Genomic DNA, 99,071 nt, shown 5'->3' on the forward strand with positions numbered 1-99,071 from the left:
CGCTGCGTTGGGAACTCTTTTAATGCAGGGTGTTTAGGATCGCATAAAATGCCTAAAGTAACCGGAGGCTGACTATGAGTCCAAGCGGTATTCCAGAATATGCTTGAAAAACCAATGGCTATATTCCCCCCCTTACTCCCTTTAAGGGCTCCTTTTTTTAACGTCAACAATACGTTGCCGCCTTTATTTAGAGTTTCAACCACCTTGTTGTCAATAGTATTTACAACCATGATATTTTGGTTAACTTTAGACAGTACCGCTGGATAGACAAATATCTCCCAGGAGTTTTCATAGCCGGCAACAGATACGGTAAGTGTAAGTTTACTTGGTTTAGTTATGGAATTTAGTGTTTGCTTAATTACACCCAGCTTTATATTATTTCCTAAAGGTATGATTGTTGTGGCAAGCCCTCCTTTAAATAATACATTACCGGCATCATTCTTTATACTCCATTGGGGGGTTACATGGTTTAATACTCTTTGGCCAAACTGCGCAACTTCCACGGGTACCGTAAATGTTTCATTATTAAGGTAGATCATTTTAGGCAAACGGGCCAATGGTACAACAGCATTGCAAAACTGGCTATATTCTTTTCCGGTGATATATCCTTTATCTCTCCAAAATGGATTAAGCACACCAACCAAAGCAGTTCCCTGCCCTGGGAAATCATTTAATCCCAGTAGTTGAAAACCGCCAAAACCAGGCGTACGTAACGCAGCTTCAATATCCGCCTTATAGCATAAAACCTGCAATTTTCCAGACGCGAAAAGGAAATCTTCGGCCAGATTTTCTAAACCATTCTTTTTTAGCTGATCATGGAAGATCTCAAAATTCCTTGCTTTCAATACACCATCATATTGGCTTATCTCCTTAAAATCAGGATAAACGCACCATTGCCCAATTTCGTGGCTTACGGTTGGGTGTTGCCAATTTTTAATAATACCGGTCCAGTCATAATCTGTCCGTGGTGCTTGACCGTTGATAATGCTTTTAAGCCCTTGCCCCCATCCCTGGATTCGGGGATCGGGTGTACTGTTATAATCACTACTATTGATGATAGGCCAACCCGAACCTGTAGAATACAAACGACGGGGATCTTTCTGTTTCCAATAACTTACAAAATCAGTCAGGTATTTAACCAGGTTTTTACCATTTGGTTCGTTACCATAGTTCATCATACAAAAAGATGGATGGTTGCCGTAAACCTTTACTATCCGGTTACTTTCATCATAGATATATTGATCCAAAGGGTTTCCATCTCCAATTGAAGCGCCCTGATTTGCCCAGGATGCGCACTCAATTTGAAAATAAAAACCTAACCGGTCGGCGGCTTCAAAAGCAGCATCTGGCGGACACCAGGAATGAAAACGCAAATGATTTAGTCCATAAGATTTGCAAACGGTTAAAATTCGCACCCATGATTGCAGATCTGTTGGCGGGAAACCGGTTTTAGGATAAGCCGCGCATTCTAAAGTTCCACGCAGAAATGTAGGCTTACCATTAATAGTAAATTGTGTGCCCCTGCTTGAAAAACTCCTCATGCCAAATGTAACCGATCTTTCCTCTTTTTCATTCGGGGCAGTAACCAGCTGAACCTGCATTTTATAAACATCGGGGGTAAATTCGCTCCATAATAGCGGCTTTTCGCCCATTGGGTAAGTTATTTCTATAACAACAGTATCCTTTGTAACAGCTATTGCTTTTGCCATTGGCCTTAGTGCAGGCGCTTTTGCACATGTAGCCAACAAATTAATGGTGGTGCTAACTGTTTTCCCGGTATGATTAATGATCTGTACATGTGCCTTAACCAGCTTGTTTTTAATATCCGGATATAGCTGTATATCATCAATGTATACTAAAGGCTTGGCTTTCAGAAATAATTGCCCAATCATCCCATTCCAGTTGGTTTGTGTATGATCAGAAATACTATGCGAATTTTGACCTACATTAAACTCCTTTACCCTGTTATCTACACGAATGGTTATTTGATGATTACCGGGAGATAATTCATTAGAAAGATCAAAAACCTGAGCAGTGGACAGGCTGTTTTGCATGCCAATTTGCTTATCATCAACCCAAACAGTTGTTTCCCAATGGCTTCTTTCAATATATAGTTCAACATGCTTTTTAGACCACGTTGTAGGGATAGTTACTGTTTTTTGATACCATGCGGCACCTTTATAATATTTAGCGGGCTGAAGCCAGAATGGCACTTTGATATTACCTGGCTTGCGATATTGCGCATACGCTGGGCTCTGAAACCAGGTAGAATCCTCAATACTCCCAGTCCATGGAGTATTTATGGTGATATCACTCCCCAATCCATTTGTAGTCATGGAGCCCGGAAGCGTGATATTACCAGCCAGACTATTTGCATACCATTTTTGCGTTATTCCCTGATCGAGTGAATCGATCTGGAAAGCCCACTTACCGGCAAGATCTATTTTGTAATCTATTACTACAGATTTTTTTTTCGACTGGCCTTTAACAACGTTTATAAGCGTTAATTGTAAAAAGGCAATTAACAAAAGCAAGATTAGTTTTCTCATCTGTTTATAATTGGTATTTATAATTTAACAGAATGATCTGGTTACTTATGGAAGCAACCAGATCAAAAAGGTGAAAAGGCAATTTAGGTTATAACCAATTGATTTTTACCAATTGGAGTTTTGTTTCATTAATGGATTACTATTGATCTCGTTTTGAGGGATCGGGAAATAATCATATTTACCAGCTACGTAAAATTGCTTCCCTACTTTATCGCTATTGGAGATTTCCTGCGATAGTTTTCCCCAGCGTTTCAGATCATAAAAGCGTTGGTTCTCTCTCGCAAATTCAATCATCCGCTGGTGCACTATTTCGGTCATCATCTGATCCTGGCTATACCCCCCCGGTAAAGCAGCGAGTTGTGCCCTATCCCTGATCTGTTTCATGTAAGGATAAGCATCCTGCACTTTTCCCTGCATAGTTAAAGACTCTGCAAGTAACAACAGCACATCGGCGTAACGGAAAGCCCGCTCATTGTTACTTGAGGTATAATCCGAAGCGCCGCTTGCTCCTGTTAGCTCATTATTTTGGGTATAATTCTGATACTTTTTGAACATGGAGTGATAGCCGAACACCAGCGTGAAACTACTAAAAGGCTTGTTATAAAAAGTACAACCAGGATAATCCCAAACCAGTGTAGCGTACATCCTTGGATCGAAATCATTACTTGTAGTTTTTTCTTTTTTAAACTCATTAAAAAGCTTGTCAGTAGGGCTCACTTCAAACCATCCGCTTACTTCTGATGGCGCAAACTCCTGTGCAGTAGTAACTCCTAATGATTGCTGTGCATTTTCGCCGGCCCATGGGTTAGTGCCGCCAACATCAGCCAGTTGGATCTCAAACACCGATTCCTGATTGTTCTTTTTCGAGGCGATAAAGTTATCACCATAGTTAGGCATCAACTGATATGATAAACCTGTTACCTGCTTCAAAGCAGTTTCCGCATTAGCCCAGGCTTTGGTGTATACATAAGCTTTACCCTGGTAAGCCAGGGCCGCACCTTTGGTTGCCCTGCCTACCCATTGCGAAGAATAGGATGCGGGCAGATCGGCCCCAGCTGCAGTAAAATCAGCAATCACCTGCTGCCAAATAGCGGCTTCGGGAGATTTGGCTGTAAAATAGTTCTCTGTTGTAGCCGGGACGGTCAATATCAATGGCACATCTCCAAAGTTAATGGCCAGGATAAAATAATTTATGCCTCGCAGAAATTTAGCTTCGGCTATATAGGCTTTTTTCGCGTTAGCATCCAAAGGCACTTTATCAATGTTAGCTAATATTTGATTTGCCCTAAAAATAGCCCGGTATGATATGTTCCACAGATCATTGGCAGGGCCATTGTCTGGTGTGTTGGTAAATGTTGATAGTTTGTACAGATCGGCCACATCGTTACGGATAAAAAAGTCGTCACCACGACCATTAGCAAGCTCAATACCCCTTACTCCATAAAAACCACCATTTACATCCCTTAACAGCCCATAGGTAGCCGCGAATGCGCTTTGCACATCGGCTTCGGTTTTCCAGAAAGTTTCGGTGGTTATTTTATTGGGGTTTTGAAGTTCTAATGTACTTTTCTTACAGCTGCAAACTATAACAGCTATACAAAATATGATTATTAAATTTTTCATAATTTTAATTTTTATAGCGCTTATTGATTACAATGATAGTTGAACACCCAGAGAGATGGTTCTGGCCAGCGGATAAGCCACATGCCCAAAATCAACACCCCGATCAAGAATACTCAGTTGAGCACTCGTTGCTCTGCCCAAATCGGGGTTAAAACCAGTATAGTTTGTTATTGTAAAAAGATTATCAGCACTTGCATAAACACGTAAAGAAGTTATCCTCATTTTTTTTACCAATGCACTATTTAAGGTGTATCCAATTTGCAAAGTTTTCATTCTTAAATAAGAGCCATCTTCCAGAAAGCGGGTTGATGTGCGGTTATTAAAATTAGGATCGCTGGTAACCGCTCTGGGAATATTAGAATGATTAGTAGGTGTCCAGGCGTTAAGCATTGATTTGGCATAATTAAAATCGAGGTTGGTACTTTCCAAATCCTGCCTTAAGCCATTATATATCTTATTGCCCTGAGAACCCTGGAAAAACATATTGATATCAAAACCATACATGGATGCATTTATGCCAAAGCCATATTCAAAATTAGGGAATGGGCTGCCTGCGTTAACTTTATCATTATCATTGATCTGTCCGTCGCCATTCGTGTCCTGGAATTTAACATCACCAGGGGCAGCGTTAGGCTGAATCGGCTTGCCATTTTTGGTATAACTATCAATTTCGGCTTGTGAATTAAATACGCCGATATCCTTTATCAGGTAAAAAGAGCCTATTGAGCCGCCAGCTTCGGTTAAAGTACTTGAAGCACCGTGATGGGTAGGCTGGCCACCAAAAATTTGCTGTGTACCCGTACCAAGTGCTATTACCTTATTTTTCACCGCGCTTATTGTACCATAAACGCCATAGTTTAATTTACCTATATGATCATTAAAATTAACACCAACCTCAATACCTTTATTACGCAGATCTCCGGCATTTACTACCGGATTTGAAATTGATCCAGCAGAGCCTGGTATGGGAACGTTTAAAAGGAGATCGGTGGTTTTTTTAATAAAATAATCAGCAGTTATATTCAGTCTGTCCTGTAAAAAACCTATATCTAAACCAATGTTTGAAGTTTTGGTACTTTCCCATTTAATGTTGGGAGAAGCAAATGCTGTTTGAATGGCCCCGAACCATTTTTGTTGATCGGCACCAACAACATAGTTTATATTTGACGAGATAGCCGCACTGTACTGATAATCCCCAATTTCCTGGTTACCCAGCACACCATAACTGGTCCTTAATTTTAAAGTTGAAAATGTATTTTTTAAAGATCCAAAAAAGCTTTCATTTGAAATATTCCACCCCAATGCAATAGAAGGATAATCACCGTACCGGTGAGCGCTTCCAAATCTCGATGAGCCATCATGCCTGAAACTGGCGGTCAAAAGATAACGGTTATCATACGAATAAATAGCACGTCCGAATATCGATACCAGGTTACTTTCAGTTTTGTTGCCACCGGTGGTTGATATACCGGCTCCGGCATCTATCTGGTCAATACCATCAGGCAAGTCTGTTCTACCTGCTGCGGTGTAATTATATTTAGTGCTTTGATAAGCGTAACCAGCCAATGCCTGTATACTGTGTTTGCCAATATGCTTATCATAGTTCAGGGTATTTTCTAACAAAGTCATTACCGTCTGATCTTTGCTCAAACTAATATCATTAGTTGGATGTGAAAACAGGGTGCCCACTACATATCTTTTAGAGTAATCATAATTGCTGTTAAAGCCATTGGTATATCCCAGATTTAATTTATAGTTTAAACCAGGTAAAAGGTTTACCTGGGCATAAGCATTAGTTATGATATTAGTAAACTCCCGGTTAATATTTTCCAGATTTAACTGGGCAACCGGATTGGCCACGTTAACCACCGGGCCATAAGCCCCGGCGTAACCACCTACAGCAGTTGGATCATAAATATTAAAAACAGGGATCATTTTTGCTGCTGATCCTACCGGGTTACCACCCTGACCACCCCAGCCACCGGGCATGGTGATGAATTTTTCTCTTGATAGCAATACCGTTTCGCCAAACTTCAATCGCCCTTTGGTTGTTTCTGTTTTAACGCGTAAGTTATAACGCTTATAACCGGTTACATCCACAATACCCTGCTGATCATTATATCCACCTGATACACTGTATTTGGTTGATTCGCTTCCACCACTTACCAGCATATTATACTGTTGAACCGGGGCTGTTCGGTATATAGCATCCTGCCAATTGGTACCAACACCCAACTGACTTGGATTTTTGGCAATATCAAGTCTGGGCAAACCAGCGTTATCATGCGCCATGTTACTTACAGTGGCCCACTCCTGGGCATTCAAAACATCAATTCCATGCGCTATTTTTTGCTGACCATAATTCGCGGTAAATTGTACCACAGGAGCGCCATTCTTACCCGCTTTAGTGGTAACCAATACCACACCATTTGCAGCCCTTGAACCGTATATGGCCGCGGCAGAAGCGTCTTTCAATACATCAATTGATTCAATATCAACCTGGTTCAGGTAGTTGATACTTGCTGTTGGTACACCATCAACAATATATAACGGGGCTCCGTTTCCTAATGTACCAACCCCCCGGATCATAATTCGTGTTCCGGCACCAGGATCACCACCAGATGCTTCTATGGTAACGCCGGGCATTTTACCCTGTAATGACCTTGTAACGTCACTTACACCCTGAGCCTTGATATCTGAACCTTTAACCGAAGCTGTGGCACCGGTAAGATCAGACCGTCTAACCGTTCCGTACCCGATCACCACAACCTCATTTAAAGCGGTTTGGGCTTCCTGTAACTTTACGTTTATTTCGGTACTACCATTAATGCTAACTTCCTGTTTGGTGAATCCTAAAAAAGTAAACTCCAATACAGCCTTATTATCATTAACAGTAATGGAGTATTTACCGTTACCATCTGTAACTATACCGTTATTGGTACCCTTTACTTTAACACTAACGCCCGGCAATGGTAAGCCCTTCTCATCCGTAACCGTACCTGTTACTTTTACTGTCTGCACTTCATCGGTTACTAAAGCCTTTCTTCGTAGAACAACAGTATTGTGATTAATGGTATAAGTTACAGGCTGATTGGCAAAACATTTTTCAAGTGCCTGTAAAAATGGTTCATTATTCGCCGAAAGGCTAACCCTCTTTGTTTCATCCAATACCTCGATCTTATACAAAAAATGATAACCCGTTTGCTGTCTTAATTCCTCAATAACTTCTTTCAGGGAAGCATTTTTCAAATTCAGGTTTACAGTTTGGGCATAAGAGCTGGCATTGGCCTGAATAATAGTGGTAATTAATAAAATTAACACAAGTTTCATCACCCTAAAAATTTTAAATGGCATACAGGAGACCCTCCTGCATGGAAATGCAATATTATCTTTATACATTTGAAAAAAGGTTTAATTAAATTGGTTGTAGAAGCAATTGATTGTTACCCTTTTAGCTGCTTAAAAAGCAAGCCTATTTAACCGGGGGCGCTGCAATCGCTCCTGGTTTTATGGTAACTTATTTATAGTAGTAATAAGTAAGTTTATGGCATTACGATAATCTTCCTCCCTTCTATTTTAAAGTGAACTGTACCGGTTAATTCTAATGATTTTAGCACCTCGGCAACACTATCGAAACGAGACACTGTTCCACCAAAATCCCGTTCATCAACTTTACCGTTATACACAACTTCAACATCGTACCATCGCGAAATCTTTTTCATGATACTCTGAATGTTTTCATTGTTAAATATGAAATATCCGTTTTTCCACGCTACGGCTTCCTCTGTATTCACAGAACCGATATTAAATGATTGCTGCTGATTTAGTGTAGCTTGCTGTCCGGGCTTCAGGTATGCCTGATGATTGCCGGTTACTAACTTTACAGCCCCCTCTAAAAGGGTAGTTTTAATAACTCCTTCGTCTTTATATGCGTCGACATCAAAATGTGTTCCCAATACTTCGATACTCATTTGCTCAACGGCGATTTTAAAGGGCCTATCTTTATTTTTTGCCACTTCAAAGTAGGCTTCGCCTGTTAATTCTACTTTTCTTTCATGACCAGTAAAAACGGTTGGGAATTTTATAGAAGAGGCAGCGTTGAGCCATACTTTGGTACCATCAGATAAAACAACCTGATATTGCCCTCCACGGGGTGTACTGATCATATTAAATAGAGCTGCCGTGCTCCGTGCTTCACCTTCTTTGGCGTTATAAACAATTTCCCCTTCTCCGGATTTGCCTATAACAACACTTCCTTGCTTTGATAATAAGCCTTTCCTGGAATCGGTGAGATCAATATTGGAGCCATCGGCGAGTGTTAAGGTAGCTTTGTTATTTCCCGGCATCACTGGTCTTTTCGCATCCGCTGATGAATTTTGGACCAATTCAATTGATGCATTATGGACTTTGTAACTAACAAGCCATATTAAACCTAAGGCAAAAATCAAACTGGCGGCTACGGCTATCCAATATTTTTTAAACCCTTTTTTTGGCGCATTAATTTGATGATTGAGCTTGTATAATATATCAAGTTTAATTGCCTCTTTATTTCCCATCCCCTCAGTCCATGGCAAATCCTTCAATTCAAAATTATCACGATATGCTCCAAGTTGATTTATCTCTTCCGGAGTACAATTGCCAGACTGATATTTCTCATAAAGTTCAATAAATTCTTGCGGGCTCATAAAAAAGTTTATCCGGTTATTGGGGTATAGAGACTTTTTTGGCACCGGACACACATAAAATAAAAAATATTTTTTCTGGAGTGGTAAAATGTCAATATTAATTGTAATACGTACAATTTATTATTGAATTAATTCCCTACTTTTATTTTACCAATTATGCATTTAAACAATTGCTCCGATTCTGAATTGTGGGAGGAAGTAACACGCGATAACCCCAAAGCGTTTGAAACACTTTTTGAGCGTTATTGGAGCGTTATTTACAGTACTGCATTTTCATATTTAAGGGATAGAGAAACTTGTTCGGAAATAGTACAGGATATCTTTTTAAACATATGGCAAAAAAGGAATGAGTTTAAAATAAGCTGTTTAAAAAATTATCTTACATCTGCTGCACGGTATCATGTATACAAAAAGTTAAAAGTAAAAAGATCCACTGCCATATTATATATTGAAAACTACGATCATGTTTCCACAGTAAACAATGTTACTGATTGTGTTGACGAAAATATAACTTATTTAGAGTTAGAGAAATCTGTAGAAATCTCGTTGAATAATTTGCCTAAACGTTGTCGCGAAATTTTTCTTTTGAGCAGGAGGGGTAATTTAACAAATGATGAGATTGCTCAGCAGCTGGGTATCTCAAAACGTACGGTAGAGAATCAAATTACAACAGCTTTGAAATTTCTCAGATCTATACTGAAAAATACTGCTATAATCATATTAGCCATCATCAAGTTGTTTTAGTGGTTAAGCCGTATTGTTACGCCGGGTGGCGATTGTTTTGGAATAATACTTTATGTTATATTTACTGAGTAAAAGACATATTTTAACAAACAACTAAGCAACAAAAAGCGCTCTGTATCTCACCCCAGAGCGCCATTCAATGTTCCTACAAACATCGATCAACTAAACTCAGATCTCTACAATCTAAGATCTTTACTATTGCATAGAGTTATTATTTTAAATACATGTTCTGTATTTTCATGATTCTAAGCCATATTAGTCATAAGCTTTACTTCAAACTATATCCCCACGCAATCATCAAACAACACACAATTATATGTAATTAATATTATAAATATTAATTACATAACAAAATACACCACACAACTATGCAGTAATATTCGCAAATACATAAAATAAAAATACTTTTCCTCAATTCTCAAGCAGTTTAAGTACTTATGTTTAATGCACGGTTTTAGTTTTAATGCCTGATGTTTTTAAGCACAACAAAAGATGTATAATCATCCCAGTCAGGTTTCAGATCGGGTTGATTAATAAAACCAAAAGAATAATTACCAAGTATAATATCCGGCTTTCCGTCAGCATTATAATCGGCAACGTCCATGCATATCCACCTGCCGTGTTTAGCTATGGGTAAATTATGAGGGATAAAATGCAGTGGGCTATCTTGCTCAAAATAAGTAAACCCTTCCTCTGGATTGTTTTTTAAGTCAGAAAAAAAAGCGATGAGGGCAATATCTAATTTCCCATCGCCATTAAAATCAGCAGCAATGGCTTTAGTAGCTCCGTTAACCGGATAAAAATAGGCCTGCTTATATTTAAAATTGCCCTGGTTAATAAAAATGTAAACGCCGTGATAAGGTTTTAATATTCTGGAATAGTCGCTATTATCCCCGCTGGTATATAAAATATCGGGCCGCCCATCATGATTAAAATCAACCAACTGGAAACTGCTGGAGCCATAAACCGGTGGAAACCGCAATAAATTACGCGTAGTAAACCCACCTTTGTGATTATTTAAAAAAAGCCAAACTCCCTCTTCTCCTTGGGCAAACAAACACATGATATCCGGCCATCCGTCATGATCATAGTCGCCCACCTCTACATATTCCGCTCCGGGCAAAGCGCTGATGATATGTTTTTCATATTGCTTTCCTGGTAGTTGTTTATACCAATACAATCCCCCGGCATTGTGACCGAATCCGCAAACAACGAGATCTGCAAGGCCGTCTTTATTAATATCTGCCTGACGCGCTTTTACCGGACGGGGTAGCTTATCAACCAATGGTTTATTACTATTCAGAACTTGATCCTTAACTGGTAAATTCATTACAAAACCATTCGACACATCAATAGCATCCATAGAACCAATAAATGTGAACATGCCTTGTTCTACCCCTGAATCATCATTGTTAAAACTGACGTCAACTACAGGTGAGCTATACTTTTGGGATGACAATAATTTTAACCCCGGCGACCATTGGTTAATGCTTCGGGTTAATCCATCGCTGGTAAAAATATGGTGACTTATAGAGTCAAAAGCAACCAGGCAAGTTGTGGCGATAGTTTTGCCTGATGACGGTTTGAGTAGCGAAAAAACGCCCATATCTTTAACAGGCGCAACCGTTGGTTTGGCGGGCTTCAGCGATTTGGGTGCTGCTGTTTTATAATAATTAACAATTTTCAGCCAGTCTTCATAACCCAGTGTCGATTTTGCGGAAGGGTCATTCACATACTGATCATCAGCATAAACACCTATACCTAAGCGCCTGGCCATGGCAGGCAATACATGTTTGCCCCAAGTTTCCTGATCAAGCAGACCAGCATCAGGATATTGGTGACAACTTTGGCAATATTTTTTTGATAGCCCTTTACCATCGAGGGCAACAACAGCTACCGGCTGATCATTATTGCAACCTAAAGTTAACGAACAAACAACAACGGCAAATAAAACAATAGGAGTAAGGATAATGTGATATTTTCTGAATGCCATTGAGTACGGAATGTTGATGAACTTAAAGGTATAATTTAGTAATTAATAAAAGGGACAGCATTGCTGTCCCTTTTATTAATTACTAAAGATGAAATGATATTTATCAATAACCCTGATTTTGTTTTAAAGCAGAGGTAGTTCCGTTAGATTCCAGATCGATCTGAGCCTGAGGGATTGGATAATACTCATTTTTATTAGGTGTGAAGCTGGCTCCCGATACGTCTGTTATTACTTTACCATCAAAGTTAAAGTATGTTGCCAATGCTTGCTGAGCAATGCCCCAACGGGAAATATCAAAGAAACGGTGGCCTTCCATTGCTAATTCCAATTTGCGTTCGAAATAGATAGCCTTTAATGCCAGAGTCTTGCCTGAGAAATAGCCTGCTGGGTATGCTTTAATTACATAATTTGCAGCAGGAGTAGTGGTATATCCTCCCATTGGACTGGCCGGATTTTTATAAGTATAAACAAAGCCTGCAGGATTGGATGCTCTTGTCCTTACCCGGTTCACATAAGCCTCACCCAAATCGCCGCTACCTAACTGGGCCTTTACTTCAGCTGCCATCAGTAACACATCGGCAAAGCGGATAATATTAATCTGGTTGGCGTTACCCGGAGCCCAAGAATGAGCATCGCCATAGGTACCTTTAGTAGCCTGGAAGTAGACATTCTTTTTGGCTGAGTAAGGGCCAGCAGAGCTTTGCTCACGAATCCAGCCTTGACCTGGGTGATTACCCCAGTCTAAAAATGGAATTCCACGACGACCAACCGTCCAATCCAAACGAGGATCAAGATTACCGGCATCCAATGTGAATGCTGCAGTAGATGCTATGCCTTGATCGTTGGCAACAGGATGCGAATTATAATCATCCAAATAAGGCAAACCACCAGCATCTGTGCGGAATGAATTAGCCAAATCCAGTGTTGGCTGGAAGAAACCGCAGCAACCGAATGGACTATTGTATGGATAATTCAGCATATCACCGTTATTAGCCTCGCTAATGGTATTAGTACCATCATTGGCAGCTTGCTGTACCGCAAATACAGTTTCCTTATTATTTTTGGTTGCCGCGTTAAAATTGTCAAAGTAATTGGCTGTAAGATCATATGCCACACCGGCGGAGTTTTTACCGGTTGTTATTACCGTAGTAAATAAGCCATCAGCATCGGTATACTTTTTTTCATATAAATAGGCTTTAGCTAAGTAAGCCGCAGCAGCCCATTTATTTACGCGACCAACTTGCGCTTGCGTTTCGGGCAAATTGGCGTAGGCAAACTTAAAATCATCTTCAATTTTTGGCCATATATCTGCTGTATTTGGCTGCACAAAGTTTGTGGTGGATTCATCAACATAAGGTACATTGTTAAACATCTTTTTCAGATCAAAATAATAATGTCCGCGTAAAAACCTGGCCTGTGCTACGGCCTGGGTTTTAGCCGCAGCAGTCATATCCGTAGCTGCTGCACTTGCCTTTATCACATTATTACAGCGCGTGATACCTTCATAATCGGCCCTCCATTTACTGTTCAAAAATCCGTTGCTCGCATCAACAGTGAAGCGTGCTATAGAGTTGATCGCTGGTTGGTCGGTACCTGAACTGCCTTTGTGGGCGTCACCACCAGCTACTGCACCGTAAATCCAATTATCAGCTGCAGCTTCCCACGGTCCGCCGCCGCCAAAAGCTGCGTTTGTACCTTGTTGACCATCTAATGCCGAATAAGCACCAATCAGCAACCCATCCACACCCGCAGCGGTATTGATGGCCGCAGATGGCAATGCACCCAGCACCGGTTGCTGCAAGTATGACTTTTTACATGAACCTTGTATGATACCGGCGGCTATTAAAGCATAAACCGATAAACGTTGAATATTTTTCATTTTCTTTTATGTTTAATAATTAAAACTTAACCTGTAAACCTAATAAGTAAGTACGTACCGGTGAGTAGTTACCACGATCTACACCAAAGTTAGTGCTGCTGTTGGTTCCGGCATTATTAATAACTCCATTGTTAACATCAACCGATTGATTACCTGAACCACCGCCCACAATTTCTGGATCAACACCACTGTATTTGGTTATGGTGATCAGGTTAGCTCCAGATACGTAAACTCTTAGCTTTTGGATTCCTATGCTTTTTAATATCTGTGGATCAATGGTATAACCTATTTGCACGTTACGCAAACGCAGGTATGAACCGTTCTCTACGTAATAAGAGTTAGGCACAGTACTGGTACTGAATGAGCCGTCGATCTCCTGTATTGGCGCTTTAGCATTGGTGTGTGTTGGTGTCCATGAATCATACAGCGCGGTTTTGCTTTTTACACCCAGGAAATTGGTGTAAAAATCTGTCCACCATTTGGTATCATTCCATATTTTGTTGCCGTAAGAACCATACCAGAACATGTTCAAGTCAAATTGTTTATATGAAAAATCAAGATTTAAACCACCTGTGAATTTAGGGTTAGGGTTACCCAACAAAGTACGATCACTGGCATCAACCTTACCATCGCCATTAACGTCGGCATATTTGAACCGGCCAACAGCAGCATCATTTTGATATGTGCCACCGGCTTTTTGGTTTGCAGCATCAATTTCTGCCTGTGAATTCCAAAAACCAGCTACTTTATAACCGAAGAAACCACCAACAGGGCCACCTACCTGGTTTCTGATAATAGAGCTACCATTGAAACGGCCACTGTTTAGATCAAAGTAATTTTGCCCTAAAGTAACTTTTTTGATTTCGTTATGATATGTGGTAAAGCTCAAAGTTGCGTTCATCTTAAAATCTGATGAAAAGCTTTGATGAGTAGTAATAGCCACGTCAACACCGGTGTTATCCATAGCACCTACGTTGGCATATGGAGTACGGGCAGTACCTTGCGTACCAGGTAAGCTTGGGTTGAATAACAAGCCGCTAATCGATTTTTTATAGTAATCAGCAGATATCTCTAACTTCTGATTAAAGAAGGTACCATCAAAACCTACGTTAAAGTTTTTGTCTGATTCCCATTTTGCATCCGGGTTACCAATGCTATTTTGTGTAAAACCAGAAACTGTGCTGGTTGAAGTACCGCCAATATCATAATAAGAGTTGGTTCTGTTACCGGCAAAGGTAGTGAATGCATTAGACGGGTTAACGTTGTTCTGGTTACCCATTACACCATAACCGGCCCTGATTTTTAAGTCATTAATCCAGCTTACGCCTTTCATAAAATCTTCCTGTGAAATACGCCAGCCAGCGCTTACTGCAGGGAACCAGCCATACACTTGGTTTAAAAACCGGGTTGAACCATCACGACGGATAGTGGCATTTAATAGATATTTATCATTAAAGGTATAATCCAGGCGAGCTATAAGCGGCGAGTACAGCCTGTCTCTTTGTAAAAAGCTATAGGCAGTTGGCGAACCGGTACCGCTGGATATGGAGGTGTAGTTTGGATCAAATACAAAATAACCGGTATTGGTTGCGCCTAAGGCCTGGTAACGATTTTTTACCGCCTCATTACCTACCAGTAACTTGATATCGTGCTTACCAATAACCTGATGATAGGTTAAAGTGTTGGTCCAGGTGTAGCTATAACCGTTATAAGAGTTCTCTGAATACGAATTTGTTGTATTATTTTCAGAGTTCTCATACTCAGGATAAGTGAATGAGTGATTATAGTTTGAATAGTATTCACCACCAAATTGTGTACGAATAGTAAAGTGTTTCAGGAAGTCGACCTCGGCAAACACGTTACCAAATAAACGGTTGGTAATACCATAGTTGTTTTTGGTACGGTCGGCAATAGCACGTGGGTTACGCGCATTACCCAAATTGGCTGTGTTTGATCCGGCGTAGTTACCCTTAATATCATATACCGGGATGATAGGTTGCTCGCGGAATGACATACCGATAGAGGAACCCTCGTCATTTTGATTGATCTGCGGATTCTCTGATATCGCGTAAGAAATATTTTCGCCTACACGGATATGATCAGTAAGATTATAACTGGTATTTGCCCTTATTGTATAACGTTTAAGATAAGTATTTAGCAAGGTACCTTGTTGGTTAAAATAGTTCATAGAGAACAAGTATGCAGCCTTATCTGTAGATCCATTAACGTTCAGGTTATGGCTCTGGATCGGTGCCGAACTAAAGATTTGGTGATACCAATCGGTACCTGCTTTGTTAGCCTTAGTTATGCGGTAAAAACCAGACGGATCTCCAGATGTATAAAACGGTTTAACGCTATATTTTGCCGGATCAACAGCCGGATCGCCATCATGAATACCGAACGGACCGGCTCCGCCTGCGTTGATATAATCGGGCAGTACGTTGCCATTAGGACCATACAGGTTACTGCTCAAGTCCACAGGAATGCCTTTTAGCTTGGCGGTATTTTGAATAGCCAATGTTCTCAGACTCATCATTTCGGTAGGGTTCAGCAAGTCATAAACGTTACCGCCCTTTGGCTGCTGGGTACCATAGTATGCATCATAAGAAATGTTGGTTTTGCCTTTACCTTTTCTGGTAGTAATGATAATTACACCGTTTGAAGCACGCGCACCGTAAATAGAAGCAGAGCTTGCATCCTTTAAAACCTGCATGGTTTCAATGTCATTCGGGTTAAAGTCATTTACGTTGGTAGTAGGCACTCCATCAACAATGTATAATGGTTGGTTATTACCAAAGGTATTAACACCGCGTATTTTTACTGCTGGAGTTTCACCCGGCTGTCCGGATGCCACAACGGTAACACCCGCTGCCTGACCTTGTAGTTGGTTTTCTACAGATCCTGTTGGCTGCCGGTTTAAGGCGGCAACACTCACTACAGCAACTGCACCAACGAGGTCCTTTTTACGCTGTGAGCCATACCCCGTAACAACAACCTCATTTAAGGAGTTGTTACCCGCTTTAAGTGTAATATTCAGATTTGTATTGGCGCCAACTGTAATATCGGTAGTTTGGTAACCGATATATGAAATGGAGATAACATCGCCCGCTTTAAGCGAAAGCGTAAAATCACCATTCACATCTGTTACGGCACCTGTCGAGGTTCCTTTGACTCGCACAGAGGCACCAACTACGGGTAGTTTGTCATCGCTGCCGATAACCTTGCCCTTGTACTTTGTTTGAGCCGTAGCCACTAATGAGGATACGAGGAAACATAATAGCACCCCCATAAATCTCCCTTTGAGAAGTAAACTTTTAAGCATGATTTTAATTAATTTAGTTAATATATTGGATTAAGAACTCATTTAAAGCACTGAAAATCAGAGCCTATAAAAGCAATGGTAGAGACACTGCTGGCATATTTTAATTATTATTTCTTTCGGCTTTAAAGCAATGGTAGAGACATTGCCGGTTAACATGCTTTTAAAAGCAATAACCAATAACAATATTACAAGGCTAACGTGTAGGCAGTAACCCGGTAACGACCGAAAATATGAAACACCAACTATTGTGTAGGCAATGGTGGTTAATCTATCTATCCCTGGTTGATTGTGAGATAAGCCTTGCGGCAATAACCAGAAACGATATCAATACACTGACATTTTTAAATATGATCAATTACTTATAAAAATTTGACGATTTAGCGGATTGATTGTGAGATAAGCCTTGCGGCAATAATCCGATAAAACAGGTACATGATGCTATCTAAACGAATAGATAACAATAGAATACCTCAAACCTTTGTGTTAATCATCATTAAATTTACAATATTCTTTATATATAATCTTAGGTAATAATTATCTTTTTCTGTATAGACAATATTGGTTTGGAGCTAAAGTAATAATAGTGTACCATTTACACAAGCAGTCTCTTTAGAATTACGAATTAATCATTTTAACATGCCTGAACAGGTTTGATATTCGCAATAAAAATACTCTTTAATTAATAATTAAGTGATTATTACAAAGTGATTGTCAAATTTTCACAATTAGATATTTGCAGTAAAATTTGGTTAAAAAGCCCTCCTCATACTTTCATAGCATTAAATGAAGGTTATAATTAACTACTTGTTTAGTTTTTTCATCAAAAAACAGATAAAATCATTAAAAACAAGCGTTGAATTAAAAGACATAAACCAGGCAATTATGAGATTTTTCCATCAATCCCCAAACAGAGAAACATATCCAAAAAATGCCGATGTAAAAACACCGGCATTTCTGTGATCATATAGCGGTATACATTGGCCAACTCAGGTAGCTTGAAAGCTCATGTAGTGTTATCCTGGATCTTATCAGTCCTTGTATTCCAATTGCTTTTTAAGCACTATGTTGTTAGCGGCTTTAGCAATCATTACATCAAATGACCCGGGTTCGGTAACTTGTTTCATTTGACGGTTCCAGATAGCGATATCCTTAGCACTAATAGTAAAACTAACCGTTTTTACTTCTCCCGGTTCGATAGCTATTTTGCTGAAACGTTTCAATGACATCACCGGTGTGCTCACTGAATTAACCTTGTTGCCCAGGTATAATTGCACCACCTCCTTACCAGCCAGATTACCTGTATTTTTTACATCGACGGAAATAGTTACCTGCTCATTTTTGCCGAACCTGGCCTTTGATACCTTAAGGTTGCTATAATCAAATGAAGTATAACTTAACCCAAAACCGAAGGCAAACAAGGGGTCTGTCGATGAAAACACATAATCACGTCCTGGTTTTTCAACAGTTCCAGGTTCACGATTATTCCCTCTTGATGAAGCTACATAATTGTAAAATACCGGAATATGTCCAGTAGATTGTGGGATACTCATGTTAAGCCTGCCAGATGGATTTACTTTGCCAAACAAAATATTGGCAAGAGCGGTGCCCCCTCTTTCGCCGGGATACCAGGCCTCCAAAATAGCCGGAACGTTTTCCTTTTCCCAGCTAATGCTCCATGGGCGGCCATTTTCCAATACCAGTATAACCGGTTTACCGGTTTTATATACAGCCTGCAACAGTTCGCGCTGAACACCTTGCGGACTAATATCCGTAACATCATATCCCTCGCCGCAGGTAAAAGGATCTTTTGGCTCATTGCCTGGTGCTTGTCCATTCCAACCAACCCCTTGAAATACTACGCTGGTTGTACCCAAAACTACTACTACTGCGTCGCTTTCCTGGGCGGTTTTCACTGCTTCGTCAAAACCACTCTTATCTAAACCAGTGAGTTCACAACCTTTGGCATAATTTACCTTAATACTATTACCCGCAAATTGTTTAATACCTTCCAATACATTAACACCGGATAGATTATCCCGGGTGAAACTATAATCGCCGTATTGAACTTTATTGGCATTAGGGCCAATAACTGCTATTGATTTCAGTTTGCTGATATTCAGGGGCAACAGGTTATTATCATTTTTCAATAATACTATAGACTCTTCGGCTATTTGCTGCGACAATCTAATATGATCGGGCGTATGTACCCTATCTTTAATAAGCGCGGTATCGGCCAGTGGCTTTTCAAATAAACCTGCCTTAAATTTCATGGTCAGAATACGGGCCACTGCAGTATCAATTTGCGACCCTTTGAGCTTGCCGGCTTTAACCAATTCAATCAGATGAGGGTATACATCAGGACGCGCTGCCTCCAGGTCGACCCCCGCCTTCATGCCCAACAAAGCAGCTTCTGTCGCGTCTTTGGCTATTTTATGAAAATCGTATAATTGGCTAAGGCCGCCGTAATCAGAGAAAACATAACCTTTAAAACCCCACTCTTTTCTTAACACCTGTTTCAACAAAAACTCGTTGCTGTGTGCAGGGATACCGTCAATTTCATTATACGAAGGCATAATAGCCGCGATATTTGCGTCCTGTACCACATCCCTGAAAGGTGCCAAAAACATGGAGCGCAATTCGCGTTCGCCAATTTCGGCGGGTGCAAGGTTAATACCGGCTATGGGTTTACTATACGCGGCAAAATGCTTGCCCGTACACATGATCTTATCAAAAGCAAAACTATTGCGGGTATCTTTCGGATCGCCTTGCATACCCCTTACGAATGCCGAGCCAAGCTGACCAACCAAGTAAGGATCTTCAGCAAAACACTCCTCTACCCTGCCGTAACGGGCATCCCGGATGAGATCAAACAATGGAGACAGCGCTTCATCAACTCCGGAAGTAGAGGCTTCACGGGAGATAGCCTGCCCCATTTGCTCAATGAGGGCCGGATTCCAGGTGCTACCTTGTGCTATAGCCTGAGGAAAGGTAGTTGCCCCTGCCGCCAATTGCCCGTGTAAACATTCACCAATTTGTATTGGCGGAATACCCAGGCGGGTTTGCTCGCGGCTATATTTTTTTGCCGCCGCCGATTTTAAGGCTACATCCCTCACATTGGTAAAAGGGCTTTCCAAAACGCCAAAAGCTATTTTGCTGTTTTTCGCTTCAGATAATGACGACATACACATCTGGCCCACTTTCTCTTCAAGTGTCATCCGCTTTAAAAGATCAGTTACGCGTTGCGCTACCGGCGCTTTCGGATTTTTATAGATTTGGGCGTTGGCTGCCAAAGCAAGCCCTACAGTACAGCCAAATAAGAAAAGTGATTTACCGTTTAACATTTGATTGATTGATGTTATGCTAAAATGTGCTACAATCGATTGCAATTTAAATTAAAATACCTTATTGTTTAAATAAATCTTACTATAATGGTTTACCTGGAACAAAGGGGCTACACAAACATATAAAATTCCTACTAATAGAAAAATGGCACTTGATCGGACTTATCAATGTAAAAAACATGTTGTAATTAAACATATAGCTAATAATATTGTAGCTTACCTGACATTAACCCACTCGATAGTTATGTTTTCAAAATTTTATACATCGTTAGTCTTAGGCGCCAGTCTTTTATCACTAACTACAGCCTGTATGGGGCAAACCGGTGAGCCAGTAGAAAAAAACAAAGCCAATAGCAATTATAAACCGGCCTTTGCCGGACAAACGCGCATTGGAAGCGTTAAAACTAAAACTCCCTATACGGCCACAGTGATCAGCACCGAGTTGAAAGGTCCATGGGGTATTCATGTTTTACCCGACGGCCGCCTGCTGATCAGCAGTAAACCCGGAACTATGCAAATAGTAAAAACCGACGGTAAAATTGATAAAACCATTACCGGTTTCCCCGAGGTACAATTTGCTGGTCAGGGCGGTTTACTGGATGTAAACATCGATCCGGATTTTATCAAAAACCGGATGATTTACTGGACCTATGCCCAGCCCGGCGACGGAGCCACGCTGGCAGTAGCCAAGGGTAAATTATCGGCTGATGAAACCAAACTCGAAAACGTCCGTGTGATATTTGAAGCCACCCCACGTTACAAGGGGGCCGGTCAGTTTGGCTCTCGTCTTTTATTTGATAAAAAAGGAAATATTTTTGTAAGTACCGGCGACCGAATGGCTGATGATATACGTGTGAAAGCCCAAGACCTAAGCGCAACTACCGGTAAGGTCATCCACATTACTAAAGACGGTAAACCCGTTGCCGATAACCCATTTATTGGTAAAGCCGGCGCTAAACCCGAAATATATGCTCTGGGTTTTCGTAATCCTGATGGCTTTTCTATAAACCCTGTTACCGGCGACCTTTGGGAGGCTGAGTTTGGCCCTCGCGGTGGCGACGAGATCAACCTGATTAAACCAGGTGGTAATTATGGATGGCCGTACGTTACTTATGGTATAGAATATAGCGGACAAAAAGTATATGATGGCATTCAGCAAAAAAAGGGCACCATACAACCAGTTTATTACTGGGACCCGGTTATTTCGCCTGGCTGCATGATGTTTTATACCGGCAATATTGCCGAGTGGAAAAACAACTTATTTGTAGGCGGACTGAGCGGACAACACATCATTCGCCTGGTAATTAAAGACAACAAAGTTGTAGGTGAAGAACGTTTACTGGCTGATAAAAATGAGCGCTGGCGCTGCATGGCTACCGGTAAGGATGGTGCCATTTACGCCGCGACCGACGCAGGTAAATTATATAAGATAGCTAAGCAATAAGGCGTCTTCGCTTCCGCTTTTCAATTGCAGGATATCGATGCTGTCAATAGTCTTCCGTACCTGTTGTAAAATAGTTTAAATTGTTTTTTTAAATATATCCTCATTTATAATAAAAGTAAAATTTCAACCCGACAAAACAACTACTATAACGTTGTGGTTACGCCATAGCCCTCATTCAATTACACTGCGGTCAAATACCGACCAACAAAAAACGGCCGATCAAATGACCGGCCGTTTTTTGTTGGTTCTTCCTTTTATTAAGGATTAGGCTGCATCAGTTTGTTGGTCTGAAGTTCTACGCCAGATATGGGCCAGATGTAATTAGATGCCGTTACGGCAACGGCAGGTGAACTACCCTGCGGCCCCGATTTGGCAGGAAGCGCCTGCCCGGTACGGAACAGATCGGTAAGTCTGAAACCCTCTCCTAACAGCTCTATCCTACGTTCGGTCAGTATCGTACTGATCAAATTGGCCTGTAAACCGATATCCGCCGGATCGAAAGTAAAAGCAGGATCAGAGCGATGCCTTACTGCATTCAATAGAGCACTTGCGTTGGCCAGATCGCCTGTCCTGGCATAAGCCTCTGCCGCATTCAATAACACCTCGCTATATCTTAATACAGGTACATAATCTGTAAAGGGAGACGGCGTTTTGTATTTGGTCAGGTAATTAACCGTGCCCACTTTGGTAATAAATCCTTTGCGTGCGTCGGTAGAGGCAGCTCCACTTAATGCGGCATTGGCATATATACCGGCTGTGTTTAAGTAATACTCGCCGTTACCTGGGCTCGAAGTAAAGTAATAGGCCAGTTGATTTTGCGTACCTGGGGCATCGCTGGTGCTAAATGGCAAAAACAATAAACCCTCAGCCCCTGTATATGAGCCATTAAAAACAGTTACGATGCTACTTTCCAATTTGCTGCCACCAGTTGGAGATTGATATGGAGCGGTCGTGCTGATCAGTTTAGCGGTTTCTGTGAGCACTTTAGCATAATTTGCTTGTGCCAAATACACCCTTGCTTTTAAAGCTATGGCCGTATTTTTAAACGCCCGTGTTGCACCGGTAGCAGTCGCTTGAGTTGCTGGCAGTTTGGTTTCCGCATCGTCCAGGTCTTTTAATATTTGCGTGTATACTTGTGCAACTGTACTCCTGGCCAGATCATTTTTCCCTGCACCGGTCAAATCTGTTTCTGCCAACAGGCGCAGCGGCAAACCAGGACTTGCCCCTCCGTCAAAAACGTAAGGCTTAGCATAGGTTTGCACTAACGCAAAATAAGATAGTGCTCTTAAAAACTCGGCCTCGCCAATATATTGGTTAGCAGTTGCCGCATCAACTTTTGACAGGTTAGCATTAAGCCCTACCAGGAAAACATTAACCCGGTTAATAGCTGTGTAGCCTGCACTCCAGAGATTAACCACCTCGTTGGTATTGGAGTTTACATTTTGATTCCATGTATCTAAACCGGTAACGCCATTGGGTTTATTTACGATAAACTCCTCCCCTCTTATCTCGTTATAGATCACATAGCGGCCTCCGTAAAACTGCCCGCTTTTAACACCCGAATATAAGCCGTTCACCTGGCTTAAAATCCTGGCCGGTGTATCAAATGCTTTAGAATCAATGATACTTGTGGTTGGCGATGGCGTTAATAGATCCTTTTTGCAGGAATTGCCCATCACCATGGTCAATGCCAGTACTGCGGCATTGACGGTATATTTATATTTCTTTATTGTTATCATGATCGTAAAAATTAAAATCCCACATTTAAACCGAATGTAAATATCCTGCTGGAAGGCACTGTATTGCGGTCGATACCGGGTGCCAGGTTTGAGTTACCGTTGGATGATACTTCGGGATCAGAACCTTTGTAACCAGTAACCACCGCCAGATTGGTAGCCTGTACGTATACCCTCAAAGAAGAAATGCCAGCGCGGTTAACCAACCTTGTGGGTAGCTTATATCCCAGGGCAACGTTTTTAAGTTTTGCGTAGGATCCGTTCTGCACATTGGAAGAGTTTGGTATGGCCGATCCGTTAGAGTAGTTATCACCATACACCACTTTAGGAATGTCGGTAACCTGGCCAGGTGTAGTCCAGCGTCTTAAAATACCGGTTTCATTGTTCCAGAACCGCTGGTCGCGGAGGGTGGCCTGTGTTCCGTTGTATATTTTATTACCTCCCGAAAAGGTAATACCAATGTTTAAATCAAAACTCTTATAAGTAAAAGTGTTGTTTAAACCGCCATAATAGGTTGGGATGGCTCTTCCTGCTATGCGGCCATCCAGCGTACCATCAATGGCCGGGGCTACTGTACCATCAAGATAGGTCCATTTTGATGGCGTACCCACCTGGTTATACTGCACTTTCTGACCAAATCGGTTAATGAAGATGCGCTGACCATTAGCTGGGTTTACCCCATCAACCGGCACCACAAAAATTGAACCCAGTGTATAGCCCACACGGGTAACGCTCGCCGTTTCCAGGCCCGAGGTTACGCCATAGATATCTGAATTGCCCTGCGCCAAAGCGGTAACTTTATTGCTAAGTGTGCTGATGTTAAAGTTCGTAGTCCAGCTGAAGTTGTTTTTGACTATGTTTCTGGAGGTGAAATTCAATTCAAACCCACGATTGTACATCGAGCCTACGTTGGCTGCAATAGTATTACCAGGTATACCCCGCGACGGCGATTGCGGTGCATTCAGGATCAGGTTATTGATACTGTTGTTATAATAATCAAGCTCTGCCTGTATGCGTCCTTTAAACAAGCCAAAGCTGATACCTATATCTGTTTTTTTACTGGTTTCCCATTTCAGATTAGAGTTACCTGCCTGGTTAAAATAAACCGTTCCGGCGCTGCCGTACAAGCCCGAATTATATAAGGATAAAGATGCAAAATCGCCCACGCCAACGTTACCTACTACACCATAACTGCCTTTAAGTTTAAGGTCCTCGAAGATGCTGCCCAGGCGCGATTGTTTAAAAAAGTCCTCTTCGGCTATATTCCAACCAACAGAACCTCCGCCAAAATTACCATACTTGTTATTGGCCGATAATCCGGAAAAACCATCACGTCTGAAACTTCCGCTTAACAGATATTTTTTGTCATAGCTATAATTAAGATTTGCAAAATAAGACCTAAAGCCATTTTCAGATTGAAAATTCCCCGTGGTGGCGTCGCTCAATACATTCAAAAAATTTCCTTGAAAATTATTAAAATATGAATCGGCTAAATTTGTTCGCTGTGTACCGGTACCTACGTTGGTGGTATGATACTCTTCATAACCTATATAAGTATCAATGTTATTTTTTCCTAAATCCACAATGTACTCCAGCTTATTGGTCAAATCTCTGCGATTATACTCCTGGAAGGTATTTAACGCCAAGCCGTTTGAACTTTGGCCGTCACCAGCTATCGGGTTTTGAAAAGTGGTATTGGCAATATTAAGTTTGTTAATGCTGTACTGGGTTCTAAATTTCAGGCCCTTTACTAATTCCCATTCACCATATAAATCGCCAATTACGTTGGTATTACCCGAGGTATACTTATCCAGATCAAGCAATACCAGCGCGTTGGGGTAATTATTAGCAATGGTATTGGCGCCCAAGCCCAAGGTTCCTGTGCTGGTGATGTTATAAGAGCCATCCGGGTTGCGCGGAGCCACATTTGGGTTTAGCACCAAAGGCAAACGGGCCAATCCACCGGTATTATAAGCCTGTCCGGGTAATGAACCGCTGTTTGGGCCTTTACCTAAGGAGTTACTATAGCTAAAATTGGTTCCTATAGTAATGGATTTCGACAAATGATGATCCAGGTTGCCCCTGAATATCTTCCGTTCAAACGAATTGGTTTTGATAAAACTCTCCTGGTTGCTGTAGCCTGTAGATACGAAATAAGAGGTTTTTTCTGTAGCCCCAGAAAAATTAAGGTTATGATTGTGCGATAAGCCTGTTTGATAAACAACCTTATACCAATCCGTATTAATTTCGTTGCCATCAGCATCTTTTTGAATAGCGAAGCCCGGAGCCAGGCCGGCATTGGCGCGGGCTTCGTTCTTCAATTCAACGTATTGATCGGCATTAAGTAATTTAGGCAGGTTAAAAGCCTTGTTTATACCCACCCAACCATCATAATTAACCTGTGTTTTGCCTAATTTTCCTTTTTTTGTTGTGATAACCACCACACCGTTAGCGGCCCTTGATCCATAAATAGCTGTGGCCGAAGCATCTTTCAGAACAAAAACCGATTCGATATCATTAGGATTAATATCACCCAGCGGGTTGCTGGAGGCACTATTGGCCACCGTATTGGTGCTGGTAAAAACAGGTACGTTATCAATAATGATTAAAGGATAGGAACTTAAAGATATAGAGTTAAAACCCCTGATCCTGAAAACCGGCGGATTGTTTAATACACCGTTTGGCTGTATAATATTTACCCCCGCTGCCTGCCCCGCCAAAGCCTGATCAAAACTTTGAACCGGTTTATCGGCAATTTGTGCAGCAGTAACTTTAACGGCAGAGCCTGTATAATCCTTCTTGCTTATTTTGGAATAGCCTGATATGACCACTTCAGAAAGCTGACTGGCTGTTGCCACTAAAGCCACGTTAAGCTTATTTGAAGTTATGGCAACCGTTTGTGAAGTGTAACCTATAAAATTAAGGGTGAGGATTTGTTTCCCAGCAGGAACGTTAATGCTAAAATTACCGTTTCCATCAGTTTGGGTACCGATGGAAGTACCTTTTATGGAAACTGAAACGCCCGGTAGCGCGGAGCCATCGCCGGCATCCTTAACCGTGCCGGTGATCTTACGGGTTTGCGCGTACGCTTGGGTGCATACCAATGCCATAACCCATACTAAGTATAGTATTCTTTTGTTCATCGTTAATTGTCGTTAATAGTTAATAGTTAAAATGTTTCGGGAATTGAAACAAGGCTGATCTGATCAGATTTGAATCTGGCTAATTAATTATCTCATAGTATAGGGATTTATGGGATTGATAATAAGTGAATTAAAGATCTTTAGAAACGTATCCGTGGAGTTAGATATAACAACACCGGCGATGAGCTATTTTTTTATAGGAGGTATAGCTGTGGCAGATAGCAGAAGATTGCGGGGATTGTAAAAGACAAGGCATCATAGATAATAGTATTAAAAAGATGTGTTATGATTAAATTATGGTAACATATCATACAAAATATTACGCCATACCAAATTTAAGACTAAAATTAAACCAGTATGATTAAATATAAATCACAATTTTTATATCAAAATAAAAATTCATTAAAAATCAATGCATAAATTAGTAATTTTTATACTAAAATCATATATAAATGAAAAATTTATCCATTATCACAATAAAAATTATATGTAATTTAATTTAAGTCAAAAAATACGTTGAATAAATTATATAATTTAGCAAGAACAGTTATACAGCGCGTAACTTACCAGTTCAGCTATCTTATTCTTCTCCGAATTATAAAATCAAATGGCAAGAACAAACATATCTGTAAATATATAAAAATCTACTAAATCTATATACATAGTATACATTATTAAATTAACCTCCGCTACTTTTAGCTACCTGCAGATGCGCTGCCAATTCTCATTGTTATATCAATACAATTTGTTTTTTCAGCAACATACCTTAATATTGTACTCCTTGACGATAGCTATTTAAATGAGCAGAAAATCGATAAATATCATATTCTTCAGTCTATCGGTGCTCATGCTCCTGATCCGGCCCTACCTGGTCTACCACCTAACCGGGCACAGCATTAAGGATAAAAACCCTGTTAAAACCAGTTTGCTTCAGCGCCTTATCAAGAAAAAGGAAGAGCATTATGAATACAGGGAAATTGCTGCAGCCGAAACCCACCACAAAAAGTTCAGCTTCCGGATTCCTGTAAATCCCTTATCTTTTTTTCAAGTAAAAAACGCACTGCCAGTTTCCGGCTTTTACCTGGTGATCTTCACCGGCTTAACATCCGTCATATTAGGCAACCGGTATGGAAATCAGCGATATGGTCTTTTATCCTGTCTGCGGATCTGAATGATCACTAAAATTTAACTTAGCCAGTATTCGTTTATTCGCCAGGTAAATTAACTGGTCGGGTAAGCGCGAAGAGCCTAAACAATGAGCATTATTGAGCCTGTATTGCTTTTATGCTATCGTTGTTAAACTATTTTAACTTTCTGTACTATATGAAAATTATTTTCTTTATTTTTTTGTTGACCGGAAGCCTCATGGTACGGGCACAGGAACAGATCAAATGGCCCGGCGGTAAAAAGTCGGCTATAATTCTCACTTATGATGATGCCCTGCCTTCGCAATTAAAATTTGCTGTACCGCAACTCAAAACAGCAGGTTTAACAGCCACATTTTTCCTCACCAGTGATATTGACAGCTTATCGATACCCCAATGGCGAAACCTGAGTAAAAATGGCTTTGAACTGGGAAATCATACCGTTTTTCACCCATGTGCCGGCACCGATGATAATCCGGTGCCATCAGATCATTATACCGCTTACCAGATCATTCGCGAGATTGAGGTTATGGACCGCTTTTTATATGCTGTAGACGGAAAAACCAAAAGGACATTCGCCTACCCCTGTGCCGAAACTACTTTGGGCGGAAAGGACTATGTAGATTCTTTGAGAAAGTATACTTTGGTTAAATATGCCCGGGCCGGAGGCGATTCCACAGCCTTTATTACCGACTTTAAACGATTGGATCCCTTCCGGGTGCCATCCTATGGACTGGAAGGTGGCGAGAGCGGCGCGCAATTAATCGCTTTTGTAAAAAAGGTACAACGAAGCGGCGGATTAGGTATCCTGATGATCCATGGCGTAGGCGGCGATTATATCACCATCACAGCTGAAGCCCACCGGCAACTGATACGGTACCTTCAAACACAACAAAAAGAAACATGGATCACTACTTTCCAGAATGCCATGGATTACGTCAATAAACGCATCCCTTTAAAAGCACAAAAACTTTAAAATCAATACATTATTTACAAATCATGAAAAAGATATTCCCAAATAACAAATACCTATTTATCCCGGCGGCTTTGGCAGTTGTCACCTTCTTCGGCGTTTCGGCTTATCGTCATCCTGAAGCACCAGGTATTAAAAAGGTGCAGCATGTGGTTGTTATTTATATGGAGAACCATAGTTTTGACAACCTATACGGACAATTTAAGGGGGCAGATGGTTTAGCAGAGGCTAAACAGGAAAACATCATTCAATTAGATGCAGATAACAAGCCTTATCCGGCACTACCGCCTATACCACGCAGCAGCGCTTTCCCTACAAACCTGCCCAATACTTATTTTAATATCGATCAGTATGTAGCCTCAGACCAGGTTACCCCCGATGTAACCCATGCTTTTTACCACGAACAAATGCAGATCAATGGCGGTAAAATGGATAAGTTTGCGCAGTATAATAATACCAAAGGTCTTACGATGGGCTATTATAACACAGCAGATCTGCCACTATATGATCTGGCAAAAAAATATACGCTTTGCGATCATTTCTTCCACAGTGCCTTCGGCGGATCTTTCCTCAATCATCAGTGGCTTATCGCGGCTGCTTCGCCGGTATTTACACATGCTCCGGAGGATATTACGGCCCAGTTGGATAAATCAGGTAAACTGATTAAGGATGGCATAGTGACGCCCGATGGCTATGCGGTTAACACGGCCAATTCGGTAAATCTTCATCCCAAAGGGTCTAACCCGGCATATTTGGTACCCAACCAGAACGGGCCTACTATTGGCGACCGATTATCAGACAAAGGTATTTCCTGGGCCTGGTATTCCGGGGGATGGGATAATGCCGTAGCCGGAAAACCCGATCCTACATTCACTTACCACCACCAGCCCTTTGCCTATTTTACCCGGTACGCGGTAGGCACAGCGGCAAGAAAAAAACATTTGAGGGATGAAACCGAATTTATAGCAGCAGCTAAAAAAGGTACCCTACCGGTGGTATCCTTTGTAAAACCAATCGGGTTGGAAAATGAGCACCCAGGCGAATCAACTGTTAAGGGTGGTGAAAGCCACGCGGTAGAATTGATCAACGCGGTACTTAATGGGCCCAATGCCAAAAACACGGTGATCATTTTAACTTACGATGAGAATGGCGGATTCTGGGATCACGTGGCTCCTCCGGTGATCGACAGATGGGGCCCTGGCTCACGCATCCCAGCATTGATCATTTCGCCTTTTGCCAAAAAGGGCTATGTAGATCATACGCCTTATGAAACAGTGAGTGTTCTGGCTTTTATTGAAAAACGATGGGGACTAAAGCCGCTTACCAGCCGCGATCAGCATGCCGATCCGTTAAGTCATGCGTTCAACTTTTAAAGTTATCACAGCAGGCCTGCTATTCATTATGGGATGCGGCCTGCTGGCTTTTCATAACCCTCCGGATACTACAGCTGAGCTTATCCGCAAAAAGCTGGTCACACAGGCTGATAGCTTTTTAACAACAGTACGCCGGCTGCAAACTACAGTAGTCAGGTCCGGCAATAGTCTTGCCCGGCAACAGCGTTTAAGGGAAGCACGCCTGGCCTATAAACGGTTGGAATGGGCGGCAGAATATTTTTCCCCCTTAACCTCAAGGCAGGTTAATGGACCACCCGTGCCCGAAACAGAGCTCAACGGCCAAATTATTCTACCCGAAGGTTTGCAGCTAATAGAGCAGTTGCTGTTCACGCGACCCAGCGTTTCCAGCCAAAAGCAGCTAACTATATTGCTGGCCAAGCTTATGGTTAATGCCGATGAGTACCGGCACTACTTTATACATGCTCATTTGCAGGACTGGCAGATTATGGATGCTATAAAGCTGGAAGTTTTCCGGGTGGAAGCATTAGGGTTGAATGATTTTGATGATCCCTTTGCCCGGCAATGTTTTAAGGAATCGGCCGCTGCCCTGAACAGTGCCCAAGAAGTCACTCTGCATTATGTGCAGGAAGATGATAGCCGTTTGCAGGGATGTTTTACACGGGCAATCCGCTATCTTACCAACCCGGTGACTTTTGATCGTTTTGACCGGGCAGCATTTCTTACCGCTTATGCAAATCCTTTGACTCGGGAACTTACTTCTTTACATCAACAACTAAAGCTGCCAGATATCCGCTATAACCGCCTGCTGAACCAGGATGCGGCAACCTTATTTAACAGCAATGCTTTTAATCGCAACGCCTATATCAATGCGCCTGAAGACTCGGCAACTGAACAAAAAATCGCGTTAGGCAAAAAGCTGTTCTTTGATACCCGGCTCTCGGGCACCATGACCCGGAGCTGCGCCTCCTGCCATCAACCAGATAAAGCATTTACGGATTGGCTAGCTAAAAATCTGGATATCAGCGGTAAAAAAACAATCTTGAGGAACACACCAACGCTCATTAACGCCGCGCTGCAGCCGGCACAGTTTTATGACCTGCGTGCTGCCTCACTTGAGGCTCAGGTGAAGGATGTGATCAATAACCGCGACGAAATGCATGGCGACATCCAGCTTTTAAGTCGGAATATCTGGCGGGATAAAACCTATCGCGATTTATTTACCAATGCTTTCCCGGTTAAAAGCAGAACTGCTATTGATACCGCTGAAATTATGAACGCGCTGGCCAGCTATATCCGCAGCCTCACCGCTTTGAACAGCCGTTTTGATGAATATATGCGCGGTAATCAGAAAATGCTTGATCAAACGGAGATCAATGGATTTAACCTGTTTATGGGGAAAGCCCGCTGTTCTACCTGTCATTACCTGCCCTTATTTAACGGTACCCTCCCACCAAGATATATGCAGATGGATGCTGAGGTTATCGGCGTGCCCAAAACCAAAACAAGCAAAATCATCGACCCTGACCGTGGGCTGTTCAACATACAGCCAATGGAATTTAACCGGTACGCCTTTAAGGTTACTACGGTTCGCAACACAACCGAAACCGCGCCATACATGCACAACGGTGCCTACAAAACGCTTGAGGATGTAATTGATTTTTATGACCAGGGCGGCGGTGCGGGCATGGGTTTAAAGATCCCAAACCAAACACTCTCTCCGGATCATTTACAGCTTACCTCAAAAGAAAAAAAGGACCTGATTGCCTTCATAAAAGCACTGAGTAACCACCAATAAGCTTAATCCAGATGTAGTAAATTTATCATATATTCTTTCCACCCTGGTACCAGGGTTTCTGCGGGCGGTTTGCGGGGAATCCATGTTTTTCGCGGTAAGCTTTTCGTTCAGCGGTAAAATCCCACCAGCGTTTACTGCCGTCGCGGTTTTCGATATAATGCACCAGCAAACGATAAGAATCTTCCACACAAGGATCGGCCCAGGTACCGCAATGCTGTTCAAAGGCATCAAAAAGTTCTACAGCCGATCTCCCTTTGAGTTGCTCCAGTGCATAATATCCCTGGCTGATGAGCTCTTCGGCAAAGTTAATACCCAGCGAGGGTATGCTTTGAAATTCTGCAAGCGCACTTAATTCCCTGGCGCGTTGAGGCGAAGCTTCCAACAAGGTGACAATCTCATCCGTCGCATAATCCTGCAATAGCTTTTGGCTTATCTTTTTAGCTTTAAGTAATTGCTTTTCTGCCAGAGTCAATTTATAGTTAATCGTTTTTTTCATAACCTTTCTATATAATTGATGATAAAATTGGCCAGTTGTTCCTGCTCCTCAACGGTTAACAAGTCGCCGTCATATATCCAATACCCCTGCTTATCAAATAAAATGCGACCCAGATTGTCGGGCCTTTCTTCAAAAGCAGTATACAGCTGGTAGCATTGGGCTACTTTGCCGGGCGGCTGGTCTGGCACTACCCGTATAATTTCGTCGGGGCCATTGATACGCTTTACAAAAGCTTTAGCCTCCCTGGTCAGATAGCTGTGCGTGATCATTTTTAACGGTTCTAATTTTTTCAAAGATAATAAAATACTAATATTTTTAGTATTAACTTTACCATCTATGATTTAATATATCAGAAGCTAATGTTATTATTGTAAACGAATGACTGAACTTAACCCCGCGATGCAACTGGCCGCCGATTACCTGGAATTAACCAATACGGTTGTTTTCCTTACAGGTAAGGCGGGCACCGGTAAAACCACTTTTCTGCAAAATTTAAAACTCAGCTCAAAAAAGAAACTGGCCGTAGCGGCGCCAACCGGTGTGGCAGCTATTAACGCGGGTGGGATGACCATCCATTCCCTGTTCCAGCTACCATTCGGACCTCTTTTACCCGGTGGAAATGACCGGCCCGACGTTCATTACGGCCCGGAAAAAAAGGAGTTACTGGATAATTTGGAATTGCTGATCATTGACGAGATCAGTATGGTACGACCGGATGTGCTCGACCAGATAGACCTCATCCTGCGGAACGTTAAAGAATCGCCCCATCCTTTTGGTGGCGTACAGCTATTATTGATCGGGGATCTTTCGCAGCTGAGCCCCATCATCCGCGATGATGAATGGATGTTATTAAGTCGTTACTATGCGACCCCTTATTTTTTCAGCGCGCTGGCTATGCAAAAGGCCGCTTATGTCCGCATCGAACTGAACCATATCTATCGCCAAAAAGAACAAGCCTTTGTTGATATCCTGAATGAAGTGCGCAACCAGCAGATCAGCGAGGAAAGTTTAAGATTATTGAATGCCCGCTACGTGCCCGACTTTCGGCCAGCCACCGATGATCCCTATATTACCCTGACTACCCACAACAGCATTGCCCAACAAGTAAATACCGAATTCCTGGAAGCCCTGCAGGGGCAGGAATTTGAATTTGCAGCCACCATACGCGGCGATTTTCCCAAAGATGCCTACCCTACCGAAACTAAGCTTAAACTCAAGATTGGTGCGCAGGTTATGTTTGTAAAAAATGATGGTTCGGCCGAAAAGCTGTATTATAATGGCAAGATTGGTACCGTTAGTCGCGTTGAGGGTAATACCGTATTTGTTCAATGCAACTCTAATGATAAAGAGATTGAGGTAGAAGCCGCGGAATGGACAAATGTAAAGTATCAACTAGACGGTGAGGCTATCAGTGAAAGCAATTCCGGCAGTTTTGCACAGATCCCCTTAAAACTGGCCTGGGCTATCACTATCCATAAAAGCCAGGGCTTAACTTTTGATAAAGCCATTATTGATGTGAGTGAGGCTTTTGCTTCGGGGCAGGCCTATGTTGCGCTGAGTCGTTGCCGTACTTTATCGGGCATGGTATTACGTAACCCCATAAGCGCCCATAATATTATTGGCGATCCGGCGGTTATCCGTTTTAATGAGCAGGCTGCTTTGACTACGCCCGATGCAGACACATTCCGGCGCGACCAGGTGCTTTATGAAAAGTATTTGCTTGGCGAGTTATTTAATTTCGCTGCGCTGGAAACCCGGATCAAGGGCTTCAGGATATTACTCCCCGACCTGGAAAAAGACATTATCAGCGTTGCTGCCAAATTCACCAAACAGCTCAATACCGAACGCAGTGTACAGGCCGCCACTTATTTCCTTGAAAAACTGACCGCGGCTACCGGAAGCTTGCATCAACTGTTGCCAGACCTCATCGGGCAATCAAAAGAATTAGCTAAAAAGGCTGATCAACTTATGGTTTGGTTAATGAACCGTATCCGGCTAATGGAATACTTCGCGCAGACTCCTTTTACAGCGGCCGCCTATCTGGAACAGACTAAAGACAAAGTTAAAACGCATGACCGCTCCTATCTGAAAGCTTTGAACGCACCGCCCAATGAAAAGCTTTACGAACAAATACTGGAGTGGCGGGAGAGAATGGCCGTCAAGGAAAACATCATGCCTAACATGGTACTTTCTGAAAAGACGATGCTGGCTATAGCAGAAAAACTACCGGATACACTTAAAGCGCTTAGCAGCATCAAAGGCATTGGGATGCAGAAAGCAACGCAATACGGACCGGAACTGATCGGTTTGATCCGTACCTATCAGCATGAGTTACAAAGCCCCGGAACCGAACAGGTTAGTTTGTTTTAAGCCAGTGGGATTGATCTAAAATCTTTATTTAATAAAGGAATGTACGCCTGATGGCTTAATTTTTAATATATCGCCTTTTTTATCAAAATTCAGGCTATCTAAACATAGCTCTCTCAGCACGTACTGCTCTTTTTGCGGATGGATGCGATGATATAAAATATAATATTGATCTTTTTCTTTAAAAACAGTGTGATGCCCTGGCCCCAGAGTGGTACTATCTGGTGAGGTAGAAAGTATCGGGTCATGTGGGCCTTCCGTCCATGGCCCAAAAGGTGTGTTACCTGTTGAGTACATGACCTGGTAGGTGCCGTCGATAGCTTTTCCATAAGAGTACATCAAATAGTATATGCCGTTTCGCTTTAGCATATGAGGCGCTTCAAAATAATGGGGCGGTGTGATATCTCTTGGAGCGCCATCAAAACTTACCATATCTTTTTTTAGTTTAACGGCCATACAGTGCCCGTTTATCCAGTTAAACCCGGAGCCCCAATACAGGTAGACATCGCCGTTATCGTCAATAAAACAATCCGCGTCGATATTGTGCACCTTTGGAAAATCGGTTTTGGTGATCAGGGGCGAATGATCAGTCTTCGCGTTTTTCCAGGGACCAAGTGGATGATCGCTTACTCCCGCCCAAATCTCGCTGCCTACGGCTACATACATGTAAAACTTTCCTTTGTACTTCCGTACCGATGGCGCCCATACCATGGCATCGCCAGAAGTTGCACTTGTACATGCCTCTTTAGTAGGCCAGTTGATATGCCTGCGCACAAACGTTTTAAAATCCCGGGTTTCTAAAACCCCAAGTTCCCTAGCACCCCAGGGATCAATGGTAGCATAAATATAATATACCCCCTTATCCTTCACCACCGTTGGATCGGCATAATATCCTTCTGTAATAGGGTTTTTAATGAATCTATTTTGTGCCGGGCAATTGAAGGCTGTAATAAATAACAGTAGAAATAAAGTCAGCGACGTAATTGGCTTGTTGTGTATCATTCTTCCAATAAAAAGTGTTTAAATTACACTTAATTTTCAATAAATAAAACCATTCCAGTTTGCATAAAAAAGGCTTGTTGATTCGCCCCGAAGGGTTATCAAACAAGCCTGTGTATTTTTTAATGTGCTATACTTCAGATACTGTTACCAGCCTGGGTTTTGCTTAATGTTTGGGTTAAGCGTAATCTCCTGTGTTGGGATGGGCAACAAGTACATTTTATCATTCCAGCTGCGGGTGGTGGTGCCGGGGTAGATACGGATATAGTTATTGGCATCAACAACTACGTTGGTCACATCCTTATTTTCGGCGGCATATTGCGTACGCAGCGCAGGGGTAAGTTTCATACCCAGAATAGTGTTGGGGTTATTGATCAGCGTACCCGCATGCCACCTTTTGATATCATCAAAACGGAAACCTTCCGATCCCAGCTCCACACGGCGCTCACGACGGATCTCGTCAATGAGTACCGGAAGCGTTGGAAAATTCGATTTAGGATCTTTAACCAGGTTGGCGATGATCATATGCGGCATACCCACCCTATCGCGCAGTTTATTGATGGTATTGTCAATTACTGTTTGCGTGGCCAGTCCAAGCTCGGCTTTCGCTTCTGCCTCAATCAGCAATACCTCGGCATAACGAAAAATAAAGAAATCATAAACAGACGCATTGGCGTTCCAGGCTGCCAGGCTGTTGGAACGCCCCTTTATTGGCTGATAACCGGTTGAAGTTACTGTAGTACCGATACGGGGCAGGGTGATCAGATCGCCGGCCAGGAAATCGAAGCCCCGGGTTGCTATCTGTTGTTTATAACGTGGGTCGCGGTTGGTCGATTCGTTTTCGGGTGTATCATCACCTTTATACAACGGGCTTAGCGAGGTTGGCAATCCATCTGAACACAAAATAGAGTTTACAAAATCCTTGCTGTAGCCATCACCAGCCTCGCCCAATGAACGGTCGATACCATTCATCAATATACTTTGCAGGTAGCGCATCGGCAATATCGCTTCAGGATTACCCTTTAACTCGTCTTGTATAAATAAATTATAATAATCTGATTGCGGGTTACCGGTGGTGTAAAGCTTATACAAGCCCGAGTTCATGATCTGCTCGGCGGCGTCACTGGCGGCCTGCAGGTAAGTGGTTTCGTCGCCCACACCAAAGTATTTGCGGTAAGTGCCTTCCCATAAACAAACGCGTGCTTTCAAAGCCAGGGCTGCATATTTACCCAAACGGCCATCGGCAGGTGTTACCGGCAGGTTGTTTACCGCAAAGTTGATATCTTTTAATACCGAATCCATTACCTGTTTGTGCGGCATCCTTGGGCCGTACAGTACAGATTTGGAGGTGTCAACAATATAACGGTTTACATAGGGCACATCGCCAAAGGCTTTTACCTTTTTCCAGAAATCATTGGCCCTGAAAAACAGGGTTTCGCCTACGTAGATGTTTTTAGTGGCATCGGGCAGGGCGGCTTTTTGATAATTGGCCAGGAAGAAATTGCAAGCCCTGATGAGCGCAAAATCCCAGTCGGTACCAGATTGGTTAACATTTACGGTACCACCAATATTATTGGAATCAAAATTTAAGGTAGTACTGCCCGAATAATTATGCGTAGCCGTGCTGGGAACGGTGTAAGTACCGGCCAAAAGAGCGTTGATACTTGCATTAGCTTTATCGTCAGAGTTATCGTCCAGCTTCAAAAAGTTTTGAATGGTTAATGCCGGGTAATACTGGTTGCAATACAATTGCAGATCGGTTTCATTTTTGAAAAAATTCTCCGGGATGATATCACTCTTCGGTGTGCGGTTAAGGAAGCTTTCCCGTTTACAGGAAGCAACCATGCCTAATGCGGCACAAGCTATATATAGGATATATTTATTTTTCATTGTTGTAATTTTTAAACCCATTTAATTATTATGCTTTGATTAAAACGAAGCCTGCACACCAAATGACAATGATTTGTTAAGCGGATAAGTGCCAAAAGATGTAGCCGTTTCCGGATCATAGCTTTTATTGAGCGAGGTAAAGGTGAATAAGTTGGCACCTGTTACATATACCCTTAATTTTTGCAGCTTAATATTTTTTACCATCATGGCTGGCAGGCTATAACCCAATGTTAATTGCTTAACCCGCGCATAACCGGCATTCAGGATATACTTATCCTGAGCCTGTTCATTACCGCCGCCACTAAACCTGATACGCGGATAATAAGCGTTGGTATTAGTAGGTGTCCAGTAATTGGTGGTCATTTGTGATGGGATACTGTATTCATCATCTCTGAAAGCATAGAACACATACTCATTAGGATAAAAATCCTGTTTTAATACTCCTTGTATAAAGGTGGCAAAATCAAAGTTTTTGTATGACAGGTTGAGGTTAAACCCGAATTTGTAATGTGCCGTGGTGTTGCCTATCAGCTTTTTATCGCCCATGTTACCCAGGGTATTGTTACCATAGTTTATCTTGCCATCGCCGTTAAGGTCTTTATATTTGATATCGCCGGCAAGCCATTTGTACCCGGCCAGGGCAGAGTTATCTACAGCGGCAGCCTCTGCATCGGTTTTATAAAAACCATCATTCACATAGCCGTAGATATTACCCAGGTCCTGCCCCTGTATAAAATCATTGATGCTGTTGGTTGGGTTACCGTTATACTTGGTTACACGGGTGTTGGAAGTATTTGACAGACCCAGCGTTAAACTATAGTTCAACTCATTGATCTTGTCTCTCCAGTTCAAACTAAATTCCCAACCATGTGAGCTTACATTGGCCGAATTACTTGGCGGAACCGGCGCGCCCAGGGTTGATGGTAATTGCTGTCCCGGTACCAATATGTCTTTAATATTGGTAACAAAATAATCAAACGAGCCGTTCAGCTTGTCATTAAACAAGGAGTAATCCAGACCCAGATTTTTGGTTTGTACCTTTTCCCAGGTAAATGATGAGCTTACCAGGCCCGGCGATGCTACCATAACACCTTGCTGGCCGTTCAGCAGGTAATTAACCAAACCTGTTTGTTGTACAGCTATATAAGGATATTGATAGGCCGATGAAGCAACGGAGCTGGCCAGCATATTCAGCATCTGCCCGGTTGAACCTACACCCGGTACCAATTGATTGGGCAACTGACCGTATGACGCCCTTATTTTTAACTGATTCAAGGTACCTTTAATGCCTTCCATAAACGATTCTTCGGCCACATTCCAACCTATTGAGGCTGAAGGCGAGAATGAATAGCGGCTATTGGGCTGGAAACGTGATGTACCATCATACCGGGCATTGATCTCGACCAGGTATTTATTATCATAAATATAGTTCAATCTTGAAAAGGTACCTACCAGGGCATATTCGGTCTCTACGCTACCCACCTGCGGCTGAGGGTCATTATTGATACCCGATGCAGGCAGGTTAGGATCGATGAGGTTTTTAACCAGCGTACTGCCTAACTGATAGTGTTGATATTCCTGGTTGTAACCTACCAGGGCCTTAACGTAATGCTTGCCAAAGGTGTTTTCATATGTGGCAAATGCATTTAAAGCGTTGTAATTATTGTTGGTTTTGTTTTCGATAACCTGCGATGGGTTTGTCCATGGATAAATATCCAGGAACGCGCCATTAACCCCATACTCATTAAATGGTATCAGGTTGGCTTTGCGGTTATCGTTCAGTGCATTCCAGGTGTAATCTACATTTACAGATACGTGGTTGATGGGTTTGATCACCACGCGGCCTGTTGTCCAGAAATCATTTTGCGAGTCGATATCCCTGCCCGACAGCGCATTAACTGCCAGCGGATTGGTGTAATTACCCTGACCGGCAAAGTTACCATCGGGGTTATATACCGGCATTACCGGTGGGATGTTGGAATACAGCCATGCACCGCCCTGGTTTATACGCGTTGCTGCCGGTTGGTTATTATCGGTATGCGTCATGCTCATGTTTAAACCCAGCGTTAACCATTTGGCCACGTCAGAGTTAACCTTTATGGTAGGGGTATAACGCTGATAAACCTGGTTGGCCGATTTCTCTAAACCATCCTGTCTGAAATAACCCATGCTACCCAAAAACGAAGTTTTACCTTCACCACCCGAAACCGATACATTGTGCTGCTGCTGCGGAGCCCAGCCTGGGTATAGTACTTTTGTCCAGTCGGTATTACCCACATAACGGTATCTTTTTGGATTGCCCGGATCTGGGTAACCGGTAGGATTATTTGCCGGATCATTAAAATAAGCCGTAGCCATGGTAGAGTCGAGCGCGGTAAATGGTGTGGTTGAATACCCCCCGCTTTTTAGACCCGTGCGGTTAGCTTCATTAAACATTTTAATATACTCCAGGGAGTTTACCTGCTGCACCAGGCGCGTAGGTCTTGATATCGTGTACGAACCCGAATAACTAACCTTTGTTGGCCCGGCTTTGCCTGTTTTGGTGGTGATCAGGATCACGCCATTGGCTGCCCTGCCGCCGTAAATAGACGCGGATGCAGCATCTTTCAATACCGTTACGCTGGCCACATCATTCGGATCAATCAGGTTAGGGTCACGGGCAACACCATCAACCAATACCAATGGAGTTGTACTCACCGCCTGCGACGACAGGTTAAGCGTGGTACCACCACGTACGTTGAATGTTGCAGCTGTACCCGGTTGGCCACCACCAAGACTTACATTTAAGTTTGGTACAAGACCTTGCAAGCCATCGCCCAGGTTTACCATTGGGCGGTTCTCTAATTTGTCGCTGTTTACTGTGGCTATGGAACCTGTTAAGTTCACTTTCTTTTGCGTACCGTAACCTACTACGACAACCTCGCTTAGTTTGCTAAGATCTGGTTGCAGGTGTACGGCCATAGATGCTGACCCTACGGGCAATTCAACAGTTGTAAAGCCAATGTAGGAGAACACCAGGATGGCTTTGTTATCCGGCACATCCAGTTTAAACTTACCGTCGATATCGGTAATGGCCGCCCCATTAGCGCCTTTGATCTTTATGGTTACGCCAGGCAATGGATTGTTTTTTTCATCAAAAACCTGACCGCTCACCGGGATAGCAACAACCGCTGCTGCCGGCTCATTTGCCTGTGCTGTCTCCTTTTCCTGTAAAAGGATAGTTTTGTTAACCAGTTTATAGGTTAGCTGCATATTTTTAAGACATGCGCTCAAGGCCTCATCAAGCGAGGCATCTTTTACATTAATGGATACATTTTTATTGCGTACATCTTTTGAGTCGTAAAAGAAAACATAACCGGTTTGCTTGTTAATGCTTTTCAATACTTTTTGAAGGGGCGCATTGGTTTCATTAAGGCTGATCTTTTGACTGAACGCGCTGGCGCTGCACTGCAGTAATCCTAAGAACAGAATAAAGGTGGTCAATTTCATAACCAGGAGAATTTTTTTAAGCAGCCGCTGTTTACGGCCAGCTATAGAAAAAGCATTTAAATTCATACTTTTGATGAGTTTGGGTTAATACTGATTAAGCTTCGCATTTTTTCCTTTTGGGGAACGGGTTGGCTCAAATGTTTGCGTATTCCGATTGCCGTCGGGGTACGCTTTTTTTTGAACTCCCTTGTTGAGGTGGTCTGGTTAAGACATTTGTAGTATTTTTCTTTTCATTTTAAATTAATTAGGTGAATATTCTGTTATGGTGTTATCACTATGGTGTTCCCATCTATCCGATAGTGAATTTTTTTAAAGCTTAAAATGTCCAGGATCTGGCGGGCAGTAACATTTCTGGAGATTTCGCCCGTAAACTGCCGCTGCGGAATGCTGCCCTCATATTTCACTTCCAGATCATACCAGCGGGTAAGCTGCCGCATCACGGTACCTATATCGGCATCATTAAAATTAAAGAAACCGTTTTTCCAGGCCACGGCCTCGTCGGTATCTACTGCATTCACCGTTACCTGGCCGTGTTTTAACTGCGCCTGTTCGCCGGGCTTTATCGTTTTGATATTAGCACCGGCTACAATACGTACACTGCCCTGCAGCAGGGTGGTCTTAACTGCCTGCTCATTATCATAAGCATTGATATTGAAATGCGTGCCCAACACCTCAACCATCTGCCCGTTTGATACCACCCGGAAAGGGCGTTTCTGATCATGGGCAACTTCAAAATAAGCCTCGCCGGTCAATTCTACCTTACGTTCCGAACCCGAAAACTCAACCGGATATTTAACCGATGAAGCAGCATTCAGCCAAACCCGTGTACCATCGGCCAATACCAACTGATATTGCCCGCCGCGCGGGGTTGCCGCCGTATTAAAAAGCTGTTGATTTTTGAGATGATCTGCCCCCTCCTGTTTCGCGTAACTGATTTGCCCGTCGGCAGTTTTATTGATAAGGGTACCACCTTCATCAGCTACTTTACCCTTTTTAGCATCGTTTAGCTCTATTTTGCTGCCGTTTGAAAGCGTCAGGATCACTTTGTTGCTACCGGGTGCAAAATCATGTACTACCGGCTTAGTAGCAGCAACGGTTTGTGGTGTTTTTTGCCTGTGGTTTAAGGCATAAATACCGGCCAGTATCATTATAATTACTGCCGCGGCTACCAACCGGGGCCACAGGCGTGTATGGCGAGGTGCGTTAATATCGTGCAGCAATGCATCCAGGCTTTGCTGCCGGTCGTGTTCCATAACATCGTCGGTCAACTCATCAGTCTGGTCATCGGTTTTCATGTGCAGGTACCAGGTTTCTACCCAGGCTTTTTCTTCTTCAGAAACCTGTCCGTTATGGTACCGTCGTAATAAATCTTCTGCGTTGTTTTTATGCATGGTCTATACAGGATATAGCGCTTGATCATACTAAAGACAACTCAGCCCGGCGGAGGGAGTAGACGGAATTAAAAAAAAATCATAAAAAAATGCGTACCCAGCTTAACCCTTAAAATTTTAAGGGAATTGTTTACCTGTTTACGTACCGTAAGCGGACTGATGTTGAGCTCATCGGCTATTTGCTGGTGCGATAGATTGGCATTGCGGCTCATTTCAAATATGCGGCGCATTTGCGTTGGTAGTTTAGCAACTTCTGTCTCTATAAGCTCGATCAGTTGTTTTATCCTCACATTTTCATCGGGCTCCGGCACTTGATTGTTATCGATAAAGCTTTGAAGCGAAGCAACATAATCAGATTTGATCTTATGATGCTTATAAATATTCAGAATCCGGTTGCGGACGGCGGTATACAGATATGCAGACAGACTTGTACTCAGGTTAAATGCGGTCCTGTTGTGCCAAATAGACGAAAATAGTTCCTGCAAAATGTCTTTAACTTCTTCCCGGTCCTGTAATCGCTTGTAAGCGTGCTTGTATAGTAAGGGATAATACCGGCTGTGTATTTCTGAAAAAGCGGTCACGTCGCCCTTCCTGAGTAAAAGGGTCAATTCTGTATCTGAAAATAATTCATAAGAACTCATTGGGACCACACAAACACAATTGGTGTTAAATAAACAATTATAGGTATTTTTTCTTTACATTATTAAATTGTAAAATTTATTTTACGCGTTGATTAAAAATTACCTTAAAAAACGCCCCATTTATTGGATAGAAATTTTGGATATTACCTATAGAAAATCAGCCGTTAATCTGTAGCGTTTACACCAGTTTATTTTGATTATACTTATCCAATGCCGCCAATACTAACCGATCTTATTATCAAAGACTTGACAGTGATCTTTTGTGGGATCAATCCCGGTTTAAAATCGGCATGGGATGGCCACCATTTTTCGGGGCGAAGTAACCGTTTCTGGAAAGTTTTGTACCAGGCGGGTTTTACGCCATATGAAATTGAAGCCCTGAATGATGCCACTATTCTTGATTTTGGTTATGGACTGACCACTGCCGTGGCAAGGGCCACATCCCGGGCAGATGAGCTTTCAAAAGAAGAGTTCGACAATTCCATCGAAACCTTTAAAATCAAAATGACGCGTTTTCAACCTCAATATATAGCCTTCCTCGGCAAACCTGCCTACATGGCTTTCTCCGGAAAAAAGCAGATTATGTGGGGACATCAACCCGAGGATTTCTGTGGGGCTAAAGTATGGGTGTTACCAAACCCCAGCGGCTTAAACCGGGGGTTTACCCTTGCCGATCTTATTGTACATTACCGGCAATTGCTCAATGCGATAAAGATTGATACGCTACATTAATAACAGCCCGGTTTATCCGACAGCTAACTTTATTATAAGAGGTTTCCCGATATCATTTCATTCAGGAAACCTCTCATGCATTTAAAACCGGGGCAGAAAAAACTGCTTATCAGTCACCAACATTTGCTATCAAAGATGCAGGTATAGCTTTTTTGTTTACAACTACCGATATGGTATTTATGGCAAAATAAGGTATGCTCACATATAAATAACCGGCAAAAGGGCTCGCACCTTTACCCCATGAATTTTTCACTATAAAGTACTCATTACCTTTGCTGTCTTTAGCAAGACCTGTTATCTGCATCAGGTGATCATCCTGGGTAACCTGTCTGTCAAACAAATCCTGGCGAATTTCGGCCGTTGGTGTTTTCTCCGTAAAAGTTGCAAAATCTTTTGATTCGTCGTCCTTATCAACCCATTTGGCAAACCCTTTTTTCATCTGGAAACCCTTATTACTTACATCGGCATCCCAGGCTACGGTATAACCTTGCATTACAGCTGTTTTAACGGTTTTTATAAATTCATCAAGCGGTAAATTATAAAACATGTTACTGTTATAATTATCCGGAATTTCGATAGCAAAAGTGGTATTGTAAGGGTGATGCTTGAACGAAGTTAGCCCTATGTAGCCCGAAAGTTTAAGCGGAACAAACTCTGCCGCATACGATTTTGGCGTATAAGTTTTCCCGTTATAGCTAAAAGTTGCCGGTGGAGTCCCAAGGTAGCTGTTTAAAATTGATTTATAGTTTACTTTCCAGGCTGCTGGAATGGTATCAGGATTATTCTTCAGCAAATCATCCAGGTAAGCTTTCAATTTAGCTTCCATTTGCCCATCGTGGTTTAATACCGTATCGCGGCCAACACCCGGGTAAATTTCTTGTGGCACGGAGCCAAAGTTATCGGCAGCAAACATTACATCCTGCTGTATGCCGCCCTCGGTAAACCGTGTGTTACCACGCCTGCGAATGTACTTTTCGGCTTTATCTATATATAAATTATATACCGTGTACACTTCAGATAGGTCCGGGTCTTTTTCCTTTTTAGAAAGCATTTCGCTTTCCACAAGCGACGTGGTAGCAAAACACCAGCAAGTACCGGAATTGCCTTGATTTTTAACCGGTGTTGCCTGGTTATTTTTGAGAATTGTAAACTCGGGCTTTGGTGTTGCCAGATTGAGTTTAGTGTTTGGTTCCTGGGAAAATGCCACTAAAGACGTAGCGGAAAGTACCAGAAATGAAGCTATTTGTTTCATATTTTATTGTAAAGGAATAAATGTATTAAACAATTCAATTATAAAGAAACTAAAAACGATTTAGTCTATCAGTCGGCCCCAGTCATCTACGTTAAATTGGGTAAAAAAAATGAAGAGATCATGAAATGAAACGCATAAATTTATCCGCGTAACAGCAAAATTATTTCCTAAAATTTTTAACCTTATGCTAAAACTTTCTTTCAACCTGCTTTTTGTCGTTGTTTTTTTGGGTATACTCCGGTATTTCGCAGGTACTTTTTTACAAGAAGATCAATCACAAAGTAAGCATCCTTTGCTAAATCAAAGCCAAGCATCAACTATCGGGCAAAGAGATACCTCACATGGGCCCGATGGATTAACCATTGCCCGGTTTGCCGGCCCGGATCTTACCCCAAGTCCGGCATGTATTGCCACAGCGCCAACCGGTGAGGTATTTGTTGGTGTGGATATGATAGGTTCCTTAGGCAAAACTCCCGGTAAAGGGAAAATCATCAGGCTGGTTGATAGTGACAATGATGGCAAGATAGACAAGCATACAGAATTTGCCGAAGTTGATGATCCACGCGGTATCCTGGTAATGGGCGACCAGGTTTTTGTAATGCATACCGTATTTTCCAAAGAAACAGGCAAAGCTACAGGCATGAACCTGGAAGTTTTTACAGATAAAGACCAGGACGGTATTGCCGACGGGCCGCCAAAACCGCTTATTGAACATATCAGCAATGCCCACATGCTGGCCGAACGCGGTACAGACCATGCTACCAATGGTATACGCATGGGTATCGACGGCTGGATATATATTGCCGTGGGCGATTTTGGATTTCATGATGCCGTAGACCGCAGCGGTAAAAAATTAACCATGCTGGGCGGCGGCATCGTTCGGGTACGCCCCGATGGAACCGAGATGGAGATCTACACCCATGGCACCCGGAATATTTATGATGTCGCTATCGATCCTTACATGAACGTTTTTACCCGCGACAATACCAATGACGGTGGTGGTTGGAACATCCGCTTTTCTCATCACATCCAATCAGGCGAGTACGGGTACCCGGTATTGTTTCAGCACTTTACAGATGAGATCTTACCGGCTCTGGTTGATTTAGGTGGTGGATCGGGCACGGGATCTTTATTTATGGACGAACCTACCTGGCCAGAAAAATACAACCACGTACCCATGACCGCCGATTGGGGACGAAGCGAATTGTATATCAATCGTATAAAACCCGATGGCGCCAGCTTTCAGCAAAAAGAAGAAGAATTTATCCAGTTACCGCAAATTACAGATTTGGATGTGGATGGATCCGGAAGGCTTTATCTATCGGCCTGGGATGGCGCCGGTTATTCAGGCGATGCTGCCAAGGGTTATGTGGTAAGAGCCGTACCTAAAGATTGGACCTACAAAGCTTTCCCTGATCTTAAAACAGCTTCTGCAAGTGATCTGGCAAACTTATTGAAATCGGCAAGTGCCGTGGCCAGGTTAAACGCGTCCCAGGAGCTCCTTGCTCATCATGCTGAAGAGGCCGGTAAACTATCATTAGGGATCGCTAACGATGCAAGCCTGCCGTTATATGCGCGCGTAGCTGGTGTTTACACTTACGCCCAGGCTACCCGTGAAAATGGCATACCTGCGTTAGTGCAGCTTACTAAAGATAAAGATCTGAAAGAATTTGCGTTAAGGGCATTGGCCGATAGAAAGCCGGGCATTCAAAACGTACCTATTGAGCCGTTTTTAGCCGGATTGAAAGATCCATCTGAACGTGTTGAAGCAGCAGCTATCGTAGGTCTGAATCGTCTGGGGAGGATAGCCGCGGCGCAGGCCTTATTGGCAACACCGGTTCCGGCTTCCTTTGTGGCGCCAGCCAAAAACGAAGAAGGCCCTCATGCCAAGCCGAATTCGCCTATTATACTGCCGCACCTTGCGGCAAAGGCATTGGTGAGCATGAACGCGGTTGATGCTTGTGTAAATGCCATCGGCACCCCAAACTCAACCCTGGCTTTATGGGCTTTACGGTATATGTATGATGCGAAAGCCGTTGATGGTTTAATTAAAGCCTACACCAAAGTGAAGGATGATAAAACTAAAAAACAGATACTCGTAACCCTGTCACGCCTTTATAAAAAGGAGGCTGATTACGATGCTTCCTGGTGGTGGGGTACCAGACCAGATTCGCACGGGCCAATTTACAAAGGGGTTACCTGGGCTGGTTCAGTTCAAATTGAGCAGTTTTTAAAATCCCAATGGACAAAATCGGGCCCTGCTGGGAAACAATTTTATGCCAATTTAAATGCCCGCCATCAAATGGGCATAACAGCATTTGGCGGCGAAGAAAAAGCTACTACCCAGAAAGAAGTTAAGATCGACCTGGCCAAGATCACCAATAAAAAAGGCCAGATCGGAAAATCCTCTATCGAGGATGTGATGATCATGATCGCTAAAATAAAGGGTGATCCCTTAAAAGGTAAAGCTCTTTTTGCTCGCCAGGGTTGCATCGCCTGCCATAGCCTCACCCGGGGCGAAAAGCTGAAAGGACCCTTTATGGGGCAGATAGGCTCGATCATGACCAGGCAGCAAATTGCGGAGTCGGTTCTTAAACCCAACGCTTCCATTTCGCAGGGTTTTGCCACCATTATGATATCTGCCAAAGGAAACAAAAACTATATGGGCTTTATTACCGAAGAATCGGCACAAAAAATTGTGATGCGGGATATAACCGGCAATGTATTTACCATCAAAGCTGCTGATGTGATCAGTCGTAAAGAATTAAAAACCTCCATGATGCCAACAGGTTTGGCCAACGCGTTATCGTACGAGGAATTCGCTTCGCTCATTACCTTTCTTTCCCAACAGAAGAATTAAATTATTTGTTAAAAGGACGGAAAATCGTCATAAAAAAAGCTTCTTTGGTCATCAAAGAAGCTTTTTTTATATCAAATTGGATGGATAATTTGTTAAATTAATAAGCGGATAACCTGTACAAAGCGACGTTTATACCTTTCGTCCATATTGGATATGGTAACGCCATGTTCTTTGCCCGATGTGGAGTGGATAAATTTAAACTCGTCGCTGGAGTTGCAATATACGATGCCTACATGGCCAATCCGGCGGGTATGTTTCTTGGTGCCTGTAAACAGGATAATATCACCCGGCCGGGCATCCTCTAATCTTATTTTTGTGCCTACACCGATAAACTCGCATGATGAGCGGGGCACATTAAAGTTGAATTTCTTGAAAACATAACTAACAAAGCCAGAGCAATCGAAACCCACTGATGGATCGGAACATCTGGAACGATACCGGGTACCTAAAAGGGTTTGGGCGAAATGTAAAAGCGTATCCGCCGAAACGCTATCTGTTGATAAACTGGCATTTACATGCTTTATTTTATGAGTTAATTTAAATCTGCGCACATGCGTTTTGGAGAACAGCGATGTGGTAAGGCCTATAAAAAGAAGGAGGATCAAGTATTTACTCATATTACCCCGGCAATTTATAAAATTAAACTAACAGGCAATTAAAAGAACGAACAAGTTTTTTTAAACAATTTGTTAACATCGCTTTATGTAAAAGTATCCTGCATCTTGTATTGACCAGGGTTAACATTGGGTTCCTTTCAGGAGACCCTGATGGGACGTAATATGTTCCATTAGGAGCTAAAGCTTTGTAGCATATCATTTTCGTGAGATATTTTTGCTCCGTCAGGTGCAAAACCTATACATGGGCCTGGATCTGGGAGCAGATGTTTTGCGCCTACCGGAGCAAAAAGCACATAACTATCTGTTTTCTACAAAGCTATTCCCCCTATTGGGGGATTTAACTAAAAGATGAGTACACACCGTAGCCCACGGGAGGGGTGCGATGAACTGTGTGGCGGCAGGGAGGGGTTTCTACGCGCGATGCTTATCCTGTTCCATAACCCCCTTCCTCCCCTTCCCCAGGGAAGGAATCGCACAAGGGCTCTGGCTCTTTTGATAGCTGTCATGCTGAGCTCCGTCGAAGCATGGTGGCAGGCCTCTGCGCTCCACCCTTCGGCGGAGCTCAGGGTGACAGCCCGCATTCTTTCATTATACCTTTACCCGCAAAACCTCTTTTAAGCAAATAAAGTGGGTTTACATGTAAACCCACTTTATCGCTATAAAATATATTTAAATATTTGATTTTAAATTAGTTAACTAAATGTAAACCATAAAAAGTGTAAACCATGTAACCCCACTTTTATGACTCAAAAATCAATTATAACTTTAAGCCATATTTGTCGCTAAACTTTTTGTAAAGCTGTTTGTGGAGGTTATCCAGGTTGATGTTACGACCTTGTATAAAAGCGGTTTCCACATCCAGTCCTATCATATCCAGGGCATCTCCTTTGGATATAAAAAGGTTGGCATCCTTCCCGGTTTCTAAAGTACCTGTGGTTTTATCGATACCCAATATTTTGGCGTTGTTCAGGGTGATCATAGATAAGGCCTGCTCTTTGGTTAGGCCATACCCTACCGCCTGCCCGGCTTCAAATGGTAGATTACGCTGGCGCCAGAAACCGGTTCCGGTTAGGCCATAAAGTACGCCCCCATCCTGCAACAGCTTGGGTAATTTGTATGGCAGGTAAACATCGTCTTCGTCCCTATCCGGCAAAGCCTGGGTTTCGCGGATGATTACCGGCACATTATTGTCTCTGAGCAGGTCGGTAACCAGGTATGATTCCTTACCACCCACAATAACCGCAGCAATACCAAAACGTTTGGAGAAGGCTACTGCCTGCCCTATTTCTTTGGCATTATCAGCAATGATGAACAGCTTTTTTGTACCGTTAAATAAACCGCGCATAGCCTCAAAGCGGATATTGGTTACCGTGGGCTTAGCTATCTCGGTATAGGCCTTAGCCTGCTCAAACAGGCTGGTTATCTCATCTATCTTTTTCTGGGCACGCTGAGCTGGTGTTTCCTGCACAACCCCGGGTACCGGCAACGCGGCCCCTCTCCTTTCGCGGCCACTGGCGGCAACGGGCCAGTTTAAGTGAATGGCCATATCTTTTTTGTATGCCGCATCTTCCCAGTTCCAGGCATCTAACTGTACTACGGATGACTCCCCTGAAATTACCCCGCCATTTGGTGTAGGCTGAGCCAGTAAAATACCATTGGAACGCACCGTTGGAATAACTTTGGAATCGGTATTATAGGCTACCAGGGAGCGTACATGCGGGTTAAGGTCGCCGGTTTCTGTATCATCAACCGTACCACGGGCACCCTCTTCTATTTCAATCAGGCCTAAGGTGGTCATGGGTGCAATGAAACCCGGGTATACCTGTTTCCCGGTTGCATCAATCACATCCGCATCGGCAACGCTTGGTGCAGCGCCTTCACCAATACCTGTAATTTTGCCTTTTACAAAAGTGATGTAACCGTTATTAATTACCTGTCCGTTACCAATATGTATAGTTGCGCCTGTAATTACTACCGGCTTTGCCTGTGGTTTGGCTGGTGAAATATTCGCTTGTCCGTAAGAGAAGGAAATGCCAAGCAATAATCCTCCTAAACTTAATATCGTTTTTTTCATGTTAATTTTAAATAGGAAATTATTGCTCATTATGGTCTCTTGCTTCGCGTGCAGCCTGTTTTGCCCGCTCCATTTCTGTATAGTCGTCGGCTACCACAAAATTATCTTCTTCTACGCTTTCGCACTCGTAAAGCCTGCGACGGGTAGCAGTTGGTCTTTGCGTAGCAGCGCCCTTGCTTTTTGCTTCCAGCATTTTTTGTATGATACGGGCTTCATCAGCAGCTATGGCTTTTTGTTTTTCGACATCCTTTTCAATGTCCCAATACAATACGCCATCCACAAAAGTTTTTTCGGCAACGGCATAAACAGACAGCGGATCGGCCGACCATAAAACAATATCAGCGTCTTTACCAGGCTTGATACTGCCTATCCGGTTATCTACGTGCATCATTTTTGCCGGGTTCAGGGTCACCAGTTTTAAAGCGTCTTCCTCGCTCATGTGTCCGTAGGTTACGGCTTTCCCGGCTTCCTGGTTCAGGCGACGGGCCATTTCCGCATCATCCGAATTAAAGCCGGTTACCAAACCTACCTCATGCATCAGCTTACCGTTGTATGGAATAGCCTCGGCCACTTCGCTTTTGTATGCCCACCAGTCCGAAAATGTGGAACCGGCGATATTATGCGCCTTCATTTTATCGGCCACTTTATAGCCTTCCAATATGTGGGTGAAAGTGTTGATCTTAAAACCCATGGAATCGGCCACATGCATCAGCATATTGATCTCCGATTGTACATAAGAGTGACAAGTAATAAAGCGCTTGTTATCCAGTATCTCTACCAGGGCGTCCAGCTCCAGATCCCTGCGGGTAGTGCTTCCTTTTACGGCGCGGGCAGCTTTGTATTCTTTGGCACGTGTAAAGGCATCTATATATACTTCTTCAACCCCCATACGTGTTTGCGGGAAACGCAGGGCCGAATTATTGGCGACAGGCCCATTATTGCTACCTTTTACGTTTTCGCCCAGGGCAAATTTGATAAAGCCATCGCTACCTGCAACCTTGATCTCCTCGGGCAGCATGCCCCAACGGTGTTTGATCAGTTGCGTTTGCCCGCCAATAGCATTGGCCGAACCATGCAATATATGTGATGTGGTTACCCCGCCTGCCAGTTGACGGTACAGGTTGATATCTTCCGCGTCAATAACATCGGCTATGCGAACCTCCGAGGTAACCGACTGTGTGCCTTCGTTAATCCCGCCGGTTGCAGCGATGTGTGAGTGCTCATCAACAATACCGGCAGATATATGCTTGCCCGTAGCATCAATCACTTTTGCGCCTGCTGCCGAAAGGTTTTTACCTATCGCCTTTATTTTGCCATTTTCAAGCAAAACGTCGGTGTTTTTTAATATGCCATCCTTTTCATTTGTCCAAACGGTGCCGTTTTTTAATAACACAGTCTCGGCCTTGGGTATTTCGGTATTACCAAACGCGGTGAACGGATAAATAACTGGACCAACGCTTGCATTAGGTTTAGGAGTATCCTGTGAAGACCTGGATGCAGAAGCTGCGCCGGTAAACGTTGCTGTCCATTTACTTAATGAGCCATCCGGGAATATAGCATCCCCTTTCAAGGTTACGGGTGACGCAGAAGCGATATATCCGGATAGACGGATGATACCTTCGGGGCTTTTCTTATAATCAAAATAGATGCTTACCCGGTCGCCATTTCTGGTGATAGTTCCGCGGGTGCGGGTGCTATCCGTGCCAGAGCGTTTAACACTCGCCTCATACACGCCAGGCGTACCGCTGATGATTAAAGTGGTATTGGCAAAGCCGGTTCCATTAAGCTGATAATTACCCCGTAAGTCGGCAATATTCATTTTACTAACCACATACTGGCGGCCTTCTGTCCAGTTTTCATAGATGATATTATCCGGTTTAAACAGCTCGCCCGAAGTAATAATAAAGCTGGCCAGTTTGCCTTTGGTTAAAGTACCTACTTTGCCGGATACACCGAGTATTTCTGCCGGGATTGTTGTCAATGAATTTAGCGCCTGTTTTTCGCTCAATCCGGAGTTGATGGCCGTTCTGATGTTTGTCCAAAAATCACGGGCATTGGTCAGTCCGTATGATGTTATGGCAAATTTCACACCTGCTTTTTCCAGAACCCCGGGATTGGTTGGGGCCAATTCCCAGTTTTTCAATTGCTCATATTTAACAGTCCGGGCATCTATAGGATCCTCCACATCATAAGGCTCGGGGAAATTCACGGGAATAATGAACTCACTGCCTGTAGCTTTGATCGCGGCGATACGACGATATTCCAACCCATCGGTCTTGTAAATATAATGGCGGCCAAACTCTTTGGCTATTTTATCGGCCCGTAAAATACTTTGCGGGTCGGTTACTTCGAAAATCTGGGGCAGGTTTTGGGTACGGTTAAATTCATCCAGCGAAATATTGTATTCTGCTTTTTGTGTTTTATACCATTGCGCATCATAATAGGTTTGACGGAGTAATGCTATGCTCCCCATTAATGATGATGGATAATTGGTAGCAGCCGTTCCTTTGCTGAAAGAATAATGCGCGGCCGCCTGATCGTTCAGCATCACTAAATTATCGCGCTCATCGGCCAGGCTAACTACCACCGAAGTTCCGCGGGCGATGCCATCATGTATCAATGATTGTACGGTGCTAAAGCCGTTTTTCTTTAGCTCTTCGCCCTTTGCTGCATCACCATGAAATACCGTTTTGGCATTCATCTCAGGCTTGATGGATTCATTCCAACCATAAGCCCCTGGTTTGGTGGATACGGGTACGATAACCCGACCGAAACCACCGGCGCCGAAAGCTTGTCGAGGTTGTTCTGGTATACCGTAGGTGGTATAGGCATCAATAAGACCGGGGTAAATATATTTCCCATCCAGGTTAACTACAGTGTAACCTTTCGGGATAGGGATATCCTTGCCAACGGCTTCAATTATCCTGTCTTTAACCAATAGCGTGCCGCCACTTATGGTTTGATCAGCACTGGTAACTATAGTACCATTGGTAAACGCATATTGCCCCGGACGGATATCCCATGCACCGTTAACCGGGAAGGTTTCCTGAGCATTAGAAATTTTTAGAGTAAAAAAGAGAAAGCAAAAAAGTATTGTTTTTTTCATATGTATTGACTTACCCCTAAATTTATTAATCTAAGCTCTGAAAAAGAATAAATATTTTAATTATCATGGGTTTGTTACACTAAACCTGCCGTATTAATCCTTATGAATACCCATTTTAATAAATCTAAGCGAATTTCAGCACCATATAGCGATTTGAAAGCTTAAAAATTAATTACATTGATTAAAAAAACAAAAGGCTTTGCTGTTAATAACGGCAAAGCCTTCTGCAAATATTAATTTATTAAATAGCCTTTCTATTTTTTAATTATATCCCGGATTCTGGATCAATTTGAGGTTCTTATTTACTTCTGTTAAACTGATAGGTAAAAAGTACATCTTATCCAGCCATTGCCTGTTTTCGATACTGTTATCAATAACGGGCGTATAGGTATAGTTATAAACAGTTTCGTCATGCTTATATGGCGATGGAGCTGTTTGACCAGGCTTTAAGGTGCCGGTTACTGTTATAAAGATCAGCTTTCGGCCCAGGGTTGTGGGTGCTATCATCCAGCGGCGGGCATCGTGGTAACGTTGTTCTTCGTAAACCATCTCTACCCGGCGCTCATTGCGGTAACGCTGCCTCAAGGCATCGCCCGATTCTGTAAGGGCTGGCATCCCCGCACGGAAACGGATCTTGTTGAGCCACGTCCGGGCTTCGGCATCCTGACCTAATTCGATACAGGCTTCGGCATAGTTAAATACCGCTTCGGTATATCTAAAAAACGGCCAGGGGATAAACTGCTTGGTGTTATTATCAACCACATTCGGGTCTATGTCGATAAACTTCCGCACGTAGTAACCAGTCCAGCTGCCGTTCCAGTTTTCTATACTGCTTTGGCGGGTATCCAGACCGGCCAGCGTGCCCGAGCCTACCTGGTAACTTCCGGTTTGAATTTGATTAGCCGGGTCAACATTACCAGAGATCTTATCGCGTGGTTTCCATCCGGCTCCATCAAACAGAATAGAGGCATAGAACCTTGGATCCCTGTTTTTGTAGGGCGCGGCTTTATTGGCCGGGTTATTCCAGTCGAATTTAGTGCCATCGATATTTTCATAGTCGCTTACTAAGTTTTCAACCGGTGTATTACCTGCCCAATTGTGATAACCATTTGGGCCATTATTTAAACCTACGTTTTCTCCGCCCTCGTCTTTACCAGCAACAAAATAGCGGGCAAAAATAAGTTCGGATGCGGCAGTTGCGTCAACAAATGTGGCTTTACTGCCACCGCCCATCGCGATAGAGATATAGTTGGTTTTGGCATCATCAAAAGAAGCTGGTGCAGCTAAATTAAGTTTGTAGCCGGTACCCGCTGCATCTAAAACCGCTTTAGCCGCGTCTTTTGCCGCCTGCCAACGAGCCGTTCTGTCGCCGCTGATGTAACCTAATAGCTCGGGATGGGCGTAACCGCTGATCACACTTGATTTGGCTTTCGCGGTAGGGATATCGTGCAGATCGCTCGCGGCATATAACAATACCCTTGATTTTAAAGCCAGAGCAGCCGGTACAGACGTACGACCCTTATCCAGAGTTTTACCTGTTAGCAGCGTAACAGCGCTATCACAATCGGCAGTAATGAATTTGATACAATCGTCATAACTGTTTCGTGCTGCGGAATAATCAGCTTCGCCTAATTGGTAAACCTTGGTAATAATAGGTATACCACCATAATAGCGTACTAACTGCTGATAAAAATAGGCCCTTAAAAAATGAGCTTCTCCCTGCAGGCGTTCTTTGAGTGATTGATCAATTGGGGCCTTGGCCAGGTTTTGCAAAGCCACATTACAGGTGCGAATGCGGTTATACATGCTGCCCCATTCGTAAGTATTGTTTGTCCAGCCGATATTACTTGGGCCGAGGGTACCTTCATTAACGATATTGATACTTCTGCCGGGATGGGTAAATACAGCCTCATCTGACAGCGAAGCCAGCTCCTGTTCATCAAAGCCTCCGTTGCCTAAGCCGTTATAAATTTCATTTACAAAGGCGGTGGAAAGAGCGCCGTCTTTCCAGGTATCTTCAGAAGGCACTTCTGTTAAGGGCTTGGTATTTAAAAAGTCTTTCTTACATGAGGTAAGTAACGCGCCCGAAACAATTAATACAGTTAAAATAGGTTTGATTAAATTTTTCATGGTTTTCGTTATTAAAAGGTTACTCTGACACCGGTATTTAAAATTCTCGACTGCGGATAATACTGTCCGTTACCAGAAAGCGACTCCGGATCCCATATATGTAATTTGTCCCAGGTAATGAGGTTGAGACCACTTACATATACCCGTAAATTGCCCATGCCAATTTTTTGCGCAATGTTACCGGGCAGATTATAACCCAACTCCACGTTTTTTAAGCGGAGATAATTGGTACTTCTGTAGAAATAGGTATTGGCCTTATTACCCAGGGAGTACCAGGCATCGCCACGGTTGGCTATACGCGGGTCAACACTGCTTGGCTTATCAACCGTCCACTGGTGATCATAGGTATATTGCAGATAGTTACCGATATCGCCCGATTCTGTATCCACCGGCAGATAGCCACCTGTTGCGCCCTGGAATAATATCGACAGGTCGAACATTCGGTACTGCAGGTTAATAGCAAAACCACCTGTAAACTTGGGGGTTAAGCCCATATCCATTATTTTACGGTCGTCGCCATTAATTTTGCCATCGCCATTGATATCTTTAAACCGCAGATCGCCGGGTTTAAGCTGGGGGGTCATTTCGCTATAATCTACTTTATTGGCGTTGATTTCGGCCTGGTCTTTAAACACGCCATCGGCAACATATAAAAGCGGCGATCCGATGGGCATGCCTGTTTGCCGCTGATATGGAAGCACACCGGGCGCTTCATCCTGGTAGATGATCTTATTTTTAGCATATCCGCCGTTGATGCTCACATTATATTTAAGCTCACCTATCTTTCCTTTATATCCTATCTTAAACTCGTAACCCTTATTATTAACCTTGCCTATATTTTCGGGCGGTAAAAGGTTGCTGATACCAGTACTGGCAGGCGTTGAACCCTGGCGGGCCCAGAGTATATTGGTTCGTTTGTTGTAGAAGTAATCCAGCTCAAAATTAATGCGCCCTTCGAGCAGTTCTCCTTCTAAACCTATATCGTAGTTATTGGCTACTTCCCAGGTAAAATTAGGATTGGGTACCCTAAGCTCATATAATGTTTTGGCCACCTGGTTGTTTAATATATAACTCCCAAAACCATAGGTTGACAGGTATTGATTTTCCTGCAAGGTGTTATTAAAATATGGCTCGGCACCCATTTGGCCGTATGAGGCCCTTATCTTTAAGTAATTGATGGCCTTAAAATTGTTTTTCCAGAAATTTTCCTGCGATATATTATAACCTAACAAAAAGCCCGGAAAAAAGCCAAAACGGTGTGCTTCGGGAAAAATATATGACCCATCATAGCGCCATAAAAACTCGGCCAGGTATTTTTGTTTATAATTATAGGCCGCCCTGCCAAAATAGCTTAAGCGGGCACGGTCATAAGCACCACCGCCATTATCTTTTTCGGCATCGCCACCGGCAAATAACTGATCCACATCGGGCGAAAGAAAATAACGCCGGTAGGCACTAAAATAATCGTCGCTTATGGTTTCGCGGGTTACGGCGGCCATCAGGTTGAGGGTATGATCGCCAAAGGTGCGGTCGTAATTAACAAAGCCACCGAGTAAAACATTCAGTTTATTTTCGTCGCTTTGGGATAGCCGCGGATCGGTGAAGGTAGAGCGTACACTGGGCGTAAGTACCGGCGTTTTACCATCGGCCTCAAAGGATTGATGATCCCAGTAATACAGCGTCCATGGTGTCGACCATACCTTTTCCCGCTTGATATATTTATCAATAGAAGCTGTACCTGTTAATTTTAAGCCTTCTACCCCCGGAACCTGTATTTCTACCTTTCCATTGGTTTGAAAGTAATCCCTCCTGTCCCTGTCATACCCTGTTTTGTTGGTGGTAATCACAATCGGATTCTGGCCGTTTTCAATATCCGGGCCTGGCAGCCCGTTGGGCCAAACCTCCTGCTCTGTCGGTTTGCCACGCATCAGCATCCGGAATATAGAGCCCGCGCTTTGTGTAGGGAAATTACGGGCTTCCTCACGTGCCGTTACGCCAACGCTGGTATTGATATACTTATTTACTTTTGCATCCAGGTTTATGCGGAAATCATATTGCTTGTAACCCGTCGCGGAGTTTTTATAATAACCATCCTGGTTGGTATAACCCAGCGAGGTGAGGAATTTGAAGTTTTCTGAGCCACCATTTAACTGAAGATTATGACGGCTTTGAGGCGACCAGTTTTTTAACGTGGTTTTAAACCAATCGGTATTTGGATGGCCAAGCGGATCCGATCCATCGCGATACTTCTGTATATCGGCAGGCTGGATAATTTTGGATTTGTCTACATCTTTATAGCTACCCGTTTGTTGAAATCCCGCCCATGCGGGGCCCCACTCTGATGGATCAACAATAGAATATAAAGTAAGTTCATTGAGCATGGTTGCATACTCTGCTGCATTGGCCATTTTGGGTATCACCGTTGCCTGCGCCCAACCCTGGTTAAAATCATAGGAAAGTTGTGTTTTGCCTGATTTACCATGTTTGGTGGTAATCAGAATAACACCATTTGCCGCCCTTGAACCATAAATAGCCGCAGAGGCATCTTTTAGTACGGATATGCTTTCCACATCGGCCGAGTTTAAACGCTCCAAACCTCCGGCCCTGTCTGGTACACCATCAATAACCACCAAGGCATCACTGTTGCCCAGGCTGTTGGTTCCGCGGATGTGGATAGCTGATCCATCATAACCAGGCTCGCCGCTTGATTGTACCGCTGTAACTCCCGGTAAACGACCGGCCAGTGTATTTGACAAGTTTACCGTAGGCGATTTTTCCAACTCGGCCCCTCTTACAGCGGCTACAGCGCCTGTAACGGTTACCTTTTTTTGTACGCCATAACCTACTACAACAACCTCAGAAAGTCCTTTTGATGAGGCTTGCAATTTGATACTGATGGCATTTTTTCCATTAACAGGAACCTCTAAAGTATTATACCCAATGTAAGTTACCACCAGCGTTCCGTCATCGGGAGCGGTAATGGTAAAGTTTCCTTTAATATCGGTCACCGTACCGTTATTGGTACCTTTCACCATAACCGATACGCCTACCAGTTTTTCGCCCGTGGTCTGATCGCTTACATTACCGGAAATTTTAACAGGAGTATTTAGGTTATTTTTTCGCTCCGATATCGTTTTGGACGATATTTTCCGGGTATTAATAACATCAGCATGGGAAAATGGCACCCATATCAGCATTATTAATAGTTGGCACAAAATAGTTTTATAAACTTTTAGCAGGGGATAGCTCCTATCCAAATTGTGTTTCATAGCTTTTTTAATTAGTTAATAATTAATGCGTGTAATAAGATGTGCAGATACTTTCAGGAGGAAATCCATTAATCATGGCCTCTCTGACATTACATAATCGTTTTAGCTCATTTTCCCCATAGGCAATTGTTTTAGTTTATTTTTCACTAATTGGTTAATTCGATAAAAAGGCTGATATAGGCGATACCCGATACCGGGATGCCGTGGCAAGGGCAAATAATATCACGTCCTAATACTCAGGGGTGGAGTAAGAGGGTGCTGTGTACTATTGGCTGTTTCTGATAAAAAGTTGATAAGTGCACTTTATCAACCAGGCATTATCAGGTAAATGTTTAATTATCAATAGGTTTATACAGACATTAATTGTCCTAATAACACTTTTTCAATTGGCAGAGCTAATATAATAATATTTAAATAAGTTGTACACCGGGAAAGAATATTAATAAGCTATGTAAAATATTTTTGTTAAGACAAAAAAAAGACAATCCTTTAATCGGGTTCATTACAAGGTAATTAATGACAAAACAACATGTTTTTTCAATGAACCTGCGTCGAATACGGAAATTATAACAGTGTTTTTCAAAGGGTTCGCTTATTGAGGACCATTGCCTGAAAGGATTTATATGGATCAGTATTCTTCGACCATTATTAATGCTGTAGAGAAAGTAAAAACAGCAGTGGTCAAAATTGAACTTTTTAAACAACAAAAGGGTAAGGAACAACCTGTTGGCTCGGGCTCAGGGTTCCTCTTTTCTTCAGACGGGTACCTTTTTACCAACAGTCATGTAGTGCAGCAGGCAGAGATCATTAAGGTTAAAATGCATGATGGTGCCACGCACCTGGCTACCCTAATAGGTCAGGACCCCGATACAGACCTGGCCATACTTAAAATTTCGGCAGCGGACTTTGTGCCAGTACACATGGGCGATTCGGAAGCCTTGGCCATAGGTCAGCTGGTTATAGCCATTGGGAATCCCCTGGGATTTCAGCATACCGTAACAGCCGGAGTTGTAAGTGCCCTTGGCCGAACGCTTCAAAGCCAGAATGGGCGTCAGATGGATAGCATGATCCAGACAGACGCGGCTTTAAATCCGGGAAACTCCGGTGGGCCGCTAATTAATACCGATGGCGAAGTAATTGGCGTTAACACAGCCACCATAAATGGCGCGCAGGGATTATGTTTTGCTATCAGCATCAATACCGCAAAGGATATAGCCAGTCAGCTGATACGTTTTGGAAAAGTGAGAAGGGCCTACCTGGGCTTGGTACTACAACAGATAGACATTGTACCCAAATTACGCACAATAGCCGAAGTAGCTAATAAACAGGCCCTGTTTATTTCTGATGTGGCGAAGGGAAGCCCTGCAGATAAAGCCGGGATACAGAGCGGGGATATTTTATTCTCCTTTAATGATGTGGCTATTGAAAGTTCTGATGCGCTTTTTAAATTGCTATCCGACGAAAAAATCGGGCAATTTCAATTTATAGGTGTATTACGAAACAATTATAAAACAGAGTTTCGGGTTACCCCTGTTCAGAAGAATTGATTGGATGATGTGAGTTTGATATAAATAAACACTTATGTCATTTCGACAAACAGCGAGGGGCAACGTGGTGGGATGAGGAGAAATCTTTTGCGCCATGCAAAGCTTCAATTGCATGGCGCAAAAGATTTCTCCTCGTACCTCGTTCGAAATGACATGGATAGTTCATTAGCTTATGGTCGGTGTTATCACGACAAACCACCGGCTAACAAGCTATTTCCCCTTTATCAACTCAAGCGCTTTTCTCAGATCACCGGGCTTGGCTGTCAAATTTTTCCATGGGTCCTGGATCTTCTTTACTCTATCTGCCATGTTATAAATTGTGTAGTTGGATAGTTTAAGCTCATCATTCACTTCATGCCAGTGCAAGGGTGCCGAAACCGTTGCCCCCGGCTTGGGCCGTACAGAATATGGGCAGGCTACCGTTTGGCCGCGTCTGTTCTGCAGAAAATCAATATAGATCTTGTTTTTTCTTTTAGCGGGACTTCTTTCTATACTGGTTGTATCCGGTAGTTCCTGGTGGATGAGGCTGGCCGTGTACTCGGCAAACATTTTTACAAAATCGTAATCATATTTTGCCCCCAGGTAGCAATAAATGTGCAAGCCCTTTGAACCGGAAGTTTTGATAAAAACATCCAAATGCATGCGATCAAAGATCTCTTTGGTTTTTAAAGCGGCTTCTACCGCTTCAGTAAACGGCACATCATGAGGGTCAAGGTCAATCACCACAAACTCCGGGTTGTCCGGTTTTTTGTAGGAGCTTAACCAGGGATTTATTTCAATACAGCCCAGGTTTACCATATACAGCAAAGTAACAGCATCCTTCCCGATGATGTAGTTGATATCTTTATCATTGCTTTCAGAGTGCAATGGTTCGGTCTTTATCCAGTCGGGTAAATGCGTTACATCTACGTCCTTCTGAAAAAATCCACCATCTTCAATACCATTGGGTTGGCGGCGCATAGAAATAGGTTTATCTTTTAAATAGGGCACAATCCAGTCGGCCATGTGCTGATAGTAGTTGATCAACTCGCCCTTAGTTATCCCCTCCTCCTTCCAGAAAACTTTGTTCAGATGGGTTACTTTTAATTTTGTACGGCCAAATGCAATAGTTTCATCGTCGGCCATTTGTTTTTCTGGTGTTTCCATAATTACGTTCTCTGTTTCTTTATCTGCGCGTAGTCCTTTAAAAACAGGTTGTCTTAAATGGCCATCTGCTGTCCATTCAGCATACCAAACTTCGCAAACCAATTCTGGCCGCAGCCAGGTAACTTTACTTCTTTGATTAACTTTTTCTTTGAACGGCTTTTCATCCGTTTCCAAAGAATGTAACTTTCCGTACAGCTCTTTTAAGCCGGTATCATTAAAACCTGTGCCGCAATTGCCAATATACCTGATATTAGCACCTTCACGAATACCCAATACCAAAGCGCCAAAATGTTTTCTCGAACCCGATGGCGCGGTATAACCACAAATAATGGCTTCCTGCGAGTTGCGCGATTTAAATTTCAGCCATCTGTCTGATCGTTTGCCGCTGTGGTATGTGCTTTCTTCATCTTTACCGATGATTCCCTCCCAGCCCAGCGACAGTGCTTTCTTAAACAAACCGGCCCCATTGCCTTCTATATGCGTGTTGTAAATTATGGTGTTGCTGTTCAAGGGTTCAATCAGCGTTTGCAATAATTTCTTGCGTTTTACCAGTTCCAGCCCACGCAGATCATGTTCTTTCAGGTTCAACAGGTCAAATACATAATATTTAAGGATCAGGTTGGCGCTATCGCCCTCATAATGCTGAATATCCTGGAAACGGCTTTGGCCTTTTTTATCCTCAATCACCAGCTCGCCATCCAGTATGGCGTCCTGACCTATTTGCCTGAGCGCGTCTATTACTTTATTATACTTCTCACTAAAATCTATCCCGTTCCGCGAGATCAGTTTTGCTCCTTTTCCTGTGTGTCCGATGACCCGGTAACCATCCAGTTTACGCTCATAGATCCAGCCCTTCTGATCAAAAACTTTGCTCTCCAATTTGGCCATCATGGGCGTATAGGCTTTTTCAACTAAACGCTTTTCCTGCTTCTGGGGGCTGGACTTTTTTTTTTGACCTCTTTCTCTTTAAGATGCGGTAACGCGGTTGCTTCGCCGTTTTTATTATTCCGCATTTTTTTAATATCGGCAGGTACCAAATCTTCACTGCTGTATTTCTTTTTTACAGCGAATTCATCGTTATGCTTGATCAGCAGCCAGGCATTATTTTCGGCATTGTGCAGTTTCACCAGGGCAAATTCGCCTTGCAACTTTTCGCCGTTTAATTTAAACTTCAGGTTGCCGCTTTTTAAGCCTGCTCTTAAAGTCTTTACATCATCTGCCCGTGATTCGGCCAGCGATTCGTAGGTACCGTGATCCCAGATCAGCACTACCCCTGCCCCATAATTACCGTTTGGGATGATGCCTTCGAAATGCTGATAATCAATCGGGTGATCTTCTACCATCATGGCCAGGCGTTTGTCACCCGGATTCATGGATGGGCCTTTTGGCACAGCCCAGCTTTTTAAGGTGCCATCCAGTTCCAGCCTGAAATCATAATGCAAACTGGTGGCATGGTGCCGTTGTACCACAAACGAGAGGGTTTTACCACTGCCTTTACCTGTTTTAGGTTCGGTAGTCTGTTGAAAATCGCGTTTTTTGATATAATCCGTTAAGCTCATCTTATGCCCCTTTCTTGGTCTGTAAACTTTCCATCAATTGCTCATACAGGTCATCGCTGGTGGTTTTATGTGGTTTCAATTTTTTGATGGTTGGCCGTTTTCCTTTGGCTTTGGCCTTAATAATATTGAGCAGTTCACTATTATACTCATCTTTAAACTTGGAGATGTCAAAATGCTCGGTGTATTGCTTGATCAATGCCAAACCTACATCCAGTTCTTTTTTGGTGATACCAACATCATCGGAGATGTTTAAATCATCAGTAGGCCTGATCTCCTGCGCGAAACGGATACGGGTTACTAGCATCACGTTATCTGATGGGTGAACAATGCATAAACTTTCGGTATTGCGCAATACAAAACGAGCCAAACCCACCTTGCCCGATTTGAGCATGGCTTTTACCAAGAGCGCATAAGCTTTGTTAGAAGGGATATCAGGTTCGACATAATAGGACGTTTCATAATACATGGGATCGACGTCGGCCATATCCACAAAGTTCTCGATCTCGATCACTTTGCTTTTTTCGGGAGCCGCGTCGGCAAAGTCGCTTTCTTCCACTATTATATATTCGTCCTTAAGCTTATAGCCTTTAACGATCTTGTCATACGGCACTTCTTTGTGCGTTTGCTCGTTAACCCGCTGGTAACGGATCCGGGAATGATCCCTGCCATCCAGCATATCCAGGTCAAGGGAACTTGTTTGCACAGCCGAATACAACTTTATTGGGATGCTCACCAGTCCAAAACCGATAGCCCCTCTCCATATTGCCCTCATACTAAAATATTTAAGCGTATTTATAGTATAACCCAATTTACCTTGCCTGGTTTGCATCAAAATAAAATCATTCAACAATAGAGGCTACAAAGTGGGTTTACACTTTTTCTTAAAAAAAAACAATTAACTATCTCACTATAAACTATATACATCAATGTAAACCCTAAATTATGTAAACCATGTAAACCCACTTTTTAGTAGTTTAATCAATTCAACCTACAAGGCTATCCGTCGCTTACGTATCTGAGTAATCAAAAAAAAGAGGCTGATCATGATTGATGATACAGCCTCTTTAGTATAGAAAATCAGTAAAAAAGAGGCGCCCACCATGGCGAGCCACCTCTTAATCAACTATTACTTTACATCCCAGAATATTTTTGTTGTGCGGGTATCTTTAGCCTTCACCGTATTGTAATTGGTGTTAAAACCGGTTTCGATACTCGGATATACTAACCTGGTTGGCGGTGTAGTATAATTGGTTAGTTTACCCGCGCTTGGGAAAGTTAACACAGGGTATTTGGTACGTCTGTATTCGCTCCAGGCCTGGGTACCTTGCATAAATCCAAAATGAACCCATTTCTGCACCCATATTTTTGCCAGTTTATCGGCTTGTGAGCCGGTATAAGCCACATTGGCTGCGGTTAAGAAAGTGGTAATATCTGCCGGGTTCAAAATTGGTTTAACACCTGTACCCAGGCTGTTCAGGTAAAAATAGAAGTAAACAGACTGACCTATCGCGGTTTCATAAGCCGCTTTGGCATCTCCGCCACCCCAACGTTCAAAAGCCTCTGCTTTCAGAAAATTCACTTCTGGTGCAGTAATAACAATGCCCGGAAGCTTATTGTTGGTTAAAAACGTGGTTGAATCTACAACAGCAAATGCCGAAAAATTTGTTGAAGCGTCCTCACTTCCCGTGTTTACAGGTTGCGCCTTATAATCCTTATTAGGAACCGGGTGATTAGGATCGGTGGTATTCATACCTTTGTCAAATATTACAGGTATCCTTGGGTCATTGGCTGGCTTCATTACTGTATTCAGCATGTAGTCGGGCGCACCATTGCTGCTGCCTTCTGTAAGCGCATTTTGTAATGAGCCGGTGTAGGTAGTCAATGGGGTAAGCAAAGCATCTGTTGCTGCCGGGCTGTAATTGGCCACGTTTCCACCATCCATTAATGGGTATGATGTGGGGTCGGCTAACATTTTCAACACTTCAGTTTTTGATCCTGCTTCGTCATAAAAAGACATACGCATCAGCAAACGCAAACGGATAGAATTGGCATAGCGTCTCCATTTATCAACGCTGCCACCCAATAAAATATCCTGATTGGTAAATGACTTACTTGCCTGACCTGATAAAGTGGCCGTTTTGAAATAAGTAGAAGCAGCATCCAAACCGGCAATAAAGCTTTTGTATAGCGCTATCTGATCATCAAACTTAGGGTTTTTAACTATTGCGCTTGTTTCCAGGCTACCAGCCTCGCTAAACGGAATATCACCCCAGCAATCAACCATTTGCGATGCCTGCTCGTATAAAGTTACGCGGGCAGCGTTCATGATCACATCATTATTTGCCTTATCTGTAGCCGACATCAGGTTATAATTAACTTCCATGGTACGGTACAAAGCCATTGGGCCATTAGCCGATCCATTGGGATGATAAAAATCCTCCCAGCGACTACCCATATATCCGTCATTGGGTTGATATACAGTGTTAGTATTTGGCAAATATGATGTTTGTGAAAAATAGGCCGTGGCGGTTAATACAAACGTTCTGTAATGCCAGTACTCGGCCCTTACCCGTGTATTGTTCAGCATACCCGTAAACATGTACGGGATAGTTACCGTTGCTGTTTTTTCGGGGTTGTTAAATTTTTCGTCGATGCTTTTTTTGCAGCTTCCTAATGATAAGGCTACCAAAAACGCGTATCCTATATTTTTAAAATTCTTTTTCATAATTAATAACTTGTCCGATTAAAAATTCGCGTTTAATGAGAATCCAAAACTCCTGGTAGCCGGTGACGAACCTTCGTCAACACCCTGCCTATACCATTTGTCGCCGATTGGCGCTTCCGGATCCAGATTTTTTAGTGTGCGGTATATATACAATAAGTTTCTGCCAACTAAAGAGAACCTTAAGTTGTTTAAGTGCAGCGCTTTATTCACGCTTGCAGGCAGTTTGTACCCGAACACTACTTCGCGCAATTTGATGTAGTTATTTTTAAATACCGCGTTTTCGTTCACGGAGTTTTCGCCCCAATCGTAAGTATTTAAGTAATAGGTAGCCGCGTCAACAATGGTGCTATTTTTCTGTCCGCCGTCATTTACGCCTTCCAGTACAACGCCATCATGATAAGTTTTGCTACCGCTTGGCCCCGCGCCTAAGTGTTTGTTACCGCTACCGTCAATATAGTATGCCAAACCCCCGTGTGCTTCATCACGATATTGCAGGGTACTCTCGTACATACCTGCAGCAGTACCGTATTTTAATGGGTTTGATACCATTTTACCACCAAAACGGTAATCAACTAATACATCAAGTGAAAATCCTTTGTAGTTGAAAGTATTGGCTATACCACCTATAACTTTAGGTTGTATATTACCTGCATCTACATATCTTGACTTATCAATGGTATACAAACCATCACTGTTCACAATCTTGTTGCCGTTGGCATCTCTTGCTATCGGGTAAACCAATATGTTACCTATAAGTTGATTTGGCTGGGCCACAACCAATAATGCTGATTGATCACCTGTGTAGAAAGTAAGCCTGTCAAAACCAGGGGCCAGGTTATTTACTTTAGAACGGTTAATGGCAAAGTTCAAACGCACATCCCAACCAAATTTACCGGTTATCGGTTTGCCATTGAAGGCAACCTCAAAACCATCACTATGTAAAGTAGCGGCATTGGCTAACATGTTCGAAGCACCAGTTGTTGGCGCTACATTCAGTGCCATAATTACGTTTTTGACCTGATTGGTATAATAGGTGAAATCAAAACCTAAACGATCTTTCAGGAAACGGGTCTCCAGGCCATACTCCTGCTCATATTTCATCTCGGGTTTCAACTGCAGGTTACCATAGGTACCATCAATAGTAAGCTGGGTAACAGAGCCGTTTTGTGTTTGTAACGATGATTGATTGTACAGTACGTTCGGCACATATCTTGCCGCCTTATTACCAACCACACCATATGAAGCCCTTAGTTTTCCATAGCTGATAAATTCGGGTAATATGAACGCGTCTGAAAATACAAACCCACCATTTACAGATGGGTAGAAATAGGTGTTATTTTTTACAGGAAGTGTTGAAGCCGACTCATTACGGGCAGTACCCTCTAAAAATAGGTAGTTTTTATAGTTAAAGTTTACCACACCGAAAAAAGCCTGACTTTTCTGATACCCCCGTGTAGCGGTTGTATTTGCCACACCAAATGAGTTTGTTATAGAAAAGAAGTTTTCGGTTACTAAACCACCGTTGGTACCTGATGACTGATCAAGATAGGTTTCGCTGCGCGAAGTATAACCACCGCTTACAGACATGCTCAGGTCATTAGTCAGTTTTGGCGAATAGGTTAACAATAAATCCCCATAAGTAGTAGAATATTGTGCTTTGCTAACACCATAGTAACCAGTACTTGACGCGCCGTTAAATGCTGTTGGATACTCGTTATATTGTTGCGATTCGGTATTACGACCGGTATAATCACTACCTATACGACCACGGAACTTCAGATTTTTAATTACATCCCAGTTTAAGGTAGCGCTGGTGATCAACCTGTTTTCGGTTTCATCTTCGCTGTTTTTTAATTGGGTCCAGAAGAAATCCATAATATCCGCGCCACTCATATTGTATTTAAAAGCCTCGGATGGGTTCCTTTGCTGGTTGGCCAAGGTTACATACTTGTATCCAGCTGAGGTTTGATAATTATCCAGTAATACATCCGCTTTTTCTGACCGGTTTAAAAAGCCGCCAAAGTTGGCTAAAACACGACCAAGCTGGTACGGACGATTATGTGTTAAAGTATTTACATAGCTGGCAACGATGTCTGTACTTATTTTGTCGCTTAACTTAACTGTTGTGTTTAAGTTAAATGAGTTTTTTTGCTGTTTTTGACCGCGTTGTATACCGGTATAATCCAAACGGGTTGCCGATAAGCGGTAGTTAACCTTATCTGTTTGGTTGGAGATAGCAATATTGGCGTTTGAGCTATATCCTGTTTGAAACAGGTCTTTATAGTTATTGGGTTGTGGCGTATAATCTCTGATCTCACCATCCCACCATCTGATCTTCTGGCCTTCCATTTTAGGACCGAATTGCGCGTATGAGCTAAAACGCGGCCTGAAACCTGACGGCGAATTTGGATCGGCTAACCAGCCATCTTCGGTAAAACCACCGGAAAGATTGGTTGCACGATCATAACCAGGGCCATAAACGTTTTGAAAATTTGGTGTAAAAGCAACCTGCTCGGCAGTACCAACATAGTTGAAATCAACACCAAGACCTCTTGATTTAGAACCTTTTTTGGTTGTGATAACGATAGCGCCGCTCATCGCATCAGATCCGTAAAGAGCTGTAGCACTTGCGCCTTTCAATACGGTAAGGCTTTCAATGTCCTGTGGATTGATATCCAGGATACCATTACCCCTGATACGCTGGTCAGACCAGTAACCGTCGTTATTTGAACCGCCGGCGCCGGCCTCGCTATTGTTACGGATGATAACACCATCCACCACATACAGCGGTTGGGTATTATAGTTAAGCGAGTTGATACCACGTATCTGTACGTTTACGGCACTGCTTGAACCACCCGGAGCTGTAGTGATCTTAACACCCGGAGCCTTACCATACAATGCGGAAGCAAAGTTCGTATTACCGGCCTCTGTTAGTTGTTTTGCGGTAACCGTTGTGGTAGCATAACCCAGCGATTTTTCCTGGCGCTTAATACCAAACGAAGTAACTACTACCTCGTTTAATTCGCCTTGCCCGGTGGCCAATGTTACGTTGATCACGGCATTATCGCCAACGGTAACTTCTTTTGCAGCGTAACCTACAGAAGAAAATTTTAGCACCGCGCCTTTGGTTACTTTGATGCTGTAAGCACCGCTCGAATTGGTTTGCGTGCCCGTGGTTGTGCCCTTAATTACCACAGTTACACCGGGTAATGGGCCGGTGTCATCGCGCACCACTCCCGTAACATTTGTTTGGGCAAATACGTTTGCCGAGATAAAAAGAGGCAGTAGCAGGACCACCCACTTTTTCAAGTTTAGATAAAATTGTTGCATGAAAATTAATTAATTGAGTTAAAAAAAGACCTTTAGGTGTGCTTATGCAGGTTCGGAAATATTGGCCTGCGGACTAAGTTTGTACAGATTTTCGATCACGGTGGTTACGCCCCCTAACAGTTGCGCATCGTTACCCAGATTAGAGACCGCAAGTTGGGTGTAGGTGGTTAAATGCGGTATGCAATGCTCATTCATGGCCTGCTGAATGGGGCTAAGCCATAGTTTGCCTATAACACTGCCCTTTCCGCTTAAAATAATACTTTCGGGATTCATCAGGTGCAACAGGATAGCCAAACCCTGACCAATGAAATAAGCAGCTTCGGAAATTATTTTTACAGCAAAGGCATCTCCTTTAAGTGCTTCATCAATAATATTATCGGCCGATATGGTATCATATTTTACCAGGCTGCTTACCTGCCCTTGCTTTAAGCCTTCGGTAGCTTTGGCTTCAATAGCCAGCAAAGATGCTTCCGTTTCCAAACAGCCTTGTTTACCGCATGAACATAGCTTTCCGTTTTTGTGGAGTGGTAAGTGGCTAAACTCGCCGGCAAAGCCGCTATGTCCCTTAAATATTTCTTTATTGATGATCATTCCTAAACCAACACCCCAACCGAGGTTAATGATCATGGAATTATTACGGGCGATAGGTAGCCCGAATTTTTGCTCGGCAAGAGCTATAGATGTGGAATCGTTTTCGATAAATACGGGTAATTTAACCTGTCTGGCAATATAAGTCACTAAGGTTTCATCGGGAGATTTGAGAAAACTTAGGTTGTTACCCTGAAAAGCGTCAATAAACCCTGGCATTGTAATACCTACAGCCAAAAATTTATCATGTGGCAAAGCAGACTTAATAACGGTAGCGTTGATATGTGCTATAAGCGAATGAATAGCATTGCTGTTGTCGCTCAATTTCAGCTCAAATTCCTGTACATCGCCCACAAACTCATTGTTCATGTTCACAATCACAATGCGTGTCACAAATTGGTTCATGCCCACCGAGATGATATATCCGGTATCAGCTATCAAAGAGTAGGTTGCAGGTTTACGGCCACCGCTTGATGTTCTTATGCCAATCTCTTTTACAATATTTAACTTGACTAAATCGGCTACCCCTTTGGTTACATACGGAATGCTTCTGCCCGTGTCAATACTCAGGTCGGCTAGCGAGGCTGTCTTACTGTAATACAGCGCTTTAATCAGATCAATATTTTTAAAAAGCATATAGCAGGAGGTTGTATATGCATATTTAAAAAAAATAATTTAATTAAAAAAGAAATCTTTTTAATTTTTTTAAAAAGTTTAGTAATAGTTTATAATCTTAATAATTACTTTTGAAAATGTTCAAAAAGTTATCACACCTGCTTGTGGTATTGTTTACCATATTGTACACGGGTTATGCACAAGCACAACACCGCGTAGCCCCCGATGAGATCAAACAAAAAATGCAATGGTTTGCCGATGCCAAGCTGGGCATATTTATTCATTACGGCATTTACTCCGTAAAAGGGATAGATGAAAGCTGGAGCTTTCATAACAAAAAGATCAGCTATCCCGATTATATGAGCCAGTTAAAAGGCTTTACGGCAAGCCAGTATAAACCTAATGAACTGGCCGACCTGATTAAGGAAAGTGGTGCCCGGTACGCGGTAATGACTACCAAACACCACGATGGCGTAGCTTTATGGAACAGCAAATACGGTGCGCTGAACGTAGTGCAGAAAACTCCTGCTAAACGGGACCTGTTAAAACCACTGTATGATGCCTTGCGCGCACGCGGTATAAAAGCAGGCGCCTATTTTTCGCTGATAGATTGGAGCCACGCCGATTATCCAGGTTTTTTAAAGGACAGCAGCCGCTACCAGGTAAAAGACAAGCCTGCTAAATGGGCTAATATTTAACTTTTATGAACGGGCAACTGGATGAATTGGCCAAACAATACAATCCCGACCTTTGGTGGTTTGATGGCGACTGGGAACACAGTGCCGAAGAATGGGACGCCACCGGGGTACGGCAAAAACTGTTAGGTTACAATCCCAATACCATCATCAATGGACGCTTACAGGGTTATGGCGACTATGATACACCCGAACAAAACTTCCCGGTATCCAGACCGGTCTACAAATGGTGGGAACTTTGCATGACCATTAATGATAACTGGGGTTACCAGCCGCAGGACAAAAACTTTAAAACCCCTTATGAGATCATCAGCATTTTTACTGATGCTGTTAGTTACGGTGGAAATTTACTGTTGGATATTGGCCCTAAAGGTGATGGCAGCATCCCTCCGGAAGAAGTAAACCTGCTTAAAGAACTGGGCGCCTGGAACAAAAAAAATGGCGAAGGCGTTTTTAATACCATTGCCGGAATGCCACAGGGTCATTATTATGGCGCAAGTACCCTATCAAAAGATTCAACAATCTTATACCTGTTCGTGCCAGCCAAAACCAGCGCACCGGTATTGATAAAAGGCTTAAAAAACAGCATTAAAAAAGTATGCGTACTGGGCAGCGATGCACCGCTCACCTATAAAATTGTTGGCAAAATATCCTGGAGCGTTGTGCCAGGCCTAACCTTCATCACTATCCCCGAAAACCTTCAGGACAAGTATATGTCCGTAATAAAAGTTGAATTGAATGGCAAACTTGATCTTTACCGGGGCAAGGGTGGCTTTTTGACTAATGAGTAAAACGTTAGCAAAAATTCATCACGGTCTTGCTAGGTAAGACCACATCATCACCACGTCATTGCGAGCGTAGCGTGGCAATCCCTAAAATACAGGGCGGCTCTGCCCATCGGGGATTGCCACGCTACGCTCGCAATGACGGGTTTTTATTTCCCTAACAGCTCAGCAATAAATATATTTCGCCAGGGTTAATAACTAATAGTCACCTTTGACCCAGTTTTAACTGCCTGGTAAATGGCATCAATGATCTTTAAGTCCTTTACCGCTTCCTCCCCGTTCACGGGCACTACGGGTTGTTTATTATCAAAAATAATGGCCGACATTTCATCCATTTGTACGGTTTGATGTGTAGTAACTGGCTGCGTAAGTTCGCCTTTGTGCGTACGCCCTTGTATGGGGCCATAACCTGTAGATGGCTGTAGCTCGGCAAAACCCTTCTCCCCATCCAGGAAAAAGCGGTCGAGGTTATCCATATTATAGGTTGACAGGCAGGATGCTACTGCTCCGCTTGGGAAACCGAACTGGAATTGAATAGTCTCGTCAACCCCTTCCTTAAATTTCACGGGGTCGGTTTTGGTTTCCTGGGCGGTAACCCAAACAGGGTCTTCGCCGGTCATATAGCGCGAACCATTGATTGCGTAAATACCAATATCCATCATAGAGCCCCCACCTGCCAGTTGCTTATTCAATCGCCATTGGGTAGGATCGCCAATTTTAAAGCCACACTGTCCCTGGAAAAACAAGATCTTCCCAAACTCGCCGCTATTGCGCATCCGGATCACCTCGAGCGTTTTGGGTTCAAAGTGCATGCGGTAGCCTACGAGCAATTTCACATTAGCTTTTTTGCAGGCATCTACCATAGCCTGTCCTTCTTTGGCATTTACGGCCATGGGTTTTTCGCAAATGGCATGCTTACCCGCCTTGGCCACCCGTAATACCATATCGTGATGTAACGCGTTGGGTGTGATCACATAAACCGCATCAATATCTGGGTTGTTTTTGATGCTGTCGAAATTCTCATAATTGTAGCAATTTTTTTCGGCGATGCCGTACTTGCTTTGCCAGTCCTTAATTTTTGAAGGTGTACCGCTCACCAAGCCAACCAGTTTGGCTTTTGTGCATGATTGCATGGCTTCGGCTACCCGGGTGCCGTAGCCTCCGAGCCCCATAATGGCAACACGGAGTACGCGGCCCTCGTAAGGAGCTTCGGTATTGTTTTTACTGTTGGCCCATCCCGAAAGCGGGGCCAGATGTAAAGCCAGGGCAGAGATCCCCAGCTTCTGTAAAAAGTCACGGCGCGAATTCATAGGCAATGATTTTAAGGTTCGTAATCGATTACAATTTAGGCTTTTTTGTAAAACCCTTAAAACATTGGAAATGTTTTTTTCATCCATTCGCCGCCTTGTCAACGTCTCGCTGGCCTACCCTCTCTGCAGCAGGCGGTAAAGAAGCTGATTTATCCACGTGTCATTACGAGGTACAAAAAAACCGCTTTTCCTTGCTCTTACCACATGAATTGCCAGGCCTACGGCTTTCGGAATCTCCCTTTATTTTAGTATATTTGTATGCAAACGGCCCGGTTCTCTCCTAAACAACGAGAACCGGGCCGTTTGCATAAGGAGCAAAAAAGGCCAAAAATCAACTGATTTTTATTTAGCTATTTGACAATTAATAAATTAATACTTTTTAAACCTTTAAAAGCATGCCGAAAATTTGTTAAAAAGTGTTAAAATGGCGTTAAGGTTTAGTTAAAATGACCAAAACTGATACGTTTTCACCTCGTTTTTGAGCAAAAAAGTGTTAAAATTTAAGGTTTAAAAAGTTTTCAGTGTCTACTTTCCCCTGGTTTGCCAGGCAGCAAATAAAGAAACAGGCTCACCACACCCAGCAAAAAAATATTGATACCCGTGGCCAACCTGTATGCCGATACGTATCCGGCCAAACTGGTATTACCGGCCAGCTTGAAAAAAAACACACCACCCACAATCCCTATCCCCAAAGCAATAGCGGTTTGCTGAACGGTGGAGAAAGTGCCGGAGGCCGCCCCGGCAAAATGGGTAGGGATACTTTTGAGAGCCATGGTTAACAACGATGGCAATACCGATCCGCAGCCGGTGCCATAAATAAAAAGTATGGGTAATAGTAAATACCTGCTGATATTTCCCGAATTGAAAAACAATAAATGGAACAGAAGCGAACCAATCATGATAAAAACGCCAACCTGCAATACCCGTTTACCATAACGTGGTACCAGGCGAAGGGATAACAAAGAGGCCACCACATACCCGACACCCTGGAAAACAAAGAATATCCCCGTCTCTGACGAGCTGATGCCAAAGCCATTCTGAAACAGAACAACGTTGATCACAAAATAGGTGTCCTGTACCATAAAGTAAAACAGCACGGCGCAAAGGCCAATATTAAAATCTTTAAAACTGAACAGGCGCACATCAACCAGGGGTTCCGGGCCAGTATGTAGTTTTCTGCGCTGGTTAACGATAAACAGGTACAACAGGATGTGTGACATGCCGATGGATGCTGAGCTCCACCAGGGCCAGTGCAATTCGGGACCGCGCACCAGTGGATAAATGAGCGCAATCAATGCCACGGTTAGCAAACCAACACCCGAATGATCAAACCTGGATTTTTTGATGGTTTTGGTATCCTTCAGGAATATGGCCGCCAGTATCACTGCAACCAGCCCAAGAGGTAGATTAATAAGAAAAATCAGTCGCCAGCCGTCCAGCAAAAAATGGACATCGGGTAATAATCCTCCTAAAAACTGCCCTATCACGGAGGCAGTACCGGCTACGCTGCCATAGATACCCAGGGCCTGAATGCGATCGTTATGCAACGGAAAAAGCACCTGGATATAGGTAATACCCTGTGGGATCATAAATGCGGCACTTATTCCCTGTAAAAAACGTGAGGTGTTGATCTGCCAGGGTGTTTGTGAAAAACCGCAAAGGCAGGAAGTAACGATAAACAGTAGCATCGATACTATAAAAACGTTCTTTTTACCATAATGGTCACCTGCCCGGCCACCGGTGATCAGGAAGGCGGCATAGCCCAGCAGGTATAGTACAATAACCAGCTGGATATCACTGTCGGACCCATGTATACCCCTTTTAATAGAGGGGATGGCCACATTGACAATAAAGATATCGATCACCGATAAAAACACCGACGACGAGAGGATGATGAGCAGGAACCACCTTGAAATTGGCTTGTTCATAATTTGCAGATAAATGAATTTAACCGGCTTTAAGCCTGATTTTGTTAACTTTACGATTCAAAGATGAGAGGGAGATGTGAGGCTCACAAGTAGTTTGATGGAGGATACCAAGTATGGAAAATGATACTAACGATGACGATCAGCTGGTTATAAAAGCAGAAAATGAGCTTTTTTTAGAAGATAACTGTCCCATGACAAATGCACTGGACATTATTGGTGGAAAGTGGAAACTAAAGCTGCTCAATAAAGTGAGGGAAGAATGTCCGATGCGCTTTGGTGTATTGCGTAAAAAGATGCCCCATATTACGCAAGCCACGCTCACGGCCCAGCTCAAAGAACTGGAACGCGACGGCATCCTACTCAGAACAGCTTATGCCGAATCGCCCCCGCGAGTAGAGTACAAGTTAACCGAGCTGGGCAAAACATTGATACCCATTATGGACGCCTTGTGCGACTGGGGTAATAATTATTGCCAGATGAAGAAAACGCTGCTTTAATATTATATGCGGCGATCCTGATCTGGGGCCCACATCGGCCATACAACTGCTTGACGAACCGGGCAAGGCAGAAGACGGTGATCTGCAAAGGTAAATGATAAGATTTTGGTTTATATACGTAAATTAGTTGATCAGATACCAATTGAAACATTTATCCTGGAATGAAAACACAGGCTATTATCCCTCATCCATCCGTTGCTGCTTATGTGAGCAACATCGTGGTGATTGAAAATAACAACATTTACCGGGAAGCCGTGTTACCGCTGATAGCCAATAGTTACCCGAGTATCACGTTCCAGATAACAGATACGGGCCTATTGCTCAATAGTCCAAAAAACATGGACAGTCTTGTGCTCTACGGTCAAAACACCAAACCAATTGAGCTGCACACCCGCGGATATGTGATCATTATAGCTTACTTCTTGTATCCGCATATGCTTAAGGCTTTGTTTGGCATCGATGCTAAAGAACTGACCAATATCAGCATCGATCTTAATTTTTCTGAACCGGCCCGTTCCATAAGTCTGAAAGAGCAGCTCCTGAATGCCATGACACTGGGTAAGCGTTTGCAGCTAATGAATAACTATGTGCTTAAATTGGCCGATCGGTATAAACCAGGCATAAACAACACTATTGCATTTGCCACACAGGCTATACAAAAGAGTAAAGGCCTGATATCGCTTACCCAGGTTCAGGGAGAGCTTTTTGTTACCGAGCGTACCCTACAACGACTGTTTGAATTCCATGTGGGTGTATCGCCCAAAACTTTCAGCCGGATATGCCAGTTTCATTCTGCCCTGCAACAGCTCAGCCAAAATCAGTTCACAGAGATGACCGATGTGGCCTTTGAAAGCGGATATGCAGATCAAAGCCATCTGATCCGTACGTTTAAAGAATTTACCAATTATACGCCTTTGGAGTATCTGAAAAGCGCTTCGGAGTTTCCTCGTTAATTTCAGATTGTCGGGTTTGTTCTATCACAGGTTGCCCTGGCTCCGTTACTTTGTGATATAAAAACAAACAGGATCACACAATTTAAAATTAAAAGAAAATGAGAAAGCTAATAGTTTCAGAATGGATAACCTTAGATGGTGTATTTGATGCCGACCGCATGGGCGAATGGTTTATGCCTTATTTTGGCGAAGCCAAGGCTACCTACATTCAGGATTGTCACAACACTTGCGATGCTATACTTTTTGGCCGTAAAACCTACGAAATGCTTGCGCCGTATTGGTCGACCAAAAAAAATAACGAAGACGGCGTTGCCGATAAGCTGAACAGCGTGCCAAAATATGTGGTTTCAACTACCTTGGAAAAAGCCGACTGGAATAACTCCACCATCATCAGCAAAAACGTGATAGAAGAAATTACCCGCTTAAAAGAACTACCCGGTAAAGAGATCATGCTGGAAGGCAGTGCCGAACTAGTAAAAGCGCTGGCCAAAGCCGACCTGGTTGATGAATACCGTTTGATGGTTCATCCCATTATTTTAGGCAGCGGAAAACGCTTTTTTGTTGATGATTTTCAGGCTTCGGGCCTAAAACTGGCTAAAACCCAAACGCTGGATGCCGGGGTAATTGTACTATACTACCAACGGGAAAAATAAGAATACCAATCAGCTATATAAGCAACAACAAGCCGTTAATAATGAACGACTTGCTGTTGCGTTTAGTCAAGTTAAGCTTCCAATGCAGGTGTATATTCACCACGACGGGCAGCATTGTTAATGCTCAGGCGTTTATAGAAAATTTGTTGCGCCACTGCCACATTTTCATCATTACCTTTCCAGTATTCCATAGCCGGTTGCTGAACCGCCCTGGCGAATGAGAAGGTAAGCGCCCATGGCAACCTGCTTTTGTATTTTACATGCATAGCATTTAAATGCGCGCTGGCATCAGGAGCTGCCTGCCCCCCTGATAGAAAAGCGACGCCCGGTACCGCTGCGGGCACACAACGCAGTAGGCACTCAACAGTAAGATCAGCAACCTGGTCAACGCTGGCTTGTACAGAGGCGTCAACGCCAGATACCACCATATTGGGTTTCAGTATCATGCCTTCCAGGTAAATACGTTGTTGTATCAGCACTTCAAATACGATGTGTAAAACGCGCTGAGTTACCTCAAAACAACGTTCGATCGTGTGGTTGCCATCCATCAGTACTTCGGGTTCTACGATAGGCACTACATCAGCCTCCTGGCAAAGTGCCGCGTAACGGGCTAATGCATGGGCGTTGGCGTAAATGCTGCCATCAGTTGGCGTATCGCCAGAAATAACGATCACAGCCCTCCACTTGGCAAAACGGAGACCCGCTGTAGCGTAATTTTTCAGTCTTTCACGCAATCCGTCAAGGCCTTCGGTTACTTTTTCACCCGGGAAAGCGGGCATATCTTTAGCTCCTTCATCCAGTTTAATGCCGGGAATCACACCACCGTTAACCAATAGGTCGATAAAGGGAGTACCATCATCGGCCACCTGTTTGGTAGTTTCATCAAACAGGATGGCACCGCTGATGCATTCGCCCAGTTTGGGGGTTCTTACTATCAGTTCGCGGTATTTTCGACGGTACTCTTCTGTTTGGGGGATGCCGGCTTCTGCAAAGCGTTTGTTGCAGGTGGCTATACTTTCGTCCATGGCCAAAAGGCCCTTGTCGCCCGCCATAAGTTGCTGGGCGGTGGTTTTTAAAGTTTGTTTATTCATGGGGTATGAGGTATGTACGATTAACGTAGGAGAACGTCTCTTTGTTGTAAATATACTAAACCATCAGGGTCAATAAAATTTGATTTTGGAATATGTGACTGCGATGAAAATTGATAGCCTGAAAGACTTTTTAAACCCTAAATTTTAACACTTTTTACTTAAAATCAGGGCATACACGCATCACTTTTGGCCGTTTTAACTAAATTTTAACGCTATTTTAACACTTTTTAACAAATTTTTGGCCTGTTTTGAAAGGTTTAAAAAGTTCAGTCAAGACTAAAGCAGTTATGCTAACTAAGGAATGCATTTAATGCCTTATTAAACTCCTCCGGTTTTTCCATCATCGGGGCGTGGCCGCATTTGGGTAGCATCATGAGCTGTGCGTTGGGTAAATGATGCTCAAATTCGTAGGCAACGGATGGCGGTGTAATCTGGTCATCACTACCCCATATTAATAGTGTTGGTGTTAAAATTTCAGGGAGCAACGCCAGGACATTATCGCGCTGTGCAGATTTGGCTGCTTTAATGGCGCATATACATTTGAATGGATTGGTGGTAACCTGAAGCACTTCTGCAACCAGTTCGTCAGTAGCTATGGCCGGATCATAAAAGGTGGCGGCAACCCTTTCCCGGATATAAGCGTAATTACCCCGTTTCAGATAGCTGCCAACCTGCGTATTCTCGTAAAGACCCGAGCTGCCGGTAAGCACTAACTTATCCACATTATGAGGATGCCGGTGCGTATAGCGGATGGCCACATGCCCGCCAAGCGAATTGCCTACCAGGATAACATTCGTCAGACCGGCCGACTCAATCATCGTTTCCAGGAAATCAATCAGGTACTCCAGGGTATCGGCCTGGTGTTTTTCATATATGGGTAGTTCCGGAATATAAACGTCAAAAAGGGGTTCAAAATATTCAACAACCTCCTTCCAGTTGCTTAACCCACCAAACAGGCCGTGCAACAATATGATACTTTGTTTCATTTTAAACAAAGCTATTGCTGCGTGCAGATTCAATTTGTGATCGCGATCACAAAAAACAATCAGATCATTTCATCACAAACAATCGTGCCCGGCTTAAAGCTTCGCGGCTGATGTACAGGTAACGCGCGATATTGGTTAAGGATATCATTTTTATAATTGCCGGGCGCCGCTCTAACAGATACCGGTAACGCCGCACAGGGCTTTTTAACGAAAGGATGTATTGATGCTCTGATTGCTGTTCGAGTATTTCCTGGTACAATTGCAAGTTTACGTGCAAAAGGTTCATGTGCAGATCATACAGTGGCTGCAATTTTTTGATATTGATTCTTAGTACCACAGCGTCTTCGAGAGCTGTGATACTGACAGCGGAAGGGGCCTTTTTATTATAGCTTTCGCAGTTGGCCAGGAAATCATCGGGGAAACCGAATTTGATAATCCGCTCAGTACCATCTTCGTCCTGGATAGAAAATTTAAACAATCCTGAAATTACAAACGCCGAAAAGCGCGCAACCTTGCCATATTTTAAAAACGAATCGCCTTTTTTGATGTGCTTCACATTCGCCATCAAATCAAGCAAGCGCCATTCTTCATCGGTTACTATGGGGTATTTTCTCTTCAGCTGTGCATACCAGAAGGGTAATTCCTGTTCCATCAGAACTTTTTTTGTTTTATGAAATCAAATAAACAAAATAATTGCGTAATCGCTTTAGTGAATTTATTGCAAGGGTTTTAAATTACAATGACGTGTGGAAAAAGGGGATTGGCTGGAAGAGCAGATTGACAGGTTGATATATCCCGGGTAAAAGATCTCTCCTCGTACCTCGTTCGAGATGACAGGGTGGGTTTGTTCCATAAAAAACGCGTCATTGCGAGGAGGAACGACGAAGCAATCTCTAAACTATACAGAGTGGCTCTGCCAGTCGGAGATTGCTTCGTGCCTCGCAATGACGCGCGGACTAAGTTGTAAGTCCAAAGTTGTGAGTCTTGAGTCTGAAGTTGTTTTGACTTAGTACTTAAAACTTCAGACTCAGAACCACTCACTACCTTGCTTCATCCAATTCTATTACCACACTCGTTCTGTTTTTATCAACGTGTGGGTTAAGGCCTACATTCATTAAAAAGTCGCCGGTTAGTACCAGGTCTTTTTCTATGGATGAATTAGCGCCCGGGTAAAGATTGATCTCTTTTACCGCGTATTTTTTCTGCGGATCGAGGCCTTTCAGGCGGATAGGCACCGGGGTACCTGTACCGTAACGATTGTTCACCAGGTAGTTAAACATCACCGCTTTTGCTTTGGCATTATCTACATACATGATCGATGCGGCATCGTTATCCCATGGGCTTTGTAAACGGTACTGGTCGCCATGCCAGATAGCCTCTTTCAGGTTATCATAGTTCTTTAAGGCGCCGTGAACGTACTCCAGGTCCTGCTCGCCCAGTTTGCTTACCACAATATCAAAACCCAGTTTACCCATCATAGCAACATCCGTACGGAACTTCAATGGTTGCTTACCCCAATCGGTTACGTGGTTTGAACTGGTGATAGCCGGGTAGAAGTACGAGTACTCCCACTGGATAAACACGCGCTCCAGCGGATCGGTGTTATCGCTTGGCCAAAACTCGGTGAAATATTTCAACGCGCCATAATCTACACGACCGCCGCCACCTGAACACAACATCAATGGTACTTTTGGATATTTAGCGCGTACACGCTCCAATACTTTGTATAAGCCACGCACATAGTCGGTATACAGGTGCGACTGATCTTTTTTCAAATAAGCCGAATAAGCGTTATAGATCACCGCGTTACAATCCCACTTAATATAAGCCAGATCGGGATTTTTGGTGAACAGATTATCAACCACGCCAAATACAAAATCCTGCACCTTAGGATTCGACAGATCAAGCACCAGCTGATTACGGAAATACTTTTCGGGGCGGTTTGGCTGTCTGATCACCCAATCCGGATGTTTTTCGTACAGCTCACTCTTCGGATTAACCATTTCGGGCTCAATCCAGATACCAAATTTTACGCCATTGTTCTGCGCTTCTTTTACCAGCCAGCTTACGCCATCTGGCAGTTTTTGTTTGTTTTCCTGCCAGTCACCCAGGCCTGCATGATCATCATTACGCGGATATTTATTGGCAAACCAGCCGTCATCCAGCAAAAACAGGTCGACTCCCAACTTCTTGGTATCTTTTAATAATTCGGCCAATTTGGTTTCGTTGAAATCAAAATAGGTCGACTCCCAGTTGTTCAACAGGGTCAATCTTGAACCTTCGCCGTCAACAATTTTATATTTACGTGCCCAGCGCTGCAATTTACGGCTGGCATCGCCCTTACCCTGATCTGAGTAGGTATATACTAATGCAGGTGTAGCAAACTCTTCATTTGGTTTTAAGTGATATTCGGCAGCAGCGTTGTTGATACCGGCAATCAGTCGCAGGTTATCAGCTACGTCCAGTTCAAAGTCGATCTTGAAATTGCCCGACCATTCCAGAGCGCCCAGCAATACCTTGCCTTCATCTTCGGTAGCCGGTTTATCCATAGATACCGCGAACATAGATGGTTCATACAAATTGGCACGGGTACCCAGTTTACTGTCGATGGTTTTGATGCCGTGTGTCAGTTTGGCTTCTTCAGGGCGCATTTCTTCGGCCCAGTTGCCATGGTATTGTTTCAGCCAAAAGCCATTACCTTTTAAGCTGAGGTTGGCCGAAGCAAATTTGTTTAATACCACCTCCCCTTTTTCGCCATGTTTTATTACCGACCATTGTTCGGTAACATCCTCTTTGAAATAGGTTTTATAAAACAGTTTCACCTCAAAATCATACACGGGATCTTTCAGCGTAACCGTTAACAGCGAAATATCGTCGGCAACTTTGGTTACCTCGTGGCTCACATAAGCCAGGCTCAGCGATTTATCGCCGTTGGCATGGGTTACGGTGATGGCAGGCTCGGCCAGGTTGGCGGAACCGGATGGTGTATAAGCGGAGTTGAGGATACCAGAGTCGTCCTTTTGGTTATACATTTTCTGGATGTGGGCATACTCCGCGGTATTGCTCAGCTTGGCGCCGAAGTAAACCATCTTCAGGTTTTTATTGGCATCGGTTTGTAATACCAGCGCGTTGTGCTGTGTTTCGACCGGGATGGTCACCACCTGGGCAAAACTGCTGCCTGCTGTAAACAAGCCACCAACCAGGCATAAGGGCAGTAAATGATTTCGGAACATTCTTTTCAATTTATAAGGTTATTTTCAGTGTTAATGTGTTAGCAATTATTCTTTTCAAAATCCCCTCTTGAGAGGGGGCGCATTGGGTTGAGTACTGGCGGGGTGTGTTACTTAGCTTTGATAAACACACCCCTCCGCCCCTCTCAAGAGGGGATTCGCACAGGCCCTATGCTTTTTTATTTCTTCGCGTCAATATCCAATTTATACAAAGCCGCGTCGCCGCCATCAAGTTTAAAGCTTAATGTTTTACCCAGGATATCGCCCTGTAACAGCTCATGTAACTCGTATTGATCTTTGCTGTTTAAACCCAGGCGTTTGCCATCCATAGCAAAGGTCTTTGACTCGCTGCCGTAATTGAAAATGGCAATATAGATACTATTTCCAATTTTTTGGGTGAACATTTCCGACGCATTTTCGCCGGTGTTGCCTTCCACGGGTTTAAATGTTTTGCCGTTTTCGATCAGTTTAATGATCTCCGGTTTTTGGTACCAGGCTTTGGCCCTGTCGCTCCATTGGCCGTGTACCGAAAAATCATCGCCGGTGATTACCGTACCCGTGATCACAGCCGATAAAAAGCGGGCCCGGTTAGCCCCTTCGCTTTCGGTGGAGAGCACTACATGATCCGCATCAACATAGTTGTATAAAAAAGTTTGCCACCAGCCATAGCTAACGCTGTTGAGCGTGTACTGGGTATCTTTGATGGTTTTAAAGGCATCGCAGGCTATGCGGCGGGTATGTACGTATCTGCCGGTAGCCAAACTTGGCGAAATAGCGGCGTAAATAAGCATCTGATCGCCCAGTTTATCGGTCAGGTATTCCATGCCTTTGCGGTAGGCCTGCATCCCTGTGGTTACCGTTGGATCATAAAAATGGGTCGACTCGGCCGTGGCATGGCCTAAAAAGTCGATCTTGATCATTTTAAAACCGCAGGCTTTCAGTTTGCCTATGGTGAGGTCGATACGCTCAAGGGTACCCGGATGGGTTGGGTCGATAGCGCGGGCGCCGTCGATATCATGATAGCCGTTGCCTACTTTTGTCCAGATATCGCCAAAGGTGTATTTGCTGCCGGGTACTTTGCGCTGAGGCCCATCTTTCCAGCCCCAGTCGGTAAATGGTGCCCAGTATACGCCGGGTTCCAGGCCTTTGCTTTTGCAGTAATCAGCAAATTCTTTTAGCTTGCTGTAATCACCTTCGGGGCCGCCTTTCACCATAAAATCCCAGTAAGAGTCCAGATCAATAAAAGCGGTTTTGCCGGTGCGGAAACCAGCCAGGCTATCGGCAAAAAAGTCGGCCACTTTGGTAGCTTTCTCATAGGTGAGTTTTTCCTGCATTACGCCCCAGCTGTTCCAGCCTACGGGTGTAGGTTTTGTCCAGTTGAAAACGTAAGGCGGCTCGGCAATGCGGTTGGCTTTGGCGTACTCTTCCATGCCTGTGCGCCAGTCGGCAAAATAACCTATCAATATTTTTGGCGATTTTACTACATCGCCGCTGATGGTTCCGTGAGCGATATTGTCGCGAGTTACGCTGTTTTCGGTATATCCGGCCCAAACCTGGATGGCATTGCCACTGTCTTTTTTAGCTGTGCTGCGGATACCTGTTTTCCATACTTCGTGCTCGATGGAGCCAGCTACAAAGCCATTACGACTATCGTTGCTGTATACGGCACCTACTTCGGAGCTCATATTGCTGAACGGAGCGGTAAAAGGTTTGGCGTTGTAACGGATAAAGGTATCGTTATCAAAAGGCACAAAAATGCTGCGCGCATCGCCGGTAATGGCAGCTATATTGCCTGAGAACGGGATGATGGAATTGGTTTGCAATCCCTTGCCCTCAGCTTCTATCTGGGTGATAAAATACTCGTGGCCAGGGTAAGTGTAAAACACCTGTTTGATGGGGCTTAATCCTTTACCGCTTAACGTGATGATATGTTTAACGCCCTTGCCAAAACCATCGGTAACAGCGGTTTTGGTATAGGTGCGGGAGGTATAATCTTTAGTGGAAACAGTTTTACCATTAAGTGAGATGGAGGCACTTACCCCACTGTATGCCAAATACTTATTTCCGGCCACCGAATACAGGCCTTTTTTCAGATCGTAGGCAATGGCGTTGCCGGTACCATAAGGTATGATAACCTGTCCCGCGGCCGACGATTTACGCGCCTGTGCCGAAACGGTATTTACAAATGGCAAAGCCAGTAGTAGTGCGAACACTAAAACCGGCCTGGCTATTTTTTGGATAGATTGTCTTGTTGCTGTTGCAATAGGCTTCATGTATAGTTTAAATTGTTTAGCTTTTTTGGGCGGTAATATTTTTAATTACGCCGTTGATTTTAACTTTCACACCGCGCGGGTTGGGCGAGGTGACTTTGTATGTGGTGACCTTGCCATCTTTCCAGGCAAAATCAACGGTAAAGTTGCCGCGGGCTTTGAGGCCTTTTACCGAGCCTGATGTTTTCCAGCTATCGGGTACGGCAGGCAGCAGGTCGATATAACCGGCGTGGCTTTGGATCAGCATTTCGGCTATACCAGCGGTAGTACCAAAGTTACCATCGATCTGGAATGGAGGCCCGGCCGAAAGCAGGTTGGGATAAATACCGCCGCCCGAGCCGTAATTGATATCGGTACGGGTGGTAGGTTTCATGATCTCGGTGAACAGCTTGTACGCGCGGTTGCCGTCATGCAGCCTGGCCCAGAACAACAGTTTGTAGGCGATAGACCAGCTCGGCCCGTCGTCGCCGCGAACATTGAGTGTTTTTTTGGCGGCTTCGGCCAGTTCGGGTGTACCATCGGGCGTAATTTCGGAGGCCGGGTAAATGCCGTACAGGTGCGAAATATGGCGGTGCTGTTGATCGGTTTCTTTATAATCTTCCATCCACTCCTGGATGCGGCCATCTTTGCTGATGATACCGGGCGGCGGAATTTGTTTTAATCTTGCCTGCAAGGTATCGCGGAATGCTTTATCGATCCCCAAAGTTTCAGACGCGGTGATCACGTTGGTAAATAATTCGCGAATGATCTGGTTATCAATAGTTGCGCCTATGCAGATGCTGGCGTGACTGCCATCGGGCAGGTAAAAGCTATTCTCTGGTGATGAGGATGGTGCCGTAAGTAAATAACCGCTCTTTGGATCTTTTATGAGGATGCTGCTATAAAACTGTGCCGATCCTTTTAATATCGGGTAAATGCTTTTCAGATAGGCTTTATCATTGGTAAAAGCGTAATGATCCCAGATGTTGCTGCACAACCAGCCCGAGCCGGCTTTGGTTACACCCCAGGAGGCGCTTTCGCCGGGTTCTGTCCAGCCCCAAACGTTGGTAATTACGTGGGCCACCCAGCCATGGGCATTGTAATAGGCTTTCGCTGTACGTTCGCCGGGTTTAACGAGGCCACGCACCAGCTCAACCAGGGGTAGGTTCAGTTCTGAGAGATTGGATACTTCTACCGGGAAATGGTTCATCTGTACGTTCACATCCAGGTGATAATCGCCGTTCCAGGGGGTATGTATCTGGTTGGCCCAAAGGCCCTGCAGATTTGGCGGCAAAAGGCCTACACGGGTACTGCTGATACTCAGATACCTGCCAAACTGAAAGAACAATACAGCCATATCTTTATGGTTAGCGGGTTCTTTATGAAAGCTGATCAATTGCTGATCGGTAGTTTCGGTGCTTTCCGGCGATCCTAAATTGATGTCGACACGGTTAAACAGTTTTTGAAAATTGGCGATGTGCTGTTGTTTTTGCGCAGTATAAGGTTTTTTCATAGCGGCATCCAAATCGCGCTGGATCCTTTGTTTAAAATCAGGCTTGCGGAAATCGGTGGCTGCAGATACGTAAATAATCACCTCGGTGGCGTTTTTCACCACCAGACTGTTGGCCGTGCTGCTCAGCGTGCCGCCGGTTAGTTTGGCTTTAACGCTGGCCTGGTATTGCATGCCGTTGCCATCGGTACCGTTATCCAGCCTGCCCTGCAACAACAAGGTGTTGCCGCTGGTGCTGGTAGCCGAGCGTTCTGGACGGGAGATATTGATACTGAAATTGAGCTTGCCGGGTTTATCAGCCGTTAGCCTGATCATGTCCACATCATCGCCAAAACTGGTGAAGTATTCGCGTTTGTAGGTAACACCATCAACCTGGTAGCTGGTATTGGCTACAGCTGTAGGTAAGGATAGCGACCTTTGGTAATTGGTAACTTTAGCGTCGGCTTTACCATAGTCAAATTTTAGATCCAGATCGCCCAAAACCTGGTAGCAGCCCCATTGCCTGCCTCCCGAACCAGGGCCTTTACACACAAAATCTTTGTCGATTAAAGCTTGTGCCTCTACATTTTTACCAGCCAGCAGCAATTCCTTTATCTTCGGCAACTGTTTATAGGCCTCGTAGTTATTGGCATCCTGCGGTGAGCCCGACCATAACGTAATGTCATTCAGCACGATCTTTTCATCGTTTACGCCGCCGTCGGGCATCATGCCCAGGCGGCCATTGCCCAGGGGCAGGGTTTCTTCCCATACGGCCGCGGGTTTATCGTAATGCAATCTCAACGCTTGTTTTTGCGCAAAACTGAGCGTTGAGGTTAATAACAGCATGCTTGTTATTGATGTGAGACGTTTGGATATCATTGGTTTTAAGTAATTAGGCTTTTGTAGGTATTACCGGGAGGTTCTGCGCGTTTTTATCCAGCACCAAAACAATCACCGAGCAGTTTTCATTGGGCAAAGCAGCAGGCAGGCTGATCTGGTAGGTTTTTTTATCTGTTTTGATCGTTACGGCATCCCCATTCATAAAATAAGATTTAGTGATCTTTACACCAGGGATGGCAGGAATGTTCAGCACCCCATCCTTACGTTGAAAAACATGCAGGTATACGATATTTCCTTTGCGGGTAGCGCCATAAACGGCATTAGGTTTATATGGACCTCCCTGGGTGCTGTAAATGCTTTCGCCGTATTGTTTTAGCCAATCGCCCATTTCCTGCAGGCGTTTTACCTGCCGGGCCTCGATGTGTCCATCCATGGCCGGGCCCACGTTGAACAACAGGTTACCGTTGCCCGCCGCGGTGGTTACCAGCGTCTGGATACATTGCTTGAGGGATTTCATCTGGTCGTTAGGTTTCCAGGCCCATTGGTTGCAAATGGTGATGCAGCTTTCCCAGGGTTCGTTCATGTTGATCTCCCCTATGCGTTGCTCGGGGGTTAAAAAATCACCTACCGATTCTTCGTTCAACTTTTCGCTGATCTTACCCAGCCTGTTATTCACGATCACGTTGGCATCAACACTTTTGATGAACTGGTATATCTCTTTGCCATCTTCTTTTGTCCATGGCTTTTCCCAGTAACCATCAAACCACAGCATAAAGGGTTTGTATTTGGTGATCACTTCCTTCAGCTCGTTTTTCATGCGGGTTTTAAAGGCCGTCATATCACCTTTAACATTTTTGGTAGAATCGTAAGGGTTGTGGATGGGATAATCCGGATCGTGCCAGTCTAACACGGTAAAATAGATGCAAAAAGTTACGCCCTGCTTTTTGCAGGCTTGTGCCAGTTCGCCCACAATATCTCTTTTAAATGGCGAATTGGATATGTTATAATCAGAATAAGCGGTTGGCCACAAGCAAAAACCATCATGATGTTTAGCGGTAATGGTGAGGTATCCCATCCCGGCATCCTTGGCGGTTTTTACCCAGGCATCGGCATTGAACAACTTGGGATCGAATTCCCGGTACAGATTGTCATAATCAACCTGGGCTACCTCTTTATTGCGGCTCCAGCCAATTTCGGTACCGCGCTGGGTTACCGGGCCAAAATGAATGAACATGCCAAAACGCTTGTCCATAAACTGATCCATAACCACTTTGGGGGTTTTAACCTCCTGGGCAAACGCCGTGCAAATGCCTAATGCCAGGACCACAATCAGTACCGCTTTTTTCTTCATCATATACAGGATTTATTTGTTGTTTACCAAAAAATGAACTATCCGGCAGGCATGCCCCTTGCTCGAACCGTTCTTTTTATCGCTGATCTTAATTTTGAGCACATGACTGCCATTGCTCAAATTATCGCCCAGTAAATGATAAATGGGCAGGTGCAACCAACTGCTGAACTCTGTGAACAGGTCCTTATCTTTATACGGACCATTATCAATTGCGTAGGATATCGTTCCCGCATCGCCACCGGCTACTACGGCAATACCTACCGCGTTACCTTTAAATGGGAGTGTTAACTCGGCCCCTGGTTCATCGGCATTTAATACTGGTACATGCACAAAACCAGGGCGGGTAGAAAGACCATCTGTCGGGTTCCAATCAGGTGTGATCTGCCAGCCTTTGCCCAGTTTGGCATTGGCCAAGTCGTAATAGCTGCCATTTTCATAGCGGGCCTTATCAATTACCTGGGGTACAGGCATTTTAAACGGCACTTTGTATTTAGCCTCCGCACACTCCTGCAACAACGTTCGGATGGTGGCGAAATAGAGCTCCTGCCCGTAATAGGCCGGGTGGATATCTTTAAAATCATCGTTCCAGGTGAGCTCCTTATTTTTGATCTTATCGTTCACTTCCAGCGCCAGGTTTACATAGGGCAGGTTATAGTGTTTGGCTATCAGTTCGTGGTTAAATAATTCGGGCGATAACTTGCCTTTGGCATAGTTTTCCATTTTCTGCTGATCGGCAAAGGCCATCAGGATCACATCAGTATAAGGGTTGGCATTGCGGGCATGCCTTACAATACCCTCTAAGGCGCGTACCTGTGTGGTGCTATCGGTACCGCGATCGTTTACGGCGGCTTCTAAAAATAGCAGGTCGGTTTTGCCCGAATCCAGGATATCCCGCTGCACACGGAATGCATGCGGCAAACTGCCCAATGATGGTATACCAGCGGCTATAAAATGAAAATCTGTTTCGGGATAGGTTTCTTTCAGGTACCGGCAGATCTTATCGCGCCAGCCGGGGTTAAAGGTGATCGATCCGCCCAGGAACGAAACCGTGGCTTTCTTTTTAACCGTTACCGCGTAATAAAAATTATTGAGCTTGCTGGCTGTGGTCACATAATTGCTGTATAGCAGCGCGTTTTTTACCGGGTACGAATTGCTGTAGATAAAATCGGCATAGTAATCGGGGCGATCGATTTTAACATGATGTCCCTGTAGCTCCACAGGTCCCTGAGTTATAGGCTGAATACTGACCGGACCGCCTAAAGCCAGGTAATTTTTGGCAAAGGGATAGGTATTTTCATCGGGCGGTACCAGCTTATCGTTCAAACCGATAGTATGCAGCACCGGCACGCGGAACGAGGCCAACCCTTCCAGATTATCTATCGGATTATCTTTATAAGCCATCGCCTGCTCTTCGGTGAAATGATATACCTCTTTTAGCTCTTTCCAGCTATTGGCATCACCGGGGCCTTTACCTTTGCCGCCGGGCCAGCTTTTAAAATCGCACACCGGGGTTTCGCCATAAATACAGCTTACCTTATCGGGGTTACGCTTGGCCCAGCCATATACATACAGGCCGCCACGGCTCACCGCTTCTAAGGCTACCTTGTGAGCGAACGCTTGTTTTTCGGTTAAATAGGCATAAAATTTATCCCAAACCTGTAAGGCCTGTGGAGCGCCATATTGATTATCCACATTAACAAAGGCCACATAAAAACCCCTTGTAAGCAATATACTGTCAATTTCGGTATGCCAATCCGGGAACGAAGCACGCCATACCCAGGGATTGCCCGGCAACGGGTGCGCGGGCTTTACATAATAAGCGTCGTGCCCGTTAATGTTAATGGTTACTTTTTCAAAACCCTTCCAAAGGGTATTTTTATCCTGAGCTTTTACCCGTAAAAAAGCCCCCAGGGTTATTGTTAAAATAAATAAGTATTTAAATTTTATCATGCCTTGCATCATGTAATACTGTTATAATGGTTTCGCCGGAAGGCTTTTTTACTGGTTTGGTAAATGTATTGGCTAATTATATCTCAAAAAATGGATAAATCTTTGAAATAGATGGACAATCCCCTTTGCCTCACCTTTCTCAGACGACTCACCCCGTCTACGCTTCGCTGGACGACCCTCTCTTCGCCTGCGGCGGAAAGAGGGTTGAGGAAACATTTTGTCATGCTGAACGGAGTGAAGCATCTATTATTGAACTTTTCAATTGTAAAATAGATCCTTCGTTCCTCTGGATGACAAAAAGAAAAGCGATCCCCTCTTTCCACCGCAGGCGAAGAGAGGGTGATCAAGCGAAGCGATGATCGGGTGAGTCGATTCGGCGCTACGCCTATCTTGTTTAATTCCCCACAAAATCATAAACCCTACCTACCTCTGTTTTAAAACTATAAGCCACATCATTACCTGCCCCATCGGCCTTCGATACTTCCGCACCCGATTTTAAAGCATTAGGGCTTTGCAGTTTACACTCGCCGCCGGCCAATGATTTAATAGATAGCTTAACAATTTTGCCGTCTTTCCATTCCATGTTAGTGATCTCAAAATCACCACGGGCACGCAGACCCTGAACGCTGCCTGTTTGCCATGCTTTTGGTAATGCAGGCAGTAATTGTAACTCACCAGTTTGGCTTTGGAGCAGCATTTCGGTTACCCCGGCTGTATAGCCAAAGTTTCCATCGATCTGGAACGGTGGATGCGCGCAGAAAAGGTTGGCGTACAAACCGCCGCCTTCATCATAATTCACACCAGAACCACCAACCAGCGTTATAAAGTTGTTCAGAATGGTATAAGCATGGTCGCCATCCTGCAGGCGCGCCCAGAAATTCATTTTCCAGGCCATCGACCAGCCGGTTGATATATCACCACGGGCCAGTAAACTTACCTTAGCAGCCTTAGCCAGTTCGGGCGTTTTGAGGGTGCTGATACGACTGCCCGGGTGCAGACCAAACAGGTTGGAGGAATGACGGTGTTTGTCATTCGGGTCGTCTCGGTCGGTTTCCCATTCCTGTAATTGGCCCCATTTACCAATTTTTGGCTTCAGCAGATGCTCGCGCATATCCGCCACACGGTCGCGATAGGTTTTATCGATACCCAAAGCATCTGCAGCCTGAATATAGTTGGTGAACAGATTATACACTATTTCCTGATCATAAGTAACCCCATCCTCGGTAGGCCCGTGCTCGGGCGACCAGCCCAGCGGCGATACCAGCGTACCATCAGGGCGACGTTTCAGGTGATCATCCCAAAACTCCACTATCTCTTTCAAAATAGGATAACCAAAGCTTTTGAGATAGGCTTTGTCCTGCGTAAAGGCATAATGCTCCCAGATGCCCTGCATATACCAGGCGCTGCCCGGCGTGTTCCACAAAAAGCTGGACCCGCCATAAATATTGTTCTCGGTTTTTACCGTCCAACCGCGAACGCCGGGATATTGCTTGCGGGTACTTTCTTTTTTTACCTCGCGCATGCTGTTGATATAATCGAGGTATGGGAAATGACATTCCGAAAGATTGGTAGGCTCGGCAAGCCAGTAGTTCATCTGGATATTGATATTGGAGTGATAATCACTGCGCCATGGCGGGTTATTGCTTTCGTTCCAAAGGCCTTGTAAGTTGGCTGGCAGGCCTCCTTTACGTGAGGAGCTAATAAGCAAATACCGGCCATATTGATATAATAAAGCCTCCAATTGTGGATCGCCTTTGGTTTTATAGGCTGTAAGTCGTTTGTATGTTGGTAAAGCAGCCTGATCTGCCGGGGTGTTGCCCAGGTCAATAGCTACCCGGCCAAACAGGGCCTGGTAATCCTGCAAATGAGCAGCTAACAATTGCGCTTCGGTTTTACCCAGCGTAGCCGCAAGCGCCTTTTTTACTTTGATGCCGGGAGCTTCGCCGCGCCAGTGTTGATCGCGCTGATTACTGTAATCGGTAGCTGCGGCCAATAATATAGTAAAACCATCGGCTTTGCTGATCACCAATTGCGAACCACCTTTACCATCCGATTCTGTCTGGACAGAGCCACCTTCTGTTTTAATAGTTGCCTCGCCATCATAAGCCAGGCCATTATCTAACTTGCCTGTAATTTGCAGCGTTGTGCCATTGGCGGTAGTTGCCGCGTTATGCGCATCCTTTAATTTAATAGTGGCAGAATAGGCGCTTTTTTTATTGGCGGTAAAATGCAGTACCATCACCTTGCCGGGGAAACTACAAAAATACTCGCGCTGGTAAGTCACGCCAGCATCGGTATAGCTGATCTGTTGTACGGCCTTGCTGATATCCAGCTGACGGCGATAATTTGCGGGGATTTTTTGGGTGGAATCTTTACCCTTGAAGTCAATGTACAGATCGCCGAAGGCCTGGTAAGCGCCGGTTTCGTTTTCGTCACCAGTCCATAAACTGATCTCGTTAAACTGGATATGCTCCTGCGCCAGTCCGCCGAATACCATACCGCCTATGCGGCCATTACCGATGGGATAAGCTTCGGTCATCCAGGTTTTGGCGGGTTTATCATCCCAAACCGTCAAACTTTTTTGATGGAGGCCCGGGGTTACTTGTTGGGCCCCGGCGGTAAGTACCCATGCGGTTTGCGTTAAAAAAAGCGAAAAGCAAGCAATCTTTTTAATCATCAGGGACAAAATTTTGTGTTTAATTGGTTTTATTGCCCGCTCCGGATATTCACACCGTATTCTATCTCCAAAAGAACCTGGATGCAGCAATCGGGGCTAAAAATATAAATTAAATGTAATACTTACAGTTTTAATTTAAACACAAATGATATTTGTTACAATTACCCATTGGCATGCTTAATCTGTATGGAAAACCTCTTCCATATTTTGCCATATTTTTTGCTGTGCGGCCGCCTCGGGCAGTGGATTTTGCGTGGGGTTGGTTTCTTTCCACCAGCGTTGGGTGGTAGTATCGGCAGCCATCAGGGCCATGTCTTTATCAAAATCAGTCCCCGCATATTCAAAATAGCTGAACAGGAAATATTTGCCCCCTATTTTTTGAATGTAGATAGAATAGTTGCGGATGTTGCACGCTTTGATCTTTTTTAATACCCCCGGCCAGGCCGCGGCGTGCAGCTTTTTATAGTAAGCCATTTTTTCGGGCTTTAGGCCGGTTACCATGCCAAAGCGTTTTACTTTGGGGCTATCGGTTACCGATTGTTGCTGTTGATGATGGCATGCCGAAAAAGCCAGCATGCAAAGGATCGCTATAAAAACGCTCTTCATATCTGTAGTTAATTATCTAAAAATGTAAAAAAGCACTACCATAATAAATACCAGCAATACCGAGAGCACTTTATAGTTTCCCAGGCCGCTCCAGGCCGGGCCGCGCAGAGGCTCCCAGGGCGATCGCCAGTACAGTACAGAACTTTCTTTGGTATGTTTTACCGGGTAAGCATAAGATAGCGTTACCTGTATCACTACACAGATCACAAACAGGTAAAAAGCCATCATCATGAAGGGGATCTGCCCTATCGCGGTATCCGGAAACAACTTATTCATCGCGAATACGATCACACCGATAGCTGAGCCTATCCACAAAGTATATTTGGCCGATACTGCCGATGCCTTATCCCAGAATACCCCCAGCAGGAAAACGCAGGTTATTGGCGGCGCTATATGAGCGATAATGTCATTCAACCCATCGAAAATACTACCATAGCGATTAAGCAGCGGCAGCAAGGCGAGCGACAAGATCAACGATACCCCGGCTGCAATTTTACCCACTTTTACCAGCCCGGCATCGTTAGCCTCCGGCTTATAGCGTTTATAAATATCATAACTTACAATGGTAGAGATGGAATTTAGCGCACCCGAAATCTGGCTCATTAAACCCGATAGCAAGGCGGCCACCAATACACCGATCAAGCCCTGGGGTATGAGTTGGGTGATCATGAGGGTGTAGATGCCTTTGCTGTCAACCACCTCTTTCCCGCCAACAACCGATTTTAATGCCGAAATATCCAGGTGACCGCTTTGTGCCAGCGTGTAGGCAAACAGGCCCGGCATCACAAAAATAAAAACGGGTAGTATTTTAATAAAACCGCAGAATAGTGGACCTATGCGAGCATGGTTCTCGTCCTTGGCCCCTAACACACGCTGCACAATGGTTTGATCGGCGCACCAGTACCAGATGCCTAATACCGGGTAACCTAAAAACACAGCGTACCAGGGCATGCCGCTTGGATCGCCATGCGGACGCAGCATGGAAAGCTTGTTTAGTTCGCCGGTATGTTTCAGTACATCCACCATCGGCTCCCAGCCGCCCATTTTGTTGTAGGCGGCAATGCTCATGATGATAGCGCCGCCCAACAGCACCAGCGTTTGGATAGATTCGGTAACAACTACAGCCGTTAAGCCGCCAACAATGGTGTAAATGGTGGTGATGATGGAGATAACGATAACGCTGGTATACATATCAACCCCAAATAACGTATGCAGCACCACCCCACCAGCCAGTAAGGAAAAAGCGATATGAATAAGCACCGCTGATACTACCGATATAATAGCCAGCCAATCGCGACTGGCACGATCATACCTTTTCTCCAAAAAATCGGGCAGGGTAGCCACACCGGATTTGATATAGAACGGCGCGAAGAACAAAGCCAGCAAGATCAACGTGAAAGCAGCCATCCACTCAAAATCGCCATTGAGCAGCCCTTTGTCAAAACCACTTTGCGCCAGGCTCACCAAATGCACACAGGATATATTGGTAGCGAACAAGGCCAAACCGATCATGGGCCAGCGCAGTTTTTTACCCGCCAGGAAATACTCCCCTGCCTCGTTATTGTTATTCCGCGTTTTACGCTGATGCCGGATACCCGACCACAGCCCTATTACAAAAATAAAGGCGATGTACAAGGCGCTGATGATCAAATCGGGAGTGTGGATCATGTTTTTTTGTTTAGAATCAAGAGATAAGAATCAAGAATTAAGACAAAAACTTATGGTTTACCTTAATTCTTTTCATCCCTATATCTCGACTTTATATTTTCATTTTTTCTTAATTCTTGACTCTTGATTCTTATCTCTTGATTCTTGATTCTACCCTAACGCTATCAGATCGCAACTGCTGCCGGGCTCCTGCGGGGTGATGTATACACCATTGCTGATATGCACCGGGTTTACAAAATGCTGTTGTAAATGTGGTATATGTTCCAAAAACAAAGCCTCGTGCCCCATGGATATATGGTTGAATAGTACCAGGTGCTGGTGTAATTGCCCCATATCGCCCACATGCGGTACTACGGGTACACCATATTTTTTACATAACAGGCTTACCGTTATAAATTCGCTTACGCCGCCTACTCTTACCGCATCTACCTGGATAAAGGAGGCGCAGCCGGTTTGCAGGTAATTTTTAAAGATGATCTTATTGGGTACGTGCTCGCCCAGGGCCAATTTTACCGGGGCTACGGCATCGGCCAGGGTTTTGTGGGCCAGTACATCATCCGGGTGGGTGGGTTCTTCTACCCAGTAAGGGTTCATGCTTTTGAATTTGTTGCAGATGGAGATAGCCTGCGGCAAATTCCATTGCTGATTGGCATCGAGCATTACTTTTACGCCGTCGCCCGCAACCTCACGTACAATATGCGCCCGGCGGATATCCCTTTCCGGGTCAACGGAACCTACTTTGAGTTTCATGGCGGTGAAACCTTCTTCCAACGCTTTTTTGCAGTTCTCGCGCACTTTCTCGTCGGAGTAGTTGAACCAACCGATAGAGGTATCGTAGCCCGGGTAGCCGGTTTGCAAAATATTTTCCCGCTGACGGCTGGTTGACCTTTGGTCGGCCAGCATTTGGATAGCCTGCGCATGGGTCAGTTCATCTTCGAGGTACGAAAGATCAAGCGTAGCCACAATTTGCTCGGGCGACAGATCGATCAATAATTTCCACAAGGGGACGCCCCTCTTTTTGGCCCAAAGATCATAACAGGCATTGGTAACCGAGGCCAGGGCCAGGTGCACCACACCCTTATGCGGCCCCAGCCAACGGAATTGCTGATCATTCGAAAGCTGGTTAAACAGGCGACCAAAATCGGCCATGGTTTCTTCAATATCTTTCCCCGCCAGTTTGCTGGCATAATAATGGGCGGCTTTGCAAACCAGGTCGTTGCCCTCGCCCAGGGTAAAGGCAAAGCCGGTGCCTGTTAGTCCGCTGTCATCAAACAAACGGGTTACTGCGTAGGAGTAAACGGGATTGGTATGTATGGCATCACTTCCGGCGCTACCATCAAGGGCATAGCGTACGTCTTCAACTTGAATATTTTTTATCATATATTTCAGTTATGTTTTAATGGATTTGATGGATCAATTACACGACGGTAACCTAATTCGGCCCCGCCGCTCACCGGTAAAATACAGCCTGTTATAAAACGGGCCTGTTCAGATATCAGGAACAAACAGGCATCAGCTATGACATCACCTTCCGGGCAATAGCCTAAGGCATGGATCCCATCAAGGTAGTTTTCAATAGTGAGCGGATCGGGCTGCTGCTGGCTCCAGCTGCGTAACATGGGCGTCCATACACCTGCCGGTGCAACGGCATTCACCCTAATACCGTAAGGCGCGTAATCAAGCGCCATGGATTTGGTAAGCGCGTTAACAGCCCCTTTGGTGGCGCTGTATGCGGCATGGATCACCTGCCCTATCTCCCCTACAAGACTGCTGGTATTTAATATATTGCCCTTGGTTTTTTTGAGCTCATCAATACCAAACCGGGTGGTATTGTAAATGCCTTTCACATTCACATCGAACAGCCTGTCCCACTCATCACTGGTAGTTTCATGTACTGCTTTTGATGGGTTTGATATACCGGCGTTGTTATGGATCACATCTATCCTTCCAAAACGTGCTACGGTTTCGGCAATGGCCCGCTGCATATCATCAGTTATGGATACATCGACTTTTATAAACAATACTTCGGTTGCTGGTAGTTTGTCTTTTGCTTGTTCAATACTGCTTTCGTTATTGGAGATGATGCTCAACCGGGCCCCGGCGGCATTGTATACTTTGGCGCATTCCCAACCGATACCCTCGGTGCCCCCGGTTAAAAAAATCACTTTGTTGTTGAGTATCATATATTTTATAGTTAAAATCAGGGCAGCGCATCATCTATCGCATAACCGTGTTTCCCCGAAATTTATTAGCCGTCTGGTTTAATTGGTATTTACAGAACAATTCAAAAGTAAGGCCCTGCACCAACGTTTATAATAGGCAAAACATTTTTTTTAATGGATTATTCAACTAAAAATAAAGCGATAAGTACAGGATATTGGCAAAATGCTGTCATGGGTATTCAATATGGCTTAAATGATTGTATTTGCAGATTGTTTTATCTATAATAGCGTTAGATATTACACACCGATCCGTTAATGATGTAATATTCCATTATAAACCAATTGTTACCTTCATGAATAGCACCTTAAAAAGACGGGATGGCTTTATAGGAGAAAAGATGTTGGCAATCCCCCAAAAAATACTGCGGGATGCGAAAGACAAAAACCCCGAGCTTTTCCGAATCTATATTACTTACATAGGCTATTTCCCCAAAGCAGCCGCGCATTACCGTGAGCGCAGGAAAGGCTGCGAGGATAATATACTGATCTATTGCCTGCAGGGCAAAGGGCATTATATACTGGATAATAAACGCTATGAGGTAACATCAAACCAGTTTATCATTATACCGGCTACAGATCAATACATCCGCTATTGGGCCGATAAGGATGATCCCTGGACAATTTACTGGGTACATTATACCGGTGAAAATATCCGGGCCCTCAACCAGTCGCTCAATCTATATAGCAACAAAGGCCCCATACCCATACCTTTTAATGAAAAGGCCATAGAAATATGGCAAAATATTTATCAAACCCTGGAAATGGGCTACAGTATCGAGAACCTGTGTAACGCCGCTTTTTGCCTGCACCATTTGGTAGCCACGTTTCTGTTTCCGCAGCGGCATGTGCAACATGATAAAGAGAACGATGGTGATATGATCACTAAAACCATTAACCATATGCGTGGTAATATCAATCAAAAACTTACGGTAGAAGATATGGCCATCAGGCATAGCTTATCGGTATCGCATTTTTCCAACATCTTCCGAAAGGCAACAGGTATGCCTCCTATTGATTATTTTATCCACCTGAAAATGCAAAAGGCCTGTCAGCTGCTTTATGCTCATGATGATAAAATAAAGGCCGTAGCTGCCGATCTTGGCTATGATGATCCTTATTACTTTTCACGGATATTTAAGAAGTATGTGGGATCTTCACCGGAAGCTTATCGGGTTACGGCGAAGAATACGGGGTGATAAGATGATAAAGGAGCAAGGATGAAAGGAACAAGGACAAGTCTCCTCCCGCGTCATTGCGATTTCTATGATAAAAGCAAATGATTTTGATAAGGTATTTGGTTTTTAATGACAGCAAAGATTCGGTGTATGATTTTGTTTCTTA

60 protein-coding genes (1 of these 60 only partly in view) are annotated in these 99,071 nt (G+C 43.8%); 16 read left to right on the forward strand and 44 right to left on the reverse strand.

All coding sequences use genetic code 11. From position 1 onward, the window contains the following. The 4 genes from FHW89_RS22895 to FHW89_RS22910 form a co-directional block, all read right to left on the reverse strand. Nucleotides 1-2,549 carry the 5' portion of a sugar-binding domain-containing protein gene (locus FHW89_RS22895; protein WP_172337378.1) on the reverse strand. 313 nt of this gene lie to the left of the window's left edge, so 2,549 of the gene's 2,862 nt are visible here — the first part of the coding sequence; its start codon is at nucleotides 2,547-2,549; the stop codon falls past the left edge of the window. A gap of 105 nt (nucleotides 2,550-2,654) precedes the next feature. Further along, nucleotides 2,655-4,172: a RagB/SusD family nutrient uptake outer membrane protein gene (locus FHW89_RS22900; protein WP_172337379.1), complete on the reverse strand. Its 1,518-nt coding sequence runs from the start codon at nucleotides 4,170-4,172 to the stop codon at nucleotides 2,655-2,657. Between the two features lie 27 nt (nucleotides 4,173-4,199). Further along, the gene (locus FHW89_RS22905; protein ID WP_172337380.1) at nucleotides 4,200-7,502 is read right to left on the reverse strand and encodes a TonB-dependent receptor; all 3,303 of its coding nucleotides are present in this window, start codon (nucleotides 7,500-7,502) and stop codon (nucleotides 4,200-4,202) included. Nucleotides 7,503-7,714: 212 nt separating this feature from the next. Then, nucleotides 7,715-8,857 (reverse strand): FecR family protein, encoded by a 1,143-nt coding sequence (locus FHW89_RS22910; protein WP_172337381.1) that lies wholly within the window; start codon nucleotides 8,855-8,857, stop codon nucleotides 7,715-7,717. Between the two features lie 156 nt (nucleotides 8,858-9,013). Here FHW89_RS22910 and FHW89_RS22915 point away from each other — a divergent pair, with 156 nt between their 5' ends. Next, on the forward strand, nucleotides 9,014-9,601 hold the full coding sequence (locus FHW89_RS22915) for an RNA polymerase sigma factor (RefSeq protein WP_172337382.1): 588 nt from the start codon (nucleotides 9,014-9,016) through the stop codon (nucleotides 9,599-9,601). 460 nt (nucleotides 9,602-10,061) lie between these two features. Here FHW89_RS22915 and FHW89_RS22920 read toward each other — a convergent pair whose 3' ends face one another. The 4 genes from FHW89_RS22920 to FHW89_RS22935 form a co-directional block, all read right to left on the reverse strand. After that, entirely contained in the window at nucleotides 10,062-11,594 is a 1,533-nt protein-coding gene (locus tag FHW89_RS22920) for a VCBS repeat-containing protein (RefSeq protein WP_172337383.1), read from the reverse strand. Nucleotides 11,595-11,697: 103 nt separating this feature from the next. Then, on the reverse strand, nucleotides 11,698-13,473 hold the full coding sequence (locus tag FHW89_RS22925; protein ID WP_172337384.1) for a RagB/SusD family nutrient uptake outer membrane protein: 1,776 nt from the start codon (nucleotides 13,471-13,473) through the stop codon (nucleotides 11,698-11,700). Nucleotides 13,474-13,492: 19 nt separating this feature from the next. After that, nucleotides 13,493-16,795, reverse strand: coding sequence for a TonB-dependent receptor (locus tag FHW89_RS22930; protein WP_216650673.1), 3,303 nt, complete (start codon nucleotides 16,793-16,795; stop codon nucleotides 13,493-13,495). 1,028 nt (nucleotides 16,796-17,823) lie between these two features. Continuing rightward, on the reverse strand, nucleotides 17,824-20,136 hold the full coding sequence (locus FHW89_RS22935) for a glycoside hydrolase family 3 N-terminal domain-containing protein (RefSeq protein WP_172337385.1): 2,313 nt from the start codon (nucleotides 20,134-20,136) through the stop codon (nucleotides 17,824-17,826). 244 nt (nucleotides 20,137-20,380) lie between these two features. On the opposite strand from FHW89_RS22935, the gene FHW89_RS22940 reads away from it, so the two are divergent. After that, nucleotides 20,381-21,580, forward strand: coding sequence for a PQQ-dependent sugar dehydrogenase (locus FHW89_RS22940; RefSeq protein ID WP_172337386.1), 1,200 nt, complete (start codon nucleotides 20,381-20,383; stop codon nucleotides 21,578-21,580). Nucleotides 21,581-21,837: 257 nt separating this feature from the next. On the opposite strand, the gene FHW89_RS22945 is transcribed toward FHW89_RS22940, so the two are convergent. Both FHW89_RS22945 and FHW89_RS22950 read right to left on the reverse strand, forming a co-directional pair. Beyond that, nucleotides 21,838-23,319, reverse strand: coding sequence for a RagB/SusD family nutrient uptake outer membrane protein (locus FHW89_RS22945; RefSeq protein ID WP_216650674.1), 1,482 nt, complete (start codon nucleotides 23,317-23,319; stop codon nucleotides 21,838-21,840). Nucleotides 23,320-23,330: 11 nt separating this feature from the next. Further along, nucleotides 23,331-26,459 (reverse strand): SusC/RagA family TonB-linked outer membrane protein, encoded by a 3,129-nt coding sequence (locus FHW89_RS22950; protein ID WP_172337387.1) that lies wholly within the window; start codon nucleotides 26,457-26,459, stop codon nucleotides 23,331-23,333. 799 nt (nucleotides 26,460-27,258) lie between these two features. Between FHW89_RS22950 and FHW89_RS22955 the strand changes: the two genes are divergently transcribed. From FHW89_RS22955 to FHW89_RS22970, 4 genes are all read left to right on the forward strand, one after another. Continuing rightward, a complete protein-coding gene (locus tag FHW89_RS22955) occupies nucleotides 27,259-27,630 on the forward strand; it encodes a hypothetical protein (protein WP_172337388.1) in 372 nt (123 codons plus the stop codon). Between the two features lie 152 nt (nucleotides 27,631-27,782). Beyond that, complete coding sequence (locus FHW89_RS22960) at nucleotides 27,783-28,580, forward strand: polysaccharide deacetylase family protein (protein WP_172337389.1); 798 nt, start codon at nucleotides 27,783-27,785, stop codon at nucleotides 28,578-28,580. Nucleotides 28,581-28,603: 23 nt separating this feature from the next. Next, nucleotides 28,604-29,950: an alkaline phosphatase family protein gene (locus FHW89_RS22965; RefSeq protein WP_172337390.1), complete on the forward strand. Its 1,347-nt coding sequence runs from the start codon at nucleotides 28,604-28,606 to the stop codon at nucleotides 29,948-29,950. Beyond that, complete coding sequence (locus FHW89_RS22970) at nucleotides 29,934-31,727, forward strand: cytochrome c peroxidase (protein WP_172337391.1); 1,794 nt, start codon at nucleotides 29,934-29,936, stop codon at nucleotides 31,725-31,727. Before FHW89_RS22965 ends, FHW89_RS22970 begins: the two co-directional genes overlap by 17 nt. Nucleotides 31,728-31,752: 25 nt before the next feature. On the opposite strand, the gene FHW89_RS22975 is transcribed toward FHW89_RS22970, so the two are convergent. Next, a complete protein-coding gene (locus tag FHW89_RS22975; protein WP_172337392.1) occupies nucleotides 31,753-32,223 on the reverse strand; it encodes a helix-hairpin-helix domain-containing protein in 471 nt (156 codons plus the stop codon). Next, nucleotides 32,220-32,516: a hypothetical protein gene (locus FHW89_RS22980; RefSeq protein WP_172337393.1), complete on the reverse strand. Its 297-nt coding sequence runs from the start codon at nucleotides 32,514-32,516 to the stop codon at nucleotides 32,220-32,222. The genes FHW89_RS22975 and FHW89_RS22980 overlap by 4 nt, the downstream gene beginning before the upstream one ends. An 85-nt stretch (nucleotides 32,517-32,601) precedes the next feature. On the opposite strand from FHW89_RS22980, the gene FHW89_RS22985 reads away from it, so the two are divergent. Continuing rightward, nucleotides 32,602-34,593 (forward strand): HRDC domain-containing protein, encoded by a 1,992-nt coding sequence (locus FHW89_RS22985; RefSeq protein ID WP_172337394.1) that lies wholly within the window; start codon nucleotides 32,602-32,604, stop codon nucleotides 34,591-34,593. A 24-nt stretch (nucleotides 34,594-34,617) separates the two neighbouring features. Here FHW89_RS22985 and FHW89_RS22990 read toward each other — a convergent pair whose 3' ends face one another. From FHW89_RS22990 to FHW89_RS23010, 5 genes are all read right to left on the reverse strand, one after another. Continuing rightward, nucleotides 34,618-35,592: a family 43 glycosylhydrolase gene (locus tag FHW89_RS22990; RefSeq protein ID WP_172337395.1), complete on the reverse strand. Its 975-nt coding sequence runs from the start codon at nucleotides 35,590-35,592 to the stop codon at nucleotides 34,618-34,620. Between the two features lie 144 nt (nucleotides 35,593-35,736). Beyond that, a complete protein-coding gene (locus tag FHW89_RS22995; RefSeq protein ID WP_172337396.1) occupies nucleotides 35,737-37,479 on the reverse strand; it encodes a RagB/SusD family nutrient uptake outer membrane protein in 1,743 nt (580 codons plus the stop codon). 39 nt (nucleotides 37,480-37,518) lie between these two features. Further along, nucleotides 37,519-41,034, reverse strand: a complete 3,516-nt coding sequence (locus tag FHW89_RS23000; protein ID WP_172337397.1) for a TonB-dependent receptor — start codon at nucleotides 41,032-41,034, stop codon at nucleotides 37,519-37,521. 194 nt (nucleotides 41,035-41,228) lie between these two features. Then, on the reverse strand, nucleotides 41,229-42,359 hold the full coding sequence (locus FHW89_RS23005) for a FecR family protein (RefSeq protein ID WP_172337398.1): 1,131 nt from the start codon (nucleotides 42,357-42,359) through the stop codon (nucleotides 41,229-41,231). Nucleotides 42,360-42,427: 68 nt separating this feature from the next. Next, nucleotides 42,428-42,967 (reverse strand): RNA polymerase sigma-70 factor, encoded by a 540-nt coding sequence (locus FHW89_RS23010; RefSeq protein WP_253952304.1) that lies wholly within the window; start codon nucleotides 42,965-42,967, stop codon nucleotides 42,428-42,430. A gap of 243 nt (nucleotides 42,968-43,210) precedes the next feature. Here FHW89_RS23010 and mug point away from each other — a divergent pair, with 243 nt between their 5' ends. Next, complete coding sequence (gene mug / locus FHW89_RS23015; RefSeq protein ID WP_172337400.1) at nucleotides 43,211-43,732, forward strand: G/U mismatch-specific DNA glycosylase; 522 nt, start codon at nucleotides 43,211-43,213, stop codon at nucleotides 43,730-43,732. Between the two features lie 109 nt (nucleotides 43,733-43,841). Here the strand turns inward: mug and FHW89_RS23020 are convergent, their stop codons facing one another. Further along, the gene (locus FHW89_RS23020; RefSeq protein ID WP_172337401.1) at nucleotides 43,842-44,984 is read right to left on the reverse strand and encodes a C1 family peptidase; all 1,143 of its coding nucleotides are present in this window, start codon (nucleotides 44,982-44,984) and stop codon (nucleotides 43,842-43,844) included. Between the two features lie 184 nt (nucleotides 44,985-45,168). Between FHW89_RS23020 and FHW89_RS23025 the strand changes: the two genes are divergently transcribed. Next, on the forward strand, nucleotides 45,169-47,844 hold the full coding sequence (locus tag FHW89_RS23025) for a c-type cytochrome (RefSeq protein WP_172337402.1): 2,676 nt from the start codon (nucleotides 45,169-45,171) through the stop codon (nucleotides 47,842-47,844). A 92-nt stretch (nucleotides 47,845-47,936) separates the two neighbouring features. Here FHW89_RS23025 and FHW89_RS23030 read toward each other — a convergent pair whose 3' ends face one another. The 5 genes from FHW89_RS23030 to FHW89_RS23050 all read right to left on the reverse strand — a co-directional run bounded on the left by FHW89_RS23030 (nucleotide 47,937) and on the right by FHW89_RS23050 (nucleotide 59,040). Next, nucleotides 47,937-48,461: a C40 family peptidase gene (locus FHW89_RS23030; protein WP_172337403.1), complete on the reverse strand. Its 525-nt coding sequence runs from the start codon at nucleotides 48,459-48,461 to the stop codon at nucleotides 47,937-47,939. A gap of 757 nt (nucleotides 48,462-49,218) precedes the next feature. After that, nucleotides 49,219-50,535 (reverse strand): amidohydrolase family protein, encoded by a 1,317-nt coding sequence (locus tag FHW89_RS23035; protein ID WP_172337404.1) that lies wholly within the window; start codon nucleotides 50,533-50,535, stop codon nucleotides 49,219-49,221. Between the two features lie 19 nt (nucleotides 50,536-50,554). Further along, nucleotides 50,555-53,641 carry an amidohydrolase family protein gene (locus tag FHW89_RS23040; RefSeq protein WP_172337405.1) on the reverse strand — a complete coding sequence of 1,029 codons (3,087 nt, stop codon included), beginning with the start codon at nucleotides 53,639-53,641 and terminating at the stop codon, nucleotides 50,555-50,557. A gap of 261 nt (nucleotides 53,642-53,902) precedes the next feature. Continuing rightward, the gene (locus FHW89_RS23045; protein WP_172337406.1) at nucleotides 53,903-55,771 is read right to left on the reverse strand and encodes a RagB/SusD family nutrient uptake outer membrane protein; all 1,869 of its coding nucleotides are present in this window, start codon (nucleotides 55,769-55,771) and stop codon (nucleotides 53,903-53,905) included. Nucleotides 55,772-55,782: 11 nt separating this feature from the next. Further along, nucleotides 55,783-59,040 (reverse strand): TonB-dependent receptor, encoded by a 3,258-nt coding sequence (locus FHW89_RS23050; RefSeq protein ID WP_253952305.1) that lies wholly within the window; start codon nucleotides 59,038-59,040, stop codon nucleotides 55,783-55,785. Between the two features lie 623 nt (nucleotides 59,041-59,663). Between FHW89_RS23050 and FHW89_RS23055 the strand changes: the two genes are divergently transcribed. Further along, nucleotides 59,664-60,587, forward strand: a complete 924-nt coding sequence (locus tag FHW89_RS23055) for a S1C family serine protease (RefSeq protein ID WP_172337407.1) — start codon at nucleotides 59,664-59,666, stop codon at nucleotides 60,585-60,587. 210 nt (nucleotides 60,588-60,797) lie between these two features. Here the strand turns inward: FHW89_RS23055 and ligD are convergent, their stop codons facing one another. The 6 genes from ligD to FHW89_RS23085 form a co-directional block, all read right to left on the reverse strand. After that, nucleotides 60,798-62,624, reverse strand: a complete 1,827-nt coding sequence (gene ligD, locus FHW89_RS23060) for a DNA ligase D (RefSeq protein ID WP_172337408.1) — start codon at nucleotides 62,622-62,624, stop codon at nucleotides 60,798-60,800. 20 nt (nucleotides 62,625-62,644) lie between these two features. Continuing rightward, nucleotides 62,645-63,292: a DNA polymerase ligase N-terminal domain-containing protein gene (locus FHW89_RS23065; RefSeq protein WP_172337409.1), complete on the reverse strand. Its 648-nt coding sequence runs from the start codon at nucleotides 63,290-63,292 to the stop codon at nucleotides 62,645-62,647. 1 nt (nucleotide 63,293) lies between these two features. Further along, the gene (locus FHW89_RS23070; protein ID WP_172337410.1) at nucleotides 63,294-64,064 is read right to left on the reverse strand and encodes a Ku protein; all 771 of its coding nucleotides are present in this window, start codon (nucleotides 64,062-64,064) and stop codon (nucleotides 63,294-63,296) included. 354 nt (nucleotides 64,065-64,418) lie between these two features. After that, nucleotides 64,419-66,017, reverse strand: coding sequence for a SusD/RagB family nutrient-binding outer membrane lipoprotein (locus FHW89_RS23075; RefSeq protein WP_172337411.1), 1,599 nt, complete (start codon nucleotides 66,015-66,017; stop codon nucleotides 64,419-64,421). Between the two features lie 18 nt (nucleotides 66,018-66,035). After that, complete coding sequence (locus FHW89_RS23080) at nucleotides 66,036-69,347, reverse strand: SusC/RagA family TonB-linked outer membrane protein (RefSeq protein ID WP_172337412.1); 3,312 nt, start codon at nucleotides 69,345-69,347, stop codon at nucleotides 66,036-66,038. Between the two features lie 42 nt (nucleotides 69,348-69,389). Then, nucleotides 69,390-70,571 carry an ROK family protein gene (locus tag FHW89_RS23085; protein ID WP_172337413.1) on the reverse strand — a complete coding sequence of 394 codons (1,182 nt, stop codon included), beginning with the start codon at nucleotides 70,569-70,571 and terminating at the stop codon, nucleotides 69,390-69,392. Between the two features lie 116 nt (nucleotides 70,572-70,687). Here FHW89_RS23085 and FHW89_RS28880 point away from each other — a divergent pair, with 116 nt between their 5' ends. Both FHW89_RS28880 and FHW89_RS28885 read left to right on the forward strand, forming a co-directional pair. Then, a complete protein-coding gene (locus tag FHW89_RS28880; RefSeq protein ID WP_253952306.1) occupies nucleotides 70,688-71,248 on the forward strand; it encodes an alpha-L-fucosidase in 561 nt (186 codons plus the stop codon). 5 nt (nucleotides 71,249-71,253) lie between these two features. Further along, on the forward strand, nucleotides 71,254-72,036 hold the full coding sequence (locus FHW89_RS28885; RefSeq protein ID WP_253952307.1) for an alpha-L-fucosidase: 783 nt from the start codon (nucleotides 71,254-71,256) through the stop codon (nucleotides 72,034-72,036). A 185-nt stretch (nucleotides 72,037-72,221) separates the two neighbouring features. Here the strand turns inward: FHW89_RS28885 and FHW89_RS23095 are convergent, their stop codons facing one another. Together FHW89_RS23095 and FHW89_RS23100 are read right to left on the reverse strand one after the other, a co-directional pair. Continuing rightward, complete coding sequence (locus tag FHW89_RS23095; RefSeq protein WP_172337414.1) at nucleotides 72,222-73,340, reverse strand: Gfo/Idh/MocA family protein; 1,119 nt, start codon at nucleotides 73,338-73,340, stop codon at nucleotides 72,222-72,224. A gap of 518 nt (nucleotides 73,341-73,858) precedes the next feature. Beyond that, entirely contained in the window at nucleotides 73,859-75,268 is a 1,410-nt protein-coding gene (locus FHW89_RS23100) for an MFS transporter (RefSeq protein ID WP_172337415.1), read from the reverse strand. A gap of 113 nt (nucleotides 75,269-75,381) precedes the next feature. Between FHW89_RS23100 and FHW89_RS23105 the strand changes: the two genes are divergently transcribed. The 3 genes from FHW89_RS23105 to FHW89_RS23115 all read left to right on the forward strand — a co-directional run bounded on the left by FHW89_RS23105 (nucleotide 75,382) and on the right by FHW89_RS23115 (nucleotide 77,371). Then, nucleotides 75,382-75,765: a helix-turn-helix domain-containing protein gene (locus tag FHW89_RS23105; RefSeq protein WP_172337416.1), complete on the forward strand. Its 384-nt coding sequence runs from the start codon at nucleotides 75,382-75,384 to the stop codon at nucleotides 75,763-75,765. Between the two features lie 161 nt (nucleotides 75,766-75,926). Further along, nucleotides 75,927-76,718, forward strand: coding sequence for a helix-turn-helix transcriptional regulator (locus FHW89_RS23110; RefSeq protein ID WP_172337417.1), 792 nt, complete (start codon nucleotides 75,927-75,929; stop codon nucleotides 76,716-76,718). A 98-nt stretch (nucleotides 76,719-76,816) separates the two neighbouring features. After that, on the forward strand, nucleotides 76,817-77,371 hold the full coding sequence (locus FHW89_RS23115) for a dihydrofolate reductase family protein (RefSeq protein ID WP_172337418.1): 555 nt from the start codon (nucleotides 76,817-76,819) through the stop codon (nucleotides 77,369-77,371). A 71-nt stretch (nucleotides 77,372-77,442) separates the two neighbouring features. Here the strand turns inward: FHW89_RS23115 and FHW89_RS23120 are convergent, their stop codons facing one another. From FHW89_RS23120 to FHW89_RS23180, 13 genes are all read right to left on the reverse strand, one after another. After that, the gene (locus FHW89_RS23120) at nucleotides 77,443-78,462 is read right to left on the reverse strand and encodes a class I fructose-bisphosphate aldolase (RefSeq protein WP_172337419.1); all 1,020 of its coding nucleotides are present in this window, start codon (nucleotides 78,460-78,462) and stop codon (nucleotides 77,443-77,445) included. A gap of 290 nt (nucleotides 78,463-78,752) precedes the next feature. Further along, a complete protein-coding gene (locus tag FHW89_RS23125) occupies nucleotides 78,753-79,448 on the reverse strand; it encodes an alpha/beta fold hydrolase (RefSeq protein ID WP_172337420.1) in 696 nt (231 codons plus the stop codon). Nucleotides 79,449-79,512: 64 nt separating this feature from the next. Then, nucleotides 79,513-80,100 carry a Crp/Fnr family transcriptional regulator gene (locus FHW89_RS23130; protein WP_172337421.1) on the reverse strand — a complete coding sequence of 196 codons (588 nt, stop codon included), beginning with the start codon at nucleotides 80,098-80,100 and terminating at the stop codon, nucleotides 79,513-79,515. A 388-nt stretch (nucleotides 80,101-80,488) separates the two neighbouring features. Then, complete coding sequence (locus FHW89_RS23135) at nucleotides 80,489-82,681, reverse strand: alpha-galactosidase (RefSeq protein ID WP_172337422.1); 2,193 nt, start codon at nucleotides 82,679-82,681, stop codon at nucleotides 80,489-80,491. Nucleotides 82,682-82,857: 176 nt separating this feature from the next. After that, the gene (locus FHW89_RS23140) at nucleotides 82,858-84,951 is read right to left on the reverse strand and encodes an alpha-galactosidase (RefSeq protein WP_172337423.1); all 2,094 of its coding nucleotides are present in this window, start codon (nucleotides 84,949-84,951) and stop codon (nucleotides 82,858-82,860) included. A gap of 16 nt (nucleotides 84,952-84,967) precedes the next feature. Then, nucleotides 84,968-87,295 (reverse strand): glycoside hydrolase N-terminal domain-containing protein, encoded by a 2,328-nt coding sequence (locus FHW89_RS23145; protein WP_172337424.1) that lies wholly within the window; start codon nucleotides 87,293-87,295, stop codon nucleotides 84,968-84,970. A 13-nt stretch (nucleotides 87,296-87,308) separates the two neighbouring features. Further along, nucleotides 87,309-88,610, reverse strand: a complete 1,302-nt coding sequence (locus FHW89_RS23150; protein WP_172337425.1) for an alpha-L-fucosidase — start codon at nucleotides 88,608-88,610, stop codon at nucleotides 87,309-87,311. Nucleotides 88,611-88,619: 9 nt separating this feature from the next. After that, nucleotides 88,620-90,557 carry an SGNH/GDSL hydrolase family protein gene (locus FHW89_RS23155; protein WP_172337426.1) on the reverse strand — a complete coding sequence of 646 codons (1,938 nt, stop codon included), beginning with the start codon at nucleotides 90,555-90,557 and terminating at the stop codon, nucleotides 88,620-88,622. A gap of 394 nt (nucleotides 90,558-90,951) precedes the next feature. Further along, complete coding sequence (locus FHW89_RS23160) at nucleotides 90,952-93,234, reverse strand: glycoside hydrolase N-terminal domain-containing protein (RefSeq protein WP_172337427.1); 2,283 nt, start codon at nucleotides 93,232-93,234, stop codon at nucleotides 90,952-90,954. A 177-nt stretch (nucleotides 93,235-93,411) separates the two neighbouring features. After that, on the reverse strand, nucleotides 93,412-93,840 hold the full coding sequence (locus tag FHW89_RS23165; RefSeq protein ID WP_172337428.1) for an L-rhamnose mutarotase: 429 nt from the start codon (nucleotides 93,838-93,840) through the stop codon (nucleotides 93,412-93,414). 12 nt (nucleotides 93,841-93,852) lie between these two features. Further along, a complete protein-coding gene (locus tag FHW89_RS23170; RefSeq protein WP_172337429.1) occupies nucleotides 93,853-95,508 on the reverse strand; it encodes a sodium:solute symporter in 1,656 nt (551 codons plus the stop codon). A 150-nt stretch (nucleotides 95,509-95,658) separates the two neighbouring features. Further along, nucleotides 95,659-96,888: an enolase C-terminal domain-like protein gene (locus FHW89_RS23175; RefSeq protein WP_172337430.1), complete on the reverse strand. Its 1,230-nt coding sequence runs from the start codon at nucleotides 96,886-96,888 to the stop codon at nucleotides 95,659-95,661. Between the two features lie 5 nt (nucleotides 96,889-96,893). Continuing rightward, the gene (locus FHW89_RS23180; protein ID WP_172337431.1) at nucleotides 96,894-97,691 is read right to left on the reverse strand and encodes an SDR family NAD(P)-dependent oxidoreductase; all 798 of its coding nucleotides are present in this window, start codon (nucleotides 97,689-97,691) and stop codon (nucleotides 96,894-96,896) included. A 332-nt stretch (nucleotides 97,692-98,023) separates the two neighbouring features. On the opposite strand from FHW89_RS23180, the gene FHW89_RS23185 reads away from it, so the two are divergent. Continuing rightward, nucleotides 98,024-98,926, forward strand: coding sequence for an AraC family transcriptional regulator (locus FHW89_RS23185; RefSeq protein WP_172337432.1), 903 nt, complete (start codon nucleotides 98,024-98,026; stop codon nucleotides 98,924-98,926). Nucleotides 98,927-99,071 lie beyond the last annotated feature (145 nt).

Origin of the sequence: Mucilaginibacter sp. SG564 (genome assembly GCF_013149275.1) — a bacterium.
In the GTDB taxonomy this organism is placed as follows: domain Bacteria; phylum Bacteroidota; class Bacteroidia; order Sphingobacteriales; family Sphingobacteriaceae; genus Mucilaginibacter.

Bases quoted from the DNA above. Each gene is read 5' to 3' on its own strand.
- FHW89_RS28885 (WP_253952307.1), top strand. From the start codon at position 71,254: ATGAACGGGCAACTGGATGAATTGGCCAAACAATACAATCCCGACCTT.
- FHW89_RS23175 (WP_172337430.1), bottom strand. From the start codon at position 96,888: ATGATAAAAAATATTCAAGTTGAAGACGTACGCTATGCCCTTGATGGT.
- FHW89_RS23120 (WP_172337419.1), bottom strand. From the start codon at position 78,462: ATGAATAAACAAACTTTAAAAACCACCGCCCAGCAACTTATGGCGGGC.
- FHW89_RS23070 (WP_172337410.1), bottom strand. From the start codon at position 64,064: ATGAGGGCAATATGGAGAGGGGCTATCGGTTTTGGACTGGTGAGCATC.
- FHW89_RS23165 (WP_172337428.1), bottom strand. From the start codon at position 93,840: ATGAAGAGCGTTTTTATAGCGATCCTTTGCATGCTGGCTTTTTCGGCA.
- FHW89_RS22975 (WP_172337392.1), bottom strand. From the start codon at position 32,223: ATGAAAAAAACGATTAACTATAAATTGACTCTGGCAGAAAAGCAATTA.
- FHW89_RS23125 (WP_172337420.1), bottom strand. From the start codon at position 79,448: ATGAAACAAAGTATCATATTGTTGCACGGCCTGTTTGGTGGGTTAAGC.
- FHW89_RS23180 (WP_172337431.1), bottom strand. From the start codon at position 97,691: ATGATACTCAACAACAAAGTGATTTTTTTAACCGGGGGCACCGAGGGT.
- FHW89_RS22945 (WP_216650674.1), bottom strand. From the start codon at position 23,319: ATGATAACAATAAAGAAATATAAATATACCGTCAATGCCGCAGTACTG.
- FHW89_RS23185 (WP_172337432.1), top strand. From the start codon at position 98,024: ATGAATAGCACCTTAAAAAGACGGGATGGCTTTATAGGAGAAAAGATG.
- FHW89_RS22940 (WP_172337386.1), top strand. From the start codon at position 20,381: ATGTTTTCAAAATTTTATACATCGTTAGTCTTAGGCGCCAGTCTTTTA.
- FHW89_RS23045 (WP_172337406.1), bottom strand. From the start codon at position 55,771: ATGAAAAATTTAATCAAACCTATTTTAACTGTATTAATTGTTTCGGGC.
- FHW89_RS23095 (WP_172337414.1), bottom strand. From the start codon at position 73,340: ATGAATTCGCGCCGTGACTTTTTACAGAAGCTGGGGATCTCTGCCCTG.
- FHW89_RS22915 (WP_172337382.1), top strand. From the start codon at position 9,014: ATGCATTTAAACAATTGCTCCGATTCTGAATTGTGGGAGGAAGTAACA.
- FHW89_RS23050 (WP_253952305.1), bottom strand. From the start codon at position 59,040: ATGAAACACAATTTGGATAGGAGCTATCCCCTGCTAAAAGTTTATAAA.
- FHW89_RS23065 (WP_172337409.1), bottom strand. From the start codon at position 63,292: ATGAGCTTAACGGATTATATCAAAAAACGCGATTTTCAACAGACTACC.
- FHW89_RS23030 (WP_172337403.1), bottom strand. From the start codon at position 48,461: ATGAGTAAATACTTGATCCTCCTTCTTTTTATAGGCCTTACCACATCG.
- FHW89_RS22930 (WP_216650673.1), bottom strand. From the start codon at position 16,795: ATGCTTAAAAGTTTACTTCTCAAAGGGAGATTTATGGGGGTGCTATTA.
- FHW89_RS23140 (WP_172337423.1), bottom strand. From the start codon at position 84,951: ATGAAGCCTATTGCAACAGCAACAAGACAATCTATCCAAAAAATAGCC.
- FHW89_RS22900 (WP_172337379.1), bottom strand. From the start codon at position 4,172: ATGAAAAATTTAATAATCATATTTTGTATAGCTGTTATAGTTTGCAGC.
- FHW89_RS23110 (WP_172337417.1), top strand. From the start codon at position 75,927: ATGAAAACACAGGCTATTATCCCTCATCCATCCGTTGCTGCTTATGTG.
- FHW89_RS23080 (WP_172337412.1), bottom strand. From the start codon at position 69,347: ATGCAACAATTTTATCTAAACTTGAAAAAGTGGGTGGTCCTGCTACTG.
- FHW89_RS22965 (WP_172337390.1), top strand. From the start codon at position 28,604: ATGAAAAAGATATTCCCAAATAACAAATACCTATTTATCCCGGCGGCT.
- FHW89_RS23145 (WP_172337424.1), bottom strand. From the start codon at position 87,295: ATGATATCCAAACGTCTCACATCAATAACAAGCATGCTGTTATTAACC.
- FHW89_RS23100 (WP_172337415.1), bottom strand. From the start codon at position 75,268: ATGAACAAGCCAATTTCAAGGTGGTTCCTGCTCATCATCCTCTCGTCG.
- FHW89_RS22955 (WP_172337388.1), top strand. From the start codon at position 27,259: ATGAGCAGAAAATCGATAAATATCATATTCTTCAGTCTATCGGTGCTC.
- FHW89_RS22985 (WP_172337394.1), top strand. From the start codon at position 32,602: ATGACTGAACTTAACCCCGCGATGCAACTGGCCGCCGATTACCTGGAA.
- FHW89_RS23150 (WP_172337425.1), bottom strand. From the start codon at position 88,610: ATGATGAAGAAAAAAGCGGTACTGATTGTGGTCCTGGCATTAGGCATT.
- ligD (WP_172337408.1), bottom strand. From the start codon at position 62,624: ATGATGGCCAAATTGGAGAGCAAAGTTTTTGATCAGAAGGGCTGGATC.
- FHW89_RS23170 (WP_172337429.1), bottom strand. From the start codon at position 95,508: ATGATCCACACTCCCGATTTGATCATCAGCGCCTTGTACATCGCCTTT.
- FHW89_RS23035 (WP_172337404.1), bottom strand. From the start codon at position 50,535: ATGAAAAAAACGATATTAAGTTTAGGAGGATTATTGCTTGGCATTTCC.
- FHW89_RS23155 (WP_172337426.1), bottom strand. From the start codon at position 90,557: ATGATAAAATTTAAATACTTATTTATTTTAACAATAACCCTGGGGGCT.
- FHW89_RS22995 (WP_172337396.1), bottom strand. From the start codon at position 37,479: ATGAAAAATAAATATATCCTATATATAGCTTGTGCCGCATTAGGCATG.
- FHW89_RS23135 (WP_172337422.1), bottom strand. From the start codon at position 82,681: ATGTTCCGAAATCATTTACTGCCCTTATGCCTGGTTGGTGGCTTGTTT.
- FHW89_RS23040 (WP_172337405.1), bottom strand. From the start codon at position 53,641: ATGAAAAAAACAATACTTTTTTGCTTTCTCTTTTTTACTCTAAAAATT.
- FHW89_RS23130 (WP_172337421.1), bottom strand. From the start codon at position 80,100: ATGGAACAGGAATTACCCTTCTGGTATGCACAGCTGAAGAGAAAATAC.
- mug (WP_172337400.1), top strand. From the start codon at position 43,211: ATGCCGCCAATACTAACCGATCTTATTATCAAAGACTTGACAGTGATC.
- FHW89_RS22935 (WP_172337385.1), bottom strand. From the start codon at position 20,136: ATGTTAAACGGTAAATCACTTTTCTTATTTGGCTGTACTGTAGGGCTT.
- FHW89_RS23020 (WP_172337401.1), bottom strand. From the start codon at position 44,984: ATGAAACAAATAGCTTCATTTCTGGTACTTTCCGCTACGTCTTTAGTG.
- FHW89_RS28880 (WP_253952306.1), top strand. From the start codon at position 70,688: ATGTTCAAAAAGTTATCACACCTGCTTGTGGTATTGTTTACCATATTG.
- FHW89_RS22970 (WP_172337391.1), top strand. From the start codon at position 29,934: ATGCGTTCAACTTTTAAAGTTATCACAGCAGGCCTGCTATTCATTATG.
- FHW89_RS23085 (WP_172337413.1), bottom strand. From the start codon at position 70,571: ATGCTTTTTAAAAATATTGATCTGATTAAAGCGCTGTATTACAGTAAG.
- FHW89_RS22950 (WP_172337387.1), bottom strand. From the start codon at position 26,459: ATGAACAAAAGAATACTATACTTAGTATGGGTTATGGCATTGGTATGC.
- FHW89_RS22925 (WP_172337384.1), bottom strand. From the start codon at position 13,473: ATGAAAAATATTCAACGTTTATCGGTTTATGCTTTAATAGCCGCCGGT.
- FHW89_RS22910 (WP_172337381.1), bottom strand. From the start codon at position 8,857: ATGAGCCCGCAAGAATTTATTGAACTTTATGAGAAATATCAGTCTGGC.
- FHW89_RS22905 (WP_172337380.1), bottom strand. From the start codon at position 7,502: ATGAAACTTGTGTTAATTTTATTAATTACCACTATTATTCAGGCCAAT.
- FHW89_RS23055 (WP_172337407.1), top strand. From the start codon at position 59,664: ATGGATCAGTATTCTTCGACCATTATTAATGCTGTAGAGAAAGTAAAA.
- FHW89_RS23115 (WP_172337418.1), top strand. From the start codon at position 76,817: ATGAGAAAGCTAATAGTTTCAGAATGGATAACCTTAGATGGTGTATTT.
- FHW89_RS22990 (WP_172337395.1), bottom strand. From the start codon at position 35,592: ATGATACACAACAAGCCAATTACGTCGCTGACTTTATTTCTACTGTTA.
- FHW89_RS23160 (WP_172337427.1), bottom strand. From the start codon at position 93,234: ATGATTAAAAAGATTGCTTGCTTTTCGCTTTTTTTAACGCAAACCGCA.
- FHW89_RS23025 (WP_172337402.1), top strand. From the start codon at position 45,169: ATGCTAAAACTTTCTTTCAACCTGCTTTTTGTCGTTGTTTTTTTGGGT.
- FHW89_RS23075 (WP_172337411.1), bottom strand. From the start codon at position 66,017: ATGAAAAAGAATTTTAAAAATATAGGATACGCGTTTTTGGTAGCCTTA.
- FHW89_RS23000 (WP_172337397.1), bottom strand. From the start codon at position 41,034: ATGAATTTAAATGCTTTTTCTATAGCTGGCCGTAAACAGCGGCTGCTT.
- FHW89_RS22920 (WP_172337383.1), bottom strand. From the start codon at position 11,594: ATGGCATTCAGAAAATATCACATTATCCTTACTCCTATTGTTTTATTT.
- FHW89_RS22960 (WP_172337389.1), top strand. From the start codon at position 27,783: ATGAAAATTATTTTCTTTATTTTTTTGTTGACCGGAAGCCTCATGGTA.
- FHW89_RS23105 (WP_172337416.1), top strand. From the start codon at position 75,382: ATGGAAAATGATACTAACGATGACGATCAGCTGGTTATAAAAGCAGAA.
- FHW89_RS23005 (WP_172337398.1), bottom strand. From the start codon at position 42,359: ATGCATAAAAACAACGCAGAAGATTTATTACGACGGTACCATAACGGA.